The sequence below is a fragment of the Shewanella sp. JNE2 genome, from assembly GCF_023159115.1.
GTDB lineage: Bacteria > Pseudomonadota > Gammaproteobacteria > Enterobacterales > Shewanellaceae > Shewanella > Shewanella putrefaciens.
The window spans coordinates 2,998,913-3,114,255 of record NZ_CP096169.1 but is presented as its reverse complement, the minus strand read 5'-3'; the positions used below and the strand labels follow the sequence as shown (position 1 = coordinate 3,114,255).

The following is a 115,343-nucleotide window of genomic DNA, read 5'->3' as shown; positions in this document are numbered from 1 at the left end:
AGCCCTGCATATGTAAACTGGTCAGGCTCAATTAATGCTCCTGATGGTGGCATTGATATTCACGTTCAAGTCCCTGTCGAACAGCTGAGCACAGGTTTTCTTGAAAGACCCAACACAATTCTTCAGGCCAAAAAGCATTCAATGCCGATGGCTGCGATCATCAAGGAAATGGTCACCGCTGGGAAACTGTCACCGACCATCTCTGAACATGCCAAAAGAGGTGGGAGCTATATCATTGTCAGCTTAGGTGATGATTGCTCTCCTCCTATGAAGAGGGACCGCCTCAAAGCAATGCGAGATGCCGTAGCGGATGATCCTAATAGTGACAATCTTTACTTGGACTTCTACGACCGTTCTAAACTGGCTCAATGGGTACGGCAACATCCGTCAGTCATGCTCTGGACAAAAAGAAATCTCGGTCAGGGATATTCAGGTTGGCAGCCATACGGCGCATGGAGCAATCCACCAGAGGGTACGCCGGACATCTTGATTTCAGCCTCGGGTGTGACTGTGACTCTGCCGTCAGGCTGGGGGCAACCGCTCAGCATTAATGACGCCATTGCACCGATGCGAGATCTTATTCGCTCTACTAAGAAGGCGGTTCGCATCACTGGATTATCTGGTGTTGGAAAGACCAGAATTGTACAGGCACTTTTCGATGAAACGGTCGGTACAGATGCGCTTGACCGGACTATCGCAGTCTATGTCGACACAGGTGAAAGTCCGGAGCCTTCTGCTACAGCAATGCTAGATAGGCTGATTGCAGAGGGGGAACGGGCTATTATGGTCCTTGATAATTGCCCTTCAGAATTGCACACCTTACTAGCCAGTAAAGTCTCTGCCAAAGGTACAAAGGTCAGCCTTATCACGGTTGAATATGACATCAGAGACGATAAGCCTCAGACCACAGAGGTCATCCATATAGAAGCAGTAGGGCCTGAGGTGGCTGAACAGCTTCTGCTGCGCCGTTTCCCTAAAATCGGCCAGAATAACGCCCGCCGAATTGCCGCGTTTGCTGATGGTAACTCGAGGGTATCTCTGGCTATTGCCGAGCGGGTTGAGGAAGGTGAGAGTTTAGCTCAGCTTTCTGATACTCAGTTGTTTGATCGCTTGTTTGAGCAGCGTAAAGGCCCTGATGATAACCTGCGTGAGCACGCTGAAATTCTGTCTCTGGTCTATTCATTCTCGGTAGCAACTGTTGAGAAAGGCCAAAACGAACTTGAGGTATTGGGTTCGAACTTTGGGTATTCCTCAAGCCAGTTGTCTCGGTCAGTCAACAAGTTATCAGAGCGCCATATAGTACAGAAGAGGGCTTATTGGAGAGCTATTTTGCCCCATGCCATTGCCAATAAGTTGTCTATGTCGGCACTGAATAATTTACCCGTTGCTCAACTTAGAGAAACCTTTGAAGCCCCCGGACGTCAACGCTTACTCATGTCTTTCGCACATAGGCTCGGGTTGTTGCATGATCATCCTGTGGCGAAAGAGATCGTTGAAACTTGGCTTCAACCCGATGGGTTGCTGGGGCGGATAACCGAATTAAACGATATATCGGCACGAATGCTGGATTATATCGCACCAGTAACGCCAGAAGTTCTGCTCGACAGGATTGAAGCGATACTTATCACCTCTGATTTTAAAGGTATGAAACCAGGTTATAAGTCTCGACGAACGTCAATTATCAATCTTCTGCTATTGCTGGCGTATGAACCGATCGCCTTTGAGCGGTGCATTAGGCTCCTCATCCATTTAGCGGACTTCGAAGAGGAAAGCAACAACAATGCTTCTGCGCGAAATCAGATAACGAAGTTCTTCCAAGCATATCTGTCCGGCACACACGCTACTTTAGAACAACGCATTGCGATCATGAATGAATGTCTTTCATCAAGCGTGACTGTAAGGAGGTCATTAGGTTTAAGGATGCTCTCTACAGCCTTAGAGGCGCGGTGGAGTGGGTCAGGGGTAAACGAGTTTGGTGCTCGCCCAAGAGACTATGGATTTCAACCCAATCACGATCAGCTTGTGCAGTGGCGTAGCGCCTTTATCGACGTTGCTGTCAAACTGGGAACCTCCGGTGATTCGACTCTTGAAGATCTTGCAAGACAGACGCTGGCGAAAGCATTTAGAGGAATGTGGCGACAAGTTGCAATGAGGGAAAAGCTAATTGACGCTGCTGGCAAATTACATGCACATCGCCCTTGGGGAGATGGTTGGAAAGCCGTCCGAACAACTATCTATTTCGACCATACCAAGCGCAAAGATGGGGATGATGTTGAGCCTCTGCCGGACAACCTTGCCGTATTGGAGAGGGAGTTGGAGCCCCATGACTTGATTCCGGCAATTCTGACTTATGTGTTGAGCAATAGGCCGGATTATTGGGCATTGGATACTAATTTTGATCATGAAAAAATCCACAAATATGATGAAGCTAGGCAACGACTTGAAACTAAGGCGCTCCGGTTAGGTGAGGAATTTGCGTTATCGGACCATAAGCTCGACGAGCTGGGTCCACATCTTTTTTCCAGCGATTCGATGCCTTATCGCACCGCATTCGGGAGAGGCTTGGCAAAAGGGACGCATGATTTACGAGTCTGCTGGCAGCTACTCGTCGAACAGCTGGGGCTGCAGTCCGAAGTCTGCCGAGATATTGCTGTCTTTGGTGGTTTCATCAAAGAGGTTGACTCTATCGATTCAGTTCTAGCTCAAGAGCTACTCGAACTGTGCACGCAGCATCCTAAGCTTCGACAGGCCTTGGTTAATTTGCACCCTTGTGGAAAATTTACAGAAACCGACCTAGATCGTTGTATGGCAATTCTGGATGACCCAGAAATTCACCCGAGCATGTTTGAACCAATCCTCTGGCGGGACGACTATGCGCATTTGCCTAAAGGCCGTATTATCAATCTCGCTCAACGGCTCCTGAGTAAACCGAATGGTGATGATGTGGTGCTAGAGGCGCTAAGCATGAGGTTAGATGGTACAGTTGATACACTTGGTCCCGACTTTCGACAAATAGGTTTAAGAGCTGCGATCTTGAGTCTCTCAAAAAATCATGACGATTATAGTGGTGGCAGGGATTACCGAATGGAGCGTGTGATCAGTGCTGCGTTACGCTTTAATTGCAATGAGGCCGCAAAGCAAGAGTGGTTGGATACCATATTTACTGTTGTCGATGACAACTATGGTTACATTTATTCATGCGAAAACACCATTGCGTCGACTGCGGCATTAATGCCTGCAGCATTCCTGAATCGTGTTTTTGAGGGCACTGAAGAGCAACAACATCTGCGACAGTTCTTTATTCTGCATAGCGGATTGGACCAGTCAATTCTCGCCAAAATCGATGTGGACGTGTTGATTGAATGGTGCAGAGCCAGAAACGATACCAAAGTGTGGGCGATTGTAGCGGCGGGTATTAGTCTTTGGGAACAGGATGGAAATCAGGGTGCAGTTATTATGTCAGAGTCAGCACTCAGACTGCTGGAAGCATCTCCTGAACCTGAAGCTGTTCTGGAGGCTTTTGCTGAACGTGTTACTTCTGGTAGCCGAGCAAACGCAATGCAACCTGGAACGGATGCTATTAGAAAGTTGGTTGAACATGAAAGATCAGATATTGCGGCCGCAGCTAAAACACTCTCTGCAAACTTGGTTCAACTAATCGAGCGTCAGAAAGAGCGAGAACAGCGGGAGGATATGGAGCACGAACAGCGATTTGAATAAAGGCTACTCTATCCTAAATCTGCAGGTCCAATCCCGAGAGAGATGAAAGCCCATTATTTACTCAAACAACAGTCGAAAGGGCTTAACCCTTATTCAGTGAAAGGTGCTCAGTGCGCCTTTTTTATTGGTTATAGGTATAATTGGCCGTATTTTTACAGATGAGTGACCGCCTAGTGGACCAAATGAAGTTAGACGAATATTGGATGCAAGTCGCGATGCAGATGGCAGAGAAGGCTGAAGCTGCGGGTGAAGTGCCTGTGGGTGCGGTTCTAGTCAAAGACGGTCAGCAGATTGCGACGGGTTACAATTTATCTATTAGCCAACACGATCCTAGCGCCCATGCAGAGATCCTCTGTTTACGTAGCGCAGGTAAAAAGCTCGAAAACTATCGTCTTTTGGATGCCACCCTTTATATAACCCTTGAACCTTGCGCTATGTGTGCAGGCGCTATGGTGCACAGCCGGATCGCGCGGGTGGTTTATGGTGCTCGGGATGAAAAAACCGGTGCTGCGGGGACTGTGGTGAATTTACTGCAACATCCGGCGTTTAATCATCAAGTTGAAGTGACATCAGGTGTATTAGCTGAGGCTTGTAGCGCACAGTTGAGTCGTTTTTTTAAACGCCGTAGGGATGAAAAGAAGGCTTTAAAACTAGCTCAAAGGGCGCAGCAAGGGATAGAGTAAAAGCGATAGAAAGTGTTTTTAGTCTTGAGATTGGATAAAAGTAAAGAAAAGTTTTTGGCGGTTTAATATTCGACGATGGCGTATTTTTAGCAAAGTACGACGACGTGATGCATTGTTATGATGAATAGTTTTTTTTCTCATATTGACCCCATTTTTGATTATTTTTATTGAGCATTATTTATTCGCACTTTTACTTTGATTTAACGCCTGTAACGCTAATGTTTTATCTCAATTGACTAAGACAGTAGCAGTTGAGATAAGCAGCGGCAATCCCCTTATGGTTATCTGCTTTATAAACCAGCAAGTTAAGGCATCAATTGATGCACTTTAGCGTTCATTCTCTTAATTAAAGATTAAAATTTCTAGATTTTAGGTTAAGAAAGTCAATAGTGAGTGTTGGCTCAATTTCTGTGCGTATAAAAATAACGCTTAAGCATCTTTGGCTTACTTAAATAAGTTATTTAGGTTGATCTGGGCTAAGGGAGCCTGCAGGCATACTGGGGAGTTCTTCAGCAATAAGATCGTTTTGCTCGTCCTCTGGCATAGGTTGTTTTGACTGATTATCCACCCACACCAATGTATCGTAGTAGCGGCGAATACTATCCACGTAATGTACAGCTTCACTGCCACGAGCATAACCATAACGGGTTTTTTGGTAATATTTCCGTTTTTGTAGTAGAGGTAAAACTTTCTTTAGATCTCGCCAAGCATTGGGATTTAATTCCATTGATTCTGCGAGTTTTCGCGCATCTTCCACATGGGCATACCCTATATTGTAAGAGGCTAGTGCAAACCACATACGTTGACTTTCAGGGATGGATTCGGGCAAACGGTTAATCATATCCCTTAGATATGCGGCGCCGCCGCGGATACTTTCTTCTGCATCGAGGCGGTTAGTGATGCCAATTTCTTTGGCTGTGGGTTCTGTGAGCATCATCATGCCACGGACTCCCGTGGGGGAGCGGGCATGCGGATTCCAGTGGGATTCTTGGTAACTTGTTGCTGCAAGTTTACGCCAATCTAAATCACCTGCATGGGTCTCAAACAGTTGACGATAACGAGGAAGGACTGTTTCGATAGCACGCAGGAAAGCACGAGTATCGATATAATCGAAACGTTTAACGTGGCCAAAATACTTTTCATTGAGATGATCGAGCGTCCCTGCGAGCTTTTCTTGATGCCAGAAAGCCAATAATTGGCTCATAAGTGCATCGCTGTGAGTCGGAGGTAATAACCAGACCACATCGAGTTTTTCTTCAAGCACAGGGCCAGAACGTAAATCGGGTAGATAACGGCGATTAATTTGGACACTGCTAGAGTCAGCGATAGTGTAATCAATTTCTTTATTTGCGATCATCGCCAGCAACTCTTCACTGTCTTTATCTGTTACTTGATCCCAGACTAGACTCGGATGATGTTTTTGCAGTTGAGTCAATGTCTCTACAAACGCTGAGTCAGCAATGATAGTGATTCTTCCTTTTAACTTGCTGATATCTTTGGGGGCTGCCACGCCTTCTCGATAAACGAGCACTTGATTAACGCGATATAAAGGTGGGCCTAGACGGAATTGTTCTCTTCGCGCAGGCGTTTCTGTCATACCTGCGGCAATAATATCAATATCATTCTTTTTTAGGGCGTCATAGAGCTCTGAGCGGTTAGTATAAGGCACCATTTTTAAGGGGACGTTGAGATATTCGGCAAATCGCAGCGCCATATCGTAGTCAAATCCACTATTTCCTTGGCCGGATGTCATATAGATCTGAGGGCCATAAAGGGTTCCCACCCGCAGTTCAGTGAGCTGATGAGGAACGAATTCTGGTTCGTCCACGGTCACCTGCTGACAGGCAGTCAGTAAGAAACCTAAGATGATAATAAGCAGAAATCGAGTCATTAAATGCGCTTTGTTAAATAAAATCAATACGATGAAAAATAGATGGTCAGTGAGGTATCAGAGATAAAATGGCTGACAGTGCTGTGATTATATCCGTTTGTGTGGGATAACGAAAAAAATTTGTACAGGGGAGAAGGAGGAGTCTGATAACACCACGCTTTTTATCTCACAGGAAACACTGTTTTGCGTAAGGTCACAGGTGATTTGTGATAGACATTTCCCTATAATAGCGCCACATCTGACCCCTGCAATAATAAATAATAAGGTGAATAGACGTGATGGAGATCATCCGCGGAGCCCCCGCACTCTCGATGTTTAGAGTGCAAAAGCTAATGGAGGCCTGCGTAAACGCGGCGCTTCCGGTACGCCAAATCTATGCTGAGTATGTGCATTTAGCGGATTTGAGCGAGTTGCTCGACACAAATGAACGCCAGCAACTTGAAAAAATTCTCACCTATGGACCTGCGATAGAAGCTCATATCCCCCAAGGTTCACTCCTGTTTGTTACTCCTCGCCCCGGCACAATTTCCCCATGGTCATCTAAAGCCACTGATATCGCCCACAATTGTGGTCTTGGTAAGGTGAAGCGTTTGGAGCGTGGTGTTGCCTATTATGTCGAGTCAGATGCACTGACAGTGGCCCAGCAACAAACCTTAAATGCGTTGCTGCACGATCGTATGGTTGAAATTATCCTCGATGATTTTGCCAAAGCCGATGTGTTATTCAAACGCACTGAGCCTGCGCCGTTTAAGAGCGTCAATATTCTTGGGGAAGGTCGCCGTGCACTTGAGGTGGCTAACACTGAATTGGGGCTTGCCTTAGCCGAAGATGAAATCGACTATTTAGTCGAGAACTTCGTCCGTTTAGGCCGTAATCCCCATGACATCGAATTGATGATGTTTGCTCAGGCAAACTCTGAGCATTGTCGTCATAAGATTTTTAATGCAGATTGGACTATTGACGGTGAAGTTCAGCCTAAGTCATTGTTCAAAATGATCAAGAACACCTTTGAAACCACGCCTGATCATGTGTTATCTGCCTACAAAGATAACGCTGCAGTGATGGAAGGTTCGGTTGCGGGTCGTTTCTTCCCCGATCCTGATGGGGTGTATAGCTACCACACTGAGCCTATGCACATCCTGATGAAAGTGGAAACCCACAACCATCCAACGGCCATCAGCCCCTATCCTGGCGCCGCAACCGGTTCAGGTGGTGAAATCCGTGATGAAGGCGCGACGGGTCGTGGTTCTAAACCTAAAGCGGGTTTAACAGGCTTTAGTGTATCCAATTTAAAAATCCCGGGTTTTGTTCAACCATGGGAAGGTAACTATGGCAAGCCAGAACGTATCGTGAGCGCGCTGGACATCATGACCGAAGGACCACTCGGCGGCGCGGCATTTAACAACGAGTTTGGTCGTCCGGCATTGGTCGGTTATTTCCGTACCTATGAGCAGGAAGTCAGCAGCCACAACGGTGTTGAAGTCCGTGGTTACCACAAGCCCATTATGTTGGCCGGTGGTTTAGGTAACATTCGTGAAGAACACGTACAAAAGGGCGAAATTACCGTTGGCGCTAAGCTGATTGTGCTCGGTGGCCCTGCGATGAACATAGGTCTGGGCGGCGGCGCGGCTTCCTCTATGGCATCGGGTCAATCGAGCGAAGACTTGGATTTTGCTTCTGTGCAACGTGAAAACCCAGAAATGGAACGTCGTTGTCAGGAAGTGATTGACCGCTGTTGGCAGCTTGGCGATAAAAACCCTATCCAATTTATCCACGATGTGGGCGCGGGCGGTTTGTCGAACGCTTTCCCAGAACTCGTGAATGACGGCGAGCGCGGCGGTTTGTTTAATCTGCGTAATGTGCCTTCGGATGAGCCTGGCATGAGTCCGCTGGAAATCTGGTGTAACGAATCACAAGAACGTTATGTGCTGTCAGTTGCCCCCGAAAATCTGGCGCTATTTACTGCCATCTGTGAGCGTGAGCGCGCGCCTTTTGCGGTGGTGGGTGAAGCGACGGCGGAAAAACACCTGACGCTTAGCGACAGCCATTTCGACAATAATCCTATCGATTTACCACTCGAAGTCTTATTAGGCAAAGCGCCTAAGATGAGCCGTGATGTGGTATCGGCCAAAGCGGTATCGCCCGCGTTAGCGCAAGACAAGATTGATGTTAAAGAAGCGGTTAAACGCGTACTGAGCTTGCCTACGGTCGCAGATAAAACCTTCCTTATCACTATTGGCGATCGCACAGTCACAGGTTTAGTGAACCGTGACCAAATGGTGGGCCCATGGCAAGTGCCTGTGGCCGATTGCGCTGTGACTGCGGCAAGCTTTGATACCTACGCTGGTGAGGCTATGTCACTGGGTGAGCGTACACCGCTGGCGCTGCTGGACTTTGGCGCCTCTGCCCGTATGGCTGTGGCTGAATCCATCATGAATATCGCTGGTGCCGATATCGGTTCATTTAAGCGTATCAAGCTTTCTGCCAACTGGATGTCTGCCGCGGGTCACCCCGGTGAAGATGCGGGTCTTTATGAAGCGGTGAAAGCCGTGGGTGAAGAACTGTGTCCAGAGCTCTGCCTGACCATTCCGGTCGGTAAAGACTCTATGTCGATGAAGACCGCATGGCAGCAAGATGGCGCGGATAAAACCGTGACGTCACCTATGTCATTGGTGATTACGGCTTTTGGCGTGGTGCAAGATATTCGCAATACAGTGACGCCAGAGCTACGCACAGATAAAGGCGAAACGTCTTTACTGTTAGTGGATTTAGGTGCGGGCAAAAATCGTTTAGGCGGTTCTTGTTTAGCCCAAGTGTTTGGTGAGCTGGGTGATATTGCGCCGGATCTTGACGATGCAGCACTACTGCGTGGTTTCTTCGAAACCATGCAAAATCTAGTGGCTAAAAAGTCGGTTATCGCTTACCACGACCGTAGCGACGGTGGTTTATTCACTACCTTAGTGGAAATGGCTTTTGCTGGTAATACTGGTTTAGACATAAATGTAGAAGACTTGCAGGGCACGGATTTAGAGCGACTCTTTAATGAAGAGCTCGGCGCTGTGCTGCAAGTGAGCCGCGACAACGCTGCGAAAATTGCCGCTCAGTTTGCAATCGCTGGCGTACCTTGCCATGTGATCGGAACCCTCGCCGACGATCAACGCATCACCATTAAAGATGGCGCGCGTGAAATCTTCAGTGATACCCGTGTTGCGCTGCATACTGTGTGGTCAGAAACCACGTATCGTATGCAAGCTTTGCGTGATAACCCAGCCTGCGCGCTTGAAGAGTTCAAACTTAAGCAAGACGAAACCGATTTAGGCTTAACCGTTAACTTAAGTTTTGATCCAAGCCAAGATGTTGCCGCGCCTTATATTCTTAAGGGCGCTGCGCCTAAGATGGCGATTTTGCGTGAGCAGGGCGTTAACTCCCACGTAGAAATGGCAGCAGCCTTTGATCGCGCTGGCTTTGAAAGCCGCGACGTACACATGTCGGACATTTTATCTGGCCGTATTAGCCTAGAGGATTTCCAAGGCCTAGTGGCCTGTGGTGGCTTCTCCTACGGTGATGTATTAGGCGCAGGTGAGGGTTGGGCTAAGTCGATTCTGTTTAACGAGCGTGCGCGCGATGAGTTTTCACGTTTCTTTGAACGTGACTCAAGTTTCGCCCTTGGCGTGTGTAACGGTTGTCAAATGCTGTCGAACCTGAAAGAAATTATCCCAGGTAGCGAGCACTGGCCACGTTTTGTGCGTAACCGCTCAGAGCGTTTCGAAGCGCGTTTCAGCTTAGTTGAGGTGCAACAGAGCCCGTCGTTATTCTTCCAAGGTATGGCCGGTTCACGTATGCCTATCGCCGTATCCCACGGTGAAGGTTTGGCTGAGTTTGCCAGCCCTGAAGCGCTGGCGATTGCCGAAGCGTCAGGCACAATTGCGCTGCGTTTTGTTAATGGTAAAGGTGATATTGCGACTCAGTATCCACAAAACCCGAACGGTTCGCCAAATGGCTTGACGGGGATTTGTACCACTGATGGCCGCGTAACGTTGATGATGCCGCACCCCGAACGTGTGTTCAGAACCGTAGCGAACTCTTGGCATCCGGATACTTGGGGTGAAGATAGCCCTTGGATGCGAATGTTCCGTAATGCGCGAGTGACCTTAGGTTAACCTCCTAAAATACAAGAAGTTTAAAGTTTAGGTCATCAAAAAAGGAGCGAATTTTTTCGCTCCTTTTTTATATTCTAAATGCATGTTTTATTAAAATTAGCCATTTCAATATATTAGCCTTTATTGCAAATAATCTATTGTACTTAAGTAACTAAATTCTCGCTTTAATTGCCAATTACCTCTTAATGAGTATGTTGCACACTCGATAAATCTTTAGTCTCAATCTTCTAAAGCGATTTCCCTTACAAAAAATAGGGTATAGGAAAAGAAAAAGCCTCCAACTCAAGGAGAAGGAGGCTGGTTTTGCGCTAACAAAACTTCAAACTAAATCAGGATCTATATCGAGTAATATGTAAAATCTTAAAGCTCGTGTGCTTTATAAAGTTCAACAAAAACAGGCTTGTAGATGTTAATTAGACGTTCAAATAAGTTTGTCATATCGCTGTCTCCATAACAAAGTTAAACCAAGATGTGCGATATCGGGCTTTTCTGGGACGCTTCACCAGAACGATAAAACTGCCGTCTTAGCACTGGACACATATTAAGCAATGAATAAAATCTTATCAAACGAGAAAAAATACAAATAATCATTAGAAAAATTAATCTTAAATTTTTTTAATGATTCAGCTTTTAATTTTTAACTTTTCATATGCATATGATTTATATTTTATTTTTTATTGATTATCTATATGTTTGACTTGTTAAGTAATAGTATATTTGTTATTTTTTGTATACCTATTGTTGATTTGTGGCGTTTGGTTTTGATTTTCATATGAAAGCGATAAAAATGTCACTTTACATTTAATAATTTACGCTCTCTACACCTTTTTTGTTGATTTGTCAATTACCGTGAGTGGGGAAGTGTGTGCCTTGCCGCAAAACCCATCTAAACCCCTGAGTTTGATTGATTTGAATCAAAAGCAGGTGGTATAAAATACTCACAAATGAAAACGAGTAAATATCCTAACTATCTGATATTTATATCGATGGGATCATTTGATTGGTTAGGTTGTGAGGCATTAGTCTCAATGCTATGTGATAGTGTGACGCTTGTCCCAATATGTGATGGAAATTGATACTTTTAGCCCTTGCTGCTTCGATGTAATGCAAAAGATTAATTTTAACGGTTTATACTGTCGCCAGATATAAACACAAAATGAAACTCACTATCCTACAAAGGCACTTGCTATAAACAATTCGGATTTCGTTGTAGCAATTGGACGCACCACGTAAGGAGTTACCGATGATTGTTGAAGAGGTTGTTGAGCTATCGCGGTTGCAGTTTGCGCTGACAGCCATGTATCACTTCCTATTTGTTCCTTTAACTTTAGGGTTAGCATTTTTGCTGGCTATCATGGAATCACTCTATGTGATGACTGATAAACAAATTTATAAAGATATGACTAAGTTCTGGGGTAAGTTATTTGGTATTAACTTTGCCTTGGGTGTTTCAACGGGCTTGGCGATGGAGTTCCAGTTTGGTACTAACTGGTCTTATTATTCGCATTATGTTGGTGACATCTTTGGTGCACCACTTGCCATTGAAGGTTTAATGGCCTTCTTCCTTGAATCTACCTTCGTAGGTATGTTCTTCTTCGGTTGGGATCGTTTCACTAAGCGCCAACATTTAGCTGTGACTTGGTTAGTTGCCTTTGGTTCTAACTTATCAGCGCTATGGATTTTGGTTGCTAATGGTTGGATGCAAAATCCAGTGGGTAGCGTATTCAATTACGAAACCATGCGTATGGAAATGACCAGTTTTGCTGAAGTGGTCTTTAACCCCGTTGCACAGGTGAAATTTGTCCACACTGTGGCTTCTGGTTATGTGACGGGTGCTATGTTTGTGTTAGCGATCAGCGCTTACTACATTCTTAAAAAACGTGACTTACCTTTTGCCCGCCGTTCGTTTGCGATTGCGGCAAGTTTTGGTATGGCATCGATTCTGTCTGTTATCGTTTTAGGTGATGAATCAGGCTATAAAGTGGGTGAAGCTCAGCGCGTTAAGTTAGCTGCGATTGAAGCTGAATGGCACACAGAGCCTGCACCAGCAGCCTTTACTGCGATAGGTTTCCCTAATCAAGAAACGATGGAAACTGATTTTGCAGTCAAGATCCCTTATGCAATGGGTATTGTTGCGACTCGTTCATTGGATGAGGAAGTAACAGGTATTCATGATTTGATTGCTGAGCACGAAGTGCGCATTCGTAACGGTATGAAAGCCTATGAGATGTTGGTGAAATTGCGTGCAGGTGAAGAAACCCCTGAACTACGTGCTGCTTTTGAAACGGCTAAAGTGGACTTAGGATACGGTTTCTTACTCAAACGCTATACCGATAACATTGTCGATGCGACTGAAGAACAAATTAAAGCGGCTGCTAAGGATTCTATCCCAAGTGTTGCGCCTATGTTCTGGAGTTTCCGTATCATGGTGGGATTAGGTTTTGTCATGCTGTTTGTGTTTGCAGCGGCATTCTGGCAAAGCACTCGTCATCAAATTGAAGAGAAAAAATGGGTGCTTAAGGCTGCGCTTTATAGCTTACCATTACCTTGGATCGCCATTGAATGCGGTTGGTTTGTGGCTGAATACGGTCGTCAACCTTGGACAATTTCTGAAGTCTTGCCAACCTTTATGTCTGCGTCGAGTTTAACGACGGGTGATTTATGGTTCAGTATCCTCTCTATCACACTTTTCTACACAATCTTGTTAGTGATTGAGATGTTCCTGATGTTTAAGTTTGCCCGCCTTGGTCCGAGCAGTTTAAAAACTGGTCGTTATCATTTCGAGAAACTAGAAGCCTAAGCAGAGGATTTCATTATGTTTGATTATGAAATATTAAGAGTAATCTGGTGGGCTCTGATCGGCGTACTGTTCATCGGATTTGCGGTTACTGACGGTTTTGATATGGGTGTCGGTGCGTTACTACCAATTATAGGTAAAGACGATACCGAGCGCCGTATTATGGTCAATACGATTGCCCCCCATTGGGATGGTAACCAAGTATGGCTAATCACCGCTGGTGGTGCGTTATTTGCCGCTTGGCCAACAGTGTATGCAGTGTCTTTCTCTGGCTTCTATGTGGCTATGATGTTAGTGCTGTTTGCCCTATACATGCGTCCTGTGGGATTTGACTATCGTTCAAAAATCGAGGATCCAAAATGGCGTAAGTCATGGGATTGGGCTCTATTTGCGGGTGGTTTTATTCCTCCACTGATCATTGGTGTTGCCTTTGGTAACTTATTGCAAGGTGTTCCATTTAACTTTGATGAGTTCCTGCGTGCAAAATACCACGGCGGTTTATTTGGCTTACTAAACCCATTTGGTTTACTGGCAGGTCTTGTAAGCGTGAGCATGTTTATGATGCAAGGCGCTTCATGGTTACAAATGAAGACCGATGGTGAACTGCGTGTTCGAGCGGCGAAAGCAACTCAATTCTTTGCGTTATTAGTGGCAGTGTTGTTTGCTGCTGCTGGTGTGTGGTTAGCCAATGGTATTGACGGTTATGTTGTGACCTCGGCACTTGATCACAATGCGGTATCGAATCCAACGATGAAAACAGTAGCGGTTGAGGCTGGAGCATGGTTAGCAAACTATGACAAATACCCCATCACTATGCTGTTCCCTATCTTAGGTGTGGTATTGCCCCTGTTGGTGATTTTGGTTAGTCGCTTTAACCGTTCTGGTTTTGCATTCCTATTCAGTTCACTGACTGTGGCTATGGTGATTTTGACTTGTGGTGCGGCTATGTTCCCATTTGTCATGCCATCATCATTAGATCCTAATGTGAGTTTGACTATGTGGGATGCTACGGCCAGTGAGAAGACCTTAGGTGTAATGACAGGTGCAGCCGCGATTTTTGTGCCTATCGTATTAAGTTACACTGTCTGGACTTACTTCAAAATGTTTGGCCGTATTGGCCGTAAACATATTGAAGATAACAAAGCCTCACTCTATTAATGTTTACGAAGAATTAAGGAGCATCTGCTATGTGGTATTTTACGTGGATATTAGGGGTTTTGTTGGCCTGTTCTTTCGGGATTATCAATGCCCTGTGGCTTGAGAATACAGAGAACATGGACAGATCGGCAGAAGATGCCGAGTAACGTCTAATTCAATCTAAAAAACCTCGCAAGCGCGAGGTTTTTTATTGGGTTTTATTAAGGTACATATCCTCGCTTGGGGCTAATATTCACGGCCAATGGAGTCGCGGTAGTCAGATCAAAAAGGTTTAAGTGAACGCTTAAGAGGCGTGGTTGCAGTGATTGAGTGTATTGGTTAAGTCAACGCAATAAAAATGCCACCCAATGTGGATGGCATTTGATAAACAACTCATTCATTAGTCAAATTAGGCTTTAAATTGGCTTATTTGACGTTTTAATGCCGCAGCGAGGGAAGATAATTCATCGGCAGAATGCACTGTCTCAGTAGCACGGTGTTCTCCTTCATTAGCAAGCTCGCTGATTTGATGCAGATTATGAGTAATCTCTTGGGCAACGCTGCTTTGTTGCTCTGTCGCGGAGGCAATATTACGAGAACTAATGGCAAGCTCACCAATTCTGCGGGTGATTTCTTTAAGCTGTTCGCCAGTGATTTCCCCTTGTGTTGCCGAAGTTGTACCAAGTTGATGACTTTGTGCCATTTGTTCAGTTGCATTTTTCACTTGGGTTTGCAGTTTTTCGATGGTTTGGCTTATCTCCAGAATTGAAGATTGCGTGCGCTGGGCTAATGTACGAACTTCATCAGCAACCACAGCAAAACCACGGCCTTGTTCACCCGCTCGGGCAGCCTCAATAGCAGCATTAAGGGCCAGCAGATTTGTTTGTTCAGCAATACTGTTAATGACCTCTGTCACCTTACTGATTGCCTCGCTTTCTTGGCTAACCTTTTCAATAGATTGGTGACTATTACTGAGTTGTTGGCTTAGTTTGAGCAAGTCTTGTACAACCTTTGTCTGTTGGTTGTAGCCTTCTTTAGCTGCTGAATCGACTTGCAAACTCTGCTCTGCACCGTCTTGGGCATGATTGGCAACATCACGGATTGAGGTTGACATTTCTTCAATTGCCGTAGCGATTTGATCTGTTTGTAGCATCAATGCTTGGGCTTCTTCACCATTTTGCTTAGCGATGCTTTGCGCTTTTGATGCCTGTTGTTCTAGACTTTCGACAGAATCTTGCAGGGCAATAATGAGTTGTTTTAATTCGGAAGACATGACCGATACGCTGGTGGTGATCTTGTCCACTTCGTTTTGGCTTCGAGGCTCTGATGGCCTTAAGTTTTGACTGAAATCGCCGCGGCCTAAGGTTTCCATATGATCTTGTAAAGCATGTAATGGTTTGAGTGTCCGAATGAGGACCAGTGACAACAATGCCGTGATCAGTGCAATCCCTGTGATGGCGACAATGGCATTGATAATTAATAAATCGATGCTTTCCTCATTCAGTTCGTTTGCTTTTACTTGGCCAAGAAGTACCCAATTCCAGCCCGCCACTGTTTGACTATAGGCAAACATACGTTCGTTACGTGTATTTGAGTAATTCCATTCTGATTTGTCTTGCAGTGCTTGCTCCAGAGAAAGACCATCAAGAATTGCTTCATTTACTTTTTCACCCTCATTATATTTAGGATGTGAAACCAGAGTGGTATCAGTTTTGCGCATTAATAAAAAGTGACCACTTTCCTCCAAAGTTAAGTTTTTGACCGCTTTCTGTAATTGCAGTAGGGAGCTGGTTATATCAAAACCTATATATAAAATACCAATGACTTGTCCTTGGGGATCGATTATTGGTCGGTAGATTGTCATGTAGTCTTTGCCAAAGAGTTTGGCATAACCTTCGTATTCTTTACCGCTGATAAGCGGTAGGTAACCAGGATGAGTTCTATCTAAAGAAGTCCCTACTGCACGGGCGCCATCGGCTTTTTTAAGGGAAGTTGCAATACGAACAAAATCATCGCCATCACGGACAAAGACTGTTGCATTGCCGCCCGTAATTTTTGCGAATCGGTCAACTTTACTCATCGAAGCGTTTACTTGCTCTTTTTCGTGTAATAGCGCTGGGGTACTGATCCCTAAGATATTGATGCGCTTATCTGGTTTAGTAAATTGTCCGGGGTACATTTCTTTAAAGACGTCGGCATTACGCCTAGCAAGTTGCAAGATGCTGTCATATTGCAACTCTAACATATCTGATACCGCGTGCATTTCGGCCTTCATTGCGCTTATGCCTTTATCTTCCAGTACATTTGATGCGGCTTTGTAGGCTAATGTGCTTAGTATGCTAAAAATGATAAGCGTGAGGAAAAAAGCGAGGGCGCCAATTTGTTTCGCGATAGGCCAGTTTTTATAGTTCATGCTGCGATCCTATAGGTAAAGGTGGCGCTAATGTAACTCAAGTTTGGCTCAATAGTCTTGATTTGAGTCTAATATTTCTCTTTGTTATAGAGAGTTTGGCAAGTTATTTCCAGTTTAAATAATAAGAGTTAACCCTATATTTTGTAATATAAAAATATTCATCAAATCCTGATTGAATTAATCTACCTATTAATGGGTAAATAAAGCCATATCAAAACGATAGTGTTAATGCTCCTGCGCGTTGGCGTATCTATCAGTTTTCAGTTGTCGAGTATTCATTAGAAGTAAATACATTGTGGGTACCCAGACGAGTGATAGCAAGGTTGTTAGGAGTGTGCCACCCGCAATCGCAATAGCGAAGGGGGGCCAAAATCCACCACCTGCAATAATTAAGGGAATAAATCCACCTACCGTGGTAACCGTTGTTGAACCTATATGACGACCACAGCTACTCACCGTAGTGATAATGACATCTTTATCTCCAAGCCTTGCCGCTGGTATCTCTTCGAGCTCAGCCAAGATCACTATGGCAGCGTTTATTGCGAGTCCCATTAGCCCCAATAAACCAATGATTACGGGAAAACCAAAGGGGTAGCCAAAAACAAACACGGCTAATAAGCCTAAACCAGCCGATTGCATAGCACTTAGTAGAATAATGGCTGTGAGCCTAAAAGAGTTAAATGACAGCACTACGGTTGCTAATAGCAAGGTCACTACTAACATAACACTCGATAGTAAATTGCCTACAGCCTCATTGCGTTTTGCACTTTCACCACCAATTTCAATGCGATAACCTGAAGGTAAGGTGAGTTGTGCTATTTTATCTTTGACATCATTGAGCACTTGAGCGGGCAAAACACCGCTGACGATATAGGCTTCAATCGTATTTACCCTTTGGCCATTACGCCTTGGAATGGCTCCGCGGCTAACGTGTATCTCACTATGGGAGAGTGCTGAAAGCGATACCGTCTCTCCAGAGGGAGAAACTAATTGAATTTCTGATAGGCGATTGACTTGCTCGCGATTTTCATCGCTCAAGCGAACTCTTATTGGCAAGGATTCTGTTTGTTCGAGTATGCTTCCACCAATGACACCTGTGGTCGACATTTGAATTTGCTTTGCAATCTCCGTTAGGCTTAAGCCACTCATTAAGCTCGCATGTAGTGGCATAGTGAATTTGGCCACCTAATAAGAAATGTTATGATCTCACTCATAACCCATTTAGGTGACAATATGAATAAAAGTAAACGTGCACGATATAGCGCTGCCATTAAGCTCGAAACCGCTCAATTAGTCGTTGATCAAGGCTATACACAAGAAGCGGCCGCAAAAGCCATGAACGTGGGTAAATCGACGGTCAGTAAGTGGGTAACACAGCTTCAGGTTGAGCGCCAAGGGCATGCTCCTAAAGCCTCACCAATGACACCAGAACAAATTGAAATCAAGGCACTTAAACGCGAAATTGAACGGATTAATCTCGAGAAGGAAATCCTAAAAATACCCAAGGGGCACACCGAGGCTACAGCTCTATTGATGTCGGACTCGCTGAACAATTCTCGATAATCGAGAAACTCAATCAGAGCAACAAATACCCTATTTCAGTGTTATGCCATGTATTCAACGTGAACCGGAGCAGTTACCGTTATTGGATAAGCCGCGAGCTTTGTATCACACCAGAGCAGCGACTTTTAGAATGTGAAATCAAAGCGATACATGCTGAAAGCAAACAGTCTGCGGGTGCGAGAAGTATTGCCACCATCGCTTCTGAACGTGGCTTTGCATTAAGTCGTTATCGGGCGACTCGGTTAATGAAAAAGCTTGGGTTAGTGAGCTGCCAACAACCCAAGCACCGCTATAAGAGGGCTGAAAATGAGCATGTGACCATCCCTAATTTACTCAAGAGACAATTTGCAGTTGTCGAACCTAACACCGTTTGGTGTGGCGATGTGACGTATATTTGGGCGGGTAATCGTTGGTGTTATTTAGCGGTTGTGCTGGATTTATTTTCGAGAAAAGCCATTGGTTGGGCGATGTCATTTTCACCTGATTCTGAGTTAACGGTGAAGGCCTTAGATATGGCCTTTGAATCTCGTGGGAAGCCTAAAAACCTGATATTTCATTCAGATCAAGGCTGCCATTATACCAGCCTGAAATACCGTCAGCGGCTGTGGAAATATCAAATCACCCAGAGCATGAGCCGTCGTGGTAACTGCTGGGATAATGCGCCAATGGAGCGGTTTTTCAGAAGTTTAAAAACGGAATGGCTCCCGACACAAGGCTACAAGAGTTTTAGCGAAGCTAAACAAGATGTGACTGATTACATCATTGGTTATTACTGTGAAGTCAGGCCACATCATTACAATGCAGGATTGAGCCCAAATGAATCAGAGCGACGATATTGGGAAGATTCTAAAGTTGTGGCCAAATTTAGTTGACCATATATGGACGCCTCAGCTTTTACAACACTTTTGAATGATTGGTTCACTACCATATATTCGGCGTCTAAATAGGCTTTTTACCCGCGCCATGATGTAAATCCGAAACCTATTACCTTATCACTACATCGGCATTTAATGCCTTGGTCAAGTCAGGCTCTAATAGGTACGGTTGACCGTTTATTCATCAGTGCATGTAAACTTTTACGTGATGCTTAACGTCTTACGCAAACGCTTTATTAACGTCGAAATTATCGTTACTCGTGAGGATCCGCCATCCTATACGCGCTATTTTATTGGCCAATGCGACAACGGCTTTGTGTCGACCTTGCCTTAACGCAAGTGCATTAAACCATCGCCCAAGTCTATCATCACGTTTGCTTGCAAATCGGCCAACGGCTCTGGCGCCATGGATGAGTAAAACACGTAGTTCTGAGCTGCCATTTTTCGTGATCGATCCTAGTCGAACTTTTCCACCAGAACTCGATTGTGATGGCACTAAGCCACACCATGCAGATAATTGCCGGCCATTTTTAAATTGATGACCCGAACCTAATTCACTCATAAAGCTTGCTGTGACTAATGGTCCAAAGCCAGGGATCGACAGCAATGCATTGTAGCGAGGTTGGATTTGACATAGCGCTTTAATGTCGCGCTCGATTTGATTAATTCTCTCATTTAAAACACATAAATCTTCATATAAAAGTTTTAACAGGTAATGAAGCGTATGAGACAGTTCATGCTCATTATTTGCTAAAATACGGCTAAGTGACGCTTGTAATTGCAACCTGCCGACAGAGAAGATCACACCAGACTCGCTCGCTAGGCTTCGAATTTGATTGACCATGGCGGTTCGATTTTGAACGAGACGACTACGTACACAACGTAATGCTTTAATGTCTTGTTGCTCAACAGTTTTAACTGGAACCATGTGGATATTAGGTCTGAAAACCGCTTCGCATATAGCGAGGGCATCGTTGGCATCATTCTTTTGGTTTGCAACAAATGGCTTAACATGTTGAGCAGGGATCAATTGCACTTGATAACCAAGAGCTTGAAATTGTCTTCCCCAGTAATGCGCCGTACCACAGGCCTCCATAGCAATAAGACTACCTTCGGGGAATTGTCTAATTTTATCGAGCAGCTTGTTTCTGTTAACCTTTTTGTTAGTCATGACTGAGTTATCCATAAGACAAACACAAACTTGAAAAACATTTTTGGCTAAATCGATACCAATAACTTTAATATCCATGATGGAAACCTCCAGAACTATTTGTCAGCACCTAAGCTTGGCATAATACTGCAAGCTTAGGTGCTGAGGCGTCCATCACATCACTACAGCATCTTCATTCACTTCTAACCATACCTTTGGTGCGCCAGCACTTAAGGTTGCACGGGTATGAAGTACATCAGGGGTCTTTGAGAGGATAAGGCGAATTTCATCTCCAATGGCTCGTAACGTATCAAGATTAGAGCCGAAGATCATCAGTTCCACTGGCGCATTGAAAGGTGGGCCTTGCTCTAATTTTCGGACTAAGACCTGCACCTCTGGAAAAGCGGAGTCCAATTGTTGCTGTAACTCAGGGATCAAGGCGTTAGCACGCTTAAAATCGATCACTTTCACCATGGCTTGTGCATAATTGGCCGCACCTTGCTGGCGCTGAGTTAAGTTATAGTAAAAGGAGGGACTATTACCCCCAACAACCCAATCCACTTGGGTAATGCCATTAATACTTCGTAATGTATTATCGATTAATTGTACTTGATTGAGTGTATTTTCAAGGCTGACATGAGGAGCAAGGTAAATCTCAATCTGGAACATATCTCTGTCTGATGGGGGAAAAAATTGCTCCGTCATTTTACCTGAAGCATAGAAGCCCAGTGCTGGAATAACGCCTATTGCAATGGCGCTTATTATGGGTCTGTTAAGTGCAAATCGTAAGCTAGCTTGGAAATAATGACTCAAGAGGGGCATACTGATCCCATGTTGGTACCAAGCATCATGTTTACCATCGATACTGAAGCGTCCCGCTAAGCCTGCAATTAAGGTATGGGAAATAAGGTATGAACCCAGCAATGCAAATATCACTGACATGGCAATACCGCCTACAAACTCACCCGCAGCCCCTGGCATTAAGACAATAGGGGCAAAGGCCAATATAGTGGTAATAGTCGAGCCAGCTAATGGCAGCCACAGATGATGCAAGGTTTGACTGACCGCCGCTAGCCGGCTCATTCCCTGTTGGCGGCGCTGGGCTATGGCATCGACTATCACAATGGCGTTATCCACCATTATCCCAAGGGCTACGACCAGACCTGTCACTGACATTTGGTGTATAGGGAGGTTGATATATTTCATACAAGCTAATGTAAATAACGCTGTTAAGGGTAAAGATATCGCTACAATAATGGCATTTCTTACACCAAGGGTGAGTAGCAGCACTAATAAAATGATAATAAACCCTTGAAGTAGGTTGATGACAAGATCACCAAGGCGCACGCTGGTGTAACTATTTTGCTCGAATAACCATTGTATGGTGATATTTGCTGGTACATCGCGGCTGAGTTCGTCGACCACCTTATTAACTTGAGCTTGCCAAAGATCAACTCGAGTATTATCGAGCATCCGTACTGCAACTAATACGCTTTGCTTACCATCAACTAACGCTATGCTGTCGGCTGGTGTTTGAGATTGGCGAGTTACAGTCGCAATATCCCCAAGGCGAATAATTTGCCCTTGAGTGTCAATTTTTAGTGGTACTTGGCGAATGCGGGTTTGTGAGTCAAGTTCACCCGATACTTCAACCAAGGCGCGAAATGTAGTGTTATTAATTTCTCCAGCGGAAATTTTACTATCAGCATTAGTTAATATTTGGGCAACTGTAGAGGGCGTGAGCTGTAACTGGCTCATTTGGCTACCGTTGAGCTGAACTAAAATTTCTTCAGTGGGTGCGCCGTAGAGTTTGACAAAATCCGTACCCGGTAAAAGCCGTAAGCGACTTTGCAGTTCCTTGGCGTAGCGGTTCAAGATGTCTGCTCGAATTGGGGTATCAGCATTCCATACTAAGCTTAAAATGGCAGTATAAGCATAACCAATCTGGTCATCTAAGGTGGGTGTTTGAATGCCATTGGGTAGATTGGCCTTTGCGTCGGCTAATAAATCACGCGCCCGTGACCATACGGGTGCTGTTTCCATCACGGTATCTTTTAGTTCTAATTGAATAACTGACACCCCTGGCCTTGAAGTCGATTGAATGAGCTTAATTTCCTCTAATCGTCTAAGCTGATTTTCTATTACTTCAGTGACTAAGGCTTCAACTCTTTCAGCAGAAGCGCCGGGATAGGAGGTGATCACGGAAGCAAAACGGTTGGTAATATGGGGATCTTCCGTACGGGGTAGACTCGATATCGCGCCTAAACCCGCAACGATAAGGAGAGCGATCACGAGACTGACTAAACGACCATTTTCGACAAAGGCTTTGATCATTATTGCCTCGTACCAGAAAGGATTACAGGGGATACGGCTTGACCCACAACTAATTTTTGTAGCCCTTGGCTAACATAGTGTTCATTTTCTTGTATTGCCCCTTGGATATAAGCCATATCTTGGGTCGTGTAGATAATTTCCACATCGCGGCGTTCAATCTTTGCTTCGGCCTTGTCTGATGTGACTATGTAGATATTCCAGAGACCGCGAATACCATCGGTTAGTGCTGAAATCGGCACCCAATAACCCGCTTGAGTCACGTGTTGTTGTTGATGTAAATACACTATTTCACCATTAATAACGCTTGATTCTTTTGGTAGGCTAATGCGTAACTGTAAGGTGCGGCTGATTGGATTGACCTCTGCACTAATACCCGCAATTGTGGCGGTAAAATGTTGACCTTTTACACTAACATTAACCTGTTTTCCGTGACTAAATTGATCCGCAATATCCACAGGAATACCAATGTACGCCTCTGGATTCATATGGCCCACTAAGGTAAATACAGGGCTTCCGGTGGATACCACTTCCCCTAGACTATGAAGACGTTGGCTTATCGAACCATCAAATGGCGCTAATAACTGTGATTTATCAAGTTTTAGTCGATTCGCGTGTTGAGAGGCCATCAGCCGCTGTTTAGCCGATTCTAAACTAACTAATTGACTACGATTTTCATCGAGTAATTGTTCTGACACATAACCTGACTTTTTAAGCTCAAGATTACGTTTTAGGGTACTCCTTGCAAGATCAACATCGGCTTGAGTTTGTGCAAGGCTTGCTTGTATCTCTTGGCGCTCAGCCTCGAGTAGGTGCGTATCTAATTTCGCAAGGACTTGGCCTTGTACGACCTTAGTTCCGCTATCGACATAGAGTTCGCTCAATTTACCTGATAGTTCAAATCCTATACCCGTAGTATTACCCGCACGTATTGTACCTGTGAATATTTGCTCACGTTGATAGCTCGATGTGAACACTAGAGGCATTGTGACCACTTTTTGTAATGAGGCTGAGTTGGCATGCTCTGTGACTTCTCTTTGGCAGGCACTTAATACCACTAAGGCAAATACGCTGATAGCACTAGCGCGCCAAAAGCGTCGGGCAGCTCGATTCATTTCAGTCCATCCATTGTGGGTTTTACGTTAACTCTATGTAACTAGACTTGTTAGTCTAGAAGTGTAGAACTAGACTGTCTAGTCTATTTTGTGTTTAACTAATACATATTTATCGTGTCAATAAATGAGAGTGTTGATATGACGCAGCCTACAGAGATGCAATTACCTTTGAGCCGAAGTGAGCAAAAAAGGCAGCAAGTCCTTGTCGCAGCAATTGATTTATTTTGCCGCCAAGGTTTTCCTCACACCAGTATGGATGAGGTTGCTAAACTTGCAGGAGTCTCAAAACAAACCGTGTATTCCCATTACGGCAGTAAAGATGAATTATTTGTTGCAGCAATAGAATCTAAATGCGTAGGCCATAATCTGCATGATGATTTACTTAATGATCCAAGTCAGCCAGAAGCTGCCCTGACTCAATTTGCACTGCAGTTTGGCGAGATGATAGTGAGTCCGGAAGCTATCACCGTATTTAAAACTTGTGTGGCTCAATCAGAGAGTCATCCTGAAGTCTCACGACTATTTTTTGAAGCAGGGCCACAGCATATTGTGGGCATATTGGCGGATTATTTACTGGCGGTCGAAGCACTGGGGAGGTATAAGTTTGGCAATGCCCATCAAAGTGCAGTGCGTCTGTGCTTGATGCTGTTTGGCGAGTTAAAACTTAGGCTAGAATTGGGGCTTGAGACTGAAGGACTCATGTTAGAGCGAGAGGAATATATTCACGGCTGTGCCGATATGTTTTTAAGGGCGTATCGTATTGGCTGACGTTTTTCAATGTAATGTGTTTCAATTTGTTACATTATGCTCAGCATCTAAATTTTCTATTAGATAAAGCGTATTATTCGCCAAATTTATCTACGTTTTATATCTCAAGGGGTCAGTGTGGCAAATCTAAGTCATCTACAAAGAAGCTCGATTATTGCAGCGTTTAAAAGAAGTTTGCTGCTCCTTCCTATGTTAACGAGTGTTGCTATAGGGGCGGAAGACACGGCTCCAGAGCGAAAACCGTTTAAATTAAGTATTGCCCAAGTCAGCACTCAAAGTGCAGAGGTGTCGGATAGCAATACCGAGCTACAACGGGATACTTTATTACTTAACGCAGGAGTAAATGTTCCTTTAAACAGACAGTGGTCAGTCGGTATTAATTTTGGATACGACAGGCTGGATTACGATTGGCGCAATATCAATTTGACAGGAGCAAACAATGTTTCATCATTGTTTGGGGCAGATGGACAGGCTTGGGATGATATCAATCGTTATCGTGCTGGTGTGTCTTTAACTTACCGTTTAGATAAGCATTGGGCATTTTTTTTAGCGCCGCAGCTCCAATATGCCTATGCAGATACGGCATCCTTTAACCATGCTCAGAGTTATGGTGTCGTGGCTTCTGCAATGTATGTGTTTGATTTTGGCAACATGATAGGTTTTGGGGTGGCTTATCTCAATGATATTGATGAAGTTCGCACCGTTCCATATCTTGCGATGCGATGGCAGATAAATGACAATTGGGCACTTGCTAATCCTTTTAAAGCCGGTTTTAGTGGTCCTGCAGGATTAGAGCTAAGTTATCAATTTAATTCCGATTGGAATATTGGATTTGGTAGTTCGAAGCGTACCGAAAGATTCTTAATCGAAGACGATGATACTGCAGTGGAAATTAACGAATGGGTGGGGTATGTCCGCGGTGGTTGGCAAGCTACGCCTGCAGTATCTGTTAATCTTTATGCTGGTTACTATTTTAATGGCGAGCTAGAAGTGACGCGTCAAGCTGCTGTTGATATGGATAACCAAGGCGCAGCCGCCTTGGATATTGAATTTAAATTTTAATTCCGTTTATTCATCTAGCTATTGGCCCAGCATTGCTGCTTTAAGGCTTTTCTGGGCGGGTTTATCACCAAGCCAGATTTTTAGTAATGCCTGACGGAACATTTCACCTTTGATGGTTGCTTGTTCCTGATCATTCTTATAGGCTGTCACGCCTTGCTCTTTGCTTGTCAGCAGTGTGAATTGGTCGCCTTCTTTTATGTCTTCATTAAACAATGCCATAAAAGTATCGATTTGTGCCTGAATATCCGTGGTGTTATCCGCCGTCGCCTGCTCAAAACCTTCTGTAATAGCTTCACGCATTTTATCTGAGGTGATCATGCTTGACGTAATATTGAGACGAATGGCTGCTACTGGCGCATCAATTACTGCGTTAGTTGTGGATAAAGGTGCTGGTACATAGAGGCTACCAACATATAAATCCATAAAAAACTTGCTACGAACACCGGCACCATTGAGTACTAAAGAAACATTTTCTAGCGTGATAGTGTCAGCCACTTGTACACCAGAGATTACTTTTGCCATTGAGATATTAGGTAAAAGTAATATGGTTAGTAAGGTAAAGGTAGAGAGTAACTTCATAATACACCTCTTATCATTTTGTTTTAATTATGGTTAGCTTAACCACGAATGCCGAGTTTATATTGACCATTTTGTTCGAACATAACCGCTTGTTTTTGTTTTGGTGATATAAGGATTGGGCCATCATCAAAAAATAAAAAACACTTCCAATTCCGCACAAAAACATCCCATCGAGTTTCTATAACTTGGTATTTTTCATAGCAAAAAAAGACTGGGGTCTCATCAGGCCATTGAATGAACTCGGCCAACATGACAGGTAAATCACTATCTTCACTATCCCAAGCGCCTTGCCAGTAGTCTGTTTTTGTCCAAGCATTGGCTTTGGCAGCCCAATCACCTTTAGTGAATTGTTCAGCACAACTACTTTTATTGCTAATCCATTGATTCCATACATCCATCGCACTTTTATCCGTCAATGGTAGGATATAAGCCTTGTCTTCGGCGGTTACTGGTAAATCTTTGTGGTTGAAAATCCACTTACGGCGGTAGGTTTCTAAAGGTATATAGGTATAGGCCAAAAAAAACTCCTTACTCATTCTCTATCTTTTACTGGCATAGAATATCAAATATCGCAGATTATACTCTGTTTGATTAAGAGATATAGAAATGAGTTTAGGTATTCTTTTTGATTGAACAGCCACTAATTATTTGGCTGGTTTGGTATAAGGAATATTTTCATACAACGATTAAGTGGATAAACGATTTATCTGCAGAAGATTTTTTGGTAGGGCAATGTCACAATCTAGATCTGGTCTCTCCACAGGAGACAGTTCGCGACATTAATGAAAATTATCTAAAATTAATAAATCATTATAAAACATGCTTTTAAGTGTGTTTTGTGCGATTTTGACATTAACCAAAATTACTGTATTTTAGTCTAAATTAATCCCTATGGTGGCACATAGGCGGCACAGGATTTAAGGCTAAGTCATTATGAGCATTGAAACAAGCTTCACAAAACGTGCTTTCGAACAGCTCGAAATCGGTCAAAAACGCTTCAGAATTGCGGATTTCGGCCATCGAGACTCAATTAATGGCTTAATCTTAGATGTTTTTCCATCGGGAAAAAAGGTTTTTCGCTTTCGCCGCAAGCATTTAGGTAAAGACGTCACTGTAACGATCGGGGAGTTCCCGCATTTAACCATAGAGAACGCCCGCAAACAGGCCAAGCATATTGCCGTAGACTTAGCAGAAGGGGTGAATCCGAACGAAGCGAAACGCCTTGCCAAGCTTGAAGCTGAGCGCAAAGAAGCCTTGTCTATCAGCGTTCAACAATTGTTTGATTCCTTCGAAGCTGAGTTTATGGTCAAAATCAAAACGGGTGAACGGCGACTCAATTCCCTTAAGGATATTCAATCCACATGGAAGAACCATATTCAGCCGCGCATTGCCCATTTGCCCGTTGAGAGTATCACCACTGTCGAAGCCGAAAATCTGCTTAAGCTGATCATTACTAAAAACTCTGCCGCTGTTCGCAATAAATGCCTGACCTTGCTCAAGTCGATGTTTAACGAGCAAGCCATTAATCCCTTTGGCCGCATCAAAAAATTGGCGGCGGTGAAGCGTGAGCGGATTTTGAATCAGCATGAGGTGCGGGCATTACTCGAGTCATTGGAATTTGAAGCGCCGCTTTACCGTGATGTAGTCATGCTATTACTGTTAACTGGGCAGCGTAAAAGCTGTGTGTTTAGCATGGAGTGGCGCGAGATAGATCACCAGCGCGGCGTGTGGATTATTCCGACCAGCAAGATTAAATCGAAAAAGCCCCATGCGGTGCCGTTAACCAAAGAGGTGATGGCAATTCTCGAACGCCGAAGCCATGAAGCCGCTCACGGCGTTAAATATGTGTTCCCTGCTGAGCGTAGTCACTCGGGGCATATTACCGAGAATGCAGGGAAGGGGAGTTTTTGGTATCGCATCACAGAGCGGGCAGGGCTGCGGAGTCCTGAAAAGTCGTAAGCGGTTAATAAACCCCACATACCAATAATACCAATACTTTGACATAGTGCCTTTTTCATCGGAGGCACTATGAACCAAGAGCAAAAGCGCGCCCATTGGGCAACAGTTGTTGAGCAACAAAAACAAAGCATGCTTTCCATCAAGCAATTCTGTGCAGACAGCGGCATCAGTTATCAAACCTTCTACTATTGGTCTAAGCGATTGCGTTCTCCTGACGCAACGCAAACACTTCAGCCTATTATTTTCAATGAATATGAAGAGACGAAGGCTGAGTCGGTGATCATTACTTTTGCCAATGGTATTCGCGCTGAATTACCAACAACACTGAGTACCGCTCAGATCAAACACTGGGTAGATGCCTTGCAATGACTCCCTCCGGCAAGGTCTTTCTGGTCTCCGGTGTCACCGACATGCGAAAGTCTATCGATGGTCTGTCGCTCATTGTCGCCGAACAACTCGACATGGACCCGTTCAGCGAGGCCTGGTTTATATTCTGTAATCGCGGACGCGATAAACTCAAAATCTTGTTTTGGGATACCAACGGGTTTTGGCTTTACTATCGCCGTTTGGAGAACGGTACCTTCAAATGGCCTCGCCCGAATTCCCAGGGCGTGATTGTCATTAGCAAACCGCAACTTCACTGGTTGCTCTCTGGGCTGTCACTCGAGAACAACAAAGCCCATCGGCCCTTAAATGGGCTAGAAGTGTGATGCTAGACACTGATCGTAATTTTGCACTTGAACGATCCTTTTTAACCGTCACACTGGGGACTATTGAATGCTGTAAGATGATGCCCAATGACCGACTTCCCCAATGACATCGAACAACTCAAGGCCATGCTTCTTGCCAAGGATGCATTGTTGCAGGCCAAAGAGGAGGAAGTCGCCGCCCTCAAAACGCAGGTGCAATTGCTCGTTGAGCAGCTCAACCTCAGCAAATCCAAACGCTTCGCTGCCCAAAGCGAAAAAGTCGCCAAAGGAACGTTCAACGAAGCTGAACAGCAAAACGCGTTGCCTTCCTCACCTAAAGAGCGCAGAAAAACGGGTCGTAAACCGCTGCCTGCTGACCTTGAGCGCGAGGTGCAAACCCATACCTTAAATGCGCCGTATTGCGACTGCTGTGATGCGCCTTTACATGAATGCGGTAAGGAAATCAGCGAAACCCTGAAAATCCTACCTCAGCGAGTGAGTGTCATTCGCCATGAGCGCACCAAATATGCTTGTCGCCACTGCGAGCAAACAGCCGAAACCAGCAAAGTGGTCACAGCTCCAAAACCGGCGAGTATGCTCCCTAAAAGCCTTGGCAGTGCCGAGGCCTTCGCCGCCGTGGTCACCGCCAAATACGTCGATGCACTGCCGCTCTACCGTCAGGTAGATATCCTGAACCGCTCGGGTATAGATATTAGTCGCGCCACCTTGGCCAACTGGTGTGTGCAGCTTGGCAGTAAAGTGCAGGTCATTATCGATGCAATGAAAGCGCAGCTCCTAAAAGAATCCCTCATCTGCGCCGATGAAACCACGGTGCAAGTGCTCAGAGAAGAAGACAGACAGGCCCAGTCCAAATCCTATATGTGGGTTTATCGCAGCGGCGAGTTCACCCCCAATCCCGTCGTCATCTACGACTATCACCCCAGCCGAGCAGGCGCTTGTGTGCGCGAATTCCTTGGTGATTACCATGGTTATCTGTTGTCAGATGGTTACAGTGCGTATGACACGGTAGACGGTGTCACTCAAGCCGCGTGCATGGCGCATGTGCGCCGCAAGTTCACCGATGCTCAAAAGGCATCCCCTTCGAAAAAGGCAGGGAAACCCGAAAAGGCCCTGGCCTTTATCGCCAAATTGTATGGGATAGAAAAGCGAGCCAAAACGCTGTCGGCCGAAGCCCGCCAACAGCTGAGGATGCAAGAAAGCCTCCCCATATTGAATGACTTCAAAGCGTGGCTCGATAGCCTGAATGTGCTGCCCAAAGGAGCATTAGGCCAGGCCATCACCTACACCAAGAATCAGTGGCCTAAGCTGCTGACCTACCTGGAAGATGGACATATCAGCATCGACAACAATGTGACAGAGCGGGATATCCGGCCGTTCACGACGGGGCGAAAAAACTGGATGTTCTCAACGTCAGTCGGTGGTGCGAAAGCCAGTGCCAATCTGTATAGCTTGGTCATGACGTGTCGGGCGAATGACATCAACCCCTATTATTACTTCCGGCACCTGTTCACGGAGTTGCCAAAGCGTTCAATCGCCGATGATATGTCGGATCTGATGCCATGGAATGTTTATCTCAGTGGAATTGAGTAGGGCTTCACTGGTTCATTAACCGCTTACGAAAAGTCAGCAACTGCGAAAGAGGATAATGTCACTATCCATGATTTACGCCGAACCATCGCCAGTTGGAGCGTAATGCGCGGTGGCAATATTCAAACCACTAGTAAGCTTTTAGGGCATAGCGATATCAGTATCACCGCCAGCACCTATGCTCATTTAGATGTTGAGAACGTGCGGGCAGAGCTCGGGATCACTACGGCGCATTTACTGGGGACATTTGTGCAAGAGTCTAAGGTGGATAAGCTGGTGAGGGAAATTGAACAGCTCTCTCTTGAAGAAAGGAAAGAGCTGCTTATTAGATTAAATTGAGGATTTTTTACTTTTATTCGTTACTCGATTGAACGGTTTGAATTTATGCTTAATTGTTGATCTTGCACTACTTAAATGACCATCTTGAAGTAATGCTACAATACCTAGAAAAATAAATACTCCACCAAATAAATAACCCATAAACGAAATGAAAAAATTATCAGATTTAGAATGTGTTACCATCATAATAATGATTCCGATGCTTGCTGATAATATGTATGCACCTATTAGTTTTATGTGCTCATAAAGTCTTGCTGAATTTCTTGAATATTTTTCTACATATCTGAAAGAGTCTTTTTTTTCTGAGATTTCGATATATCTTGCTTGATCACTATAAGCTTTCAGATGATTAAATGCGTGGGGTGTATTAATGAACCATTTACTTTCATCCAATGTGAGGTTTCTACTTATTAAACAACTAAATGCTACGCAGATTACAGGAAAGTTTTTGTCAGATGGTTCGTCAAGGTATGTTTTAATTTCTTTATAAATTTCGAACTTCTTAAGCCTACCTGTGCTTTTTTGTGCGAAAAGATGAGATAAAGTTAACGCTATACCAAAAATAGCAGCCAGTCCTCCAATCAATTTTGTAACAATATCAATGTATTCCATTTTTAATTCCAAATTAAATTACAGTGTATAGTTAAAACAATCCTGATATTTCTTAAAAGAGTGCATTGCATGTGCAGTAACTAACGGATTCTGAGTCATTTGTGCCCAAAAGTACCCTGTGATTCCACAAAGCTGATTAGAGTTTTTAAGTACATTTTCAAGTAATGGGATTGGATATCCTTTACTCTTACGACTGATAGCGTGGATGCCGCCATGTATGTAAGAACTGAGCGGCTTGTAAGAGTTGTCTTTAAATTCAAGTAACGGCTGAAGAGCATTTGGAGGCGCTTTTCCCTCCATTGATTTCATCATGTCTCCAACCATAGGTATTGAATTTCCTGCCTGAGCTGAGTCGCTGTTAAGCTCTGCAAGTAATTTATCAACCATGTTGTCTGATGCGGCAAAAATAAGCCAATGTGCCCTTACTAGAGATTCGTACTGAAGTCTTAATAGGCCTAAAGCGGAGGTGAAGGCATGTGAGTGCATAAGGATCTTAATGCTCTGCGCATGTTCCATCGAAACAGCACACAGGATGCGTGCTCCTTCTGTGCGCTTTGATGGGTGCGATTCAGGATGAGATAGAAGCCCATAAACAAAGTTTTCGTAGTCCGCAGAGCGTAATAGTAGCTGATCCATGCGTTCTAAATTCTTTTTAAACAGTTGGTTGAGTAAAGTCTACTCATTATTGATTTTTGAAGCAATGCAGAACAATAAGTGGCTATCAGTCTTTGTGCATCTCTAAGTGATGCGCTGTGGTAATATTCAAACTACCAATAAGTTACTCCGCCATAGTCCTCTGCCGTTAGGCAAATATATAAAAATAGCCTGTATCACAACCAGCACCTATGCTCATTTAGATGTTGAGAATGTCAGGGCAGAGCTAGAGATCACCACTGCGCCTTTACTGGGGACGTTTGTGCAAGAGTCTAAGGTGGATAAGCTGGTGAGGGAAATAGAGCTGCTCTCTAGTAATGAAAGAAGAGAGTTGTTTTCAATGATATCCAACTTAAGCTAGTACACATTAAAACCTATTAATTTTACATATTCATAACGTCTAGATATATTTGAATATTTTTCAATATACCTGAATAAATCAATTTTCTCTTATATTTCAATATATCTATCTTGAACGATATAGGCATTTAGGTGGCCAAATGCGTATGGAGTGTAAATAAACCATCTTAAAGTGAGGTTATCTGCTCGATAAATAGCTATATGCAATGCATATTGCTGGGGGATTTTTTTGTCTGAAAAATCGTCAAAACATGTTTTAATCTCTTTGTATAATTCGTATTTTTTAATCTTTCCTGTGTTTTTGTGCAAAAGATGAGGTAAAGTCAATGTTGAGTCTTAAATAGTAATAAATCACCCTGTTTTTCAATTAAATCAATGCCTTGTCACTTCGTTCTGGCATTGATTTAAAACTGAAATGACTTAAGTATTGCTTTAGTTGTCACAAGAGATTTTCTTTCCGTAAGTAATTTTGTTGGGGCAATTTACACAATCTAAAATTATGTGCGTATAATCTATATTGAAAAATTTGGGTCGATCAATTATAATTCTATATATTTTTATAATTAAGCTATATAGATATAGATTCTATTTTGTTAATTATCTTAATTATTTTTTCTAGATAGTTTTTTTCAATACAATGCTTATTTTCATTATAAGTTACGAATGAAAGTAAATAAGAACGATATCCGTTTAGTTTGTTTGTAATTTGATCTTTGATATATTTTTTAAAAAAAATCTCATTGTAATAACCAAACTTATTTTTAAAATTCAGCTTTGAAATGTTATATAAGTCTTTCATGATTATTTCGTGAGGGGTTCCCTTGTTGATTTCGTATATAAATTTGTTTATCTTCTTTAATTTTTTATTTGAAAGCCATATTTTTCCTTCTGATATACTTATCTCTTTAGATAGGAAAATCCTCCTTGGTTTTTTATTCTTAATTACATATCCGTTAAGTGATATTGTGTTTGTGCTTGTCACTCTTTTGCTTTTATTGAGTTTTAATGATAGCAAGGATACAAGTATTGATATCTCATTTTCAAAAGAATTATTGTGAACAAAAGGATTTGTGCTAGATGAGAAAAGCATGTCATCGGCATATCTTGTGTAAATAATATTTTTATTGTCACAGTATTTCTCAATTAGCAAGTCAACTTTTCTGAAAATTAAATTTGATATTGCTGGGGATGTTGGGAACCCAATGGGTAATATTTCTTTGTCTCTTATATTTGTGTTTTTGTGATTTGCAGAAACTTTGTGTGTAACGGCTAGGAAAGCAATTTCTAGCTCTGAAAATTTCCGATTTTCTTTTGTGTTGGAAAAAAAAGGACTCAAGAGTGATTTAATCTCTGATGTTTTTATGGAATGAAAAAAACTCTTAATGTCAAGTCGTAAGAAGTAATATCCAAATTTGTGAGGTTCTAAAAAATCAAGATAAGATTTATTTTCTACAAAACCACAGGCAGATGAGTTTATAGGAAGTTGTTTTAGTAGAATTCGATTAATCTTTTGATTAATAAAAAAGTGGTTACTATTAGTTGTTATTGAGAATAAGTCTTCTTTTCTAAAGTGATGTTCACGTACATTCCGTTCGAAATCATCAAATAACTTTAATTGTGTACCTAATATTTTTTGTGAAAAAAAATCTCTACTAAACTTTTTCATTAATGAAAGCTCCAATCCGATACAAAAGAACAGCATTACACCGAAGGTGTGCCCTCAGATAGCATAATATCGCAACATGCTGAAGTAGCTTATTTGGGCTAGGAGGGGCAAGCCCTCAAATCATTGGTGCAAGACCAACAATTCCCACTAACTATCGGATTGGAGCTGTTTGATTATATCATATAATTCAGGAAAATAAACTTTAAATTGTTTTTGAAAATCTTCTTTTTTTGCTACTTTTTCCTCTATGAAATTTATCGAGAAATCAATATATTTTGTTACCCACCCGTCAGCTTTGTCTGGTGTGGTTATATTCAAGAACTTATTTAGTTTTTGTAGTAGAAACCTAGCTTTTTTAGTTGTTTTGCTGGTTTCGTTGTTGAAAGGTTTTTTATTGTTTAAAATTTTAGTTTTTCCATTGAATAAAACTCTCATGTAATCTATTAGTAGATGTTCATCTATTACCTTGCTAGCTTTAAACCTAGAAATAATAGGGGTAATGTCAACTGAATACTCGTGTTTTATCCATTCATAGAATACTTCTCTACTGTCGTATGATATCAAACATTCTTCGAATGTTGTGTTGTTAATATATATGCTTTTACTTCTTAGATAGGTTTTAAGTTCGCTTATAGTGTTGTGGAATGTTGGAGTTAATATAATTTGTTTTGTTAAGTTTATTTTTAACTCAATCCCAATGGATTCTATTATGTTGTCTATGGTTTCTCTCATTAATTGATACTTAAAGTTATATCCTTTACTATAGTTTTCTCTCTGTTTTTCCAATGTCTTTTTGTCAAGTTTGAAATATTCGCCATTACTTTTTATATTTAAGAAAGTTTTATTGCTTTTATATGAAATGTCCCAGGCTTTATCTGCATCAAATAAAAAAAGGTATGGTATTGCAGAATTACTAAATGAAGGGTTTATTCTTTCGCCAATTACATTGCTGCTACATTTGTAAATGTCGATTTTTTGTAATTCTTGGAAATGATTTGCTAGTTTTATATTTCCAAAAGCTTCTAATTCAGTTTCGCCTTCTACAAATAAAATGAAATCGCTGAAAAATAATCTGGCTTCATTTTCGCTTAGGATATTTATAAAGCTTTCATTTTTGTAATCAGAGTTAAGTAGGTACAACTCTGTTGGAGAGCTTTTATTTTTCCGAAAACAATAAATGTTTTGCTTTTCTCTAAAGTTTTTAATAATTTGTTTTATTATTATTGGTGAGTGAGAGGTTATGAATATTTTTGGTGGTATTGTCGTTGCGGTATTTTTTTTATAGTTATAGTAACTATGAATGTTTTTTATTAGTTGCTCATTCATTTTTGGATGGAGACCAATTTCAGGTTCATCAATAAAAATAAATGGCGTTATATATTCTCGTTTGGATAGTGATATTAGAATTTTTAGAAATATATTAATAAAATGATACGAATTAGTTCCGTCAGATTGTGTTTTTAGTGCTAGACTATCAATCTCAAATGAGTGGCCTGTTAACCCAGATTTTACATATGTAAGTATTTTTTCTTTAGGTGTTAGCTTTTTTACTGTAATAATGTTTTCTAACTGGGTTACAAAATTTTTGTATTCATCAATTGAATTTTGATTTATAGAGTCATTAAAGAAATTTATAACTTTTTCATTATCTATTGTCGATAAGTTAAAGGATTTAATTGTTGAAATTAAATCCCATAAATCATCCCACTCATAAAGATTCATTCTTCTCGGTTCAATGTAGAAGAATGGGTAAAGGTATAGAATTAGATTGTGTACTTGTCTGTCATTAGTTGACCACTTTTTAGAGTTGTCATTGTAAATGTATAAGGTAAGTGTAAAAAATGTCTTTTTGTGGTCGTATTTGTTTATTGAGAAAATACCTCTTCTATCATTAGGGATTATTTTTCTTGAAATAAATGAGAAGTAATGGTTGTTAGGGTTCTTTTTTGATATGAGATGTATTCTTGTTGTGTCAAAAGTTAGAGATATTGAACCTTTTAAAGTATAGTTGGATTGAAGTGGTAAAGATTCAGTGGTTTTATTGGCTAGAGAGTCATAAAAGTATTTAATAGTTTTTAGTAAGTTCGATTTACCTACATTGTTTTTCCCTACGATACAATTGATATCACTTAGACTTTTTATTTCAAGATCTTCAAATGAAAGTATGTTTTTTATTCTTATTGATTGTATCGACACGAAATTTACTTCCCTTTCAACTGATGCACTAAGATAGATTACCATTAAATTTAATAACTTGTACAGTTATTGACAGAACTCCAAGTGAGAGCAAAAATCTTTTTTCTGAACCTGAGACTTAGTTGCTAGCGCCCATGTATGGACGCGGGTGATGATCTCAACGCCGAAAGAGACAATCCCCTTTAGCTGGGTTAGTGCTGCATCCCCATAGCGATTGGTTTTGAGTGGCTGATAGTGTTCTGGGGCAATTTCGGGATTTGCTCCTGCAACTCCTGCATCTAATCTCGAAGTTAATCCCGTATCTAACCCTGAGGCTAATTCCAGAGCCCTTGCAACAGTTCCTGAAATGATTTCTTGCATTCCTGAATCGTAGTCCTGAAATTCCCGAGATGGTTCCTGCATGTTCCTGAAATCGCCCTGCAATAGATTCTCGGAATTTTCGGCATGATTTCCGCATTCTTTCGGGCTATTCCCGCATTCCTGCAATGCATTTCGGGATTGTTGTTGGATTAATGCGGCAATTGGCTTGCTTTGTGTGTTAGTCGCTCCACTGTTGATGGTACTAGCTTGGCGCGCACAGGTTTGGGTTATATATAGCGGACGAATGGTTTGCTCGACACGTTTACAAAACACGCCGCCCATAAGCTGAGTGTATAAAGTCCAGTTGCTGCTGTCGGCTGCTTGGCGAATAGCCTCAATCCAATCAAGTGACGGATCTTTAATTGCGTCTAGGCGTCTTAATTCGCGCCAAGGGGTTACACCAACGCCACCGATTTGTTGAAACTGCCGTATGCCCCAACAGGACGCCCATACTTTTATCCGTATTGCTGAGGTGGTGGCATCTTTGCCGTAGCTGTCGTATTCAATCCCTTCACCATCGATGTTTTTATTAATGTACTTCATGATGTAACCCGTTCCTGAACCAATAGCGGGATCGATATATTCCACTTTAAAGCGGCGCTCCTTTGCGCCTTGCTCATCACCATCTTCCTCTAAGCAATAGTGTGTGAAGGTATCGACTAAGGTTTGCTGTTGCTCACTTGGGACAAATAACAGTAAGTGCCAGTGTGGGGTGCCGTCATGGTGTGGCTCTGCTACCCGAAAACCGAAAGGGGTGACTTGTTCACGGGCAAGGGCGGCACGAATGCGGGCAAAGGTGCGATTTAAGTATTCTTGGGCATCGAGTGGGGTTGCGCCGTTCCAATTGGGATTTTTATCGCCCGTTCTGGCAAAACAGCGATGGTATTTAGACGGTGTAGTCATAGTTAAGAATAGGGCGCTATAGTCCATCTCTTTGGCATAATCTTCAAAGCCACGGATGCGAACCATCAACTCGGCCTTGCGAATGGCGGGATTAGAGACATTGAGTTTGGATAATTCGGCAAGACTTGCACTATAGCCGTGTTCGTTGGTGGCTATGGTGTTTTCTAAAAGCTGTTGATTGCTCTGCCATTGGGTCTGAAAATTGCTGACGGTAATGTTACTGGCATAAATGCCTTTTTGTTTACTGACCAAATTGAGTTCCCGTGAAATGGTTTCAATTTGCAGATTGCGCTGTTTTCTTAATTTCCGTTTCCACCAAATCTCATCGCCAGCGCGGGCGAGTACGCCATAGACTTGGGCAAGCTCAACGTCATCAAGTGTGTCCAACTTAAGGTGGTTGATAATTGTCTCGCTCAGTTTTGGCGGCTTAATGCTATAGCACGCCATGTAATGTAATAGCGTGTTGTAGATAGTGAGTAATCCCTTACCTTCTGCTTGCGCTGTGATCTGTATACAGCGGCGGGCGTGTTGCTTTGCCTTTGCGCTTATATCTTGCTGCTCAATATTCACATGGTAGAAATGTTTGTCCTTACCCATAACGGCGGCAATTCGTTTAGTCAGGTGTAGCACGCTCAAATTGGCCTCGCGGCGGTTTGGCTTGCTACGATATTGCCGCATAATCGCTATACGATGAGGTGAGGGCAGGCCGTAGAGTTTACTGTCTAGCCATTGCTTATCGTGTTCATGAACATTAAGCATGTGCTTTTACCTCGCTGTTAGTCAGTAATTGCTTACCTCGCTCGTTAAGCGATAGCTTTTGCCAACGAATGCCCATCTCAAAAATCGTGGTTTCAGTGAGTAGTCCTTCACGCTTTAATCTAAATAGCGTGCGTTTTTGAAAGTGGCCGTTAAAGGTTTCAATACCGTCAACTTTGCCAAAGTCGCTGCAAATTTCTGAGCACAGGAAAAGGCTATTGCCCTGTAAGAGCCATTGGGCGAACTCCTGTTGTTCATCGGTGAGCTTGGGCATGCATAAAGTAGGGGAGGTCATCATGATTTAGCCTCCCCGTTATGTAATGGTTCACTAGGCTTTAATTGCGGGACGTCTTGGTTGTCCCCGTTAACGGGTTCGGTGTTCGTTAACGGGTTCGGTTCCTCGGTTTTGGCCTGTGTACCCGTTAACGGGTACTTAGACTCGTTATGTAACCTAATGGACTTCAAATTTACTTGAAGGTTATGGTCGATCACCGCTAATTGAATGATGATGCAAATAGCTAGGGCAAATTTATAGAGTGTGATCATAAACCCTCCCGTTAATGAAGGATTCAACATCACTTTGGCGGTACTTAACGCTGCGGCCAATTTTAACGAAGCGTAAAGGATAGCGGCCAGTGCAACGCCAAACGGATAGGGTGCCGATGGTGACGCCGAGAAATTCGGCGACCTCGGTCGGGCTGAGTAATAGATCGTTCATGGTAACTCCTGATTAAAGTAGATTTGTCAGGAGTTAAGATAATCGTGAGGGGTTAGGGTGTATGCGGTGCTAGCTGCGAGAACTATATTGCTCGCAGCGAAAACATAATCTCTCGCAGCGAGAACTACATGCTTTGTGTTGTGTTAGCTGCTCGTAGCCAGCCATAAAGACGTTCAAAACCGTTATTTTTCCACTCTAGATTTGAGCCGAGATTTGACGCAATTTTTGTTACTGAGGGGAGTAACACTTTTGCTGCGTGGCGGGGGTTGTGATAACTCCCTTGTAAGTAGAGTTCAATCGCTTGCTGCTTAACTAATCTATTAATTTTATGTTTAGAATCGTTCCCATTTTTCCCTGCTTGTTTGACCATGTTTTTACGGCCAATTGCTTCAGTTAGACTCATCATTATCAATAGGTAAAGTTCATTGCCTTTGTGGAACATTCGATGAGTAAATTCTCTTTTTAAGATTTTTGCTGATTTTAGATGGCCTGCCATTTCACACGAAAGTGCTGCTTGAAGGAGATCGGCTGCATCAGTTGGAATCATTGAAAAGACTTCAACAAAGTCACTAATGTTTTCAAAATTACTAAATGCTTCAGCCAATGTTTCGGCCGATTCGAAATGTAATATTTTACTTTGATCATGCTCTAGTTTGACGATAGGTGCTTCTTCAAGAGTTGAGAAATATTGTGATGCAATGTACTCATTAATTTGTTCTATTTCGATGAGAATGTTTTCAACACCAGATAGAACATCAATTAATTTTTCCGAGTAGGTGTCTATGCTAGGTTCAGGGCCGTCGGAAATGTAGCGTTTATACAATTCCTCCAGCCAATCATAGTTGGCGATTGAAACTACAAATTTACCAAGTAAATCTAGGTTTGGATTTTGTTCTTGGTAGAGGATGCCTGAGGTTTCATTTTTCTTGACCTTTTCACAGTTATCTTTTTTTTCATGGTGTTTGAGGTCGAAAGATTCCATTCGTTAAATGTCCATTTTCTAGTTTTATGGCTATAAGAAAACTATTAGAAATGAAGCGAAAAGTCTATAACTGAGATGAACAGGGCAAAACGGGGATTTTTGAAAATGTTACGAAAAAAAATTCTAAAAAACGTCATTCCTATGGCGGCACATAGGCGGCACAGGATTTTTTGCTTTTCGTAAATTACTGAATTTTATATATAAAAAGTGACTTATGGTCTCTCCACAGGGACTCGAACCCCGATCGGCCGCTTAGGAGGCGGCTGCTCTATCCTGTTGAGCTATGAAGAGACGAGAGTGATTATACTGGTTTTATCTGTGATTAAAAGGCTTATGATTTAGTTGCTTAAATCTTAATCGCGATGTCGTTTATCTGTACGTTGTAGACAGCATTTTGGTCTACAAGCACCGCGGTTGAGCTTTCTTCACTGACTTGTTCAATTTTGACAGTGGCGCGACTTTTTGTCGCGATAGGACGCATTTCATTGAGTCTGTCTGGCAAGTTCTGTTGTAATACTACTTGGAATTTATCGTTAACACGAATGCCATGTTTTCTGCCTAAATTCAATATTATCCTATCAGCTTGGCGACTCACTACTTGGCCGAGTAAAGGACGGCAGTTGAGTGTGCTATCCAAATCTTGAGTAGCTTGCTGCATTAATTGATTGATATTTCTGCCATATGCCGAGCGCCAAAACCTTTCACTATTAGGCGATACTACGGCTTGTTCTTCAAACTCCCATGGGGCAGAGGTACTGTAACTTTTACTCCATACTTCTTCTCCACTGATCCCGTGGTAGAGATTAAGTTTGAATTGAAATTGTCTTTGTGGGGCTTCATCCCAGATGCCGAGGAAGGTTGATTTAACTGGATCTGTCGAAATATCAATAATTTGTGGCTGAAGAATATATTGGCTGTCGGTTATTTCGCTCAACCAATTTGGTAGCCTATATCCTCGAATATCGACTAAATCTTGGGTAATATCGAGTCTTTCTTTAGCATGTAGGTGGCTAAAACTCGTAGATGAATAGCTATCGATATTATGGCTCAATTTTTCGGAGATAATTTCTTCAAACCCTGAGAGTTGACCGTATCTAAGCTGGGTGCGATCTTTTATTTGCGCTTGAGGTATTAAAATAGCCGCTTTTAATTGCCCATTCGGACATTGCTGCGTAGGGTCTTCATTCAGATCAAGTCGTAGGGAAACATATATTCTTTGGCCTTGGATCCGCTCATTGACCAGTTGAATGCTGATTGCTTGGGCATTTCTATTTATCGCAAAGCTGCTTTGGGTGAGATTGCCATTAGTTGTTTGTTGTTCGCTGGATATTCTTATGCCTGTATTAAGCGTTGCATAACTTACTGCCTGATTGATGGCTTCTTCCCTAGCTTGGGCTATATTGCCATTAATAATCATGGCCTCACCACTGGCTTCGATCCATTCAGCCTGTACAGACATTGAAAGTAAAGTAAGGCTCAAACTAATGATAGAAGCGGATCTTAATATGTGCATCAATTCAGTCCTTAATGCTGTGCCATCACGAATGACGAGATTGTTAATTTAGCCAGTTTACTGACAGACAACGCTATTAGACTAGAAAGCAAGTTTCATGCCTTATTGAAAGGGGACTTTAGATAAAGTTTTACTAATGACTGCCGATAAAGTAGCTATGGATATAATCCCAATGGCAATTTGCTGTCTTGGTCTGGTATTTGCATTTGATATTTCCTGTGTTGTAGCTGTGGCCTAATTATCATTTAAATGGCCAAGAATTCCTTTAGACGAGGTCTGCCCAATGTTAAAACGTGTCATTATTCCCTTAATCCTAATAGTGTTAGGTGGATGCGTTGCTAAATCCGTTGTGCCTCCGAAACCTAGCTTAGTTGATGGCAATGGCTTGCCGCCAACATCGACGATTAATCATTTAGCTCAGCGAATTGTCACAGAGTTAGTTAAACAAAATGATGCACTCCGTTCAGATCAACCCATAGTAGTTACAACACCTGTGTTGGTGGGGGATATGAACAACACTAATGCAATGGCACAACAGTTACAGCAAGGATTAATGACATCACTGCATAGCTTTCAATTTAATGTTGTAGATTTAAATCTTGGTGATGGCTTAAGGGTGACCGCAAATGGTGACTTTATTTTGACGCGGGATTGGCAAAAGTTATCAAACAATCTCCCCGTTGAACATTTAGTCGTATCGACGATGAGCCCCACAACAAATGGCATGGCAATCAATACACGTATCGTGAATATCAGTAACAATCGCGTGGTTTCTGCGTCTCAAACTTATGTTACCCAAAAAGAAATGGCCAATTATATGCAGGCATCAGAACAAGTGGTCTCACAGAATGGTATTTTATATAGGCAATCAAGTTCAGGCATGAATGAGGTTCGTGTGTTGGGAGATGGAAAATGAGACATTACCTTTTACTCGTTGCAACACTTTTATTTAGTGGCTGTGTGACAAAAGACAGATATGTACAGTGGGAAGATGTGCCTCCACCCAGTTTTCCCAAATTAACAGCCATAGGCTATGCGCCATTAGCGACACAGCCTGCTAAGGAACAATCTCAAAAAGTGTTAATGGCGATGCAAGCGTCAAAAATAGTGGCTTATCGTGAATTGGCGGAACAAGTTTATGGTCAAAAGATCACGGCGAATAGCAGTGTGAGTGATTGGATGTTAACGGATGACAATGTAAAGGCTTCAGTATCTGGCGTTATTCGCGGGGCTAAAGTGGTAAAAAGCTATCCCGCTGGTGAGCATTATGTTACTGAGTTAGAACTTGATTTTTCTCAAGTTTGGGCTCTTTATCAACAACAAAACCGTCCACAAAAAGTTAAAGAAGTCACGTATTTTTAGGCATGTCATACCCAAATATTGATTTCACTTTGGCAAATTTTTGCGTCTAAAATACTAACGCTTTTGGAGCTTTTGATCGCGAAGCAAAAAGCGGAGTTATGCTACTCAAATGAGGAGTTGCGTGCATGAAGGTAAGTGCATATCAGCTAAACTTTTTAGCTGGATCTCTGTTGTGATTGAGCGTTTGTGTTGAAAAGATCCTGTGGGAAAAGTTTTGTCCTATATCACCGTAAAACGTCAATCTTTCGTATCAATCCCTTTCTTATAAACACATTGACCGCGCATTTGCGCGGTTTTTTAGGTTATTGATTTTGCAGGCGATTATTTTGCGAGAGAGAGACTAGCTGAAATAGAGATTAAGCTTTTAAATCATTACCTAAACTTGAGATTGTTGAGGTTTTACCTTTATCGTTATAGGTCAAGCTAGTGGCGTTACGACTTGCTTGTAGAGCTTGAGCAAAGCGATTTAAACTCGCTAAATTCATGTCGATTAAACTGGCATTTTGCTCATTTAGCTCTTTGCATTCGACCAATGCCAGCTTAACTTCTGCCATTTTATGGCTAAGGTGAGGTTGCTGCGTGAGCTGAGATTGGTCGCTATGGTTGGCCAGCAATTCATCATTGGCTTTAAGTGTTTTGAGGCATTGTGATTTTTCATTTGCGAGTGACAACAGCAAATCGGCGTTTTGGTCAACCAAAGCGCCTTTTTCTTTGAGTATAATTTGCTTTAGAACAGCCAAATGGGCGTGTTGCTGATCAACCAGTTTAGCTACTTCTGTCATAGTTACTCTTTATTAAGATCACTTAATTCGGCTTCAAAACTAGCAATATTGGCGGCCAGTTTTTCGGGATCAATTTTATATCGACCTTCGGCAATGGCTTGTTTAATTTCAGCCACTTTCTTTTGGTCAACTTCGGGTAGACTCGCCATTTTAGTCTGAGCTCCTTGTAGCTGCTGAGCTTGAGCCGTAATGACTACAGAGTCGCCTTTTTGCGATGGAGTCGATTTTGTCGCTACTTGAGCAGATTGTTCACTGCTGACTTTAGTTGCGCCAGAACGGGTTTGAGACGTCGTTCCGGTGTTTAGTTTGCTTATATCAATTGCCATTTTAGGCTCCAGCGTCGTGTATACGGGATTGCTTAACTGGTATCGGCAGCTTACAGAAAAGCTTTAGATTATTTTACATTCTAACTTCGACTTCGCCAATGCCTATGACTATTGCATCTAGTTGTTTGTTTGAACTGCTATTTTTAACTCTAATTTGCTCACCAATATTTCCATCTTGTAAGGCCTCTCCTGCTGTTTTTAACATAAATGAAGGAGATCGTACATAAATAGAGATTGCGTCATTCTTACACACAAAACACAGGTTGTTGGCAAAAATAGGAGATTCCTTTGCAATTCGACGTTTTACGCGTGTGCCTTCGAGTTGACTTGGGTCGTCAAATTGTTGTCCGCGTAAACTATTTTGTTCAATATATCTTACTTCAATTTGGCTAGCATTGATTCTATCGCCAGGTGCCAGAATTTCTGTAGTAACCACGACAGGAAATAAAATATCGACTCTAACTGAGATAAATATTTGCCAAGGGTAGGCAAGTTCAGGAGTATGACAACTGACTTTAATCGTATTATTGCGACTAATGTCGCGATCACTCGCCATTTCAACTTTTATCGGTGATGTGCACTGGGATGGTAACATGCGAGCGTCAATATTCTGAGGTGTTATGTCTACTTTAGCCTTTGCCGGTATGGAAATCTTTTCATTAATAAGGGCTTTAGCTAATTCGGATATCGCCGATATGGTGGGGGCAACAGGCTCTGTACTCGCAGTCGCGGGTAACAGTAGGGTGAAAAAACTCAAAAAACAGACTAAATTTACTTTCATAATGAAGAGACTAGCTTGTAATGCCAGAATGCACCTATACTTTTATCAAGTGAGAAGCTGATAACCAAAATCAACAGAAATATCCATGTCAGAAGATTGACTCAGTTTCAACTATGTTTATCGATAGTAAGACGTAAGCAATTTATATGCCTATACTCATACGAGTCTTAGGGTCGTACATAAACAGAACAACAAGGCAGAGTTATGTCGAGTATTCTTGATTCAGTCAACAAACGAACTCAGCTCGTTGGCCAAAACCGTTTAGAGCTTTTGCTATTTAAGTTAAATGGTCGTCAGCGATTCGGGATAAACGTGTTTAAGGTGAAAGAGGTACTGCAGTGTCCGCCGCTGACGACTTTGCCTAAACTTAACGCCAATGTGAAGGGGGTTGCACATATTCGAGGTACAACAATTTCAGTTATTGACCTCAGTGCGGCGACTGGTGGTCGTCCCTTAACGAGTACTGAAAATTGCTTCATTATTATTTCTGAATATAACCGAAGTGTGCAGGGCTTTTTAGTCAGTTCTGTTGAGCGAATTATTAACATGAACTGGGAGGCTATAATGCCTCCTCCTCAAGGTGCCGGTCGTTATTCTTATCTTACAGCGGTGACTGAAATTGAGGGGGAATTGGTTGAGATTTTAGATGTAGAAAAAATCTTAGATGAAATCTCACCGGTAAAAACGGCGATTAGTGAAGAACTCAATGAGCAACTAACCATCGACCGTACGCAGCATTACCATATTATGGTTATCGATGATTCCGCTGTCGCACGTAAGCAAATCATTCGCTCCTTAGAGTCCTTAAATTTGCAGATAGATACGGCGAAAGATGGTCGTGAGGCCCTCGATAAGTTAAAGGCTATTGCCAGTGAAATGGATAATGTTGCAGATGAAATTCCATTAATTATCTCTGACATTGAAATGCCTGAAATGGATGGTTATACCTTAACGGCTGAAATCCGCGATGATCCAAAGCTTAAACATATTAAAGTTGTGTTGCATACATCACTCAGTGGGGTGTTTAACCAAGCTATGGTGCAAAAAGTAGGGGCTAATGATTTTATTGCAAAGTTTAACCCAGATGAATTAGCAGCAGCAGTGAACAAGCATTTAAGTTTATAAATGATAGCGTTGGGGGTTAGTGCCGAGTTGAGCTTTGCGCTATAATCAGCCCCTTATAACATTTTAGTTTTGCACTGTTTTTGGTGCTCGCTAGCGATAGGATCTAGGACGTGAATGTGCCAAATAAGTCACTTGCTGAAGCTGAGTATAATCAATTTAGGTTGTTCCTAGAGCAACATAGCGGCATCGTACTGGGTGAAAATAAGCAATATCTAGTACGTAGCCGTCTTGCCCCTTTGATGGGGAAATATAATCTGCCATCATTATCTGATGTGGTTAAGCACTCGATGAAACCGACAGAGCGAGCTCTGAGGGCTGAGGTTATCGATGCAATGACGACAAATGAAACGTTATGGTTTCGTGATCGTTACCCATTTGAATTGCTAAATAATGTTTTACTTCCAGAGTACAGCCGCTTAGGTCGTCCATTGAAAATTTGGTCTGCAGCTTGCTCATCTGGGCAAGAGCCTTACTCATTGGCGATGACCATTTTGGAATATCAGCAGAAAAAACCGGGTGCCCTTGCTGGCGGTGCAACAATTCAAGCAACAGATTTATCTCCCTCAATGCTAGAGCGTTGTAAAAATGCTGAATATGACAGCTTAGCTTTAGCAAGGGGCTTATCGGATGAGCGTAAGCGTCAGTTTTTTGATGCATTACCTTCTGGCAATATGAAGCTGAAGGATAATGTTAAGCGACTCGTTAACTTTAGAGCTCATAACCTGCTTGAAAGTTATACTTTGCTAGGTAAATTTGACATTATTTTTTGCCGTAACGTGCTAATTTACTTTGCGCCAGAGGCAAAAGCCAAAATTTTGCGGCAATTTGCTGCCGCTCTTAATCCAAAAGGGATTTTGTTTTTAGGGGCTTCAGAATCGATTGCAGGCTTAACCGATGAGTTTGATATGGTGCGTTGTAATCCTGGGATTTATTATCAGAAAAAGACTTAACTAGCTTATTTAATTGAAAATTACCGACTTATGTCGGTAATTTTTTGCCGCTATTTTTACCTGCCACCACTGTTTACCACTATTATCTTCTTTTTGGCACATGAATTGCTTTATTCCTGCGAGTGACACTATGGAGGCAATTTTATGGCGATCAATTTCGATAATGCATTGGGTGTGCATCAATACACTTTAGGCATACGTGCTGAACGGGCTGAAGTGATTTCAAGTAATATCGCAAATGCCGATACGCCACATTATAAAGCCCGTGATGTCGATTTCTCTGCTGCGATGCAAGCCGCTCGTAGCCAACAGCAACAGCGTAATCATCTCGATATCACAGATCATGAACGGCACTTTGGTTTAGCGGAATTAACGGGCCAATATGTTAAATTTCGTGTTCCAAATCAACCTGATACTGGTGATGGTAATACTGTTGATATTCAACAGGAACAATCTGCCTTTATGCAAAATGCCCTCGAATATCAAATGTCACTGGGGTTTTTGGATAGTAAGTTTAGTGGCATGAAAAAAGCACTAAGAGGTGATTAATCATGAGTTTATTTAGCATTTTTGATGTCGCTGGCTCTGGAATGTCAGCACAATCGGTAAGGCTTAACACTACGGCCAGTAATATTGCAAATGCTGACTCAGTTTCAAGCAGTATCGATAAAACTTACCGTTCTCGTCATCCTATTTTTGAAGCTGAAATGGCTAAAGCACAGAGCCAACAGCAAACCTCTCAAGGGGTAACGGTAAGGGGGATAGTAGAAAGTGATAAACCCTTACTCAAAGAGTATTCACCAGATCATCCTATGGCGGATGCCGATGGCTTTATTTATAAACCGAATGTAAATGTCATGGAAGAAATGGCAGATATGATTTCTGCCTCTCGCTCATATCAAATGAATGTTCAAGTCGCTGAAGCCGCAAAATCAATGCTGCAACAAACACTTGGGATGGGTAAATAACATGGGTTATTTAGGAGGTAAGCTGTGAGCCTCATTAATCAAGTTAATCAAGCGTCAACGCAAACGACTCAAACTAAGAGTCAATCAGGTGCTGTAACAACGAACTCGACAACGGGAAATCCTTTTTTGGATAGTCTTCGTTTACCAACAGAGTCAATCGTGCCTGAAGCGAAAAGTCAGCAGTTGACACAAGAAGATTTTTTCTCGTTATTAAGTCAACAATTATCCATGCAAGATCCATTTAAGCCTGTGGATAATGACCAGATGATTGCTCAAATGGCTTCTTTCTCTACGGTAGATGGCATCTCTAAGCTTAATAAAGAAATTGTTAATCTAAATAGCGTAATGACATCGAGCCAAGCGTTACAAGCATCGGGGCTTGTCGGACGAAAAGTGCTACTTCCCACTGATACTGGATACGTTTCTAGTGAAAATCCTTCGATGAAAGGGGTGATTAGTACAACGGAAAAAATTCCAGTGATCAATGTGCGGGTTGAGGATGAAAAAGGACAAGTGATTACCACATTTAATGTTGATGGTAGTAAAGGCGGTAATATCGACGTCAATTGGGATGGATTAGATAAGAATGGTCAGCCTGTTGTCACAGGTAACTATTCGATTAAAGCCAGTGGGTTAGTTGACGGTAAATCCCAACAGTTAGCTGTATCCACCTATGCACATGTCAGTAGCGTTTCTTTAGGTACCGCAAGTACTGGTGCAATTTTAAACCTACGTGGTGGTATGGCCTTTAAACTTTCTGATGTGTTGTCAGTGTCCGAAACTTAATATTGCCAGTATCTAAAATGGACGCTACTCGTCCACAATTGAATTGAGTCAAATGTAGAGGTGAATTATGTCGTTTAACATTGCATTGAGTGGCATTTCGGCGGCGCAGAAAGATTTAAATACGACTGCGAACAACATTGCTAACGCAAATACTATTGGTTTTAAAGAGTCACGTGCCGAATTTGCGGATGTGTACGCTAATTCAATTTTCTCTAATTCTAAAACGGCCGTTGGTGGCGGTGTTGCAACGAGTCAAGTGGCTCAGCAATTCCATCAAGGAAGTTTACAGTTAACGAATAACTCTCTGGATTTGGCGATTAAAGGTGGTGGTTTTTTTGTCACATCTTCAGAGCTTGGCACATTAGATTTTTCCTATACTCGGGCTGGTGCATTTAAAGTTGATGCGAGTAACTATATGGTTGACTCATCTGGTAACTACTTGCAAACCTTTCCCGTTGATAAAGAAGGGAACTCAACGTCTGTCAGTTTAACGACTGCTAAACCTGTTCAAATCCCCGATACCGCAGGTAGCCCAGTAAAGACTGAGAATGTCAGTTTTCAGATGAATTTAAATGCTAAAGAGGGGTCACTCGATCCCGCTGCGTTCGATCCGACAGATCCTAAAACGTATACCAGTGTCACCTCAATGACGATTTATGACTCATTGGGTGAGCCACATATCATGACCACTTATTTTGTTAAGCCCACTAATGGGGCGCACAACGGCGAAAACAATTGGGTCGCTTACTATGCTGTTGATGGTAAACAAGTTGATGTCGCTGGCGCTGCTGGTACTTACCAAACTGATACAGATGGTGATGGGGTTCCTGACTCAACCGGTACAGCGGAAACGGCTGGTGGATGGCGTGGATCGGTATTGAAGTTTAACTCTGTCGGGGTTTATACGGGAAGTGATCCAGCCATCGTAACCACAGAAACACTTGGTGTTGGTGGTGCTGGTGTTCTAGGCCCAGGTGCGGATGGCACTCAAAGTTTGACAGTAAAATTTAATGCACCGACCCAGTATTCGGCTCCCTTTGCTGCCACTGAATTGACCCAAGATGGTACGACTGTGGGCCGTTTAACCAATGTTGAAATTGGTGCTGATGGTTTAATCACCGCTAGCTACTCAAATGGTTCGACCGTGCCTTTAGCGCGTGTTGCTTTGGTGCGTTTTGCTAATGAACAAGGATTGACTCAAGTGGGTAATACCTCTTGGAAGGCGAGTCTAAATTCGGGTCCCGCATTAGCGGGTGAAGCAAATAGTGGCACATTTGGTAGTCTCAGTTCTTCTGCGTTAGAGCAATCGAATATTGATTTGACGACCGAGTTGGTGGATTTGATTTCTGCGCAGCGTAACTTCCAAGCGAACTCACGTACTTTGGAAGTTAATAACACCTTGCAACAAACCGTGCTGCAGATCCGCTAGTTTTGACCTTATTTTAAGTGTTGCCGCCTGCGGCAACACTTAGCCTCTTTACTGTACTCCTTCGCTATTCTTTCTCCTATTCTCAGTTAATCAATAAGTTAGATGCTTATTTTGTTGGCATGATGCTTGCTTTGCTATTGTCAGGTAGAAAATTTGACGGAGCAGTCTGTGGACAAATTCCTATATATCTCCATGAGTGGGGCTAAGCAAAATATGCATGAGTTGGCCTTACGAGGCAATAACTTAGCCAATGCGAATACCGATGGCTTTAAGTCTGATATGGCGCAGGCAAGATCAATGCAAGCCTTTGGAGAAGGATTACCAACACGGGTGTTTGCCATGATCGAAACTCCGTCTGCTAATTTTCGTTCAGGCCCAATTAAGACGACAGGACGAGATCTTGACGTTGCCATTAAGGGCGATGGTTGGTTTGCTGTGCAGGCAAAAGATGGGGCAGAGGCTTATACCCGCTCTGGCAGCTTGAGTTTTGATGCGACAGGTCTCTTGCATAACGACCGAGGTAATCCGGTGATGGGAGATGCCGGGCCAATTGTACTGCCGTTACCCATAGATAAAGTGACTATTTCCCAGGATGGGATTATTTCTGTTCGTCCTCAAGGTGCTACCGCAGAGGTTATCGAAGAGGTTGGCAGACTTAAACTGGTCAATCCTGGTAATGCCCAGATGATGCGTGGCGAAGATGGTTTATTCAGACTTGTGTCAGGTAACGATGCTCCAGCAGACCCTAATGTCGCCGTGGAAAGTGGTGCAGTAGAAGGCAGTAACGTCAATCCAGTCGATGAGATGGTGTCTTTGATTGAATTACAACGTCAGTTTGAAATGCAAGTCAAGATGATGAAAACCGCGGAAGAAATTGACCGTGCTTCATCTTCATTAATGCGTATTAGTTAGGAGATAGATTATGCATCCGGCGTTATGGATTAGTAAAACTGGCTTAGACGCGCAGCAAACAGATATTGCGGTGATCTCAAACAACGTTGCCAACGCCAGTACTGTTGGTTACAAGAAGAGTCGAGCGGTATTTGAAGATTTGTTATATCAAACTGTTAACCAAGCGGGAGGGATTAGTGCATCAAACACTAAGTTACCCAATGGATTAAACATTGGTGCGGGTACAAAAGTGGTCGCCACACAAAAAATGTTTACCCAAGGCAATATGTTAACAACGGATAACTCATTGGATTTGATGATTGAGGGACCTGGTTTTTTTGAGATACAGCTACCCGACGGTACCACTGCCTATACCCGTAATGGTCAATTTACATTAGATGATACAGGGCAAATTGTAACGCCAGGATCAGGTTATGTACTGCAACCTGCGATTACGATTCCTGAAGATGCAACCAGTATTACCGTTTCTGCAGAAGGTGAAGTGTCAGTAAAAACGGCAGGAGCCGCCGAAAACCAAGTGGTTGGTCAGCTCAGTATGACGGATTTTATTAACCCATCAGGTCTCGATCCTATGGGCCAAAACCTATACACAGAAACCGGGGCGAGTGGTACGCCTATTCAAGGCACCGCTTCATTGGATGGGATGGGAGCTATTCGGCAGGGAGCACTAGAAACCTCCAACGTCAATGTGACTGAAGAGCTTGTTAATCTTATCGAAAGCCAGCGTATCTATGAGATGAACTCCAAAGTGATTTCAGCGGTAGATCAAATGTTGGCGTATGTGAATCAGAACCTATAGAGGCACATATCATGGCTAGATATTTCATATTGGCCGCAGCCCTTCTGCTGAGTGCTTGCAGCTCGACACAAAAAAAGCCGATTGCTGACGATCCTTTTTATGCACCCGTTTATCCAGAAGCTCCCCCGACAAAAATTGCCGCAACGGGCTCTATTTATCAGGATAGTCAAGCGGCGAGTTTGTATTCTGATATTCGAGCCCACAAAGTGGGTGACATTATCACCATCGTCTTAAAGGAAGCGACTCAGGCGAAAAAGAGTGCGGGCAATCAGATCAAGAAAGGATCTGATATGAGTTTAGATCCTATCTATGCCGCTGGAAGCAATATCTCTGTCGCCGGCGTACCTTTAGATTTGCGTTACAAAGACAGTATGAATACTAAACGCGAGTCCGATGCTGATCAAAGTAACAGCCTTGATGGCAGTATCTCCGCCAATATCATGCAAGTACTTAATAACGGTAACTTAGTAGTGCGTGGTGAGAAGTGGATTTCTATTAATAATGGTGATGAGTTTATTCGCGTTACAGGTATTGTCCGTTCACAGGACATCAAGCCTGATAACACAATAGATTCAACACGTATGGCTAATGCCCGTATCCAATACAGTGGCACAGGCACCTTTGCAGATGCTCAAAAAGTCGGTTGGTTGAGCCAGTTCTTTATGAGCGATTGGTGGCCTTTCTGAGGAGTCAAATCATGAGATTTAAACGGATTATCGCACTTGCCATACTGATATTCTCTCTACCTAGTCAGGCAGAGAGAATCAAAGATATTGCCAATGTTCAAGGTGTTCGCAGTAACCAATTAATTGGTTATGGTTTGGTCGTTGGTTTGCCTGGTACTGGTGAGAAAACCAATTACACCGAGCAAACCTTCACAACGATGCTAAAAAATTTCGGGATCAATTTACCTGATAATTTTAGACCTAAAATCAAAAACGTAGCTGTAGTGGCTGTGCACGCTGATATGCCAGCGTTTATAAAACCAGGGCAAGAATTAGACGTTACTGTGTCGAGTTTAGGTGAGGCTAAAAGTTTGCGTGGTGGCACGCTATTGCAAACGTTTCTCAAAGGGGTCGATGGTAATGTATACGCCATTGCCCAAGGGAGTTTAGTGGTGAGTGGTTTTAGTGCAGAAGGTTTGGATGGTTCTAAAGTTATTCAAAATACGCCTACAGTAGGCCGTATTCCAAATGGTGCAATAGTCGAGCGTAGTGTAGCAACGCCATTTTCAAGTGGCGATTATTTGACGTTTAACCTGCGCCGTGCCGATTTTTCAACCGCTCAACGAATGGCTGATGCCATTAATGATTTACTTGGGCCTGATATGGCGCGTCCATTAGATGCAACATCAGTACAAGTCAGTGCCCCAAGAGATGTCTCACAGCGGGTATCCTTTCTTGCAACCCTCGAAAATTTGGATGTTATTCCAGCAGAAGAATCAGCCAAGGTGATTGTTAACTCACGTACAGGAACGATTGTTGTCGGACAAAACGTAAAATTACTGCCTGCGGCAATAACCCATGGTGGTTTAACCGTAACCATTGCAGAAGCAACGCAGGTATCTCAACCTAATGCATTGGCTAATGGTGAAACGGTTGTGACGGCTGACACCACAATAGGTGTCAGTGAAAGCGATCGCCGTATGTTTATGTTTAGCCCAGGAACCACTTTGGACGAGTTAGTTAGAGCCGTCAACTTAGTGGGTGCGGCCCCTTCAGATGTACTTGCTATCCTAGAAGCGTTAAAAGTGGCAGGTGCTTTGCATGGTGAGCTTATCATCATCTAATTTCTGTCGGGAAAACTATGGAAAAGCTTTCAAGTTCATCACATTTTCTTGACCTGGGAGGCTTAGATTCACTTCGCGCTCAGGCACAGAAAGATGAGAAGGGCACTTTAAAACAAGTTGCCCAACAATTTGAAGGTATTTTCGTGCAAATGTTGATGAAAAGCATGCGCGATGCTAATGCGGTATTTGAATCGGATAGTCCCCTCAATAGCCAATACACTAAGTTTTATGAACAAATGCGTGATCAACAATTGTCTGTGGATTTGTCAGATAAAGGAGTATTAGGACTGGCTGACATGATGGTGCAGCAGCTCTCGCCTGAATCTAGCCAGCTTACACCAGCCTCAGTATTACGTAATGATGGTGGTGAAAAACTACAGCGAGGTGATAAAGCATTCACAGCTCCTGCACAAAATACATCAACCCAAGATGTACTTGATGCTTCAACACCACCTGTGAGTACTTCAACACAGATCCCTACTTATATCGCTCGTCCAACATTTGAGTCCGATAGACCCGAGGCTGTGACATCATCATTGGATATCGACACTCCAATACCTTCACTCGCGATAAATACGCCCAAACCTGCGTGGTCAGAGCAACCATTATCGCCGATTGAGCCCGTCATCAGTGGCCAGATTTTGCCGACTGTGGCATTTAAAGAAACTCAAAAGACGCTCAAATTTGGTAGTCGAGAGGAGTTTTTGGCGACCTTGTATCCCCATGCTGAAAAAGCGGCTAAGGCTTTAGGTACGAAACCAGAAGTGCTACTTGCGCAATCTGCACTCGAAACTGGTTGGGGACAAAAAATAGTACGTGGCAGTAATGGTGCGCCTAGTCACAACTTATTCAATATTAAAGCTGATCGCCGTTGGCTTGGCGATAAAGCTAACGTGAGTACCTTGGAATTTGAACAGGGTATTGCCGTGAGACAGAAAGCCGATTTTCGTGTTTACACCGACTTTGAGCACAGTTTCAATGATTTTGTCACCTTTATTGCTGAAGGTGAGCGTTATCAAGGTGCTACAAAAGTCGCCGCTTCACCAACCCAATTTATTCGTGCATTGCAGGATGCGGGCTATGCCACTGATCCTAAATATGCTGAGAAAGTCATTAAAGTGATGCAGACCATAAGCCAAGAGCTTAAGTCGATACTGCCAGGAGAAGACAAATGATAAATCTTCATAGGATATTCGTTCTGAGGAGTGTCGGCTAATGGCGATTGACCTATTAAATATTGCACGTACTGGTGTGCTTGCCTCTCAATCGCAGCTAGGGGTAACCAGTAATAACATTGCTAACGCGAATACCGCAGGCTATCACAGACAAGTGGCAACTCAATCAACGCTGGAGTCGCAACGCTTTGGTAATAGTTTTTATGGTACAGGGACTTACGTTGATGACGTAAAGCGTATCTACAATGATTATGCGGCAAGAGAATTACGCATTGGGCAAACAACCTTAAGTGGCGCAGAAGCAAGCTACGGCAAACTCAGTGAGCTCGATCAACTGTTTTCTCAAATCGGTAAAATGGTTCCTCAGAGTTTAAATTCTCTGTTTACTGGATTAAACAGTCTCGCGGATTTACCCGCTGACTTAGGTATTCGTAGTTCAACTCTAAACGATGCTAAACAATTGGCTAATAGCTTGAATCAGATGCAATCGAGCTTAAATGGCCAACTGACGCAAACCAATGATCAGATCACTGGGATGACTAAGCGTATCAATGAGATTAGTAAGGAGTTGGCTAATTTAAATCTCGAGCTGATGAAATCGCCAAATCAAGACGCCATCTTACTTGATAAGCAAGATGCACTCGTTCAGGAGCTAAGCCAATATGCTCAAGTGAATGTTATTCCTCAAGATAATGGTGCGAAAAGTATTATGTTGGGCGGCTCAGTGATGTTGGTCTCTGGTGAGATTGCCATGACGATGGATACTAAAACCGGTAATCCATTCCCCAATGAGTTGCAATTGATGTCAAGTATTGGTTCGCAAAGTGTCTCTGCCGATCCGAGCAAATTAGGTGGGCAATTAGGTGCGCTGTTTGAATACCGAGATCAAACGTTAATTCCTGCAAGCCACGAGCTCGATCAGTTGGCCCTGGGGATTGCTGATAACTTCAACAAAATGCAGCAACAAGGATTAGATCTAAATGGCCAAGTGGGAGCTAATATCTTTAGAGATATTAATGATCCTTTAATGTCATTGGGTCGTGTTGGTGGCTATTCAAACAATACTGGTAACGCAACCTTAGGCGTGAATATTGATGATACTCGTTTATTAACGGGTGGCTCATATGAGTTATCTTTTACTGCGCCGGCCTCCTATGAACTAAGGGATACAGAAACAGGGGTAATTACACCATTGACGTTAAATGGCTCGACCTTAGAAGGCGGTGCAGGATTTTCTATTAATATTAAAGCTGGGGCAATGGCTTCTGGTGATAGATTCGCTATTCGACCAACTGCTGGCGCAGCTAATGGTATTACGGTTGAAATGACGGATCCTAAAGGTATTGCCGCCGCTTCGCCAAAAATAACTGCTGACGCCGCGAACTCAGGTAATACCCAAGTTAAGTTGACGCAAATTACGAATCGCAGTGCAGCCAATTTTCCTATTACTGGCAGTGAATTGACGATCCAGCTTGATACCACCGCGATACCTCCAACCTATGAAGCATTTGATGCCTCCGGAACCTCCCTTGGCGCTGCAGCTCCTTATACTCCCCCAAGTATCAGTGCCTTTGGTTTTACCTTTGAAGTTGATAGTACCGCAGCCGCCAGTAATGACAGATTTACCTTTAACCTAGCCTTTGCTGAAGGCGACAACTCTAACGCCGTTGCTATGGCCAAATTGAGTGAAAGTAAAGTGATGAATGGGGGGAAGTCAACCTTAGCGGATGTATTTGAAAATACAAAAATTGACATAGGCAGTAAGACAAAAGCGGCCGAAGTGCGTGTAGGGTCTGCAGAGGCTATTTACCAACAAGCCTATGCCAGAGTAGAAAGCGAATCGGGCGTCAACTTAGATGAAGAAGCCGCCAATTTAATGCGTTTTCAACAGGCTTATCAAGCCTCTGCTCGTATCATGACTACGGCACAACAAATTTTTGACACCCTATTAACTTCAGTGCGTTAGGAGATTTAATCATGCGACTATCATCCGCGCAGATCTTTAATCAAAGCATTACGAGTGTACTGCAAAAGCAAACGGCAACTAGCAAGATCCTCGAACAGCTCAGTAGCGGCAAAAAAGTCAATACTGCAGGTGATGATCCTGTCGCGGCGCTAGGTATCGATAACCTGAATCAACGCAATGCCTTAGTCGATCAATTTATGAAGAATATTGACTACGCGACTAATCATTTGCAGCATACCGAAAGTCAGTTAGGTCAAGCTGATAAGTTAGTATCCAGCATGAAAGACATGATACTACGAGGTTCTAACGGCAGTATGACTTCGACAGAGCGGCAAACAATTGCCGATGAATTACAAAAAAGCCTTGATCAATTACTCGCTATTGCCAATACCAAGGATGAATCAGGTAACTATCTTTTTGCGGGGAACCATACTGATAAGCTTCCTTTCCAGTTTGATACTAATGGACAAATTGTATACCAAGGTGACTCTGGTGTTCGTACCAGTATTATTGCTTCAGGTGTTCAACTTAATACAAATGTGCCTGGAGATACCGCATTTACCAAATCACCTAATGCGATGGGTGATTATAGCGTCAAATATTTGCCATCCCAACAAGGAGACTTTAGTGTTTCCAGCGCCAAAATAGCCAATGCAACGCCTTCGCTGTCTGGCTATACCGTTTCTTTTTTAGACGATGGTGTTGGTGGCGTGAATGTTGAAGTGACCGATAACGCCCTTCCACCCAATATTATTACTCCTGCAGCCCCTTTCGATCCAACTGTTCCCGTTACTTTTGATGGTGTCGAGTTAAAGATTACTGGCGAGCCTAAGATTGGTGACAGTTTTATTTTAAATGAAGAATCTGAAATCAGCATTTTTGATACGTTTAGCCAAGCGATAAAACTACTTGGAAATGCCGACCAAATACAAACTCCAGCAGGCCAATCTGAGTTGGCACAGTTATTGAATAATATTGAGAGTGGTGTCAAACAAATTAGTCAGCAACAAGGCTTAGCAGGAAACAGTTTAAAGACACTGGAAAAATACACTGACAAGCATACTGACGAGAAATTGATCAACGCATCAGCGTTATCCAAATTGGAAGACCTTGATTATGCCACTGCGATAACTGAATTTGAGAAGCAACAACTCGCCCTCAATGCCGTTGCCAGTGTGTTTAGTAAAGTGGGATCCGTTTCTTTGTTTGATTACATCTAAAACAGAATTCGTTCTGTTAATAGGTAAGGCAGCCTTCAATGATAGAAGGCGTGAATGTCGAAAGGTTAAGCAAGTTAAGTAAAGTTGCAGCAGATTTATAGCAACAAGATTTAGCCAGGCTTCCACGTCTTGGCTCCCAACTTAGAAGAGGAATGTATTATGGCTATTTCAGTAAACACCAACGTCACATCGATGAAGGCACAAAATAATTTAAATGGTGCCAACAATAAACTTTCAATGTCAATGGAACGTTTATCGTCAGGTCTCCGGATTAATAGCGCTAAAGATGATGCAGCAGGGCTACAGATTGCTAACCGTCTTACTAGTCAGATTAATGGTATTGGTGTGGCAGTTCGTAATGCCAACGATGGTATTTCTATTGCCCAAACTGCCGAAGGTGCAATGGGGGAGTCCACCAATATTTTACAACGTATGCGTGATTTGTCCCTCCAAGCTGCTAACGGCTCAAACTCTGCAGAAGACAGAAAGTCGATGCAAAAAGAGTTGACAGCGTTGCAGTCAGAGTTAACTCGTATCGCAGATACAACCTCTTTCGGTGGACAAAAACTCCTCAATGGTAAATATGGTACTCAGTCATTTCAGATTGGTGCGAATGCCAATGAAACAGTATCTATTACATTAAGTAACTTAGGTGCTAAAGAAATTGGTACCCAAGGTCAATTATTAGAAGGCGCCTCGGCGGGGCTTGGTTTTGCCACTGCAGCAGCTGCAACTGCACCTGCTAACGGTGTTGCTGGGGGCACACTAACTATTAGCGGTACATTAAGTAAAGACGTGACTATCGCTGCTGGTGACTCAGCTAAGACAATAGCACAAAATATTAATGCAAAAACTAGTGACACAGATGTAAAGGCCACTGCCCGTACTGAATTAAAACTTACTGCTTTAGGCGATCCAGGACAAGTATCATTTAAATTAAATGGCACCGCGATTTCTACAGCGATTTCAGATAAAACCGATCTTAATGCTCTGGCTAAAGTCATCAATGAAAAGTCCACAGTAACAGGTGTTAAAGCAACAGTGGATGATGCTGGTGGCTTACACATGATTGATGAAACGGGTGCGGATATCAAAATTGAAGATTTTGATAACACAGGGACGATAAAAACAGTCAGTCTGACGCCTATTGATGGTAAGGGTAATAACAATACAGCTATTACATTAACAGGTGGCGGCACTGACTCAACTACAGTGGGCGGTACAATAGAATTGTCGTCACTTAAAGCCTTTAGTACCACATCTGCTGATACGACTATTACTCCAGCTGCTACTATTACAGGCTCTACGCTAGATAGTGTTAACGCCATTGATATTAGTACCTCAAATGGTGCTCAGGATGCAATTTCTGTTATTGACTCTGCAATTGCCAGTATTGATGCGCAGCGCGCCGATTTAGGTGCAGTTCAAAATAGAATGAGTTTTACTATTAATAATTTAAATAACATTCAGTCAAATGTGTCAGATGCTAAAAGCCGCATTCAAGATGTGGATTTCGCGAAAGAAACCGCAGAGTTAACTAAGCAGCAAATTCTGTCGCAAACATCATCTGCAATGTTGGCTCAAGCGAATCAAATCCCACAAACTGCATTGTCATTATTGGGTTAAGATTGTGTGTTTACCTATTTTTAACCCGATGTAATCCAAGATTGAATATCCCAAAAGCAGACTTCGGTCTGCTTTTTCTATTATTTAAAACCCTACCTATTGTTTTTTAAAGATTAATTTTGGCTCAAATATTTTTTAGTTTTGAGCAAAATTTTTCCTAAAGCTTTTTTTGCGCCTGCCGTTACATTGTATGTAGAAAATAAATCTCGCCTGACAGTACTGACAGGCACTATTCAAGTTAGGTAGAGGACAATAATCATGGCAATTTCAGTAAACACTAACGTCACATCAATGAAAGCACAAAATAACTTAAATAGTGCTGGTAATAGCCTTAAGACGTCTATGGAGCGTTTAGCCTCCGGTATGCGAATTAACAGCGCTAAAGATGATGCGGCAGGTCTACAGATTTCTAACCGTTTAACCAGTCAAATTAACGGTATCGGTGTTGCAACACGTAACGCTAACGATGGTATCTCTATTGCACAAACGGCTGAAGGTGCAATGGGTGAGTCAACCAATATTTTACAACGCATGCGTGACTTGTCTTTACAGTCTGCCAACGGTTCTAACTCTGCTGATGACCGTAAGTCAATGCAAAAAGAAATTACATCATTACAGGCTGAGTTAACTCGTATTTCAGAAACAACTTCTTTTGGTGGTCAAAAGTTACTGAATGGTAATTATGGTACCCAATCTTTTCAAGTTGGTGCCAGTGCCAATGAAACTATTGATATTTCACTTTCTAACTTGTCAGCCAAAACCATTGGCAACAACACACAAATGCTAAAAGGTAACACTGCAGGTCTAGGTCGCGGGATTGGCGCAGCAGCGGATTCAACCGGAGCAAACGGCGTTGCGGGTGGTGCATTGGCTATCAATGGCACCGTAAGTAAAAGTGTAACTGTTGCCGCTGGCGCTACAGCTAAGGCTATAGCCGCTCAAGTTAATGGAGTTACAGCTGACACTGACGTTAAGGCAACGGCACGTACTGAACTTAAAATGGATACTTTAGGAGATCCAGGTCAGGTTTCATTTAAATTAAATGGAACCTCAATTTCAACCGCGATTACAGATAAGGCCGATTTAAAAGGTTTAGCCGCGGCGATTAATGAGAAGTCAGACACTACAGGTGTAAAAGCGTCTATTGATGATGCAGGTGCATTGCACATGGTGGATGAATCTGGTGATGACATTAAAATTGACGATTTTAACAACTCAGGTACAGTTAAGACAGTTAACCTGACAGCTGTAGATGCCAAAGGTGTTGACAGCGGAGCAGCGATAACTCTTACTGGTGGGGCTGCTACTGACTCGACTAAAATATCTGGTACTGTCCAGTTAACATCCCTTAAAGAATTTAGCACGACAGCAGCAGATGTTACTGTTGGTTTAACTACAGCAATTACAGGCTCTACACTTGACAGTGTTAATGCAATAGATATTGGGACAGCCAAAGGTGCGCAAGATGCAGTTTCTGTTATTGATGCGGCTATTGCGAGTATAGACTCACAACGTGCAGACTTAGGTGCAGTACAAAACCGCATGAATTTTACCATCAACAACTTAAATAATATTCAGTCTAACGTATCTGATGCGCGCAGCCGTATTCAAGATGTAGATTTTGCAAAAGAAACCGCACAGCTCACTAAGCAGCAGATTCTCTCGCAAACTTCATCTGCGATGCTGGCTCAAGCGAATCAAATCCCACAAACAGCCTTGTCTCTTCTATAATAGAGCAAGATAGTTAAGTGACTGGAATGAGAGGGAGAGTCGGCAACGATTCTCCCTTTACATTTTTAAATGATGCTTTGATTTGCTATAGAGTTGAAATTAAAGTAATAGTGCAAATAAAGCGGATAGCTTAATATCTGAGCAATATAGGTTTGGTATGCTATTTGCTATCCTTAAATGACAGAGGTGAACCATGGATGTGACTATCGCAAATACGTTGAATCCAGCGCTGCGTAAGGATAGCTTATCGACACAACGAGACAAACAAGCAGATAATGTTGAGTCAGTTATTTCGTCTGATGATATTCCATCTGTGAGTGCTGCCACGCGCAGTGTTGAAAAAGTGAATCAAGTAACAAAAGCGGATGCTGAAGAATTACAACATGCAGTTGATGATATTGCAGTCAGTATGAATGTTATTCAAAAAGGCTTAGCCTTTAATATTGATGAAGATTCAGGTATGCAAGTCGTAAAAGTTATTGATGTTTCCACTGGTGAGCTTATTAGGCAAATTCCTAATGAAGAGGCTTTGGAAATCGCTAAAAAGTTAAATGAAGTCACAGGTCTTTTGATGAAAACAGAAGTCTAGTGTGCTATTCATCTGACGTTAGCAATAGAGAGTATGGAGGTTGATATGGGCTTAACATCGGTTGGTATTGGTTCTGGCATGGATATTACTGGCATAGTGACGGCATTGGTTAATGCCGAGAGTGCGGGTAAAGTTGCTAAATTTAATGTGAGCGAAGGTAAGCTTAATGCGCAAATTTCGGGTATTGGTGCGCTTAAAAGTGCTATGTCTGAATTTAACGATAAGCTAAAAACATTAACTAAGAGCGAAACCTTTGGTAGCCAAAAAGTCGCAACCTCGACTAGGGATTATCTTTCTGCCACAGTCGATAAAACAGCAGTATCAGGCAGTTATCAAGTAAAAGTGGAGCAATTAGCACAGAGCCAAAAGATTGGCTCTGCTGTTGCCACTGATGCAACATCGCCAATTGGTGAAGGCTCACTTTCAATTAGCCTCGGCAGTGGTACAGCTTTTAATATTGATGTGAGTGCAACCGATACACTCACAGATATTATGAAAAAAATTAATAGTGCAGACGATAACACTGATGTAACAGCAACTATTGTTAATGGTGAATTAGGTCCTCAGCTTGTGTTGGGCTCTAAAAAAACGGGTGAAGACAATCTGATATCGGTGACGGCTACTGATGCTGGTGTAGGTACGGGGTTATCAGAGACTTTTACCATGACTGAACTAACACCTGCAAAAAATGCGATAGTGCATATTGATGGCGTAAAAGTCGTATCGCAATCTAATAGTTTAAATGAGGCAATCACGGGTGTATCGTTAACATTAACCGCCGCAGATATGGCTAAAACGACTACGCTAACGGTGAGTAAAGACACCACAAAAACTAAAACGGCGATTGAAGGTTTTGTCGAATCTTACAATAATTTGATGAAGACAATACAAGATCTTACTGGATATGACGCCGACACCAAAAAAGCAGGCATATTACAAGGTGATAGTTTGCCTCGTGGTATTCAGAGTCAACTGCGCGGCATATTATCTGGAGGGGTTGCGACTTCAGATGGAACACAGATGCTGGCAAACTTTGGTGTAAAAACCACCAGAGAAGGTTTATTAGAAATTGATTCTGCTAAATTGACCAAGTCAATCGAGAGTGATAAAGGGGTCATTGCTGAGTTGTTTGCAACGGAAGAAACAGGTCTTGCGGCTAAGATGTCAGGCCTAGTTGATACTTACATTAAATCAGGCGGCGTTATCGAGAGCCGTGATAGTTCATTAGATGAACAGCTATCACGTATTGCAGACAGTCGTGAGCAATTAAATACGCGAATGGCGGCCTATAGCGATCGCCTTTACAAGCAGTATAATGCGATGGATTTAATTGTTGCTAACCTAAACTCTCAATCAAGTTCGTTGCTATCGCGTATTGACTCTCTCCCTGGCGTCGTGAGGAAAAGCAAGTAAATTGAGTCGAAATATTGACTTTCTTGAATCTTTAAAATGAGCTAATGAGGAACATTTGGAAAATATTACTCAGCAACTAACAGATGTTAATAGTAACATTTTGTTAAATATAGATAAAATTGATAAAATGGCGCCTGTGGATGAACATTTTTATCTTTTGGTATTAGAATTGCAGAGTCTTATTGAGCAGCGCGAAGTATGTTTGAAAACCTTAGTGTCTAATAGTGAGTTCATTAATCACCCATTTTTAATGGAACAGTTTAATCTAAGTCAAACCTTGATTATGCGAGCAACGAAGGTGATGGAGGATTGCCGTGCACTGGTGCAGGTTGATAATAATGCTAAGCGTCATATTAAAGCTTATAAGGCGATTGAATCAAATAGGTAGGTATTTATGCGCGGGTCAATGCAATCATATCGAAAAGTTTCCGTGGAAAGTGATCTAAGTGTTGCTTCTCCGCATCGAGTTATTCAGATGTTATTTGCGGGTGCGTTAGAGCGTTTAGCCCAAGCGAAGTGTGCGATTGAGCAGGGGGATATTGCTAAACGGGGTCTATTAATGGGTAAGGCAATTGGTATTGTTTCAGGCTTAAATGGTAGCCTAAATATGGATGCCGAAGGCGATGTCGCGAATAACCTAACAAGGCTGTACGACTATATGTTGCGAAGAATGTCAGAAGCTAATATTAATAATGATGCTCAAGCCATTGATGAAGTTGTGGCCATTCTAAAAACCCTTAAAGAAGGCTGGGATGCTATCCCTGTCGATAAGCATAATGTGTCTTCTCATTCCGACGCGAGTTAAGGTAATTTAGGACGGGTCAAGGGCCATAAAAAAAGCGCACTGAGTGCGCTTTTTTTATGGTGGATGTCAATAAATTGACTCTTGTAGCTAGAATCATGGCATAAATGAACTAAAATCAACTCAGATTGGCATAAAGCGCATCTGAGGCTTGCTTCTCGACTGCTGATAATACAATATTCATCACAGTAGTGATGGTGGCACAGATTGTTACATTGAATTTGTTAAGCTTTTACAGCAACTAATCATAAAATAATTAATGCAAATTAATACATATTAGAGCTTTACGGCCTACTGAATGATGCAAACAGATCAACGAATTTTACTTGTCGGAACCCCATCAGAGCGCCTAAGTCGCCTGTGTTGCATATTTGAATTTTTAGGTGAGCAAATAGATGTTATTGCTCCCGAAAAATTAAATTCTTATCTCCAAGATACTCGTTATCGTGCTTTGGTTCTCTTTACTGATACCATGCCAAGTGATGCAATAAAATTGCTTGCGACCCAGTTCGCGTGGCAACCGATATTATTGTTTGGCGAGATAGGTGATTTTCAAGTATCCAATGTGCTTGGACAAATTGAAGAACCCTTAAGCTATCCCCAGTTAACGGAACTGCTGCACTTTTGCCAAGTTTACGGCCAAGTTAAACGTCCTCAAGTACCTACAAGTGCTAATCAAACTAAGCTTTTTAGAAGTTTAGTTGGACGTAGTGATGGTATTGCTCATGTAAGACACTTGATCAATCAGGTTGCAACTTCTGATGCAACAGTGTTGGTGTTAGGCCAGTCTGGTACGGGTAAAGAGGTCGTTGCTCGTAATATTCATTATCTTTCTGAACGTCGTGATGGTCCTTTTATTCCCGTTAACTGTGGCGCTATTCCTCCTGAATTACTTGAAAGTGAACTGTTTGGTCATGAAAAAGGTTCATTTACAGGGGCCATTTGTTCCCGTAAAGGACGTTTTGAATTAGCTGAAGGTGGCACACTGTTTCTTGATGAAATCGGTGATATGCCCTTACAGATGCAAGTTAAATTGCTACGTGTGTTGCAAGAGCGAGTTTTTGAACGAGTGGGTGGAACTAAGACGATTAACGTGGATGTTCGAGTCGTCGCGGCTACCCATAGGGATCTAGAGAGCATGATCAGCGGTAATGAATTCCGTGAGGATCTTTACTATCGCCTTAATGTTTTCCCTATCGAAATGCCCGCCTTAAGCGAGCGTAAAGACGATGTACCTTTGTTGCTACAGGAACTGGTGAGCCGTGTATATAATGAGGGACGTGGTAAAGTGCGCTTTACCCAACGCGCAATAGAATCGTTAAAGGAACATGCATGGTCTGGCAACGTTCGAGAGTTATCTAACTTAGTTGAGCGACTCACCATTTTATATCCAGGTGGTTTGGTTGATGTTAACGATCTGCCCGTTAAATATCGCCATATTGATGTGCCCGAATACTGCGTAGAAATGAGTGAAGAACAACAGGAGCGTGATGCCTTAGCGTCCATTTTTTCGAGTGAAGAACCCGTTGAAATTCCTGAAACACGTTTTCCAAATGAGCTACCTCCTGAAGGCGTTAACCTTAAAGATTTGTTGGCAGAGCTTGAAATTGACATGATACGTCAAGCTCTTGAGTTGCAGGATAATGTTGTTGCTCGAGCGGCTGAAATGTTAGGGATTCGCCGTACAACCTTAGTTGAAAAAATGCGGAAATACGGAATGACAAAAGAATAGTCTTTTGCATTTTTAGTTATATTATTGATTTTATATGTAAAAATTGAATTTTAATTTGGCATAGAATCTGCAGTCACTGCGTCATAAGCAATTTTTTGACGGAGTGACTATGTCAGCCCACCCACTAGCGCAAATCGAGACATTTAAGCACACTAGCAAACAATGGAACCAACTGCGTGAGGCCGCAAATATGTCCAATCGAATGGAACATATTTTACAAGCGATGCCCTCTGGCGTGGTGATTTTAAATGGTGATGGTATTGTCACTGACGCGAATCCCGTCGCGGTGGAATTGCTAGAGCACTCTCTATGTGGTGCTCGTTGGATTGATGTGATTCATAGTGCTTTTGCACCTCAAGAAGATGATGGCCATGAAGTGTCTTTACGTAATGGTCGTCGAGTCAAATTAGCCATTACTCCTTTAACTCCAGAGCCGGGTCAGTTAATCGTATTAACGGATCTGACTGAAACTCGTCTTTTACAAAAAAATATTTCACATCTGCAGCGGTTATCTGCACTAGGTAAGATGGTGGCGACATTGGCCCATCAAGTCCGTACGCCACTCTCTGCGGCCTTGTTATATGCCTCGAACTTAGCAAGCCCTAAATTATCAGACTCTGCCAAGACTAAGTTTCAACAGAAATTGGTTGATAGACTTAATGAATTGGAAAGACAAGTTAACGATATGCTGTTGATGGCAAAAGGCCGTCAAGATGAGCTTGGCGAGTTAGTTTCCCTGAATGATGTGATGGTCAGTGTGATTGGAAACTGTGATCCAATTGCAGAGCAGCAAGGTTGCAAACTTTCCTTTACTAATACATCAAGTGGATTATTACTGGCAAATTCAAGCGCGCTAAGTTCTGCAATTAATAACCTTGTCATCAACAGCCTCGAAGCTGGAGCGAGTCAGATCCGTATCCTTGCCACAGAGTCAAAGGATCAATTAATGCTAGAGGTTATTGATAATGGCAAAGGGTTAGATGCGAAGATGCAGCAAAAAGTGATGGAACCTTTTTTCACCACCAAAGCTCAAGGGACAGGACTTGGATTAGCCGTTGTGCAATCGGTTGTGCGTAATCATGGCGGAGAAATACAACTTCGCTGCCTACCGAATAAGGGCTGTACTGTTTCGTTAGTTTTTCCTCGCGCAAAATCGGCTGTTGTATTGCCTTTGGAGAAACCCCATGTCTGAAGCCAAGTTACTCTTAGTTGAAGACGATGCCTCATTAAGGGAAGCCTTACTCGATACTTTATTACTTGCGCAGTATGAATGTATTGATGTGGCTTGTGGTGAAGATGCCATTCTTGCATTAAAACAACATCAATTTGATTTAGTGATAAGTGATGTGCAGATGCAGGGAATTGGCGGTTTAGGCTTGCTAAATTACCTGCAACAACATCACCCAAAACTGCCTGTATTACTGATGACGGCCTATGCCACGATTGGCAGTGCCGTTAGCGCGATTAAATTAGGTGCGGTTGACTATTTAGCCAAACCCTTTGCGCCAGAAGTATTGTTAAATCAAGTATCTCGCTATTTACCATTAAAAACTAACGCGGATAAACCTATTGTTGCAGATGAGAAAAGTCTTGCATTGTTATCACTAGCACAACGCGTTGCAGCATCCGATGCTTCTGTGATGATCATGGGACCCAGTGGTTCGGGTAAAGAAGTACTCGCTCGTTATATTCATCAGCATAGCAGCCGCGCCGAACAAGCCTTTGTTGCCATCAACTGTGCAGCTATTCCTGAAAATATGCTTGAAGCAACTCTCTTCGGATATGAAAAGGGCGCATTTACCGGTGCTTACCAAGCATGCCCTGGTAAGTTTGAGCAAGCACAAGGTGGGACTTTGCTGCTTGATGAAATATCAGAAATGGATTTAGGTTTACAGGCAAAACTATTACGGGTGTTACAGGAGCGAGAAGTTGAGCGCTTAGGTGGTCGTAAGACGATTAAGCTCGATGTTCGTGTATTGGCGACCTCAAATCGTGATTTAAAAGCGGTAGTGGCCGCAGGTGGATTTAGGGAAGATCTTTATTACCGTATCAATGTATTCCCATTAACATGGCCTGCACTGAATCAAAGGCCTGCGGATATCTTACCGCTTGCTCGCCATTTATTGGCTAAGCATGCAAAAGCTCTCAATATCGGCGCTACACCTGAATTCGATGAACAAGCATGCCGGCGTTTGCTTAGCCATCGCTGGCCAGGAAACGTGCGAGAGCTAGATAATATTGTCCAAAGAGCCTTGATTTTACGGACAGGTTCTGTGATTACCGCCAATGATATTATTATTGATGTGCAGGGTGCGTTGATAAATGATGAATCTGAAGTGTCAGCGTCTGAGCCAGAAGGGTTAGGTGAAGAGCTCAAAGCACAGGAACATGTGATTATTTTAGAAACCTTAGCCCAGTGTCAGGGTAGCCGAAAACTTGTGGCTGAAAAACTGGGGATCAGTGCTCGAACCTTACGATATAAAATGGCTCGTATGCGAGATATGGGGATTCAATTACCCTGTTAGCTTCAGTAAAAATGCATGTTAGCAAATGCACTTTAATGCCTTTTAGGATTAAGGTGCATTTGTATCTTGCTGATTTCCACAGTGAGTTAATCTTCCAATGCTTTTTAGCATCCCTTATTTGTCTATTTTAAATGGCTAGTTTTAAACTTGGCCATTATTTTGCATATTCCTCATTATCGATATTTTGATCGTCAAGAATTCGACGACTGGGAGCTCAGCATGCAAATAGGCGCAAATACATTTCTGCAAGAAATGCAGTCACTCAAAGGTGAAATAACACCGTCTTTCGGTATCTCTCCGAATATCATGCAGCAGGTAAATAACACCAGTGGTGCCGATTTCGGTCAGCTACTCTCGCAGGCTGTTGGCAATGTCAGCGGCTTACAATCAACGTCATCAAACTTGGCAACGCGATTAGAGATGGGTGACTCGACAGTGAGCTTGTCGGATACTGTGATTGCTCGAGAGAAAGCCAGTGTGGCATTTGAAGCGACGGTACAAGTGCGTAATAAACTTGTCGAAGCTTATAAAGAAATAATGAGTATGCCTGTTTAGGCCCGAGAATAACCCAATCAGCAGGTACGAATCGTGAGCACAGAAATGATTGTCGGGTCTAATTCCGATTTAGCAGACCAAGGTGTCCAAGAAGAACATAAGTCAGGTGTGATGGGGAGCCTTGGCGGTGTCGATATGATGCGCCAAATTACCATGATCCTTGCGTTGGCAATCTGCTTAGCCCTAGCCGTTTTTGTGATGTTATGGGCTCAGGAACCTGAGTATCGTCCATTAGGAAAAATGGAAACTCAGGAAATGGTACAAGTACTCGATGTCTTGGATAAGAATAAGATCAAGTATCAGATCGAGGTTGATGTTATTAAAGTACCTGAGGATAAATATCAAGAAGTCAAACTGATGTTAAGCCGAGCAGGGATTGACGGTGGCACTACAAGTAAAGATTTTTTAACCCAAGACAGTGGTTTTGGTGTCAGCCAAAGGATGGAACAAGCGCGTCTTAAACACAGCCAAGAAGAAAACCTTGCCCGCGCTATTGAGCAGCTACAAAGTGTCAGTCGCGCAAAAGTGATTCTCGCACTTCCCAAAGAAAACGTCTTTGCCCGTAATACTTCCCAACCTAGCGCAACCGTGGTTATCAATACCCGTCGTGGCGGTTTAGGCCAAGGAGAGGTGGATGCCATTGTTGATATTGTTGCCTCAGCCGTGCAAGGGTTAGAACCATCGCGTGTTACCGTCACTGATTCAAATGGTCGTTTGCTTAACTCTGGGAGCCAAGATGGCGTTTCCGCTAGGGCGCGTAGAGAACTCGAATTAGTACAACAAAAAGAAGCTGAATATCGCACAAAAATTGAATCAATTTTAGTCCCCATTTTAGGGCCTGATAACTTTACTTCCCAAGTCGATGTTAGCATGGACTTTACCGCAGTCGAACAAACAGCCAAGCGCTTTAATCCTGATTTACCAGCATTACGCAGTGAAATGACGGTTGAGAATAACTCTACCGGTGGCACTACGGGGGGGATCCCTGGCGCTCTGTCAAATCAACCGCCAATGGAGTCAGATATTCCTGAAGATGCAACGAATGCATCTGAAAAAGTGGTTGCGGGTAACTCTCACCGTGAAGCAACACGAAATTTTGAGCTCGATACCACCATTAGCCATACCCGTCAGCAAATTGGGGTAGTCAGACGAATTAGTGTTTCAGTTGCTGTGGACTTTAAACCCGGTGCTGCAGATGAAAATGGGCAAGTGGCACGCGTTGCCCGTACTGAGCAAGAGTTAACCAACATTCGTCGTTTACTAGAAGGTGCGGTAGGATTCAGCACACAACGTGGTGACGTGTTGGAAGTGGTTACCGTTCCTTTTATGGATCAACTGATGGAAGACATACCAGCTCCTGAATTATGGGAACAGCCGTGGTTCTGGCGTGCGGTAAAATTGGGTGTTGGCGCCTTGGTGATCCTAGTATTGATATTGGCCGTGGTTCGTCCAATGCTAAAACGCCTTATTTACCCAGATAGCGTCAATATGCCAGATGATTCAAGACTCGGTAATGAACTGGCGGAAATTGAAGATCAGTACGCTGCCGACACCTTAGGTATGCTTAATACCAAAGAAGCAGAATACAGTTATGCCGATGATGGCTCAATTCTTATCCCTAATCTTCATAAAGATGATGATATGATTAAAGCTATCCGTGCGCTTGTGGCAAATGAGCCCGAGCTTTCCACTCAAGTCGTGAAAAACTGGTTACAAGACAATGGCTGAGAATAAAACAAAAGAAGCCGCTGAAGTCTCAAGCTTTAATGTGAAGGACATGAGCGGTATCGAGAAGACGGCAATTTTACTCTTAAGTTTAAGCGAAGCCGACGCCGCTTCTATCCTCAAGCACTTAGAGCCCAAACAAGTGCAAAAGGTGGGGATGGCCATGGCCGCAATGGAGGATTTTGGCCAAGAGAAAGTGGTTGGTGTGCATAAGCTTTTTCTTGATGATATTCAAAAATATTCCTCTATCGGTTTTAACAGTGAAGAATTCGTTCGTAAGGCGCTGACGGCAGCATTAGGTGCAGACAAAGCGGGTAATTTAATTGAACAAATCATCATGGGCAGTGGTGCTAAAGGCTTAGACTCCCTCAAATGGATGGATGCGCGCCAAGTGGCGACAATCATCCAGAATGAGCATCCGCAGATCCAAACCATTGTATTGTCTTATTTAGAACCCGATCAGGCCGCAGAGATTTTTGGTCAATTTCCTGAAAATACTCGCTTAGACTTAATGATGCGAATTGCTAACCTTGAAGAAGTTCAACCCGCAGCCTTGCAGGAATTGAACGATATCATGGAGAAACAGTTTGCGGGTCAAGGTGGCGCACAAGCAGCGAAAATGGGTGGCTTAAAAGCAGCCGCCAATATTATGAACTACTTAGATACGGGTATCGAAAGCCAATTGATGGAAACTATGCGCGAATCCGACGAAGAAATGGCGCAACAAATCCAAGATCTCATGTTTGTCTTCGAAAACCTTATCGATGTGGACGACCGTGGTATTCAAATCCTGTTGCGTGAAGTACAACAGGATGTGTTATTGAAGGCGCTTAAGGGAACTGACGATCAACTTAAAGAAAAACTGTTAGGCAATATGTCCAAGCGAGCCGCAGAGTTACTGCGTGATGATCTTGAAGCTATGGGACCTATTCGTATTAGCGAAGTGGAGGTTGCACAGAAAGAAATCCTCTCTATTGCTCGTCGTTTAAGTGATAGCGGTGAAATTATGTTAGGCGGCGGTGGTGGCGATGAGTTCCTCTAATCCGAGTGACAATAAATTGTCGGATAAGATTGTCAGTGACAGTGAAATCGAATTTAGTCACTGGAACCTACCCGATGTGACAGAGGTTGAGGATGAAAGCATCTCTAATTTGTTTGGCTACTCTGGTAAGCACATCAAACCAGTCACGGTAGAAGCTATCGCACCTCCCACAATGGCTGAAATTGAGCATATTCGAGCTCAAGCGGAAGAAGAAGGCTTTAGTGAAGGTAAAACACAAGGTTTTAATGAAGGGTTAGAAAAAGGACGTTTAGAAGGATTAGCGCAAGGTCATCAAGAAGGTTTTACACAGGGCCATGAACAAGGCTTAGAAACGGGTCTTGAAGAAGCAAAGGGTTTAATCAATCGTTTTGAATCGTTACTCAATCAGTTTGAAAAACCCTTACAACTTCTCGATGGTGACATTGAGTTATCTTTAATGACCTTAGCGATGGCGCTGGCTAAATCTGTTATTGGACATGAGTTGAAAACCCATCCTGAACAAATACTTTCCGCTTTACGTCTTGGTATTGAATCTTTACCTATTAAAGAGCAAGCAGTGACTATTAGGTTGTACCCTGATGACGTTATCCTCGTTGAGAAATTATATTCCGCAGCTCAATTGGCACGCAATCAATGGCAACTCGAAGTCGATCCCTCTCTAAGCCCTGGAGAGTGCATTATTAGTAGCCAGCGTTCCTTGGTTGATTTAAGTTTACCATCGCGAATAGATGCAGTATTTGAATCTCTACGAAGTCAACATGCCCATTTAACGCAACAGCAGCAACAACGACAGGAAGCACTTGCCGCAGAAGATGCCGCAAGAATATCACATCATAATCAGGATGCTGCGGGATCGGAACTTATGCAAACTGAGTCAGATATTGATTCACTCCAAACGAATGGAGATCAAGATGCAAAACCGTCAACACCAGCTGCTGAGTAAGTTCCACCAATATATTGATAAAGTACCTCCTTTTCGCGCAGTTGCCAGTGGGCAATTGGTGCGGGTTGTTGGTCTCACTTTAGAGGCGAGTGGTTGCCGTGCGCCTGTTGGTAGTTTGTGTTCTATCGAAACCATGGCGGGAGATTTAGTGGCTGAGGTGGTCGGGTTTGATGATGAGTTACTCTATCTTATGCCCATTGAAGAGTTACGAGGTGTACTCCCTGGAGCGAGAGTCATTCCACTTGGAGAGCAAACAGGGCTTAAAGTAGGCTTATCTTTATTAGGCCGTGTACTCGATGGCAATGGTGTTCCTCTTGATGGATTAGGTGCGCTGCAAACCGATCAATATGCACCAAGACATAATTCTGCCATTAATCCCTTATCTCGCCGTGCAATAACGGAACCCCTTGATGTTGGCGTACGTGCGATTAATGCCATGTTGACCGTTGGTAAAGGTCAGCGCATGGGACTCTTTGCGGGCTCTGGTGTCGGTAAAAGTGTGCTTCTGGGTATGATGACCCGTGGTACTACTGCAGATATTATTGTGGTGGGGTTGGTTGGTGAACGGGGACGAGAAGTTAAAGAATTTATTGAAGAAATTTTGGGTGAAAAGGGGCGAGCTCGCTCCGTTGTTATTGCGGCTCCGGCGGATACCTCACCCTTAATGCGCCTTCGCGCCTGTGAAACGTCAACGCGTATCGCTGAGTATTTCCGTGATTTAGGCTATAACGTGTTGTTATTGATGGATAGCTTGACTCGATATGCCCAAGCGCAGCGGGAAATCGCTTTAGCGGTGGGGGAGCCGCCTGCAACAAAAGGTTATCCACCATCAGTATTTGCTAAATTGCCCCGTCTTGTCGAACGTGCGGGTAATGGTGGTCCTGGACAGGGATCTATTACGGCGTTTTATACCGTATTGACCGAAGGCGATGATCAACAAGATCCGATTGCCGATGCATCAAGAGCGATTCTGGATGGCCATATCGTATTATCGCGTGCTCTGGCTGATTCGGGGCACTATCCCGCGATTGATATTGAAGCATCAATTAGCCGTGTTGCTCCGATGGTTATTTCTAATGAGCATTTAGAAGCGATGCGTCGTGTAAAGCAAACCTATTCTTTATATCAACAGAATCGGGATTTGATTTCTATCGGGGCCTATGCCCAAGGTAGTGATCCTCGGATCGATAATGCGATACGTCTGCAACCGGCGATGAATGCCTTCTTAAGGCAAACCATGCGTGATGCCTTTAGCTTTGCAGATAGTCAATCGATGCTGGCTCAACTTGCTGCACAGTGTAAATAACCGAGGCCATGATGGCGAATGCAGATCCCTTATTACTGGTACTTAATTTAGCGCTTGATGCTGAAGAGCAAGCCTCGCTCTTACTGAAATCGGCCCAATTAGAATGTCAAAAACGCCAACATCAGCTCAATGCCTTAAACAACTATCGTTTAGATTACATGAAGCAAATGCAGTCTCAGCAAGGTCAAGCGATTAGCGCAAGTCATTATCACCAATTTCATCGTTTTATTCGTCAGATTGATGATGCCATAGCCCAACAAAACCGGGTGGTGGCTGATGGCGAAAAGCAAAAAGAGTATCGTCAGCACCATTGGCTAGAAAAACAAAAGAAGCGCAAGGCAGTCGAACTGCTTCTCGCTAATAAAGCGAAAAAACGTGATACATTAGAATTGAAAAGAGAGCAGAAAATGACCGATGAGTTTGCATCTCAACAGTTTTACCGCCGACATAAATAGCCTGTATTTGTGCCGATACGCGCTTTCGTAAATCTTATTAACTATCATATAACTTTCGTGTTGGCATTTTATTTGCTTAATTTCATACACAACATTGCTGTTACAGCATAAATTGACGTTTTACTCCGTTACTGTTGAGTTTAACTGGGGGGGGTTGGGAGCCGATATGCAACAAATGACGAATATATTATTACCAAAAGCGGCAAATAATAATGCAAGTGCAGGTAAAGCATCGACTCCAGAAACGCGTAGTGAAGATTTTTCTGCAGCTTTAGCCTCAGTTACCAGTGTTTCCTCATCTACCCAAAAGCCTTCAACGTCTCAAGAACGCGCGATTGAACTGACTAAATCAGCATCCTCCAATGATATATCCCAAGGTGAAGAGGATGATGTGAGTTTGATTTTTGCCCAGATTAGCATGGCAAACGAAATGAAAAAAACGGCCGCAGAGGGCGACAAATTGCCGCTACTGCAGGAAATGGATCTGGATATTGGTACTTCTGCCGTTCAAGCTGAGGGTTGTTTTTCCTCTGAGTTAGATAAATTAGCCGAGTTATTAGTTGATTCGTCAGATATGGATGAATCGGGTGTAGCCTTGATTGCTGAGGCTGATGCCACTAACTTACCCGATATTAATTTGGCTTTACCCCTATCAACGCCAAGCATGCTAGATGGAGCTATTGCGTCACAAAACAATGGGGAACTGCCAGAGCAGAGCGTATTGGTTGAAGAAAGCACGGTCGAATTGGTTAGCCAAGAAGCCGCTAAACAACAGAAACAAGGGATAGTAGATGCTCAACCTATTATGGGAGAAAATGATAGTATCAGGTCTTTTTCTGCAGATAAGTCGTCTATTGCCCAACAAAATGCTTTTACAACGGGTCTAAAAGATACAAACAGTATTGATGGTACAAAGAAGGAATCTTTTGTTAGTGCAACCACTGCAGCCTTAAATACATTAGGGACTGCGGAGGATGTGGCAACTCCGAAAAACATTGAGCTAGATGGATCAGAACGGCTTGCGACAAACGTACAACTTAAAGATGCCAAGTTAGCTGTTACATTAGAGTCAAGTTCACCGACTTCATTTAATCTTGATGACGAAGTCGCCTCTGAGTTTAAACCCGTTTCAGTGACAACATCACCTACTCAACCGCAAGTGAATCGTCAAGATATCCCGCAAATTCAACTTTCACTGCGTCAAGGCGTTGAAACGCCAAATCAGATGCAGGAGATGATCCAACGATTTTCTCCGGTGATGAAACAACAGCTCATTACGATGGTGAGTAATGGTATCCAACACGCTGAAATTCGTCTTGATCCACCTGAGCTTGGCCATATGACGGTCAAAATCCAAGTGCACGGCGATCAAACCCAAGTACAGTTTCATGTGACTCAATCTCAAACCCGTGACATGGTTGAGCAAGCTATCCCTCGATTACGTGAATTATTGCAAGAGCAAGGAATGCAACTCGCAGATAGTCATGTATCACAAGGTGAGCAAGAACAAGGTCGCGATGGTGGTTTTGGCGAAAGTAACGGTTCTGGAAGCACAAATTTGGATGAATTCTCAGCAGAAGAACTGGATTTAGGTTTAAATCAAACTACTAGTCTGCATTCTGGTATAGATTATTACGCTTAAGCAGGTAACCTATAGGATTAAATAGCATTGTTACATTTTGATATGATGCATAAAATGTAAAGACTTAAGTCTAAATTGAAGAGCACAGTGAATGGCCAACGAAGAATCGTTAGAACTTGAAAATACTGATACGCCTAAAAGTAAGAAAAAACTTTTTATTTTTATTGGTATCGGTGTACTCGTTGCACTATTGATTGGTGGTGCATTATGGTTTTTTCTCGGCAGTTCAGATGAGTCATCCTCTGAAGCTGTAGAGGCTGTGGTTGAAACACCTTCAAATGATAAACTGGTCGCCTCTTATGTGCCCATGCCTCGTCCTTTTCTCTTTAATTTACCCGGGCCAGATCGGGCTCGTTTAGTCGAAATTAAAGTACAGCTGATGGTCCGAGGTTCCGATGATGAGGTCCTGATACAAAAACATATTCCGCTCATTGAAGATGCTCTCCTGACAACTTTTAGCAGTTCAGATGTGCAAAAGTTAAGCACTCAAGCAGGTAAGGATGAAGCTCGTCAATTAGCACTTCTTAGTGTTCAAAATACACTGCAATCCGTAACGGGACGTAAAGTGGTCGAAAAAGTGCTATTCACCGGTTTTGTGATGCAATAACCCGTAATTTCAGTACCCTAAAGAGGCTAAGGCAATATAGTGAGTGATTTATTAAGCCAAGACGAAATTGATGCGCTACTGCATGGGGTTGATGACGTCGATGACGATGATGATCTTGATGCTGCTAGCCAAGATGCGCGATCCTACGACTTTTCATCCCAAGATCGTATTGTACGTGGGCGCATGCCCACACTCGAAATTGTTAACGAGCGATTTGCGCGTCATCTACGTATTAGCATGTTCAATATGATGCGCCGTGCGGCTGAAGTGTCGATCAATGGCGTACAGATGCTCAAGTTTGGTGAGTACGTACATACCTTATTCGTCCCAACCAGTCTAAACATGGTACGTTTTAGTCCACTCAAAGGGACTGCACTTATCACCATGGAAGCTCGCTTAGTGTTTATCCTCGTGGATAACTTTTTTGGCGGTGATGGCCGGTTCCATGCCAAGATTGAAGGGCGTGAGTTTACCCCTACTGAGCGGCGGATTGTACAGCTTCTTTTAAAAATTATCTTTGAAGATTATAAAGATGCTTGGGCTCCAGTCATGGATGTCGAATTCGACTATCTTGACTCTGAAGTTAACCCTGCCATGGCGAATATTGTCAGTCCAACCGAAGTGGTGGTGATAAACTCCTTCCATATTGAGGTGGACGGCGGCGGCGGGGATTTTCACATTACTATGCCGTACTCCATGATCGAACCTATTCGAGAGTTGTTGGATGCAGGGGTGCAAAGTGATAAGCAAGATACGGATATGCGCTGGTCACAGGCATTACATGATGAAATCATGGATGTAAAAGTGGGATTCGATGCATGCGTTGTTGAGCATGAGTTAACGCTCAAAGATGTAATGAACTTTAAAGCCGGTGATATTATTCCAGTTGAATTGCCTGAATATATCATGATGAAAATCGAAGACCTACCGACTTACCGCTGTAAAATGGGGCGTTCTCGCGATAATTTAGCGCTCAAAATATATGAAAAAATACCCCGTCCAGAAACAGTAAAAACTGAACTCCAATTAGTGACGCGCAAAGGCAAAGCTAGAGATATATCTGAATTATAAGGTGAAGCAAGATGAGCACAGAAGATACGGGCGATGATTGGGCTGCCGCAATGGCGGAGCAGGCTTTAGAGGAGGCAAATGCTGTTGCGCTGGATGAGCTCGTTGATGACTCTCAGCCTATTAGCAAAGCAGATGCTGCTAAATTAGATACGATTTTGGATATTCCGGTGACCATTTCAATGGAAGTGGGCCGCAGTTTTATTAGTATCCGCAATTTACTACAGCTAAACCAAGGTTCTGTCGTTGAGCTTGACCGTGTGGCTGGAGAGCCGTTAGACGTGATGGTCAATGGGACACTTATTGCCCATGGCGAAGTGGTTGTAGTAAATGACAAGTTTGGTATTCGTTTAACTGATGTTATCAGTCAAACTGAGCGAATTAAAAAGCTTAAATAATAGATGCACATGAGTTGGTATATGAGATGAGTACATCGGTAATATTCAGTTTAATGCCTGTTACGCAGGCTAATGCCGTGGGATTAGTTACCGACACTTCTACTGCGGTAGTCGCATCAACTGCCAAAATGTCAGAACCATCTCAACTTGCCACTGCGGCGAGTATGCTTGGTGGCTTGATCCTCGTATTATTGCTTATCTTCGCCTTAGCCTATTTGTTAAGGCGATTTAATTTAGTTCAAACAAATCATAATGTGCTTAAGACCCTCGCGGTGACTTCACTTGGACAAAAAGAACGGCTAGTGCTTGTTCAAGTTGGAGAGCAGCAATATTTACTTGGGGTGAGTGCACAACAAGTGAATTTGATTGATAAATTAGCCGAGCCCATCCAAGTGGAATCTGATTCCTTTGCGAATCGCTTACGTCAGGCGAAATTAAAACAATGACAAAGTACAGTTTCCCATTAATCGGGCTTGCCATTTTATTCTTTAGTGTATCGGTCGGGGCGGCAGATGGTGTGTTGCCTGCGGTCACCGTAAAAACGGCTGCCGATGGTTCGACAGAGTATTCAGTGACAATGCAGATTTTACTGCTGATGACGTCACTGAGTTTTTTGCCAGCCATGGTGATTATGCTGACCTCGTTTACACGGATTATTGTGGTACTTTCTATTTTACGCCAAGCGATTGGATTGCAGCAGACGCCTTCTAACCAAGTGCTTATTGGGATGAGTCTCTTTATGACTTTTTTTATTATGGCGCCCGTGTTTGACAAAATTTATGATCAAGGTGTTAAACCCTATATCGATGAACAACTGACGCTACAGCAAGCTTTTGATAAGGGGAAAGAACCATTACGAGCTTTTATGCTAGGCCAAGTTCGTACGACAGATTTAAAAACCTTTATTGATATTTCTGGCTATCAAAATATTAACTCGCCAGAAGAGGCTCCGATGAGCGTACTTGTGCCTGCTTTTATTACCAGTGAACTCAAAACGGCCTTTCAAATTGGCTTTATGTTATTCGTGCCTTTTTTGGTATTAGATTTAGTAGTGGCGAGTATTTTGATGGCGATGGGGATGATGATGCTATCGCCGATGATAGTCTCATTGCCATTTAAGATTATGTTATTTGTGCTCGTTGATGGTTGGGGGCTTGTGTTAGGCACCTTAGCCAATAGTTTTGGTTAGTCGTACTAGGAATTGTTATGACTCCAGAAGCACTGATTGATATATTTCGAGAAGCCTTAGCCGTTATTGTGATGATGGTGTCGGCCATTGTCTTGCCTGGGTTGGGTATAGGGCTTGTTGTCGCGGTGTTTCAAGCTGCCACTTCAATTAATGAGCAAACCTTAAGTTTTCTTCCTCGATTATTGGTCACATTATTTGGACTGATGTTTATGGGGCATTGGTTAGTTCAAACCTTAATGGATTTTTTCATTGAGATGGTTAACCGTATTCCCCAAGTGATAGGTTAAGGCTATGGAGCTGTTGCTCGATACCTTAATGCAGACCATCGCATCTTACATGTGGCCGTTATTTCGCGTTGCAAGCATGTTGATGGTGATGGTGGTATTTGGCGCCGCAACGACTCCTGCTAGAGTGCGTTTACTCCTTGCCATGGCGATTACCTTTGCAATTGCGCCTGTTTTGCCTCCGGTGGAGAATGCGGATTTATTTTCCCTTAGTGCTGTTTTTATTACGGCGCAACAAATTATTATTGGCGTTGCGATGGGGTTTGTTTCCCAGATGGTAATGCAGACTTTTGTATTAACAGGGCAAATTATTGGTATGCAAACCAGTTTAGGCTTTGCCTCTATGGTTGACCCTGGTTCTGGACAACAAACCCCTGTCATTGGTAACTTTTTCCTCTTGCTTGCGACGCTGATTTTTCTGGCTGTTGATGGTCACCTTCTCATGATCCGTATGCTAGTCGCAAGTTTTGAGACTCTTCCTATTTCTAACCAAGGGCTAACGCTTACAAGCTACAGATCACTTGCAGAGTGGGGCTCGTATATGTTTGGCGCGGCTTTGACCATGTCAATTTCGGCGATCATTGCGCTGTTACTGGTTAACCTCTCTTTTGGGGTAATGACCCGTGCCGCACCACAGTTGAATATTTTTTCTATTGGTTTTCCTATCACTATGATTGGTGGGCTTTTAATCCTTTGGCTAACGCTGACGCCAGTAATGGCGCATTTTGACGAAGTATGGGCTGCAGCTCAGGTTTTGCTATGTGATATTTTGGGTCTTCAATGTCAAGCCGATGGCTTGATATAAGGTTATAGGAACTCAGTATGGCTGAAGAGAGCAGCGGCGAACGTAGTGAGGAACCCACAGGGAGGCGCCTTGAACAGGCGCGTGAAAAAGGCCAAGTTGCTCGTTCAAAAGAACTGGGGACTGCCGCGGTATTACTTTCCGCAGCAACGGGGTTTTATATGCTTGGCCCTGGTATCGCAACGGCACTCTCCCATGTGTTTGAACGTGTTTTTACTATGGATCGCGCTCAAATTTATGATACTAACCAAATGTTTAATGTTTGGGGGTTGGTCGCGGGTGAAATTGCATGGCCAATGCTTAAAATCATGTTGCTGATTGTGGTGGTGGCTTTTATTGGTAATGTGTCCCTCGGTGGGATGAACTTTTCAACCCAAGCTATGATGCCCAAAGCCAGTAAAATGAGTCCTCTTGCTGGTTTTAAGCGTATGTTTGGGGTGCAAGCGCTCGTTGAGTTGACTAAGGGAATTGCTAAGTTCTCCGTAGTTGCTTTTTCGGCTTACTTTCTTTTAAGTTACTATTTTAATGATATTTTATTGTTATCAAGTGATCACTTACCAGGGAATGTTCACCATGCGTTAGATCTGTTGATATGGATGTTCATTTTACTCTGTTCTTCTGTGTTATTGATTGTGGTCATTGATGTGCCATTTCAGATTTGGAATCACAATAAACAACTGAAAATGACCAAACAAGAAGTCAAAGATGAATATAAAGACACAGAAGGTAAGCCTGAAGTTAAAGGACGCGTTCGACAAATGCAGCGAGAGCTTGCACAGCGTCGAATGATGGCCGAAGTACCCAATGCGGACGTGATTGTCGTCAATCCTGAGCATTATGCCGTGGCGGTCAAATACGATGTCAAGCGCTCTGCTGCACCGTTTGTCATTGCCAAGGGCGTAGATGATGTGGCGTTTAAGATCCGCGAAGTCGCCCGTGAGTACAATATTGCGATTGTGTCAGCTCCCCCATTGGCAAGGGCCATCTATCATACGACTAAATTAGATCAGCAAATACCTGAGGGGTTATTTACTGCCGTGGCTCAGGTTTTAGCCTATGTTTTCCAATTGCGTCAATACCAAAAGGGACGGGGGCGTAAACCTATTCCTATCCCATTAAATCAGCCTATCCCTGATGATTTAAAATATTAATGGCTTGCTCGTTCACTCTTCAAATTTTAAGTGTCCTCTTGGCGCGATTTTTGCTTTTCCGCTTTTATACGTCAAAGTTTAGGTAATAGTGAATGGATGTTAAAGCGGCTTTAGGCCAAGTTAAGCAGGTAAGACTTAGTACGTTCAAAGGCATAGGTACGCCTATGTTAGTGCTTGCCGCATTAGCAATGATTGTATTGCCTATTCCACCGTTCTTACTCGATATTTTATTTTCCTTTAATATCGCCCTCGCATTAATCGTATTACTAGTCGCTATTTATACTGATAGACCCTTAGATTTTGCCGCATTTCCAACCGTGCTTTTGGTCGCCACCTTATTGCGACTCGCCCTTAACGTGGCGTCAACCCGTGTTGTGTTGCTTGAAGGCCATAATGGGGGGGATGCCGCAGGTAAAGTGATTGAGGCATTCGGCTCTGTGGTGATTGGTGGTAACTATGCAGTGGGTTTAGTGGTATTTATCATCCTCATTATCATCAACTTTGCCGTGGTGACAAAAGGTGCTGGTCGTATTGCTGAGGTGAGTGCTCGCTTTACCCTAGACGCTATGCCTGGTAAGCAAATGGCGATTGATGCCGATCTAAACGCTGGAACTCTCAATCAAGAACAGGCGAGGTTACGTCGAGCTGAGGTGACCCGCGAGGCCGATTTCTATGGTGCGATGGATGGTGCCTCTAAATTCGTGAAAGGCGATGCTATTGCGGGGATTATGATCTTAGTCATCAACATCCTCGGTGGCTTTATTATTGGTATTGTTCAACATGGCTTGAGTTTTTCTCAAGCTGTCGAAATTTATACGCTTTTGACCATAGGTGATGGTCTGGTTGCGCAAATTCCAGGGCTATTGCTGTCCATTGCAGCGGCATTAATGGTGACCCGTCAAAATGAATCGGGTGATATGGGCCAAATGCTGATGAGTCAGATGTTTGACAGTCATAAATCTTTAGGGATTGCAGCGGGTGTTCTCTTTGTCATGGGCATTGTGCCAGGAATGCCCCACATGGCGTTCCTTGGCTTTGCTGTTATTACTGCTGGTGCTGCGTATTTTGTATTTAAACGTAATGAAAATAAACGCTTAAAAGCCTTAGAACAAGTCAAAACGGGTCCGATAGAAAGACAAGACAAAGAGCCTAAAGAGTTGAGCTGGGATGATGTACACCATGTTGACACTATCGGCCTAGAAGTGGGTTATCGCTTAATCCCATTAGTCGATAAAGGCCAGGGTGGGGAATTATTGAGTCGTATTAAAGGGGTGCGTAAGAAACTCTCGCAGGAGCTTGGTTTCCTCGTACCAGCAGTGCATATTCGTGACAACTTGGATTTATCCCCCAATGCCTATCGTATTTCCCTTATGGGGGTTGTGGTTGGTGAGGCGGATATTCGCCATGATTGTGAGTTAGCTATTAATCCTGGGCAAGTGTACGGTAAGCTTGATGGTATTGAAACTCGCGATCCTGCTTTTGGTCTTGAAGCTGTCTGGATTGCCCCAGAACTTCGCGAGCATGCACAGACCTTAGGTTACACTGTGGTTGATGCAGCAACTGTCGTTGCGACCCATATTAGTCAATTACTCACCAATAATGCCGCAAAACTTTTAGGTTACGAAGAAGTGCAACAACTGATGGATATGCTTGCTAAACATTCTCCTAAGCTTGTTGATGGGTTTATTCCTGATGTGATGCCACTGGGTAGTGTCGTAAAAGTGATGCAAAACCTATTAAATGAAGGCGTTTCTGTCAGAGACTTGCGTACAATAGTACAAACTTTGTTAGAATACGGCACTAAGAGCAATGATACAGAAGTGTTGACCGCCGCCGTACGTATTGCGCTGAAACGCATGATAGTTCAAGAAATATCTGGCCCAGAACTCGAAATCCCCGTCATTACTTTGGCGCCAGAGTTGGAACAGATGTTGCATCAATCAATGCAAGCAACCGGTGGTGATGGTCCAAATATTGAACCCGGTCTTGCGGAGCGTATGCAGCAGTCATTGGCTGATGCGGCTCAAAAGCAAGAAATGGTTGGACAGCCTGCCATATTGTTAACGTCTGGTATGTTACGCGCGACACTGTCACGGTTTGTTAAACATACTATTCCTAATCTCAGAGTGATTTCTTACCAAGAAATCCCCGATGAAAAGCAAATACGCATTGTATCTGCTGTCGGCCAGTAGAGGACGCATAAGTGAAGATTAAACGATTTTTTGCCAAAGACATGCGTGCCGCACTGGCCCAAGTGAAAGACACTCTCGGCTCAGATGCAGTTATCATGTCAAACAAAAAGGTGAATGGCGGTATCGAAATTGTCGCCGCAGTTGACTACGATGAGCCAAAAGCGAAGGCGTCCGCGACACCTCCTGCACCTACTTTTATGGATGTCAGTGATGACTTAGTGTCTCTTGGTGGAAAGCAGCCTGTGCGTGCACAGAGCAGTGTCAAACCATCGGCGCCAGCAGATTCATTACAAGCTTTGCTCGAGAAACAACAAAGCCGTTTAAATCAGCAGTTATCGCATCAGCAACCTGAGGCCGATTTACCCGCATGGGCAAAAGGGTTACAGGCACCAGTAGCATCGAAGTCTGAGCGCCGAGACATTCCGGCCGCTTTTGATAAAAAGCCGCAAACCACACAAAAACAAAATGCTGATATTGAAGCCATGCGTGATGAATTAGCATCACTACGTAATTTACTGACTCACCAAGTGTCTTCTTTGATGACAGAGCATAAAAAACGTACCGATCCCGTTGGCGCTATGCTGGAATCTAAGTTACTTGAAGCCGAATTTTCTCCTGCAGTTGCTGCGAAATTAGCCGCGTTGAGTCAGCATTATACCCCTGCTGAGTTAGTGCGAGCACTACCCCAAAGTCTGGCTAATATGCTTGATAATCAAGGTGATGATATAGTTAGGCAGGGTGGAGTAGTGGCTTTAGTTGGCCCTACTGGTGTGGGTAAAACGACCTCATTAGCTAAATTGGCAGCACGTTTTGCTGCTCACCACGGGCCGGAACAAGTCGCATTAATTACCACAGATCATTATCGCATTGGCGCCTATGAGCAATTAGCGACCTATGGCAAAATAATGGGCTGTCCAGTTAAGCAAGCCCATGATCTCAATGAATTAGAACAAATTCTTTATCAGTTCAGAAATCGCAAGCTAGTATTGATAGATACCGCTGGTATGGGGCAACGAGATATGCGGCTTTACCAGCAACTTGATAATTTAACTGCAAATAGCAGAATACCTATTCGCAGTTATCTGGTACTGTCTGCCACAGGACAGCGCCGAGTGTTGCAAGATGCTGTTAATCATTTTAAACGCATTCCTTTATCTGGTGCCGTGCTCACAAAACTCGATGAATCAGTCTCGCTCGCGGGTGCGCTGAGTGTGTTGATCCAAAGTGGGCTACCATTAAGTTATGTTACTGATGGACAAAGGGTTCCAGAAGATATGAAAGTCGCAGACACCCTAATGTTAGCGCAGCAGGCGCTTGCGACATTAGATAGTACAGAACAACAATCATTACAAGACACAGCGTGGTCAGATAATATGGCCTGTGCATTTGAGTAGAGTTATGACCCTGGATCAAGCAAGTGGTTTACGTATGATGAATCAACCCTATAACGAAAAAGTGAAAGTAATCGCTGTCACAGGTGGTAAAGGTGGCGTGGGTAAAACCAGCGTATCAATTAATACCGCAGTGGCATTAGCCGAAAAGGGCAAGCGTGTCTTAGTGCTTGACGCAGACCTTGGCTTAGCCAATGTCGATGTCATGTTGGGGATCCGTGCCGAGCGTAACCTCTCCCATGTATTATCGGGTGATGCTGAACTTGACGATATTATTGTCCGTGGGCCTAAAGGTATTGGTATCGTACCAGCGACTTCAGGCACCCAAGGTATGGTGGAACTAAGTCCTGCTCAGCATGCTGGATTAATCCGTGCTTTCAGTGAGATGCGCACACAATTTGATATTCTTGTGGTCGATACTGCTGCAGGGATTTCTGATATGGTACTCAGTTTCTCACGTGCTTCGCAGGATGTGCTAGTCGTTGTATGTGACGAGCCTACCTCAATCACCGACGCCTATGCGTTAATTAAAATTCTCAGCCGTGAACACGGTGTATTTCGTTTTAAAATTGTTGCCAATATGGTGCGTAGTTTACGCGAAGGGATGGAATTATTTGCTAAACTCAGTAAAGTGACCGACCGATTTTTAGATGTGGCACTTGAGCTCGTTGCAACGATTCCATTTGATGAAAATTTGCGTAAGTCTGTGCGTAAGCAAAAGTTAGTGGTTGAAGCTTATCCTAAATCACCTGCAGCTATCGCATACCAAGGCTTAGCCAATAAAATCATGAGTTGGCCTGTACCGCAACAACCTGGTGGGCATTTGGAGTTTTTCGTTGAACGTTTAGTCCAACGACCAGATTTTCAAGAGGAAAAAACGAGTGAATAAAGCCGCAGCGTATACTTGTTTAGACAATAAATCGTCTATCGTTGAACAGTATGCTCCGTTGGTTAAAAGAATTGCACATCATTTACTCGCCAGACTGCCAGCTTCTGTGCAGCTAGATGATCTACTACAAGCTGGGATGATGGGACTATTAGAAGCATCATCCAAGTTTGATGGTGGCAAAGGTGCAAAATTTGAAACCTTCGCTGGCATACGGATCCGTGGTGCCATGCTGGACGAAATTCGTCGAGGTGATTGGGTTCCACGTTCTGTTCATCGTAATAATCGTAGGGTAGCACAAGCCATTGATGAGTTAGAGCAAGAACTGGGCCGTGATGCACGTGACACAGAAATTGCAGAAAAACTTGATATGACGCTCGATGAGTACCATCATATTCTTAACGATGTTTCTGTCGGAAAAATCATAGGGATAGAAGACTTAGGTGTATCGCAAGATATACTAACGCTGAGCGATAGGTCCGACGATGGCTCGTTTGAAGCTCTCGCTGAGACTCAGTTTCATTCCGCATTAGTTGAGGCAATAAAATTATTGCCAGAAAGAGATGCGTTAGTGTTATCGCTGTACTACGATGAAGCATTGAATTTAAAAGAGATTGGCGCCATTCTTGAAGTAAGCGAATCGCGAGTTAGCCAGATATTAAGTCAGGCTATGTTGCGACTCAAAGCTAAGCTCAAGCACTGGACATAAGTATAATTATTAATCGAGCACATAATGTCAGCTCACCGGAGGAAACCTTGGACAAGAATATGAAGATTCTCATTGTTGACGACTTTTCAACAATGAGACGTATCATCAAGAACTTGTTGCGAGACTTGGGGTTTAACAACACCCAAGAAGCAGACGATGGCTCAACCGCCCTGCCGATGTTGCAAAAGGGGGATTTTGATTTCGTTGTTACAGATTGGAATATGCCCGGCATGCAAGGGATTGATCTGTTAAGAGCTATTCGCGCAGACGACTCTCTTAAGCATTTACCAGTGTTAATGGTTACTGCTGAGGCAAAACGTGAACAAATTATCGCTGCGGCCCAAGCGGGGGTAAACGGCTATGTCGTAAAACCTTTCACAGCAGCTACGTTAAAAGAAAAGTTAGATAAAATATTCGAACGACTCGCTTAGGCAGGGATGAGCTATGAAGTCACATACATCAGGGCTCATCACGCTAGAGCAGGCTCAGCATTTAGTTGAATTACTAAGTGCAGGTGAACAGTCTCAAGCTGATGATTTATTTAGAGAGCTTGCAGCTCCACTTCAGAGGGAACTCTTCGACGAGGTAGGTAAGCTCACTCGACAACTTCATAGTGCATTGATGGATTTTCAGGTCGATAATCGTTTAGTTCAGTTGGCGAATACTGACATACCTGATGCGAAACAAAGATTGAACTATGTTATTGATATGACAGAGCAAGCTGCGAATAAAACCATGGATGCAGTTGAGGAATGTTTGCCATTAGCAAATGCCTTAACGACAAATATTCAGCAGGTTATGCCATCTTGGGATAGGTTAATGCGGCGAGACATTGCATTAACTGAGTTTAAAGCCCTATGCCATGATGTGCAGCACTTAATGTTGCGCAGTGAGCAAGATTCTGATCGATTACGTGATTTGCTTAATCAAATATTGATGGCGCAGGATTTTCAAGATCTCACCGGACAAATGATCCGCCGTGTTATCGATTTAGTAATGGAAGTTGAAAGTAACTTGGTATCAATGCTGACGGTATTTGGTGAGCAACCAATAATTGAGCACCAGGTTATTCAGAAAAATAATATTGAAGCAGAAGGCCCGATAATGAATGCCGAGCTTCGTCAAGATGTGGTAACGGGTCAAGACGAAGTAGATGATCTTCTATCGAGTCTAGGTTTCTAACTGGGAGTCAATTTGATGGCCTTTGATGTAGATGAAGAGATACTCCAGGACTTTTTAATCGAAGCAGGTGAGATTTTAGAACTGCTACAGGAGCAACTTGTTGCCCTAGAAAATAATCCTGATGATACTGACTTGCTTAATGCCATTTTCAGGGGATTTCATACCGTTAAAGGCGGCGCCGGCTTTCTCAGTTTAACTCCCATGGTTGATGTTTGCCATGAAGCTGAAAATACTTTTGACTTGTTACGTACCGGCAAGCGAAAAGTTAATGCTGAATTAATGGATATCATTCTGCACGCTGTTGACGTCATTAATACTATGTTCGCTCAAACTCAACAGGGTGAACAACAAGACCCCGCCGATCCAGTATTATTAGCAAAATTAAAAATGCTCAGTTCTGGCGCGCCATTACCCTCTGAATTAAACCCAAGTTCACCTGTTGCCATGATTGAACCAGAGCCAGAACCCGAGCTTGTTGAAGTTGCTGTTATTGAGGAAGTGCCCGTTGAAGCAACGGAAATAAGCGGAAGCTCAAGTATTGATGAAATTGATGAAGCGGAATTTGAGGCACTGTTAGATGCTTTGCACGGAGAGGGGAAAGGTCCTGCTGTCAGTTCAGTAGGGAGCGCCGTGCCACCCCAATCTGCGCCAACAGCGAAAGCTCCTGCGTCGACTGATGATATTACCGACGATGAATTTGAAGCTTTACTCGATGAGTTGCATGGTTCTGGTCAGTTTAAAGTCGAAGTTGACGCGCCAGCTAAACCTAAAGCAGTTGTCACGCCGCCAGTACCACCTGTTGATTCGGATGAAATTACCGATGATGAGTTTGAGCGATTACTTGATGAATTGCATGGTAAAGGTGGAGCACCGGCAAAAGCAACAGCAAGCATCCCTGTTGCATCATCAACACCTTCAGTTGTAGCGCCTAAGGCTGCGCCAATAACGTCAACGGCTAACGTGGCCGCCACAGTGAATGCGCCTGTCGTTGCGGTTAAAACTGAGATTGCTGTCGCTGATAAAGCGCCCGCGAAAGCAGCGGCATCAGCCAACGTTCCTCAAGGTGAAACTACAGTTCGAGTCGATACTGCACGCCTTGATCAAATTATGAACATGGTCGGTGAGCTGGTATTAGTGCGAAATCGTCTTGTCAGTTTAGGCATTAGTCGTGATGACGAGGAAATGTCTAAAGCGCTTGCTAACTTAGATCTTGTGACTGCGGATTTACAAGGCGCAGTGATGAAGACCCGTATGCAACCGATTAAAAAGGTGTTTGGGCGTTTTCCCCGTGTTGTTCGCGATTTAGCGCGTACACTGAACAAAGAAATTGACTTGGTTATGATCGGTGAAGAGACCGATTTAGATAAGAACTTAGTGGAGGCCCTCGCCGATCCTCTGGTTCACTTAGTGCGTAACTCGGTTGACCATGGCATAGAAATGCCAAATGAGCGTGAAGCTAGCGGTAAGCCTAGAACAGGGACTATTACCTTATCTGCCAGCCAAGAAGGTGACCATATTCTGCTTAAAATCGAAGATGATGGCGCAGGGATGGATCCTGAAAAACTTAAGCAAATCGCGATTAAACGTGGGGTGCTCGATGACGACGCCGCCGCGCGTATGACAGACACAGAGGCTTATAATCTGATTTTTGCGCCTGGTTTTTCAACAAAGGTGGAAATTTCCGATATTTCAGGTCGTGGCGTTGGTATGGATGTAGTTAAGACCCGTATCGCTCAATTAAACGGTACTGTTCACATAGACTCAATGAAAGGTAAGGGGACGGTGCTTGAAATTAAAGTTCCCTTAACGCTTGCGATTATGCCAACCCTGATGGTGGATGTAGCACAGCAAGTATTTGCTCTGCCGCTATCGAGTGTGAATGAGATATTCCACCTTGATCTAACAAAAACCAACATTGTTGATGGACAACTCACCGTCATAGTGCGTAATAAGGCTGTACCACTGTTCTATTTGGAACACTGGTTACATAAGAATAAAACGAGTTTTAAACATGGTGATAAGAAACATGGCCATGTTGTTATCGTGCAATTAGGTATGATGCAGATAGGATTTGTTGTAGATGCTTTAATTGGCCAAGAAGAAGTGGTTATCAAACCGCTTGGAGCCATGTTACACGGCACACCAGGTATGGCTGGTGCAACGATCACCTCTGATGGCGGTATTGCTCTGATTTTAGATGTACCAGGGCTATTAAAGCATTATGCAAAGAATAAAAGTTAGTTTCCAAGCTAAGGAATGGAATGGCCATTAAAGTATTAGTCGTTGATGACTCAAGTTTTTTTAGGCGACGTGTTAGTGAAATAGTCAATCAAGATCCTGAACTGGAAGTAATTGCGACGGCCTCAAATGGGGCCGAAGCGGTAAAGATGGCTGCTGAACTTAATCCCCAAGTGATTACCATGGATATTGAAATGCCCGTCATGGATGGTATTACTGCCGTCCGTGAGATCATGGCAAAATGTCCAACACCCATATTAATGTTTTCATCTTTGACCCATGACGGTGCCAAAGCCACGTTAGATGCGTTAGATGCGGGTGCGTTAGATTTTTTACCTAAGCGCTTTGAAGATATTGCAACAAATAAAGATGATGCCATTCTTTTACTCCAGCAAAGAGTGAAAGCCCTTGGTCGCAGGAGAATGTTTCGCCCGATAGTAAGACCTTCGGTGTTGCCAACTCCTACATCTCGAACGAGTACCACTTCTGTTCTGGGGAACACGACGCCTGTTCCCACTGCGCCTGTTCGGACATCCACAGCTTCGTCTATCCGTGCGAGTGGTAAACAATACAAATTACTGCTGATTGGCACTTCTACTGGCGGCCCAGTCGCATTGCAAAAGATTTTGACGCAGTTTCCAGCCAATTATCCTCACCCTATTTTACTCATTCAGCATATGCCGGCAGCCTTTACACCAGCTTTCGCGAATCGTCTAAATGGGTTATGTAAGATTGAAGTAAAAGAAGCTGCAAATGGTGATTTACTTCGACCAGGTTGTGCTTACTTAGCGCCGGGTGGCATGCAGATGATGATCGAACGCAGTGGTGCCAGTGGCCGAATCAAAGTCATCGCGGGGAGTGCTGAGATGAATTATAAGCCCTGCGTCGATATTACTTTTGCATCAGCATCGAAAGCCTATGGTGGTGATGTACTTGCTGTTGTCTTGACGGGTATGGGAGCCGATGGTCGAGAAGGAGCGCGTATGCTGAAATCGGCTGGCGCGACTATTTGGGCACAGGATGAAGCCAGTTGCGTGGTTTACGGCATGCCGCAGGCCGTTGCGAGTGCGGGAATTGCGAGCCAATCTATTTCACTCGACAATATGGCTGAGTCAATTTTAAAAGAGTCTGTTCGTGGCTAATGTAACTAATGTCAAAAAGCCAATGAGCACGAATGTTGTGCTCATTATGGTATTAATGGTGATTACCATTATTTGTCTGGGCGCGTTAAGTCTCGACTATCGACATAAAATCAAATTGTTGCATGAAGATGTAAAACGTCTCGAATCAACTCAAGTTTTACTTATGGTACCTGATGAGCAAGCTGAAGCGATTGCAACATGGCTAGCGACTCATCCTGATCAGACTCAAGCTATGTTGAAATTAGCTTCACCGGGTGAACAAAAAGCAGTTACGGTAGACTTAAATGCAGAACCTTCGTCAATTAATTTGGCGTTACCACCTAAATCAACTGAACCGTCAACGGGTAAAGTAAATACTGACGTTGTGCCTGTAGTGGTGTCAGAGAATGCTGATGGCGTTAAAGTGATTAGCCTACCAAATGGTGGGATAAGGGTAACAACAAGGGAAGGCGATTAGTCTTTTTCAATCGTGATTCAATGCATGTAAGTCGGAATAACGAGAGGATCACTTCTTGAAAGTATGGACCATAGCAAATCAAAAAGGCGGTGTGGGTAAAACCACAACGGTGGCGAGCTTAGCAGGAGTACTGACTAAGCGCGGTAAGCGTGTGCTAATGATCGATACAGATCCCCATGCATCACTTGGATATTACTTAGGCATTGACTCTGAAAAAGTGCCAGGTTCACTATTTGATGTATTTCTGGCTCATCAGAACTTAACAAAAGAGTTGGTTTGTTCTCATATAGTGCCAACCTTGGTAGATGGTTTGGATCTCTTACCTGCGACCATGGCGCTAGCGACGTTAGACAGAGCGTTAGGTCATCAAGAAGGGATGGGGCTGGTTCTGCGTAATCTTTTAGCACTTGTTGCCGATGAATATGATGTGGCAATTGTAGATTGCCCACCAGTTTTAGGGGTGCTTATGGTGAATGCCCTTGCTGCGAGTCAGCATATCGTTATTCCCGTACAAACCGAATTCTTAGCCATTAAAGGTTTGGAGCGCATGGTCAAAACAATGGAATTAATGGGGCGCTCCAAGAAAACCCAATACAGTTATACCGTTGTTCCAACGATGTATGATAAACGTACTAAAGCTTCTCCCGCGGCCTTACAAATATTAAGCGAACAATATTCAGGTTCCCTGTGGCGTGATGTTATTCCCGTCGATACTAAGTTTAGAGATGCCAGTTTGGCACATTTACCCGCCTCGCATTATGCAAGTGGGTGTCGTGGCGTAAAAGCCTATGAAAGATTGTTAGATTTTTTATTAGTCGGGGAGTTTGGCCATGTCAAAATCGGTTGATGAAACTGTTTTTGATTTTTTTGAATTATTGCTGCATGAGAATGACAGTTCAATTACAGGTATTTCCAAGCCACCATCACATGGGGATAAGTCTCTACAACGGGAGGCGATCGGGAATGAGGTTACATCACTCGATGATGCGATTTTAGCGGAACGTGCATCAGTACGTTTACATCAGACAATAACCGTCACCCCTGAGGTGCAATTCGCTAAAGTAAAGGCACCAAGTCCCAATGTGGTTTTGAGTGAGGTCGCGCCTAAAGTAGATAAGCAATCGCTTGAAAAACTACTGGCACCAGTATTAAAAACGGAAGTTAAAACAGAACCCAAAATCATTGAAGAGCTTATACAACCGGAGATTGTTTCCGAGGGTAAGCCTGTTGATGATACTGAACAGCCTATATCTTTTGCCGCCGAAGAGCCCCTTGCTGTTGGGCGTGAAGAGGCTATTTTAGTCAATAAGCCAGAGACTCAGCTTGGTATTACACCACCGAGTATCACAAAAGATCTTCAAGAAGTGCTCGATGATGAGTTTCAGGTACTATTCTTTAAAGTGGCTGGGTTAACATTAGCCGTACCGCTAGTGAGTTTAGGTGGCATTGTTAAAGTGGAACGGATTAACCATATTATTGGCCGTCCATCGTGGTTTTTAGGTGTGCAAAGCCACAGGGAAGAACAATTAAACATTGTCGATACTTGCGCTTGGGTTATGCCAGAAAAATACACCGATAAACTGGCGCAATCGGTAAATTATCAATATCTTGTATTGTTAGAAGGCAGTAACTGGGGATTAACTTGTGAGTCTTTAGTCAATGCTGTAAAAATTAATAAATCGCAAGTAAACTGGCGCAGCAAAGCAGGTAAACGGCCTTGGCTCGCTGGTGTCGTTAAAGAACAAATGTGTGGTATTTTGCACGTACAAGCCTTAGTTGAAATGCTTGATGCGGGTTTAGGTTGTCAGGACTCAATTGGTTGAGGTAAACATGAAAGATACAAGAAATGTCGCAGCCGTAGCTGCAAGTAAAGATGATGTAGTATTACAATGGGTTACCTTTAAGTTAGACAACGAAACTTATGGTATCAACGTAATGCAAGTGCAAGAAGTGCTGCGCTATACCGAAATAGCGCCAGTGCCTGGTGCTCCATATTATGTTTTAGGTATCATTAACTTACGTGGTAATGTTGTCACTGTTATCGATACACGGTCACGTTTTGGCTTGCAATCAGCCGAAGTCGATGATTCGACCCGTATTGTGATTATCGAAGCTGAAAAGCAAGTCATCGGTATTTTAGTGGATAGCGTTGCAGAGGTTGTTTACTTACGCCGCAGCGAAATTGACAACGCACCTAATGTCGGGACAGAAGAAAGCGCTAAGTTTATTCAAGGTGTGAGTAACCGTGATAATGAGCTGTTGATCTTAGTTGATCTCGATAAGTTATTATCCGATGAAGAATGGGCTGAACTCACACAACTCTAAACTGTTGCGTTTTTGAGTGCTTAGTAGCAAGCTCTCGACCTTTATGAGCTATTGCCATCAATAACGGAAAAGGGGAACAATGCTTCCCAATAAAGCGATTAGAGTCATGAATCATGCATCCTCTTTATCCGTTATTCTGATTTATACATAGAAATGCATAAGGATTTTTAATGGGCGATGAATTTTTGATCGCGGCGTTAGTCTATGTGATTGCATGTTTAGGGCTTGTGCTCTATCTACAAAAGCAGTTGAGTAAATTACGTAATAAAGTTGAAGCGTTAACTGTGCTTGTCAAGGAAGGTGACCGCCAGCGTGAAGCCTTTAAAAGGGAATTGCAGGAATTACGCAGCGGCACTATTGGCGTGGGGCGCAGAGTCATTGAGTTAGAAAAGCGGTTGCATCAGCAATCCGAGCGCATTGAAGAAACGACCTTACAAGATCCTCAAGCAAAGCTTTACACTCGTGCGATGAAAATGGTCGGACTTGGTGCGGGAGTCGATGAACTGATAAAAGAGTGTGAACTTCCCAAAGCTGAAGCTGAATTATTGATCCGGTTACATCGTAAATAGCGAAGTGTAGAGGCTGAGACGCTCTCCCTTTTACATAACCGCACTTTTTGTCATTTCTGCATCCTTCGTCATTCCCGCGAAAGCGGGAATCCATCAGTGAAGTCTTTTGGTGTTTTAGAGCTCCGTGACTTAAAAGCTAAAGCTGGATCCCCGCATGCGCGAGGATGACGGCTTAGGGGCAAGGATGACGTGGTAGGAGTAAGGATGACGGAAAAATCAAAGGGTGTTTTGCAACTACTCGATAGCCACTTTGTAGTATACGGACGCTGCTTCACAGTTTACAGAATGGGTTCCGCTCTTACGATAAGCGTCAGCCATGAACGAAGTGTTCTGTAAGCCTAGCGGGTGGTTTTTACTGTTAGCGCAGAGTTCTGCTTTTCCTTACTCCTAAGCTTTTTCAACAATTTTTTGATGCATATTATTCCATTGCTCGGGGAATTTACCGTCGAGCATATAAACAAAGGCGATCAGTTCTGCAATAAGTAGATACAACTCTTTTGGGATCTCCTCACCTAACTCTAATAAGCGTAGAAAATTGCTAAGATGCGCATCTTGATGAATATAAACTCCTGATTCTTTGGCGAGGGCAATAATTTCTTCGGCGATCAGTCCTTCACCTGTTGCGACAATCTTCGGAGCATGTTTTCCATCGTAACTCAAGGCTACAGCTTGCTTGGTTTTATTATCTTCTGTTGTCATATTATGCTCATTTTGTCACTTACATTGATGTTCATAAACGCTATGCCTTCGTTTTTACTAGAAAATGGTCACCAGGGAGCAATGTGGCTGGCACTGGTGCTATCTGGGTTGAAAGTTCGCTTGTCGTAAAACCGAGCTGTGACAGTTTTTGGCCTAAGGGAGCTAAAAAGTTATCAACCTTATTGAGTAGTGTTTGGTTATTTCCTTTAAATTGAATCTCTAAGAGTTGTTGGTGATAACGAGCTGATATTAATAGGGGCCCCTGTGCAAGATTAAATTTTAGTTGTAAATGCCAACCATTATGCTTCTGCTGCTCATCAGCGTCATTCTCCTGCTCAAATTTGCCTTCAAGCTGTTCGTGTCGTTGATTGATGCTATAGGGGAGAGCAAAAAACCAAACGATATTACCGTTATTTTCGCCACTTGCTTGTTGATATAAATGTAAACTGGTCGCTAATTGTCCCATGCTCTCTAAACCGCCAGCTTTACTCAATTGACTTAGCTGATTGTTAGAAAAACCAGTCCTCGTTTGTAATTGTTCAAGATAATTCGCCAGTTTTTGGCTTAAAGCACTGGTAGTCTTGGCTCTAAAACCAAGTAATAGTTGAAATAATGACGTAATCGCACCAGCATTCATAAAGGATGATGTGTGGCTAAGCTGTTGTGCTGCCAAATTGAGTGTGGCTAATCCTAGTATTTCAGCTTTAAGTGAATCAGGATCACTCAACTGCCCTAAAGGTTGTGGGTTGATATGCGGTAAATGTCTAAGTAGCTCAGTTGCTAGATTATTGTTGCTCCGCAATACCAGTTGATCTGAGGGTAATGCGCCTGCTTTATTAAACGCTTTTTGCAGTACATCATTCACGTTAATGTCGCCATCACTGCTACTGTCAATCTGCTGAACATCTGGCTTAGCTTGCCCAAGATTATTTGTAACATGTGCAGATTGAGAGATAGTTGCAGCGATAAGTGAGCTGTTCTGCAACGAGATATTCGTCGCTGTGTTAGTGATGTTTTGTTCTGTAGTGGGCGGTAAACTGCCAAGGGGTAATCGAGGGGCTGTTATCAATTGCCCGGTTTGTGCGTTAGCTTGTGTATTATTGGCATTAGCTTTGGTTGTTGCTTGGCCGAGATTGGTCGCATCCAACGTTGGTGTCATCGATGATGCTGCCACTGAAGTGCCTTGGGCACTAAGGGAAGGGCTTATATTTATCGTGGTGGCATTTGATGAGCGCATTTCTGGTTGAGGTATAAGGCTTTCTAGCTTCCTCAGAAAGCTAGCATAAATCTGGGCAGGTTCTGCTTTTGCGATAACCACGTTTGCCGCTTGTTTATCGATTATGGGAACCTTAGTTTCATTTATTGAAGCGCCGATAAGGATTTCAAGTTTGCTCACAATAGGGGTGAGTACTAATATAGGACGTCCCTGTGACAAGGCAATTTTAGCTTGGTATTCACCAGCACTCAGTCGAGTCCCCGCGTCTTGTGCAATAACAGTCCCATTTGAAAATTGGAACTCTTTGTGGGTAATAGTGACATCGGGAAGTGGGTAACCTTGAGGGCGCCCAGCTAAGCTGAATAAGCGTTCTAATGATATGCCATTTTGCTGGGCGAGCTGAGCAATAGCTTCTGGTAATTTTAGTGTTAATGCGGTGCCAAGTGCTGTGAGTTGAGCTGGTTGGCTTGTCGTTGTTATGGCAGCGTTATGGGTCGTATTGGCCGCAGGCTCTGCTGTCGTTTGCGTTAGTAGAAAACGATTGGCGTTAATCAGTGCTTGTCTTTGTTGAGCATCAACGAGCTTTAAATTATATTCTGTACCGTTTAGAATAATACTGTCGCCCTTAGGTGATACAAGCACTTCAACTGGTATTGGACGTGCAGATACGTTTGAGGCATCGTTTTGGTATGCTGGAGCAGGTTGCTGTGGGTTAGCATTATTGATGACTGGGATCGACTCCATGGGATGACCTTAAATAGTTTATCCTGCGGCATGGCATGTTGATAAATTAACAATTGACCAAAATAATTTGCCAAGTATGCTTATGCGTTTTGTGAAAACAATATCAATAGCAAGCTTTCGCAATACTAGAATATACGGCTAAGACGAATGTTACTTATATCGTCACTTGTCTATAGTCACTTTAGCGAAAACTTTGCACCTAAGCAGTACATTTATATTAAGAGATCAATATGAAGTTGAAATGGATAGGGCTATCGTTAGGATTTGTATTATTGCCCCAAGCATATGGGGCAGAAGTCTCCGTACCTGATACCACTTCTCAAGACATTACAGCAGTGACCATTACCTATGATGATCCACGGGATCCTTTCGAGGGTTTTAACCGTGCAATGTGGGATTTTAACTATCTGTATCTTGATAAATATCTCTATCGTCCAGTCGCCCATGGTTATAACGACTATATTCCCCGGCCTGCTAAAACGGGTATTAATAATTTTGTACAGAACTTAGAAGAGCCAAGTAGCTTAGTTAACAATGTGTTACAAGGCAAGTGGGGATGGGCTGCGAATGCTGGCGGGCGTTTTACCGTTAACTCCACAATAGGTTTGTTAGGCGTTTTTGATGTGGCCGATATGATGGGAATGCCGCGTAAGCAAGACGCATTTAACGAAGTGCTGGGTTACTATGGTGTGCCAAATGGTCCCTATTTTATGGCGCCATTTGCGGGCCCCTATGTTGTGCGTGAACTCGCAACAGATTGGGTTGATGGTCTATACTTTCCACTATCAGAGCTCACCATGTGGCAATCCGTTGTTAAGTGGGGGCTTAAGAGTCTTCATGCGAGAGCTTCAGCGATTGATCAAGAAAGGCTCGTTGATAATGCGCTTGATCCCTATGCTTTCGTGAAAGATGCGTATTTACAACACATGGACTATAAAGTCTATGATGGCAATGTTCCTCAGAAACAAGAAGATGATGAGTTGCTTGATCAATATATGCAGGAGCTTGATTAACGTTACGCAACATGGCTATCGATGTTGCTTTCACAACCTAGTCCTTGCCGTATCGAATGATTCTTCCGATGTCATGATTGAGTTATTGCTATAGCAATGAATTTTATTCGGGAATCTTTATGGTGTTAAATGGTGTTTCGATTCTTTTGGTTGAAGATGATCCTGTGTTTCGGCAAATTGTCGCCACGTTCCTTTCTGGGCGTGGCGCTGATGTAGCTCAAGCCTCTGATGGTGAGCAAGGACTGAGTGTTTTCAAACAACAGCGCTTTGATATTGTCTTGGCTGACTTGAGTATGCCAAAGTTAGGAGGACTCGATATGCTCAAGGAAATGACTAAACTTGAGCCACTTATCCCTTCCATTGTGATTTCAGGTAACAATGTCATGGCAGATGTTGTCGAGGCATTACGCATTGGCGCCAGTGATTATTTAGTTAAACCCGTATCCGATTTATTCATTATTGAACAAGCCATTAGGCAAGCCCTACATAAAATCCTTGGTGATGAACCTATTCAAGCAGAAATAGATGCACTGTCCCGGCAAGAGCTAAGTGATAATTTAGCCCTTTTGGAGCAAAGTGTAGAAGCCGCAAAACAGGTTCAGCAGCAGCTATTTCCTGCCTCTAATATCAGTTACCCCGTCGCCAAAGTTGACTACAGTTTGTTTAAAGACAGTGATATTAGTAGTTATTTTATAGACTCGGCTATGGTCGGCAATGATCATTTGATCATGTATATGGCACATCTTTATCCTGAGGATAATCGCGCAGCATTTGCCTGTGTATTACTGCGTAGTTTTGTCAATCAAAAGCTTAAAAATTATCGTAGTGGCCAGAGTAAAACAATTATTGAACCGTTCAATATGCTTAGCTATTTGAATGAGCGTTTAGTTAACTCTGGTTTAGATATCACGGTCGATATTATTTATATTTCAATTGAATTGACAAAATATCGAGCGGCGATAGCCCAAGCAGGGAGGGGATTACGCTGCTATTTACGTAATGATCAAGGGCTTAGTCCTTTGGCACTTTCTGATAGTTTACAGTTAGGTTTACTTGACTGGGGTAAACCCAGTATTCAGTTCCGCACTATCCTGCCACAAGAACAACTATGTATAGCTACAAGTGAACCTATACATAAGCAAAATCTACTCGAAAATAAATTCAAAGGGTTAGTTTACGATCGCCATATTCCCGCTGGTGGATTTATGCAATTAAGTCTACCTATAGAGCGTTCGCAAGCTCACGGCTAGGGCACAGTAAAAGGCGCTGTTGCTAGAATCGAGTAAGGCTTCGCAGCGTTCTACATCCTCCCGCGTCCATTTGTTATTTCCGCAATCCTTATTATTTTCGCGTTCCTTTGTTATTCGAACCTCCTCGTCATTTTTGCATTCTTTTGTTATTCGAACCCCATCGTCATTTTCGTATTCTTTTGTTATTCCAATCCCCTCGTCATTCCCGCGAAGGCGGGAATCTATAGGTGATCTCTTTTGATGTTTTAAGGCCGGGTGGTTTAAAAACCAAAAACCAAAGCTGGATCCCCGCATACGCGAGGATGACAGCTTAAATGAGTCATTCCCGCGAAGGCGGGAATCTATAAGTGCACTCTTTTGGTGTTTTAACTGTGTGTGGTTTAAAAGCTAAAAGCTGGATCCCCGCATCGATAACTGCTCCCTGCACTTTTTCTAATAAAGCGTTCTACCTCCTGCATCTGACCACCATGGAAGGTGGGAATGTCATATTTTGTATGGAACAAAATTGACCATGCAGTCGTTCGCGAGGATGACTATTTGAGGCGATGATGGCTTAAATGCGATGACGACTTAAATGTGAGGATGATTTACATCGAGGATGGTGGTCAAAGGTTGCTTCGCAACTAGTAGAACATTCGCAGGATTGCTCAAGAACATCACTGCGAGACTCTATAAGAAGCGAAGCCTTTATCTAGCTAGATTCTAGCTGTTATCTTATCGCTTAATCGCTTCGTGCTCAGCAGTCACGGCAATTTCATCTTCTAAAGCCTGCGCTTCTGAAGAATGCTTCGTTTCTGCGCCATGCATCCAGTCAACTAACTTGTCTGCCATAAAGTAGAGTACCACTGCAGAAAATGTGGCTGTAATGGCAATACCTGCGAAAATAGACATGGCATTCGCGAGTTGTTCCTCTTTGCCACCACCATGGCCAATAAACGAACCTACAACACCAGCCACTTTGTTCGCCATAGCGATAAAGAGGAACCAAGCGCCCATCATTAGCGATGCAATACGTAATGGAGCAAGCTTAGTTACCATAGATAAGCCAATAGGTGATAGACAGAGTTCACCCATAGTATGGAAGAAATAAGCACCCACTAACCACCACATGCTGGATTTAGCGTTAGGATTGCCCCCCATTTCAACTACCGCGCCAATCATAAATAAGAAACCGATCGCCAATAAGAATAGGCCTAAGGCAAATTTAACGGGTGAGTTAGGTTCATTTTTACCTAAACGGATCCAAATTGAAGCAACAACGGGGGCAAATAACACAATGAAAATGGCGTTAAGTGATTGGAAATAGGTGGTGGGAACTTCCCATGTACCAATATAACGGTCAGTGAATTCATTGGTAAACAAGTTCATTAACCCGCCAGCTTGTTCAAAACCTGCCCAGAAGATGATGGTAAAGAGACCAAGCACCATAATGACTTTAATACGGTCGCGTTCAACTTTGGTTAGCGGTTCTTTACGCACATTCCCCAACTGAGCTTGGCGTTCACGTTCAAGTCTCGCCGCAGGCACTGTACCAATATCACCAAGTAGTTTTTGGGCAAATAAGAATTGAATAACAAGGGAAAGTAGCATACCAATCCCAGCACAGAAAAAACCTGCTTGCCAGTTATTAACAAACACTTCTTGGTCATTGATTATTTCAGTATGACCAAAGCTGGTATAAGCCCATGCAACAACAAAACCAGATAATGCAGCACCTAAGTTAATCCCCATATAGAAGATGGTAAACGCACCATCGCGTCTATGATCGCCTTCTTCATAGAGATCGCCAACCATAGTGGATATATTAGGTTTAAATAAGCCGTTACCTAAAATAAGCGTTCCCAAACCTACATAGAAGAGTGTCGTTTCAACACCAGGAAACCATGCATGTGGTGCGGCTAACATAAACTGGCCCGCAGCCATCAATGCGCCACCAAAATAGATGGCTTTACGTTGACCAAGAAAATTATCTGCTAACCAGCCACCAATCAGTGGCGTTAGGTAAACTAAAGCAGTGAAGGTACCATAGAGTGACAATGCATCAGCTTGGCTCCAACCTAACCCACCACCACCTTGCTTGCCAACTTGATCAACTAGATACAGCACCAAAATGGCGCGCATTGCGTAATAACTAAAACGTTCCCATAGCTCTGTTGTAAATAGCAGGAACAATCCTTTGGGATGCCCAAGCATTGTCCCTTGTGGTTTTGCTATGCTCATGAAGTCTTCCACCTTAAGCTCGTGATTGCCTGTGGGCCCCTGAAACAGGATGATGTCACCACAGAAAAATGATTTTTCTTATCCCATTAATCGACTTGCATTTCAGCAAAACATCTACACGAGAAAGCCCGAATAAAGTTGTTGAATAACTGCAAGTTACGTATGGGTTATTGTTACGTTTTTATAATAAAAGTAATATTTTAAGCGGTAAATTGAATCTTTTCGCTAAAATCCCACCTTATATACCCCTTAAAAGCAACGAAAGTCAATTTTGGCTTGCAAACTGGCGACATAACCAACGATTCAAAGCTAGAGCTGATTACAGTTGATTTACCTAATATAAGTCACACTTGTACGCATACCGAACAGTAGGTCCTCTATGGTGAAAAACTGCTTCCATCGACATTAACATCTTTGTTATGATTGCCGCCCGTGAATGGACGTCACTTGACATAGGGTAATGAGATAAACAAATGAAGGCATGGTACCTTTTGTACTGTAAACCTCGGAGTGAAGCGAGAGCACAGCAGAACTTAGCACTTCAAAATTTAGAGACCTACTTACCAATGGTCTCTGAAGAAAAATCTCAGCGTGGACAGAAACGGATCTGCCGCGTACCGTTGTTCCCAAATTATTTGTTTATCAAATTTGACCCAAGCCAGACAAGCGTCAGGCAGGTCCACTCTACCCGTGGAGTAAATCGAATCGTCAATTGTCAAGAAAAAATGACACCCATTGATGACCGTATTATTCACACCATTCGCATGAAAGAATTCACATCTTCCCAAACCGTATTAGCCGAAGAATCTGAGCTAAAAATGGGGGAAAGAATTCGCTTTAAAGATGGCCCATTCGTTGATTTAGAAGGTATTTTTCAAGAAAAATGCCCAAATAAACGCTGCCACGTATTATTTAGCCTTATGGGGCAAGTCAATACTATTACTGTTCCAGAAGAATCACTCGAACGAGTTTGTATATAGACATAGCACCAGAGTTTTAATGTGAGAGTTTTACCCTGTATTTTGTAAGACATTGGCTATAGTTGTTATGTTTTTAACTTTTTTAGGACAAAGTGTAATTTAATTAATGCTAGCTTAATCATGTGGTTAGTTGTTTGCTTTGCTGTTTTGATTATTTCTTGTATTCAATGGATGGAAAAGTGTTCGGTCATAAGGATGTCTGGGTATAGAACAGCCATCGTTGGTTAAAAATTTACAGTACACTTTGCGACAGAATTTTGGATAAAGTAAGAACAAACTAAAAATTATAAATGAACTAAAGCTCTACTATTTCTTCTTGTTCGACTCGTGGAACTAGCCGCTTTAATTTGTTTATTCTATTGAAAAATATGGATTTTCGCGTAGCGAAGGGTATTTTAGAGGCCGCAATCTATGGGCGGTAGCGTGCCTGAAAGGCATCGAATGAAAAGTTTCATTCGTTAAGCGAACGCCGCAAAATAATTGTCTGGAACAATTATTAACAGCTTTAGCTGATCCCAAGGATGAAGTATAGGAAGTACTGAATAAGGCCTCGGGCCGCCACGCGGATCGGTAGCTTGCCTGAACACTAATAAGAAGTGGTGTTCACAAGCTCAGTGCTAGAATACTTGCTCGTAGAGGCTAGATTTTAGAACTTACGTAGCTTCACGAGAACTTTACACTTTGGTTATTCCGGTGTTACTCAAGTAAGCCTAGCTTTTTACGTCATCCCAGTTTCTTGACGTTATACCTGTGCGACTTCGTTACTCTCAGCGTCTGAGGCTATTTCCGTATTACTTCGTTATTCCGGTGTTTCTTCGTCATTCCCGCGAAGGCGGGAATCCACAGTAAAGTCTTTTTGCTGTTTGAATCTAGAGATATGAAAGTCAAAGCTAAAAGCTGGATCCCCGCATTCGCGAGGATGACGGCAAAAAGGCGAGTATGACGGTTAAGAAGTAAGGATGACGGCTTAAGCCGAAGATGACTGCTTAAACCAAGGATGACGGCGATAGACCTAATAGACTTAGAAGTTGCGTGGTGACGCTCTGCATTAAAAGCAGCATTCTGCTTTAAATGCTTTAAATGCTTTAAATGCTTTAAATGCTTTAAATGCTTTAAATGTTTTCCATATTTAACCCAATCGGAGATATCTGGTGTTACAACAAATCAAAAAATTCATCATAGTTGGCCTTAGCGCCACGATATTGATGGGCGCGCAGGCGCAAGCCGTTACGCCCTCTCCGCAAATGATTGAGCAGTTCAAACAACTCCCAAAAGCGGAGCAGCAACGTCTTGCACGCCAATATGGTATTGATCCTAATATGCTTTCTGGCAACCAAGCGCAATCACAGCAACTGGCTAATCCTGAAGTCGTCACTAGCCGTGATATTAACGGCAATAACAACTTTAATAACAATGCTAATAGCAACGACGCTCAAAAAGCGAAAGCAGAACTTAAGTTCACCGAAGATAGCAGTAAGCTTGAACTGCGTCGTTTCGGTTATGAAATGTTTGCTGGTGAGCCTAGTACCTTTGCGCCTGTTTCCGATGTGCCTGTGCCTGGCGAATATCTTGTTGGCCCTGGTGATAACATCAAAGTGCAGCTTTATGGCAAAGAAAATAAAGAATACGACTTGGTGATTAGTCGCGACGGTGTCATTCAATTCCCTGAATTAGGACCAATTCCGGTGATGGGGTTGAGCTTCTCTGAACTTCGCGACTCGCTTTCACAGCGCATAAAGCAGCAGATGATAGGTATTGAGTCGAATATCACTATGGGGCAATTGCGCTCAATTCGTATTTTTGTCGCGGGTGATGCCTATAAACCTGGCTCTTATACAGTTTCAAGCTTATCAACTATCACCCAAGCGTTGTTTGTTGCTGGTGGTGTTAACGAAATTGGCTCATTGCGTAATATCCAATTAAAACGTAATGGCAAATTAGTCGGTTCTTTCGACCTTTACGACCTGTTACTACGAGGCGATGTATCGGGGGATTTGCGCCTGCAATCCGGTGATGTAGTGTTTATTCCTTCCATTGGCGGCCTAGTTTCAGTAACCGGCGAAGTCCGTCGCCCTGCTATTTATGAGCTAAAACAGCATGAAACCATGGCTGATATTATTACTATGGCAGCAGGATTGAACCCTGGTGCTTATCCTAAAAGTAGCTCAGTCGAGCGCTACAATAGCAAATCGCTTAAAACGATAGTGAATGTAGATTTAACCACTGAACAAGGTAAAAACACTCTCGCCAAAGCGGGCGATGTCATCCGCGTGAAGAGTGCGTCAGAGCAGTACGAAAGTGCAATTACTATTGTTGGTGCAGTCGTTCGCCCTGGTAAATATCAGTGGCTTGCAGGGCAAAAAATTAGTGATGTATTACCATCGCTATGGGGTGATCTTGCCATTTCAGCCGACTTAGATTACGGCCTTTTGGTACGCGAAATAAACCAATATGGTGATGTTCAGGTATATCAATTTTCCCCTGGTCAAGCGATTGGCAATAAAAATACCAGCCAAGATTTAGCCTTACAGCCCCGTGATAAAATCATCATCTTTAACTTCTCGGATGAAGAACAAAACCGTTTTGAACTTAATAAACTGGTAAAGCAACGCATTCAAAAAGTGACATCACTCAGTGATGATAAAATTCTGGGTACAGATCTGTTTCAAGCTGGCTTTAGTCAACTTGACGATGTGAAGTTAACCAGGCGAGCACAAGTGGCTGGTATTGTGGTTACTGATAACGATGGTAATGAACAGGTTGCTGTAGTTAAAGGGGTTGTTGGTAAAATGCTAGCTAACCTGTTTGAAGATAACGACCTTATCAAGCTAAGTAGTCAAATGCGCCGTAATGAGTTGCTTTACCCCATCATGGTTAAACTCAATAACCAGGGTAAAGCAGGTGCAGGTACAAGCATTGTCGCTATCAGTGGTCAAGTTAAACAGCCAGGTGCTTATCCGCTTACTGTGGGGGCAAAAATATCGGATCTTGTGACTGCAGCGGGTGGTTTAAAAGAAGGCGCTTACACCGTTAGAGCAGAGCTAACTACAACCAGTACGACAAGCGAAGGCGTAAATATTGAACACCGCTCAGTAGACTTACAGCAGGCGTTAAGTGGAGATAGTAGTGCAAACCTGCGTTTGGTGAGTCGTGATAACCTAACGGTAATGACTACACCAGATTGGCAAGAAGCTAAAGTGGTTGAAATCCGTGGTGAAGTGAAATTCCCTGGCCGTTACAATATTCGCCGTGGTGAAACATTAAGCCAGTTAATTACTCGCGTAGGTGGTTATACAGAGTATGCCTATTTACCCTCAGCGGTATTTGTGCGTGAGTCAGTTCGTCAGCAAGAACAGATTGAAATTAAAAAGTTAGCCGATCAACTCCGCCGTGATATTGCCACCCGAGGTGTATCAAAAGATGGAACAGTCGTTAACTATTCCGATGCTCAGTTGATGTTGACGGATCTTGAAAATATCAAAGCCGTGGGCCGTTTAGTCGTTGATTTACCCGCAATCAATTTAGGAATTAAGCAGGCCGATCTGCAATTAGAAGATGCCGATATTCTATATGTGCCATCAACTAAACAGACTATTGCTGTGATGGGTGAAGTGCAGCATCCTGCCACCCACAGATTTAAAGATGGCTTAACCTTAGACCAATATTTGGCAATGTCTGGTGGCGCCAGAGAACGAGCCGATACTGGGCGTACTTATATTATTCAAGCGAATGGGGCTGTATTAATGCCTAGCCGTTCGAGTTGGTTTAGTAGCGGTGACCAGTTACAACCTGGTGATACTGTGATTGTCCCACTTGATACTGAATATAAAGACAACCTAACGCTTTGGTCGCAAGTGACAGGCATCATCTATAACACCGCTGTTGCAGTATCAGCCATCGCAGGGCTGTAGAACTAAGGATCTAGGACGCTGCTTCGCAACTGCGAGAACGCAGCAAAAAGCGCTGCTCTAGAACGCCACTACGTGGTGCTAGAATCTAGAAGGAGTGAAGCGACGCTCTGCTTTTAGCTTTTGCTTGTATAGTAGGCCGAAGGCCGTTCTAGCCGCGAACCGTCCTAGATTCTAGTTTCTGCTCTCAAGGAAGATTATGCGATTCGAACAACTGGATGTTTGGAAAAGAGCTTCACGATTATCTTGTCAAATATATCGAGTGACTGAATCAGTAAGTAATTGGGGTTTTAAAGATCAAATAACCCGTTCAGGGTTATCTGTCCCTTCAAATATTGCTGAGGGTGAAGAGCGTGAAACACTAAAAGATCAAATTCGCTTTTTGTACTATGCCAAAGGCTCTCTAGGAGAGCTAGTTACCCAACTTTATATAGGTATTGAAGTTGGATATTTGGCAAAGGAACCCGCGTTACTTATGGTTCAAGAAGCAAAAGAATTAGCCAAAATCTTAGGTGCAATTATCAAACAAAAGCAAAGTAAGAGTAAAAGCTAAGAAGAACGCGGCAAAGAGCGCTGCTCTAGAACGCAGCAAAAAGCGCTGCTCTAGGACGGCCTTCGGCCTCTAGAACGCTTCGCTCTAGATTCTAGAAGGAGCGAAGCGACGCTCTGCTTTTTCTAGCAGCGCAGCGTTCTGTCTTTATCTTTTGCCTTTATAGAAGCGCAGCGCTCTCGCCGCGCAGCGTACTAGAATCTAGAATCTGAAGAACCAATGAACACACAAATTACTCAAAATCCAAACACATACCAATCCGACGCTAGATTTCCTCAAGTGCAAGACGACGAAATTGATCTTCGTGAGTTGTTTTCTATTATCTGGCAAGGCAAATGGCTCATTATTGCCATCACTGCTGTTTTCGCTATTGGCGCGGTTATTTTTGCTATAAAACAACCCAATATCTATAAATCCGAAGCCTTGTTGGCACCCGCATCAGAGGAGCAGGGCGGGGGCTTAAGTGCCTTGGCATCGCAGTTTGGTGGTTTAGCCAGCCTTGCAGGGGTTAATCTTGGCGGTAAAGGTGGTACTGATAAAACCCAGCTTGCGATTGAGGTGTTAAAGTCTCGCCAATTTACCAGTGAGTTTATTCAAAAGCACAATATTCTTGCTGATTTAATGGCCGCAAAAAAATGGGATAGGGATGCAGATAAAATTATCTATGACCCTGAGTTATACAACGAGCAAACCAATACTTGGGTGCGCGATGTCGAACCACCATTTAAACCTGAACCTTCGATGCAAGAGGCTTATAAAGAGTTCAGCAAAATTATTGCTGTTAATAAAGATAAAGAGACTGCAATGGTGACCGTTTCAATTGAGCATTTATCTCCAAGCGTCGCGCAGCAATGGGTCACTTGGTTAATTCAAGATATTAATAAAGTGATGAAGGAGCGCGATGTCGCAGAGGCCCATCGCAGTACCGATTTTTTAAATAAGCAAATTGCTTTAACTAATGTCGCTGATATTAAAGCTGTACTTTATAAGCTAATTGAAGAACAGGCAAAAACCATCATGTTTGCCGAAGTACGCGATGAATACGTATTTAAAACCATTGACCCCGCATTAGCGCCTGAAGAAAAGGCTAAGCCAAAACGCGCATTAATTTGTGTATTAGGCACCATGCTCGGCGGTATGTTAGGTGTGATGTTAGTACTGGTAAGGCATTTTATGAGAAATTAAAAAAAAAAAAGGGCCTATTGGGACTGTTTTAAGAAAAAACATGAAATCTAGGCTCTATGCGGGATAGCGACGAATCGACTGTCTCAAAATGGATGAAAAGTGTCTCAGCTTGGTTTGGAAGGCTGAGGTACAAAAGTGAAAAATTTCAGTGTTTGTTCCCCTTCATTGACCATTAAAATGGTTACGTTCAACAATTATTGGTAGTAAATAATGAAAATACTCGTTACTGGCGGCGCCGGTTTTATTGGCTCAGCAGTCGTTCGTCATATCATCAGCAACACTCAAGACAGCGTAATTAACCTTGATAAACTGACTTACGCAGGCAATTTAGAATCGCTTGTAAGCGTGGCGGCAAGTGAGCGTTATGCATTTGAGCAAGTTGATATTTGTGACCGTGCTGAGTTAGATAGAGTATTTGCTAAGCATCAACCTGACGCAGTAATGCATTTGGCGGCAGAGTCCCATGTTGACCGTTCAATTACTGGCCCGGCTGATTTTATCCAAACCAATATAGTGGGGACTTACACGCTACTCGAAGCTGCCCGTCAATATTGGGCGCAACTCGATGCTAAACGTAAAGCGGCATTCCGTTTTCACCATATTTCAACTGATGAAGTATATGGCGATTTGCCACATCCTGATGAGCAAGTAGGCCAAGCAGTCAATCAAGAGCTGCCTTTATTTACCGAGACCACACCCTACGCACCGAGCAGCCCTTATTCTGCCTCTAAAGCTTCAAGTGATCATTTAGTTCGTGCATGGTTACGCACTTATGGCTTACCGACGATAGTGACTAACTGCTCAAATAACTACGGCCCGTTTCACTTCCCTGAAAAGTTAATCCCTCTGGTTATCCTCAATGCCCTTGAAGGCAAGCCATTACCAATTTATGGCAAAGGCGATCAGATCCGCGATTGGCTCTATGTTGAAGACCATGCTCGTGCACTATACAAAGTGGTTATAGAGGGGAATGTTGGCGAAACCTACAATATTGGTGGGCATAACGAGAAACAAAACCTAGAAGTGGTACAAACTATTTGTAGCTTATTGGACTCATTAGTACCTAAAGATACGCCTTATGCTGAACAAATTACCTATATAACCGATAGACCTGGCCACGATCGCCGCTACGCCATTGATGCCAGCAAAATGAGTACAGAACTAAATTGGCAACCCCAAGAAACCTTCGAAACTGGCCTAAGTAAAACAGTCGAATGGTATTTAGCTAACCAAGAATGGTGCCAGCATGTACAAGACGGCACCTATCAGCGTGAGCGTTTAGGCATTTAATCCCTTTTACTATTTTGTTTTAAAGCCCTGATTTTTCTTTAAACCTAGGACCTATTTATCTAGGAGCTTATTTTTTAATGAAAGGAATTATTTTAGCCGGTGGTTCAGGTACGCGTTTATATCCATTAACCCGTGGTGTATCTAAACAACTGTTGCCCATTTATGATAAACCGATGATTTATTATCCGCTATCAACACTTATGTTAGCGGGCATTAGAGATATATTAATTATTACTACCCCAGAAGATAATGAGGCGTTTCGTCGCTTACTGGGTAATGGCTCAGATTTTGGTATCAACTTAAGCTATGCAGTACAACCTTCACCAGATGGCTTAGCTCAAGCCTTTATAATTGGTGAAGAATTTATCGGTAACTCTAATGTGTGCTTGGTGCTTGGCGATAATATTTTTTATGGGCAATCCTTTTCCAAGACTCTTAAAAATGCGGCGAGCCGCCCGACGGGCGCTACTGTATTTGGCTATCAAGTAAAAGATCCTGAGCGTTTTGGCGTTGTGGAGTTTGATGCAGACATGAAGGCTGTTTCTATTGAAGAAAAGCCAGCTAAGCCTAAGTCTAACTATGCAGTCACGGGCCTGTATTTTTACGATAACAAGGTGGTGGAACTGGCAAAAGAAGTTAAACCGTCACATCGTGGCGAGCTTGAGATCACCACCCTTAATGACATGTACTTAAAAGCTGGTGAACTTAATGTCGAATTATTAGGCCGTGGCTTTGCTTGGCTTGATACCGGCACCCATGAGAGCCTGCATGAAGCCTCATCCTTTGTCCAAACCATTGAGCATGTACAAGGCTTGAAGGTGGCCTGTTTGGAAGAAATCGCTTTTCGCAATGGCTGGCTAAGCGCTGATGAGCTTAAAAATATTGCCAAGCCGATGCTTAAAAATGAGTATGGGCAGTATTTGGCACAATTGGCGGATAAAAAATGAAAATCCTTATAACCGGCAGTAATGGCCAAGTAGGCAGTTGTCTTGTTAAGCAATTAAGCCAAATGCCAGAAATTGAGTTTTTGGCAGTAGATCGCGATCAGCTGGATATTACTGACCGCGAGGCAGTAAATATACTAGTTAATGAATTCAAACCTGATGCCATTATCAACGCTGCGGCACACACGGCTGTTGATAAAGCAGAACTTGAGGTCGAACTTTCATATGCAATTAATCGCGATGGTCCTGAATATTTAGCGCAGGCCGCACATGCAGTAGGTGCAAGCATACTGCATATCTCTACTGACTATGTGTTTGCGGGCGATAAAGACGGTGAGTACGTTGAAACCGATACAGTTGATCCACAAGGCGTATATGGTCAAAGTAAACTTGCAGGGGAGTTCGCGGTTGCACAAGCTTGCCCACGTCATATTATTATGCGAACCGCTTGGGTATTTTGCGAGACAGGCAATAACTTCGTCAAAACCATGCTCCGTTTAGCACAAACCCGCGATGAACTCGGTGTTGTTGCAGACCAATTTGGCGGCCCAACCTATGCCGGTGATATTGCTGCAGTTCTTATTAAGATGGCCCAATCTCTACATAACGGGAACCACGACTACGGTATTTACCATTTTGCTGGTTTACCCCATGTCAGCTGGCACAAATTTGCGACCGAGATTTTCAACCAGGCCACCGCGCAGGGCATTATCAGCAAAGTGATGCGAGTCAACGCTATCACCAGCGATGAATACCCGACCCCGGCCAAACGCCCGGCAAACTCCAAACTGAATTGCCAAAAGATTGAGCTGACCTTTGGTATCAAGCCCAGCGATTGGCAAGCCGCATTAAGCCAACTGAACAGTTATCAGTAAATTAATTCAGCACTCAACATTAAGCATTTAGCATTCACAAATAAGCATTCAACTTTATGTTAATCATCGATACAAAAATCCCTGAAGTTAAAATCATTGAGCCAAAAGTCTTTGGCGATGAACGCGGCTTTTTCTTTGAAAGTTTTAACCAACAGCAATTTGAAGCGGCCGTTGGTTATCCAGTCAATTTTGTGCAGGATAACCACTCAAAATCGAGCAAAGGAGTATTGCGCGGTTTGCATTATCAACTGCCGCCCCATGCTCAGGGTAAATTAGTGCGCTGTGTGGTGGGCGAGGTATTCGATGTAGCGGTGGATATTCGCAAAAGCTCACCGACCTTTGGCCAGTGGGTGGGAGTACACCTCTCTGCAGACAACAAACGCCAACTGTGGATCCCGGAAGGCTTTGCACATGGCTTTGTGACCTTAAGTGATACGGCAGATTTTTTGTATAAGACCACTAATTATTATGCACCGCAGAGTGAGTGCGCTATTCGTTGGGATGACGCACAAGTGCAGATAGAGTGGCCTATTCCTATTGAAGGAGAAGTGAGTTTATCTAAGAAAGATGAAGAAGCGATGAGTTTTCAATTAGCTACCACATTCGATTAATTTTAAAACGTATAATTCCGCCACAAAAAATATAGGTTAACTATTGAGTTTAGAAAATAATAAAAAAATTCTTAGCAATACACTTTTTATGTATTTCAGGATGTTTTTTAGTCTTTTTGTTTCTCTCTACACGTCACGCGTAGTATTGCAAGAATTGGGTGTTGAAGATTTTGGCATCTACAGCGTGGTGGGTGGGGTTGTTGCCATGTTATCATTTTTAAATGCATCGATGGGGACAGCTACCTCACGGTTTTTTAATTTTGAGATAGGCCAGAAGGGAGATATACAGACAGTTTTTACCTCGGCTTTGATTATTCATTTATTTATTGCGATCTTAGTTATGCTAGCTGGGGCGGGTTTAGGCCATAGCGTAGTATTTGAATACTTAAATATTGATGCCACGCGTCTAGAGGCGGCGAAGTGGGTATATGGCCTCTCATTATTAACCGCATGCATGGCTGTTTTGCAAATACCATATTCGGCAATGATTGTCTCATATGAACACTTTAAAACTTTCGCCTATTTAGATGCATTTGCAGTTTTATTAAAACTTTGTATTGTTTATTTTTTAAGTATCTTAGGCACAGACCGATTAATCACCTATGCAACGTTAGTCTTTGGGGTGTCATGTATTATTTTTATTGGCAATGCATGTTACGTGATGAATAAATTTGACGTCAGTCATTTTAAACCCACGGTAAATAATTATTTGATCAAAAAAATGTTAAGTTTTTCTGGTTGGGATCTCTATGGTAACGCCAGCGTGTTAGCCCGCACACAAGGCGTTAATATACTGCTCAATCTATTTTTTGGCGCATTGCTCAATGCGGCCAGCGGTATTGCAATGCAGGTGCAAGGAGCAGTTATGTCGTTTGCAGTCAGTGCATTATCTGCTGTTAGGCCACAAATTGTTAAAAGCTATGCGAGCGGTGATTATCAACGTACCACTTTTTTAGTATTAAACGCCGCAAAGTTTACCTATTTCATTCTGTTAATGGTATCTTTGCCATTGATCTTAGAGATGGATTATGTGTTAACACTATGGCTGGGTAATGTACCTGAGTTTGCGGTTATATTTTGTCAGTACATATTAATTTTCAATTTTATCGCTAACCTGTCTACAGTTGTCGTTAGCGCCATTCATGCGACAGGTCATATTAAAAGACCCAGCATAATTAATGGTACACTCTACTTGCTTGTGGTACCCATCACTTACGTTGCATATCTGTGCGATTACCCGGCACAAATAGCCTACCAAGTTAATATTGCGATGGTTATTATTGGTATGTTGTCTAACGCTTGGACGCTGAATTTATTGCTGCCAAGCTTTTCATTTGTGAGCTTCATCAACAAAGTCATATTGCCCTGTGCTGGTTGCACGATTTTAGTTGTCGTAGTGGCTTGGCTTTGCAGACAGCAGTTTGAGCCAAGTTTTTACCGATTGTGTTTGGTTTCTCTTGCGTCAGTTTTAACAACGATTATTGCGGGCTATTATTTTGCAATAGACAGCACAGTGCGAAAAACTATCAATCATTTCATTTTAAACAAGATAAAGTGTTAGCCATGCATTTAGATAAAAAAGTAAGTATAATTACGCCTTGCTTTAATGGCGAAAAGTTTATCCATCGGCTATTAGATTCTGTGCTGATGCAAGATTACCCATGCATTGAAATGTGTGTGATCGATGATGGCTCGGTTGATAACTCCGCTCAAATTATTAAATCTTATATTCCACGTTTTTCAGCCAAAGGTTATCAATTAACTTATCTTTATCAAGATAATTCAGGCCAATCAGTAGCGATAAATAAAGGCTTGCAATGGATGGCGGGTGATTACCTTGCGTGGCCTGATAGTGATGATTTTTATGCTGTTGAATCAGCCATTACTCAGTTAGTACAAGTGCTAGAGGCCAGTGATGAGCAAACCAGCATGGTGCGTTGCCATTGCACGCTACTCGATGAAGAAACTTTAAAACAAGTAGGACTGTTTGCTGTTAACAAGCACAACGATGACAAAACAGACCTCTTTGAAGATTGCTTATTTGCTCAAAATGGTTTTTGGTTTGTGCCTGGTAATTATATGGCAAAGGTTGCTCATTTACGCGAAGTCTTGCCTAGTTTAACCATTTATACCGAAAAAAATGCAGGGCAAAATTGGCAATTAATGCTGCCACTATTGTATAACCGAAAATGTATAACAATTAAGCACAATCTGTATTCTGTTCTGGTTCGTGCTAATTCACATTCACGTGGCCAGTATTCAACTTATGAGCAAGTTGTTGCAAAGTATCAAGCTTACGAAAGAACCATTTTAAATGTACTAGATGGCATGAAATTAACGCAAGCAGAACGACAACCTTATATAGATAACATAAAACAGAAATATAAGGTAGTTAAATTGCAGGTGATGATTGATTTTGCAAAATCAAAAGAAGCAAGGTTGCTTTTTGGGGAGTTAACTAAATTAAATCAGAAAGTACCTTTAAAAACATATGTTAAATATCAATTGATCAAACTTCCCAGCTTATACCGATTATTAAAGTCGATGATTCAATTGGCAAGAAAAGTGTAATGTTATTTTAGTGGTTTTTTAATGCTTGTGGGGTGTGTTTTGAAGAGTAAAATCAAGGCTGTTGTAAAAAAAATACTGAGTGCTGGTGGACTGAAAAAAATTAATTATGCAAGAAATTTTCGATTGCTAGCTGCTAATTCAATTAAGGATTTTAAGCTTTATTTAAAGCACTCTACCGTGTTTAATCAAGATGGGTTGCATAAAATCGAATGTCAATTAATTCTTGATTATCATTCGGTTGAAAAAGGTTTGTTGTTTAAAAAAACTAAGCCAAGATTTGCTCAACAACGTATTGTAAATCTACACCCTAGCCTTGCTTTAGAAGAGATTAAGAATAATGTCAGACGCTCGCAAATTCGAGTCGCTTATCAGGTAATGTGCGAATATTATGAGCTGCATCAGAATATGGCTGTAGATATTAGCGACTACTTCACTCAGACTCAGTACCAAAATTATAAAAATATTTTGGGTGATGCATACACTACCAAATTCAAAGGTGCCATTGATTATCATAAAGATGATTTTTATGCGCCCGTCAATGCTGATTTTGCAACCTTTTCACACTCACGAAGAAGTGTGCGTGAGTATACTGGGGAATTGGTGTCAAATTCACTTATTCAACAAGCTATTACTTTGGCACTGAATACACCTTCAGTTTGTAACCGCCAAGCATGCAAAGTGT

General features: G+C 42.9%; 99 protein-coding genes, 1 tRNA gene and 4 pseudogenes (2 of these 104 running past the window's edge). 79 read left to right on the top strand and 25 right to left on the bottom strand.

All coding sequences use genetic code 11. The annotated features are described in order from the left end of the window. Together MZ182_RS13895 and tadA are read left to right on the top strand one after the other, a co-directional pair. Window positions 1-3,720: the 3' portion of a hypothetical protein gene (locus MZ182_RS13895; RefSeq protein ID WP_248065825.1), read on the top strand. Its footprint begins 108 nt before the window's first position; the window shows 3,720 of its 3,828 coding nt (coding positions 109-3,828); the start codon falls outside the window, past its left edge; its stop codon occupies window positions 3,718-3,720. 158 nt (window positions 3,721-3,878) lie between these two features. Then, window positions 3,879-4,403: a tRNA adenosine(34) deaminase TadA gene (gene tadA, locus MZ182_RS13890; protein ID WP_411028080.1), complete on the top strand. Its 525-nt coding sequence runs from the start codon at window positions 3,879-3,881 to the stop codon at window positions 4,401-4,403. A 457-nt stretch (window positions 4,404-4,860) separates the two neighbouring features. On the opposite strand, the gene mltF is transcribed toward tadA, so the two are convergent. After that, entirely contained in the window at window positions 4,861-6,294 is a 1,434-nt protein-coding gene (mltF, locus tag MZ182_RS13885) for a membrane-bound lytic murein transglycosylase MltF (RefSeq protein ID WP_011788713.1), read from the bottom strand. A 278-nt stretch (window positions 6,295-6,572) separates the two neighbouring features. Between mltF and purL the strand changes: the two genes are divergently transcribed. From purL to cydX, 4 genes are all read left to right on the top strand, one after another. Next, window positions 6,573-10,454 (top strand): phosphoribosylformylglycinamidine synthase, encoded by a 3,882-nt coding sequence (gene purL, locus MZ182_RS13880; RefSeq protein ID WP_248065835.1) that lies wholly within the window; start codon window positions 6,573-6,575, stop codon window positions 10,452-10,454. 1,243 nt (window positions 10,455-11,697) lie between these two features. Then, window positions 11,698-13,254 (top strand): cytochrome ubiquinol oxidase subunit I, encoded by a 1,557-nt coding sequence (locus tag MZ182_RS13875; protein WP_011788715.1) that lies wholly within the window; start codon window positions 11,698-11,700, stop codon window positions 13,252-13,254. Between the two features lie 15 nt (window positions 13,255-13,269). Then, window positions 13,270-14,409: a cytochrome d ubiquinol oxidase subunit II gene (gene cydB, locus MZ182_RS13870; protein ID WP_011788716.1), complete on the top strand. Its 1,140-nt coding sequence runs from the start codon at window positions 13,270-13,272 to the stop codon at window positions 14,407-14,409. Window positions 14,410-14,438: 29 nt separating this feature from the next. Beyond that, window positions 14,439-14,555: a cytochrome bd-I oxidase subunit CydX gene (cydX, locus tag MZ182_RS13865; protein ID WP_011788717.1), complete on the top strand. Its 117-nt coding sequence runs from the start codon at window positions 14,439-14,441 to the stop codon at window positions 14,553-14,555. Window positions 14,556-14,797: 242 nt separating this feature from the next. Here cydX and MZ182_RS13860 read toward each other — a convergent pair whose 3' ends face one another. Together MZ182_RS13860 and MZ182_RS13855 are read right to left on the bottom strand one after the other, a co-directional pair. Beyond that, window positions 14,798-16,801 (bottom strand): methyl-accepting chemotaxis protein, encoded by a 2,004-nt coding sequence (locus tag MZ182_RS13860; RefSeq protein WP_014610998.1) that lies wholly within the window; start codon window positions 16,799-16,801, stop codon window positions 14,798-14,800. A gap of 225 nt (window positions 16,802-17,026) precedes the next feature. Beyond that, a pseudogene (locus MZ182_RS13855) lies at window positions 17,027-17,959 on the bottom strand (efflux RND transporter permease subunit); the annotation flags it as partial. Window positions 17,960-18,034: 75 nt separating this feature from the next. Between MZ182_RS13855 and MZ182_RS13850 the strand changes: the two are divergent. Continuing rightward, window positions 18,035-19,236 (top strand): annotated as a pseudogene (locus MZ182_RS13850) (IS3 family transposase). A gap of 223 nt (window positions 19,237-19,459) precedes the next feature. On the opposite strand, the gene MZ182_RS13845 reads toward MZ182_RS13850, so the two are convergent. The 3 genes and pseudogenes from MZ182_RS13845 to MZ182_RS13835 form a co-directional block, all read right to left on the bottom strand. Next, window positions 19,460-20,488 carry an IS110 family transposase gene (locus tag MZ182_RS13845; protein ID WP_011979494.1) on the bottom strand — a complete coding sequence of 343 codons (1,029 nt, stop codon included), beginning with the start codon at window positions 20,486-20,488 and terminating at the stop codon, window positions 19,460-19,462. A gap of 78 nt (window positions 20,489-20,566) precedes the next feature. Continuing rightward, window positions 20,567-22,723, bottom strand: a pseudogene (locus MZ182_RS13840) (efflux RND transporter permease subunit); the annotation flags it as partial. Next, complete coding sequence (locus MZ182_RS13835) at window positions 22,723-23,835, bottom strand: efflux RND transporter periplasmic adaptor subunit (protein ID WP_248069848.1); 1,113 nt, start codon at window positions 23,833-23,835, stop codon at window positions 22,723-22,725. The pseudogene MZ182_RS13840 and the gene MZ182_RS13835, both read right to left, overlap by 1 nt. 138 nt (window positions 23,836-23,973) lie before the next feature. On the opposite strand from MZ182_RS13835, the gene MZ182_RS13830 reads away from it, so the two are divergent. Continuing rightward, window positions 23,974-24,603 carry a TetR/AcrR family transcriptional regulator gene (locus tag MZ182_RS13830; RefSeq protein WP_248069850.1) on the top strand — a complete coding sequence of 210 codons (630 nt, stop codon included), beginning with the start codon at window positions 23,974-23,976 and terminating at the stop codon, window positions 24,601-24,603. Between the two features lie 117 nt (window positions 24,604-24,720). Then, window positions 24,721-25,665, top strand: a complete 945-nt coding sequence (locus tag MZ182_RS13825; protein ID WP_011919648.1) for a DUF6268 family outer membrane beta-barrel protein — start codon at window positions 24,721-24,723, stop codon at window positions 25,663-25,665. A gap of 18 nt (window positions 25,666-25,683) precedes the next feature. Here the strand turns inward: MZ182_RS13825 and MZ182_RS13820 are convergent, their stop codons facing one another. Next, complete coding sequence (locus MZ182_RS13820; RefSeq protein WP_025008390.1) at window positions 25,684-26,244, bottom strand: chalcone isomerase family protein; 561 nt, start codon at window positions 26,242-26,244, stop codon at window positions 25,684-25,686. 38 nt (window positions 26,245-26,282) lie between these two features. Further along, window positions 26,283-26,762 carry a DUF2947 domain-containing protein gene (locus MZ182_RS13815; protein ID WP_248069854.1) on the bottom strand — a complete coding sequence of 160 codons (480 nt, stop codon included), beginning with the start codon at window positions 26,760-26,762 and terminating at the stop codon, window positions 26,283-26,285. A 415-nt stretch (window positions 26,763-27,177) separates the two neighbouring features. Between MZ182_RS13815 and MZ182_RS13810 the strand changes: the two genes are divergently transcribed. From MZ182_RS13810 to MZ182_RS13790, 5 genes and pseudogenes are all read left to right on the top strand, one after another. Further along, complete coding sequence (locus tag MZ182_RS13810) at window positions 27,178-28,203, top strand: tyrosine-type recombinase/integrase (RefSeq protein ID WP_248069852.1); 1,026 nt, start codon at window positions 27,178-27,180, stop codon at window positions 28,201-28,203. A 69-nt stretch (window positions 28,204-28,272) separates the two neighbouring features. Continuing rightward, the gene (gene tnpA / locus MZ182_RS13805) at window positions 28,273-28,572 is read left to right on the top strand and encodes an IS66 family insertion sequence element accessory protein TnpA (protein ID WP_248085116.1); all 300 of its coding nucleotides are present in this window, start codon (window positions 28,273-28,275) and stop codon (window positions 28,570-28,572) included. Next, window positions 28,569-28,913 carry an IS66 family insertion sequence element accessory protein TnpB gene (gene tnpB, locus MZ182_RS13800; RefSeq protein WP_088585868.1) on the top strand — a complete coding sequence of 115 codons (345 nt, stop codon included), beginning with the start codon at window positions 28,569-28,571 and terminating at the stop codon, window positions 28,911-28,913. Before tnpA ends, tnpB begins: the two co-directional genes overlap by 4 nt. Window positions 28,914-29,000: 87 nt before the next feature. Continuing rightward, window positions 29,001-30,503 carry an IS66 family transposase gene (tnpC, locus tag MZ182_RS13795; RefSeq protein ID WP_248085115.1) on the top strand — a complete coding sequence of 501 codons (1,503 nt, stop codon included), beginning with the start codon at window positions 29,001-29,003 and terminating at the stop codon, window positions 30,501-30,503. A 48-nt stretch (window positions 30,504-30,551) separates the two neighbouring features. After that, window positions 30,552-30,839, top strand: a pseudogene (locus tag MZ182_RS13790) (tyrosine-type recombinase/integrase); the annotation flags it as partial. Here the strand turns inward: MZ182_RS13790 and MZ182_RS13785 are convergent. The 11 genes from MZ182_RS13785 to MZ182_RS13735 all read right to left on the bottom strand — a co-directional run bounded on the left by MZ182_RS13785 (window position 30,831) and on the right by MZ182_RS13735 (window position 41,559). After that, the gene (locus MZ182_RS13785) at window positions 30,831-31,451 is read right to left on the bottom strand and encodes a hypothetical protein (protein WP_248067322.1); all 621 of its coding nucleotides are present in this window, start codon (window positions 31,449-31,451) and stop codon (window positions 30,831-30,833) included. The pseudogene MZ182_RS13790 and the gene MZ182_RS13785 overlap by 9 nt on opposite strands. 18 nt (window positions 31,452-31,469) lie before the next feature. After that, window positions 31,470-32,087 carry a DUF6988 family protein gene (locus MZ182_RS13780; protein ID WP_248067319.1) on the bottom strand — a complete coding sequence of 206 codons (618 nt, stop codon included), beginning with the start codon at window positions 32,085-32,087 and terminating at the stop codon, window positions 31,470-31,472. Window positions 32,088-33,033: 946 nt separating this feature from the next. Beyond that, complete coding sequence (locus tag MZ182_RS13775; RefSeq protein WP_248067316.1) at window positions 33,034-34,131, bottom strand: reverse transcriptase family protein; 1,098 nt, start codon at window positions 34,129-34,131, stop codon at window positions 33,034-33,036. Window positions 34,132-34,278: 147 nt separating this feature from the next. Next, entirely contained in the window at window positions 34,279-36,327 is a 2,049-nt protein-coding gene (locus MZ182_RS13770) for a retron Eco8 family effector endonuclease (protein ID WP_248067314.1), read from the bottom strand. Window positions 36,328-36,393: 66 nt separating this feature from the next. Further along, window positions 36,394-38,349, bottom strand: a complete 1,956-nt coding sequence (locus MZ182_RS13765; protein ID WP_248067311.1) for a replication endonuclease — start codon at window positions 38,347-38,349, stop codon at window positions 36,394-36,396. Beyond that, on the bottom strand, window positions 38,342-38,644 hold the full coding sequence (locus MZ182_RS13760) for a hypothetical protein (protein ID WP_248067308.1): 303 nt from the start codon (window positions 38,642-38,644) through the stop codon (window positions 38,342-38,344). The genes MZ182_RS13765 and MZ182_RS13760 overlap by 8 nt, the downstream gene beginning before the upstream one ends. After that, on the bottom strand, window positions 38,641-38,892 hold the full coding sequence (locus MZ182_RS13755; RefSeq protein ID WP_248067306.1) for a hypothetical protein: 252 nt from the start codon (window positions 38,890-38,892) through the stop codon (window positions 38,641-38,643). The genes MZ182_RS13760 and MZ182_RS13755 overlap by 4 nt, the downstream gene beginning before the upstream one ends. Further along, entirely contained in the window at window positions 38,876-39,064 is a 189-nt protein-coding gene (locus MZ182_RS13750) for a helix-turn-helix transcriptional regulator (protein WP_208662075.1), read from the bottom strand. The genes MZ182_RS13755 and MZ182_RS13750 overlap by 17 nt, the downstream gene beginning before the upstream one ends. A 124-nt stretch (window positions 39,065-39,188) precedes the next feature. Further along, a complete protein-coding gene (locus MZ182_RS13745; RefSeq protein ID WP_248067303.1) occupies window positions 39,189-40,046 on the bottom strand; it encodes a hypothetical protein in 858 nt (285 codons plus the stop codon). A 215-nt stretch (window positions 40,047-40,261) separates the two neighbouring features. Further along, window positions 40,262-40,337: transfer RNA gene (locus tag MZ182_RS13740), tRNA-Arg, on the bottom strand. Between the two features lie 55 nt (window positions 40,338-40,392). Next, the gene (locus MZ182_RS13735) at window positions 40,393-41,559 is read right to left on the bottom strand and encodes a flagellar assembly protein FlgT (protein ID WP_115017771.1); all 1,167 of its coding nucleotides are present in this window, start codon (window positions 41,557-41,559) and stop codon (window positions 40,393-40,395) included. 283 nt (window positions 41,560-41,842) lie between these two features. Here MZ182_RS13735 and MZ182_RS13730 point away from each other — a divergent pair, with 283 nt between their 5' ends. Next, the gene (locus MZ182_RS13730; RefSeq protein WP_011919628.1) at window positions 41,843-42,475 is read left to right on the top strand and encodes a FlgO family outer membrane protein; all 633 of its coding nucleotides are present in this window, start codon (window positions 41,843-41,845) and stop codon (window positions 42,473-42,475) included. After that, window positions 42,472-42,921 carry an LPP20 family lipoprotein gene (locus tag MZ182_RS13725; protein ID WP_011919627.1) on the top strand — a complete coding sequence of 150 codons (450 nt, stop codon included), beginning with the start codon at window positions 42,472-42,474 and terminating at the stop codon, window positions 42,919-42,921. The genes MZ182_RS13730 and MZ182_RS13725 overlap by 4 nt, the downstream gene beginning before the upstream one ends. Before the next feature lie 356 nt (window positions 42,922-43,277). On the opposite strand, the gene MZ182_RS13720 is transcribed toward MZ182_RS13725, so the two are convergent. The 3 genes from MZ182_RS13720 to flgA form a co-directional block, all read right to left on the bottom strand. After that, window positions 43,278-43,703 carry a flagella synthesis protein FlgN gene (locus MZ182_RS13720; RefSeq protein WP_248067300.1) on the bottom strand — a complete coding sequence of 142 codons (426 nt, stop codon included), beginning with the start codon at window positions 43,701-43,703 and terminating at the stop codon, window positions 43,278-43,280. Between the two features lie 2 nt (window positions 43,704-43,705). After that, the gene (gene flgM, locus MZ182_RS13715; protein WP_011919625.1) at window positions 43,706-44,029 is read right to left on the bottom strand and encodes a flagellar biosynthesis anti-sigma factor FlgM; all 324 of its coding nucleotides are present in this window, start codon (window positions 44,027-44,029) and stop codon (window positions 43,706-43,708) included. Window positions 44,030-44,102: 73 nt separating this feature from the next. Beyond that, on the bottom strand, window positions 44,103-44,810 hold the full coding sequence (flgA, locus tag MZ182_RS13710) for a flagellar basal body P-ring formation chaperone FlgA (protein WP_011788749.1): 708 nt from the start codon (window positions 44,808-44,810) through the stop codon (window positions 44,103-44,105). 204 nt (window positions 44,811-45,014) lie between these two features. Here flgA and MZ182_RS13705 point away from each other — a divergent pair, with 204 nt between their 5' ends. The 50 genes from MZ182_RS13705 to MZ182_RS13460 all read left to right on the top strand — a co-directional run bounded on the left by MZ182_RS13705 (window position 45,015) and on the right by MZ182_RS13460 (window position 94,605). Continuing rightward, the gene (locus MZ182_RS13705) at window positions 45,015-45,935 is read left to right on the top strand and encodes a chemotaxis protein CheV (protein WP_011788750.1); all 921 of its coding nucleotides are present in this window, start codon (window positions 45,015-45,017) and stop codon (window positions 45,933-45,935) included. A 110-nt stretch (window positions 45,936-46,045) separates the two neighbouring features. Beyond that, entirely contained in the window at window positions 46,046-46,885 is an 840-nt protein-coding gene (locus tag MZ182_RS13700) for a CheR family methyltransferase (RefSeq protein WP_011919624.1), read from the top strand. A 144-nt stretch (window positions 46,886-47,029) separates the two neighbouring features. Further along, window positions 47,030-47,434: a flagellar basal body rod protein FlgB gene (flgB, locus tag MZ182_RS13695; protein WP_011919623.1), complete on the top strand. Its 405-nt coding sequence runs from the start codon at window positions 47,030-47,032 to the stop codon at window positions 47,432-47,434. 2 nt (window positions 47,435-47,436) lie between these two features. Further along, the gene (flgC, locus tag MZ182_RS13690) at window positions 47,437-47,853 is read left to right on the top strand and encodes a flagellar basal body rod protein FlgC (RefSeq protein WP_011788753.1); all 417 of its coding nucleotides are present in this window, start codon (window positions 47,437-47,439) and stop codon (window positions 47,851-47,853) included. Window positions 47,854-47,877: 24 nt separating this feature from the next. Continuing rightward, window positions 47,878-48,639, top strand: coding sequence for a flagellar hook assembly protein FlgD (flgD, locus tag MZ182_RS13685; protein ID WP_011919622.1), 762 nt, complete (start codon window positions 47,878-47,880; stop codon window positions 48,637-48,639). A gap of 67 nt (window positions 48,640-48,706) precedes the next feature. Continuing rightward, window positions 48,707-50,068: a flagellar hook protein FlgE gene (gene flgE, locus MZ182_RS13680; RefSeq protein WP_011919621.1), complete on the top strand. Its 1,362-nt coding sequence runs from the start codon at window positions 48,707-48,709 to the stop codon at window positions 50,066-50,068. A gap of 168 nt (window positions 50,069-50,236) precedes the next feature. After that, on the top strand, window positions 50,237-50,980 hold the full coding sequence (flgF, locus tag MZ182_RS13675) for a flagellar basal-body rod protein FlgF (RefSeq protein WP_011919620.1): 744 nt from the start codon (window positions 50,237-50,239) through the stop codon (window positions 50,978-50,980). A 10-nt stretch (window positions 50,981-50,990) separates the two neighbouring features. Continuing rightward, on the top strand, window positions 50,991-51,779 hold the full coding sequence (gene flgG, locus MZ182_RS13670) for a flagellar basal-body rod protein FlgG (RefSeq protein WP_011919619.1): 789 nt from the start codon (window positions 50,991-50,993) through the stop codon (window positions 51,777-51,779). A gap of 11 nt (window positions 51,780-51,790) precedes the next feature. Then, complete coding sequence (gene flgH / locus MZ182_RS13665; protein WP_011788758.1) at window positions 51,791-52,465, top strand: flagellar basal body L-ring protein FlgH; 675 nt, start codon at window positions 51,791-51,793, stop codon at window positions 52,463-52,465. A gap of 11 nt (window positions 52,466-52,476) precedes the next feature. Next, a complete protein-coding gene (locus MZ182_RS13660) occupies window positions 52,477-53,568 on the top strand; it encodes a flagellar basal body P-ring protein FlgI (RefSeq protein WP_011788759.1) in 1,092 nt (363 codons plus the stop codon). A 17-nt stretch (window positions 53,569-53,585) separates the two neighbouring features. Beyond that, the gene (gene flgJ / locus MZ182_RS13655) at window positions 53,586-54,743 is read left to right on the top strand and encodes a flagellar assembly peptidoglycan hydrolase FlgJ (RefSeq protein ID WP_011919618.1); all 1,158 of its coding nucleotides are present in this window, start codon (window positions 53,586-53,588) and stop codon (window positions 54,741-54,743) included. A gap of 40 nt (window positions 54,744-54,783) precedes the next feature. Continuing rightward, window positions 54,784-56,709 carry a flagellar hook-associated protein FlgK gene (gene flgK, locus MZ182_RS13650; RefSeq protein ID WP_011919617.1) on the top strand — a complete coding sequence of 642 codons (1,926 nt, stop codon included), beginning with the start codon at window positions 54,784-54,786 and terminating at the stop codon, window positions 56,707-56,709. An 11-nt stretch (window positions 56,710-56,720) separates the two neighbouring features. Next, entirely contained in the window at window positions 56,721-57,929 is a 1,209-nt protein-coding gene (gene flgL / locus MZ182_RS13645) for a flagellar hook-associated protein FlgL (RefSeq protein ID WP_248067297.1), read from the top strand. A 159-nt stretch (window positions 57,930-58,088) separates the two neighbouring features. Continuing rightward, the gene (locus MZ182_RS13640) at window positions 58,089-59,555 is read left to right on the top strand and encodes a flagellin (RefSeq protein ID WP_248067294.1); all 1,467 of its coding nucleotides are present in this window, start codon (window positions 58,089-58,091) and stop codon (window positions 59,553-59,555) included. A gap of 258 nt (window positions 59,556-59,813) precedes the next feature. Next, a complete protein-coding gene (locus MZ182_RS13635) occupies window positions 59,814-61,286 on the top strand; it encodes a flagellin (protein ID WP_248067291.1) in 1,473 nt (490 codons plus the stop codon). Window positions 61,287-61,479: 193 nt separating this feature from the next. After that, window positions 61,480-61,875 (top strand): flagellar protein FlaG, encoded by a 396-nt coding sequence (locus MZ182_RS13630; RefSeq protein ID WP_248067288.1) that lies wholly within the window; start codon window positions 61,480-61,482, stop codon window positions 61,873-61,875. A 45-nt stretch (window positions 61,876-61,920) separates the two neighbouring features. After that, window positions 61,921-63,288: a flagellar filament capping protein FliD gene (fliD, locus tag MZ182_RS13625; protein WP_248067285.1), complete on the top strand. Its 1,368-nt coding sequence runs from the start codon at window positions 61,921-61,923 to the stop codon at window positions 63,286-63,288. Between the two features lie 55 nt (window positions 63,289-63,343). Continuing rightward, window positions 63,344-63,676, top strand: coding sequence for a hypothetical protein (locus MZ182_RS13620; RefSeq protein ID WP_248067283.1), 333 nt, complete (start codon window positions 63,344-63,346; stop codon window positions 63,674-63,676). 6 nt (window positions 63,677-63,682) lie between these two features. Next, window positions 63,683-64,093 carry a flagellar export chaperone FliS gene (fliS, locus tag MZ182_RS13615; protein ID WP_248067281.1) on the top strand — a complete coding sequence of 137 codons (411 nt, stop codon included), beginning with the start codon at window positions 63,683-63,685 and terminating at the stop codon, window positions 64,091-64,093. Window positions 64,094-64,388: 295 nt separating this feature from the next. Beyond that, window positions 64,389-65,822, top strand: a complete 1,434-nt coding sequence (locus MZ182_RS13610) for a sigma-54 dependent transcriptional regulator (protein ID WP_011919610.1) — start codon at window positions 64,389-64,391, stop codon at window positions 65,820-65,822. Window positions 65,823-65,931: 109 nt separating this feature from the next. Continuing rightward, window positions 65,932-67,014, top strand: a complete 1,083-nt coding sequence (locus MZ182_RS13605; protein ID WP_061783060.1) for a sensor histidine kinase — start codon at window positions 65,932-65,934, stop codon at window positions 67,012-67,014. Then, window positions 67,007-68,347 (top strand): sigma-54-dependent transcriptional regulator, encoded by a 1,341-nt coding sequence (locus MZ182_RS13600; protein WP_248067278.1) that lies wholly within the window; start codon window positions 67,007-67,009, stop codon window positions 68,345-68,347. Before MZ182_RS13605 ends, MZ182_RS13600 begins: the two co-directional genes overlap by 8 nt. A gap of 219 nt (window positions 68,348-68,566) precedes the next feature. Continuing rightward, on the top strand, window positions 68,567-68,902 hold the full coding sequence (fliE, locus tag MZ182_RS13595; RefSeq protein ID WP_248067275.1) for a flagellar hook-basal body complex protein FliE: 336 nt from the start codon (window positions 68,567-68,569) through the stop codon (window positions 68,900-68,902). Window positions 68,903-68,947: 45 nt separating this feature from the next. Beyond that, the gene (gene fliF, locus MZ182_RS13590; RefSeq protein WP_248067333.1) at window positions 68,948-70,630 is read left to right on the top strand and encodes a flagellar basal-body MS-ring/collar protein FliF; all 1,683 of its coding nucleotides are present in this window, start codon (window positions 68,948-68,950) and stop codon (window positions 70,628-70,630) included. Beyond that, the gene (fliG, locus tag MZ182_RS13585; protein ID WP_011788773.1) at window positions 70,623-71,669 is read left to right on the top strand and encodes a flagellar motor switch protein FliG; all 1,047 of its coding nucleotides are present in this window, start codon (window positions 70,623-70,625) and stop codon (window positions 71,667-71,669) included. Before fliF ends, fliG begins: the two co-directional genes overlap by 8 nt. Then, window positions 71,656-72,612, top strand: coding sequence for a flagellar assembly protein FliH (gene fliH, locus MZ182_RS13580; protein WP_248067273.1), 957 nt, complete (start codon window positions 71,656-71,658; stop codon window positions 72,610-72,612). The genes fliG and fliH overlap by 14 nt, the downstream gene beginning before the upstream one ends. Continuing rightward, complete coding sequence (gene fliI / locus MZ182_RS13575) at window positions 72,581-73,918, top strand: flagellar protein export ATPase FliI (protein WP_011788775.1); 1,338 nt, start codon at window positions 72,581-72,583, stop codon at window positions 73,916-73,918. The genes fliH and fliI overlap by 32 nt, the downstream gene beginning before the upstream one ends. Window positions 73,919-73,929: 11 nt before the next feature. Then, entirely contained in the window at window positions 73,930-74,373 is a 444-nt protein-coding gene (gene fliJ, locus MZ182_RS13570; RefSeq protein ID WP_248067330.1) for a flagellar export protein FliJ, read from the top strand. A gap of 166 nt (window positions 74,374-74,539) precedes the next feature. Further along, window positions 74,540-76,015, top strand: coding sequence for a flagellar hook-length control protein FliK (locus MZ182_RS13565; protein WP_248067270.1), 1,476 nt, complete (start codon window positions 74,540-74,542; stop codon window positions 76,013-76,015). Between the two features lie 91 nt (window positions 76,016-76,106). After that, a complete protein-coding gene (gene fliL / locus MZ182_RS13560; protein WP_011788778.1) occupies window positions 76,107-76,622 on the top strand; it encodes a flagellar basal body-associated protein FliL in 516 nt (171 codons plus the stop codon). Window positions 76,623-76,661: 39 nt separating this feature from the next. Further along, on the top strand, window positions 76,662-77,693 hold the full coding sequence (gene fliM, locus MZ182_RS13555) for a flagellar motor switch protein FliM (RefSeq protein ID WP_011788779.1): 1,032 nt from the start codon (window positions 76,662-76,664) through the stop codon (window positions 77,691-77,693). An 11-nt stretch (window positions 77,694-77,704) separates the two neighbouring features. After that, window positions 77,705-78,088 (top strand): flagellar motor switch protein FliN, encoded by a 384-nt coding sequence (gene fliN / locus MZ182_RS13550; RefSeq protein ID WP_011788780.1) that lies wholly within the window; start codon window positions 77,705-77,707, stop codon window positions 78,086-78,088. A gap of 26 nt (window positions 78,089-78,114) precedes the next feature. Beyond that, the gene (fliO, locus tag MZ182_RS13545; protein ID WP_011788781.1) at window positions 78,115-78,534 is read left to right on the top strand and encodes a flagellar biosynthetic protein FliO; all 420 of its coding nucleotides are present in this window, start codon (window positions 78,115-78,117) and stop codon (window positions 78,532-78,534) included. Next, window positions 78,531-79,277 (top strand): flagellar type III secretion system pore protein FliP, encoded by a 747-nt coding sequence (gene fliP / locus MZ182_RS13540; protein ID WP_011788782.1) that lies wholly within the window; start codon window positions 78,531-78,533, stop codon window positions 79,275-79,277. The genes fliO and fliP overlap by 4 nt, the downstream gene beginning before the upstream one ends. A 17-nt stretch (window positions 79,278-79,294) precedes the next feature. Then, window positions 79,295-79,564, top strand: a complete 270-nt coding sequence (gene fliQ, locus MZ182_RS13535; protein WP_011788783.1) for a flagellar biosynthesis protein FliQ — start codon at window positions 79,295-79,297, stop codon at window positions 79,562-79,564. A gap of 4 nt (window positions 79,565-79,568) precedes the next feature. After that, on the top strand, window positions 79,569-80,366 hold the full coding sequence (gene fliR / locus MZ182_RS13530) for a flagellar biosynthetic protein FliR (protein WP_011788784.1): 798 nt from the start codon (window positions 79,569-79,571) through the stop codon (window positions 80,364-80,366). 17 nt (window positions 80,367-80,383) lie between these two features. After that, the gene (flhB, locus tag MZ182_RS13525) at window positions 80,384-81,514 is read left to right on the top strand and encodes a flagellar biosynthesis protein FlhB (protein ID WP_011788785.1); all 1,131 of its coding nucleotides are present in this window, start codon (window positions 80,384-80,386) and stop codon (window positions 81,512-81,514) included. 92 nt (window positions 81,515-81,606) lie between these two features. Next, the gene (gene flhA / locus MZ182_RS13520; protein WP_011788786.1) at window positions 81,607-83,706 is read left to right on the top strand and encodes a flagellar biosynthesis protein FlhA; all 2,100 of its coding nucleotides are present in this window, start codon (window positions 81,607-81,609) and stop codon (window positions 83,704-83,706) included. Window positions 83,707-83,717: 11 nt separating this feature from the next. After that, window positions 83,718-85,100 (top strand): flagellar biosynthesis protein FlhF, encoded by a 1,383-nt coding sequence (gene flhF / locus MZ182_RS13515; protein ID WP_248067268.1) that lies wholly within the window; start codon window positions 83,718-83,720, stop codon window positions 85,098-85,100. Between the two features lie 4 nt (window positions 85,101-85,104). Beyond that, entirely contained in the window at window positions 85,105-85,986 is an 882-nt protein-coding gene (locus MZ182_RS13510) for a MinD/ParA family protein (RefSeq protein ID WP_011919601.1), read from the top strand. Then, window positions 85,979-86,692: an RNA polymerase sigma factor FliA gene (locus MZ182_RS13505; RefSeq protein ID WP_011919600.1), complete on the top strand. Its 714-nt coding sequence runs from the start codon at window positions 85,979-85,981 to the stop codon at window positions 86,690-86,692. Before MZ182_RS13510 ends, MZ182_RS13505 begins: the two co-directional genes overlap by 8 nt. Window positions 86,693-86,739: 47 nt before the next feature. Further along, a complete protein-coding gene (cheY, locus tag MZ182_RS13500; RefSeq protein WP_011919599.1) occupies window positions 86,740-87,123 on the top strand; it encodes a chemotaxis response regulator CheY in 384 nt (127 codons plus the stop codon). Window positions 87,124-87,136: 13 nt separating this feature from the next. After that, window positions 87,137-87,874 carry a protein phosphatase CheZ gene (locus tag MZ182_RS13495; protein WP_011788790.1) on the top strand — a complete coding sequence of 246 codons (738 nt, stop codon included), beginning with the start codon at window positions 87,137-87,139 and terminating at the stop codon, window positions 87,872-87,874. 15 nt (window positions 87,875-87,889) lie between these two features. Continuing rightward, complete coding sequence (locus MZ182_RS13490) at window positions 87,890-90,115, top strand: chemotaxis protein CheA (RefSeq protein ID WP_248067266.1); 2,226 nt, start codon at window positions 87,890-87,892, stop codon at window positions 90,113-90,115. 20 nt (window positions 90,116-90,135) lie between these two features. Beyond that, window positions 90,136-91,254, top strand: coding sequence for a protein-glutamate methylesterase/protein-glutamine glutaminase (locus MZ182_RS13485; RefSeq protein WP_248067263.1), 1,119 nt, complete (start codon window positions 90,136-90,138; stop codon window positions 91,252-91,254). 22 nt (window positions 91,255-91,276) lie between these two features. Then, a complete protein-coding gene (locus MZ182_RS13480; RefSeq protein WP_011788793.1) occupies window positions 91,277-91,711 on the top strand; it encodes a hypothetical protein in 435 nt (144 codons plus the stop codon). Window positions 91,712-91,766: 55 nt separating this feature from the next. Continuing rightward, window positions 91,767-92,558: a ParA family protein gene (locus MZ182_RS13475; RefSeq protein WP_011788794.1), complete on the top strand. Its 792-nt coding sequence runs from the start codon at window positions 91,767-91,769 to the stop codon at window positions 92,556-92,558. Further along, the gene (locus MZ182_RS13470; RefSeq protein WP_014610969.1) at window positions 92,542-93,534 is read left to right on the top strand and encodes a chemotaxis protein CheW; all 993 of its coding nucleotides are present in this window, start codon (window positions 92,542-92,544) and stop codon (window positions 93,532-93,534) included. The genes MZ182_RS13475 and MZ182_RS13470 overlap by 17 nt, the downstream gene beginning before the upstream one ends. Before the next feature lie 7 nt (window positions 93,535-93,541). After that, window positions 93,542-94,036, top strand: coding sequence for a chemotaxis protein CheW (locus MZ182_RS13465; RefSeq protein ID WP_011788796.1), 495 nt, complete (start codon window positions 93,542-93,544; stop codon window positions 94,034-94,036). Window positions 94,037-94,206: 170 nt separating this feature from the next. After that, entirely contained in the window at window positions 94,207-94,605 is a 399-nt protein-coding gene (locus tag MZ182_RS13460) for a DUF2802 domain-containing protein (RefSeq protein WP_011788797.1), read from the top strand. A 387-nt stretch (window positions 94,606-94,992) separates the two neighbouring features. On the opposite strand, the gene MZ182_RS13455 is transcribed toward MZ182_RS13460, so the two are convergent. Further along, a complete protein-coding gene (locus MZ182_RS13455; protein WP_011919594.1) occupies window positions 94,993-95,304 on the bottom strand; it encodes an EscU/YscU/HrcU family type III secretion system export apparatus switch protein in 312 nt (103 codons plus the stop codon). A gap of 40 nt (window positions 95,305-95,344) precedes the next feature. Beyond that, window positions 95,345-97,264, bottom strand: a complete 1,920-nt coding sequence (locus MZ182_RS13450; protein WP_248067260.1) for a flagellar hook-length control protein FliK — start codon at window positions 97,262-97,264, stop codon at window positions 95,345-95,347. A 230-nt stretch (window positions 97,265-97,494) separates the two neighbouring features. Between MZ182_RS13450 and MZ182_RS13445 the strand changes: the two genes are divergently transcribed. Together MZ182_RS13445 and MZ182_RS13440 are read left to right on the top strand one after the other, a co-directional pair. Then, entirely contained in the window at window positions 97,495-98,277 is a 783-nt protein-coding gene (locus MZ182_RS13445; RefSeq protein WP_011919592.1) for a VacJ family lipoprotein, read from the top strand. A gap of 119 nt (window positions 98,278-98,396) precedes the next feature. Then, window positions 98,397-99,527: a response regulator gene (locus MZ182_RS13440; protein WP_011919591.1), complete on the top strand. Its 1,131-nt coding sequence runs from the start codon at window positions 98,397-98,399 to the stop codon at window positions 99,525-99,527. 714 nt (window positions 99,528-100,241) lie between these two features. On the opposite strand, the gene MZ182_RS13435 is transcribed toward MZ182_RS13440, so the two are convergent. Then, window positions 100,242-101,747, bottom strand: coding sequence for a peptide MFS transporter (locus MZ182_RS13435; protein ID WP_248067257.1), 1,506 nt, complete (start codon window positions 101,745-101,747; stop codon window positions 100,242-100,244). A 473-nt stretch (window positions 101,748-102,220) separates the two neighbouring features. Between MZ182_RS13435 and rfaH the strand changes: the two genes are divergently transcribed. The 11 genes from rfaH to MZ182_RS13380 form a co-directional block, all read left to right on the top strand. Further along, on the top strand, window positions 102,221-102,727 hold the full coding sequence (gene rfaH / locus MZ182_RS13430; RefSeq protein ID WP_248067255.1) for a transcription/translation regulatory transformer protein RfaH: 507 nt from the start codon (window positions 102,221-102,223) through the stop codon (window positions 102,725-102,727). 1,151 nt (window positions 102,728-103,878) lie between these two features. Then, window positions 103,879-106,638 (top strand): SLBB domain-containing protein, encoded by a 2,760-nt coding sequence (locus tag MZ182_RS13425; RefSeq protein WP_248067253.1) that lies wholly within the window; start codon window positions 103,879-103,881, stop codon window positions 106,636-106,638. A 196-nt stretch (window positions 106,639-106,834) separates the two neighbouring features. After that, window positions 106,835-107,188, top strand: a complete 354-nt coding sequence (locus MZ182_RS13420; protein WP_025008839.1) for a four helix bundle protein — start codon at window positions 106,835-106,837, stop codon at window positions 107,186-107,188. A gap of 216 nt (window positions 107,189-107,404) precedes the next feature. Continuing rightward, window positions 107,405-108,370, top strand: coding sequence for a Wzz/FepE/Etk N-terminal domain-containing protein (locus MZ182_RS13415; protein WP_248067251.1), 966 nt, complete (start codon window positions 107,405-107,407; stop codon window positions 108,368-108,370). Window positions 108,371-108,580: 210 nt separating this feature from the next. After that, complete coding sequence (gene rfbB, locus MZ182_RS13410) at window positions 108,581-109,660, top strand: dTDP-glucose 4,6-dehydratase (protein WP_248067248.1); 1,080 nt, start codon at window positions 108,581-108,583, stop codon at window positions 109,658-109,660. Window positions 109,661-109,737: 77 nt separating this feature from the next. Next, window positions 109,738-110,607 (top strand): glucose-1-phosphate thymidylyltransferase RfbA, encoded by an 870-nt coding sequence (gene rfbA / locus MZ182_RS13405; protein WP_248067245.1) that lies wholly within the window; start codon window positions 109,738-109,740, stop codon window positions 110,605-110,607. Next, window positions 110,604-111,479, top strand: a complete 876-nt coding sequence (gene rfbD, locus MZ182_RS13400; RefSeq protein ID WP_248067244.1) for a dTDP-4-dehydrorhamnose reductase — start codon at window positions 110,604-110,606, stop codon at window positions 111,477-111,479. The genes rfbA and rfbD overlap by 4 nt, the downstream gene beginning before the upstream one ends. A 56-nt stretch (window positions 111,480-111,535) precedes the next feature. Further along, a complete protein-coding gene (gene rfbC, locus MZ182_RS13395) occupies window positions 111,536-112,090 on the top strand; it encodes a dTDP-4-dehydrorhamnose 3,5-epimerase (protein ID WP_248067241.1) in 555 nt (184 codons plus the stop codon). A 43-nt stretch (window positions 112,091-112,133) separates the two neighbouring features. Then, window positions 112,134-113,651 carry a polysaccharide biosynthesis protein gene (locus MZ182_RS13390; RefSeq protein WP_248067239.1) on the top strand — a complete coding sequence of 506 codons (1,518 nt, stop codon included), beginning with the start codon at window positions 112,134-112,136 and terminating at the stop codon, window positions 113,649-113,651. A gap of 2 nt (window positions 113,652-113,653) precedes the next feature. Beyond that, complete coding sequence (locus MZ182_RS13385) at window positions 113,654-114,661, top strand: glycosyltransferase family 2 protein (protein WP_248067236.1); 1,008 nt, start codon at window positions 113,654-113,656, stop codon at window positions 114,659-114,661. A 39-nt stretch (window positions 114,662-114,700) separates the two neighbouring features. Further along, window positions 114,701-115,343, top strand: the 5' portion of a protein-coding gene (locus MZ182_RS13380) for a nitroreductase family protein (protein WP_248067233.1). The gene runs 383 nt beyond the window's last position; only the first 643 of its 1,026 coding nucleotides appear in the window; its start codon is at window positions 114,701-114,703; its stop codon lies beyond the right edge, outside the window.

What these genes read in the sequence shown, in the direction of transcription:
- tnpC (WP_248085115.1), top strand. Translation starts at nt 29,001, where the DNA reads ATGACCGACTTCCCCAATGACATCGAACAACTCAAGGCCATGCTTCTT.
- MZ182_RS13750 (WP_208662075.1), bottom strand. Translation starts at nt 39,064, where the DNA reads ATGAACGATCTATTACTCAGCCCGACCGAGGTCGCCGAATTTCTCGGC.
- MZ182_RS13725 (WP_011919627.1), top strand. Translation starts at nt 42,472, where the DNA reads ATGAGACATTACCTTTTACTCGTTGCAACACTTTTATTTAGTGGCTGT.
- MZ182_RS13835 (WP_248069848.1), bottom strand. Translation starts at nt 23,835, where the DNA reads ATGAATCGAGCTGCCCGACGCTTTTGGCGCGCTAGTGCTATCAGCGTA.
- mltF (WP_011788713.1), bottom strand. Translation starts at nt 6,294, where the DNA reads ATGACTCGATTTCTGCTTATTATCATCTTAGGTTTCTTACTGACTGCC.
- flgC (WP_011788753.1), top strand. Translation starts at nt 47,437, where the DNA reads ATGAGTTTATTTAGCATTTTTGATGTCGCTGGCTCTGGAATGTCAGCA.
- fliR (WP_011788784.1), top strand. Translation starts at nt 79,569, where the DNA reads ATGGAGCTGTTGCTCGATACCTTAATGCAGACCATCGCATCTTACATG.
- flgE (WP_011919621.1), top strand. Translation starts at nt 48,707, where the DNA reads ATGTCGTTTAACATTGCATTGAGTGGCATTTCGGCGGCGCAGAAAGAT.
- MZ182_RS13460 (WP_011788797.1), top strand. Translation starts at nt 94,207, where the DNA reads ATGGGCGATGAATTTTTGATCGCGGCGTTAGTCTATGTGATTGCATGT.
- MZ182_RS13705 (WP_011788750.1), top strand. Translation starts at nt 45,015, where the DNA reads ATGTCGAGTATTCTTGATTCAGTCAACAAACGAACTCAGCTCGTTGGC.
- flgG (WP_011919619.1), top strand. Translation starts at nt 50,991, where the DNA reads ATGCATCCGGCGTTATGGATTAGTAAAACTGGCTTAGACGCGCAGCAA.
- fliN (WP_011788780.1), top strand. Translation starts at nt 77,705, where the DNA reads ATGAGCACAGAAGATACGGGCGATGATTGGGCTGCCGCAATGGCGGAG.
- MZ182_RS13470 (WP_014610969.1), top strand. Translation starts at nt 92,542, where the DNA reads ATGTCAAAATCGGTTGATGAAACTGTTTTTGATTTTTTTGAATTATTG.
- rfaH (WP_248067255.1), top strand. Translation starts at nt 102,221, where the DNA reads ATGAAGGCATGGTACCTTTTGTACTGTAAACCTCGGAGTGAAGCGAGA.
- MZ182_RS13730 (WP_011919628.1), top strand. Translation starts at nt 41,843, where the DNA reads ATGTTAAAACGTGTCATTATTCCCTTAATCCTAATAGTGTTAGGTGGA.
- cydB (WP_011788716.1), top strand. Translation starts at nt 13,270, where the DNA reads ATGTTTGATTATGAAATATTAAGAGTAATCTGGTGGGCTCTGATCGGC.
- MZ182_RS13385 (WP_248067236.1), top strand. Translation starts at nt 113,654, where the DNA reads ATGCATTTAGATAAAAAAGTAAGTATAATTACGCCTTGCTTTAATGGC.
- fliE (WP_248067275.1), top strand. Translation starts at nt 68,567, where the DNA reads ATGCAAATAGGCGCAAATACATTTCTGCAAGAAATGCAGTCACTCAAA.
- flhB (WP_011788785.1), top strand. Translation starts at nt 80,384, where the DNA reads ATGGCTGAAGAGAGCAGCGGCGAACGTAGTGAGGAACCCACAGGGAGG.
- MZ182_RS13450 (WP_248067260.1), bottom strand. Translation starts at nt 97,264, where the DNA reads ATGGAGTCGATCCCAGTCATCAATAATGCTAACCCACAGCAACCTGCT.
- fliO (WP_011788781.1), top strand. Translation starts at nt 78,115, where the DNA reads ATGAGTACATCGGTAATATTCAGTTTAATGCCTGTTACGCAGGCTAAT.
- MZ182_RS13785 (WP_248067322.1), bottom strand. Translation starts at nt 31,451, where the DNA reads ATGGAATACATTGATATTGTTACAAAATTGATTGGAGGACTGGCTGCT.
- MZ182_RS13845 (WP_011979494.1), bottom strand. Translation starts at nt 20,488, where the DNA reads ATGGATATTAAAGTTATTGGTATCGATTTAGCCAAAAATGTTTTTCAA.
- MZ182_RS13720 (WP_248067300.1), bottom strand. Translation starts at nt 43,703, where the DNA reads ATGACAGAAGTAGCTAAACTGGTTGATCAGCAACACGCCCATTTGGCT.
- MZ182_RS13820 (WP_025008390.1), bottom strand. Translation starts at nt 26,244, where the DNA reads ATGAAGTTACTCTCTACCTTTACCTTACTAACCATATTACTTTTACCT.
- MZ182_RS13810 (WP_248069852.1), top strand. Translation starts at nt 27,178, where the DNA reads ATGAGCATTGAAACAAGCTTCACAAAACGTGCTTTCGAACAGCTCGAA.
- cydX (WP_011788717.1), top strand. Translation starts at nt 14,439, where the DNA reads ATGTGGTATTTTACGTGGATATTAGGGGTTTTGTTGGCCTGTTCTTTC.
- MZ182_RS13860 (WP_014610998.1), bottom strand. Translation starts at nt 16,801, where the DNA reads ATGAACTATAAAAACTGGCCTATCGCGAAACAAATTGGCGCCCTCGCT.
- flgM (WP_011919625.1), bottom strand. Translation starts at nt 44,029, where the DNA reads ATGGCAATTGATATAAGCAAACTAAACACCGGAACGACGTCTCAAACC.
- MZ182_RS13830 (WP_248069850.1), top strand. Translation starts at nt 23,974, where the DNA reads ATGACGCAGCCTACAGAGATGCAATTACCTTTGAGCCGAAGTGAGCAA.
- fliG (WP_011788773.1), top strand. Translation starts at nt 70,623, where the DNA reads ATGGCTGAGAATAAAACAAAAGAAGCCGCTGAAGTCTCAAGCTTTAAT.
- MZ182_RS13495 (WP_011788790.1), top strand. Translation starts at nt 87,137, where the DNA reads ATGAAGTCACATACATCAGGGCTCATCACGCTAGAGCAGGCTCAGCAT.
- rfbA (WP_248067245.1), top strand. Translation starts at nt 109,738, where the DNA reads ATGAAAGGAATTATTTTAGCCGGTGGTTCAGGTACGCGTTTATATCCA.
- fliI (WP_011788775.1), top strand. Translation starts at nt 72,581, where the DNA reads ATGCAAAACCGTCAACACCAGCTGCTGAGTAAGTTCCACCAATATATT.
- rfbD (WP_248067244.1), top strand. Translation starts at nt 110,604, where the DNA reads ATGAAAATCCTTATAACCGGCAGTAATGGCCAAGTAGGCAGTTGTCTT.
- MZ182_RS13605 (WP_061783060.1), top strand. Translation starts at nt 65,932, where the DNA reads ATGTCAGCCCACCCACTAGCGCAAATCGAGACATTTAAGCACACTAGC.
- flgJ (WP_011919618.1), top strand. Translation starts at nt 53,586, where the DNA reads ATGGAAAAGCTTTCAAGTTCATCACATTTTCTTGACCTGGGAGGCTTA.
- MZ182_RS13440 (WP_011919591.1), top strand. Translation starts at nt 98,397, where the DNA reads ATGGTGTTAAATGGTGTTTCGATTCTTTTGGTTGAAGATGATCCTGTG.
- MZ182_RS13775 (WP_248067316.1), bottom strand. Translation starts at nt 34,131, where the DNA reads ATGAAAAAGTTTAGTAGAGATTTTTTTTCACAAAAAATATTAGGTACA.
- MZ182_RS13490 (WP_248067266.1), top strand. Translation starts at nt 87,890, where the DNA reads ATGGCCTTTGATGTAGATGAAGAGATACTCCAGGACTTTTTAATCGAA.
- flgK (WP_011919617.1), top strand. Translation starts at nt 54,784, where the DNA reads ATGGCGATTGACCTATTAAATATTGCACGTACTGGTGTGCTTGCCTCT.
- MZ182_RS13435 (WP_248067257.1), bottom strand. Translation starts at nt 101,747, where the DNA reads ATGAGCATAGCAAAACCACAAGGGACAATGCTTGGGCATCCCAAAGGA.
- MZ182_RS13565 (WP_248067270.1), top strand. Translation starts at nt 74,540, where the DNA reads ATGCAACAAATGACGAATATATTATTACCAAAAGCGGCAAATAATAAT.
- MZ182_RS13745 (WP_248067303.1), bottom strand. Translation starts at nt 40,046, where the DNA reads ATGGAATCTTTCGACCTCAAACACCATGAAAAAAAAGATAACTGTGAA.
- MZ182_RS13510 (WP_011919601.1), top strand. Translation starts at nt 85,105, where the DNA reads ATGACCCTGGATCAAGCAAGTGGTTTACGTATGATGAATCAACCCTAT.
- purL (WP_248065835.1), top strand. Translation starts at nt 6,573, where the DNA reads ATGGAGATCATCCGCGGAGCCCCCGCACTCTCGATGTTTAGAGTGCAA.
- MZ182_RS13765 (WP_248067311.1), bottom strand. Translation starts at nt 38,349, where the DNA reads ATGCTTAATGTTCATGAACACGATAAGCAATGGCTAGACAGTAAACTC.
- MZ182_RS13660 (WP_011788759.1), top strand. Translation starts at nt 52,477, where the DNA reads ATGAGATTTAAACGGATTATCGCACTTGCCATACTGATATTCTCTCTA.
- MZ182_RS13875 (WP_011788715.1), top strand. Translation starts at nt 11,698, where the DNA reads ATGATTGTTGAAGAGGTTGTTGAGCTATCGCGGTTGCAGTTTGCGCTG.
- MZ182_RS13755 (WP_248067306.1), bottom strand. Translation starts at nt 38,892, where the DNA reads ATGATCACACTCTATAAATTTGCCCTAGCTATTTGCATCATCATTCAA.
- tnpB (WP_088585868.1), top strand. Translation starts at nt 28,569, where the DNA reads ATGACTCCCTCCGGCAAGGTCTTTCTGGTCTCCGGTGTCACCGACATG.
- flgH (WP_011788758.1), top strand. Translation starts at nt 51,791, where the DNA reads ATGGCTAGATATTTCATATTGGCCGCAGCCCTTCTGCTGAGTGCTTGC.
- fliJ (WP_248067330.1), top strand. Translation starts at nt 73,930, where the DNA reads ATGGCGAATGCAGATCCCTTATTACTGGTACTTAATTTAGCGCTTGAT.
- tadA (WP_411028080.1), top strand. Translation starts at nt 3,879, where the DNA reads ATGAGTGACCGCCTAGTGGACCAAATGAAGTTAGACGAATATTGGATG.
- MZ182_RS13780 (WP_248067319.1), bottom strand. Translation starts at nt 32,087, where the DNA reads ATGGATCAGCTACTATTACGCTCTGCGGACTACGAAAACTTTGTTTAT.
- MZ182_RS13415 (WP_248067251.1), top strand. Translation starts at nt 107,405, where the DNA reads ATGAACACACAAATTACTCAAAATCCAAACACATACCAATCCGACGCT.
- MZ182_RS13635 (WP_248067291.1), top strand. Translation starts at nt 59,814, where the DNA reads ATGGCAATTTCAGTAAACACTAACGTCACATCAATGAAAGCACAAAAT.
- fliP (WP_011788782.1), top strand. Translation starts at nt 78,531, where the DNA reads ATGACAAAGTACAGTTTCCCATTAATCGGGCTTGCCATTTTATTCTTT.
- fliS (WP_248067281.1), top strand. Translation starts at nt 63,683, where the DNA reads ATGCGCGGGTCAATGCAATCATATCGAAAAGTTTCCGTGGAAAGTGAT.
- MZ182_RS13630 (WP_248067288.1), top strand. Translation starts at nt 61,480, where the DNA reads ATGGATGTGACTATCGCAAATACGTTGAATCCAGCGCTGCGTAAGGAT.
- tnpA (WP_248085116.1), top strand. Translation starts at nt 28,273, where the DNA reads ATGAACCAAGAGCAAAAGCGCGCCCATTGGGCAACAGTTGTTGAGCAA.
- MZ182_RS13465 (WP_011788796.1), top strand. Translation starts at nt 93,542, where the DNA reads ATGAAAGATACAAGAAATGTCGCAGCCGTAGCTGCAAGTAAAGATGAT.
- MZ182_RS13485 (WP_248067263.1), top strand. Translation starts at nt 90,136, where the DNA reads ATGGCCATTAAAGTATTAGTCGTTGATGACTCAAGTTTTTTTAGGCGA.
- fliQ (WP_011788783.1), top strand. Translation starts at nt 79,295, where the DNA reads ATGACTCCAGAAGCACTGATTGATATATTTCGAGAAGCCTTAGCCGTT.
- MZ182_RS13420 (WP_025008839.1), top strand. Translation starts at nt 106,835, where the DNA reads ATGCGATTCGAACAACTGGATGTTTGGAAAAGAGCTTCACGATTATCT.
- MZ182_RS13455 (WP_011919594.1), bottom strand. Translation starts at nt 95,304, where the DNA reads ATGACAACAGAAGATAATAAAACCAAGCAAGCTGTAGCCTTGAGTTAC.
- MZ182_RS13480 (WP_011788793.1), top strand. Translation starts at nt 91,277, where the DNA reads ATGAGCACGAATGTTGTGCTCATTATGGTATTAATGGTGATTACCATT.
- flhA (WP_011788786.1), top strand. Translation starts at nt 81,607, where the DNA reads ATGGATGTTAAAGCGGCTTTAGGCCAAGTTAAGCAGGTAAGACTTAGT.
- MZ182_RS13760 (WP_248067308.1), bottom strand. Translation starts at nt 38,644, where the DNA reads ATGATGACCTCCCCTACTTTATGCATGCCCAAGCTCACCGATGAACAA.
- fliD (WP_248067285.1), top strand. Translation starts at nt 61,921, where the DNA reads ATGGGCTTAACATCGGTTGGTATTGGTTCTGGCATGGATATTACTGGC.
- rfbC (WP_248067241.1), top strand. Translation starts at nt 111,536, where the DNA reads ATGTTAATCATCGATACAAAAATCCCTGAAGTTAAAATCATTGAGCCA.
- fliF (WP_248067333.1), top strand. Translation starts at nt 68,948, where the DNA reads ATGATTGTCGGGTCTAATTCCGATTTAGCAGACCAAGGTGTCCAAGAA.
- flgB (WP_011919623.1), top strand. Translation starts at nt 47,030, where the DNA reads ATGGCGATCAATTTCGATAATGCATTGGGTGTGCATCAATACACTTTA.
- MZ182_RS13600 (WP_248067278.1), top strand. Translation starts at nt 67,007, where the DNA reads ATGTCTGAAGCCAAGTTACTCTTAGTTGAAGACGATGCCTCATTAAGG.
- flgA (WP_011788749.1), bottom strand. Translation starts at nt 44,810, where the DNA reads ATGAAAGTAAATTTAGTCTGTTTTTTGAGTTTTTTCACCCTACTGTTA.
- MZ182_RS13735 (WP_115017771.1), bottom strand. Translation starts at nt 41,559, where the DNA reads ATGCACATATTAAGATCCGCTTCTATCATTAGTTTGAGCCTTACTTTA.
- rfbB (WP_248067248.1), top strand. Translation starts at nt 108,581, where the DNA reads ATGAAAATACTCGTTACTGGCGGCGCCGGTTTTATTGGCTCAGCAGTC.
- fliH (WP_248067273.1), top strand. Translation starts at nt 71,656, where the DNA reads ATGAGTTCCTCTAATCCGAGTGACAATAAATTGTCGGATAAGATTGTC.
- MZ182_RS13445 (WP_011919592.1), top strand. Translation starts at nt 97,495, where the DNA reads ATGAAGTTGAAATGGATAGGGCTATCGTTAGGATTTGTATTATTGCCC.
- MZ182_RS13640 (WP_248067294.1), top strand. Translation starts at nt 58,089, where the DNA reads ATGGCTATTTCAGTAAACACCAACGTCACATCGATGAAGGCACAAAAT.
- fliL (WP_011788778.1), top strand. Translation starts at nt 76,107, where the DNA reads ATGGCCAACGAAGAATCGTTAGAACTTGAAAATACTGATACGCCTAAA.
- flgL (WP_248067297.1), top strand. Translation starts at nt 56,721, where the DNA reads ATGCGACTATCATCCGCGCAGATCTTTAATCAAAGCATTACGAGTGTA.
- MZ182_RS13610 (WP_011919610.1), top strand. Translation starts at nt 64,389, where the DNA reads ATGATGCAAACAGATCAACGAATTTTACTTGTCGGAACCCCATCAGAG.